The 111858-nt window shown below is 64.1% G+C and carries 107 protein-coding genes (2 of these 107 running past the window's edge); 60 read left to right on the top strand and 47 right to left on the bottom strand.

Annotation, left to right across the window (positions count from 1 at the left end):
- The 4 genes in view from ssuD to PMI20_RS01530 are tightly spaced (at most 37 nt apart) and all read left to right on the top strand, a layout consistent with a single transcriptional unit that may run on beyond the window.
- On the top strand, positions 1 to 29 hold the 3' portion of the coding sequence (gene ssuD, locus PMI20_RS01545; protein WP_007928296.1) for an FMNH2-dependent alkanesulfonate monooxygenase. 1120 nt of this gene lie to the left of the window's left edge; the window shows 29 of its 1149 coding nt (coding positions 1121-1149); its start codon lies beyond the left edge, outside the window; it ends in the stop codon at positions 27 to 29.
- Between the two features lie 9 nt (positions 30 to 38).
- On the top strand, positions 39 to 827 hold the full coding sequence (ssuC, locus tag PMI20_RS01540) for an aliphatic sulfonate ABC transporter permease SsuC (RefSeq protein ID WP_007928299.1): 789 nt from the start codon (positions 39 to 41) through the stop codon (positions 825 to 827).
- Entirely contained in the window at positions 824 to 1630 is an 807-nt protein-coding gene (ssuB, locus tag PMI20_RS01535; protein ID WP_007928301.1) for an aliphatic sulfonates ABC transporter ATP-binding protein, read from the top strand. The genes ssuC and ssuB overlap by 4 nt, the downstream gene beginning before the upstream one ends.
- Before the next feature lie 37 nt (positions 1631 to 1667).
- Positions 1668 to 1883: a TOBE domain-containing protein gene (locus PMI20_RS01530; RefSeq protein WP_007928303.1), complete on the top strand. Its 216-nt coding sequence runs from the start codon at positions 1668 to 1670 to the stop codon at positions 1881 to 1883.
- Positions 1884 to 1948: 65 nt separating this feature from the next.
- On the opposite strand, the gene PMI20_RS01525 is transcribed toward PMI20_RS01530, so the two are convergent.
- Together PMI20_RS01525 and PMI20_RS01520 are read right to left on the bottom strand one after the other, a co-directional pair.
- Entirely contained in the window at positions 1949 to 2584 is a 636-nt protein-coding gene (locus PMI20_RS01525; protein ID WP_007928305.1) for a TetR/AcrR family transcriptional regulator, read from the bottom strand.
- A gap of 210 nt (positions 2585 to 2794) precedes the next feature.
- Complete coding sequence (locus PMI20_RS01520) at positions 2795 to 4171, bottom strand: glutamine synthetase family protein (protein WP_007928314.1); 1377 nt, start codon at positions 4169 to 4171, stop codon at positions 2795 to 2797.
- A gap of 268 nt (positions 4172 to 4439) precedes the next feature.
- Between PMI20_RS01520 and PMI20_RS01515 the strand changes: the two genes are divergently transcribed.
- From PMI20_RS01515 to PMI20_RS01480, 8 genes are all read left to right on the top strand, one after another.
- Positions 4440 to 5237, top strand: coding sequence for a gamma-glutamyl-gamma-aminobutyrate hydrolase family protein (locus tag PMI20_RS01515; RefSeq protein ID WP_007928316.1), 798 nt, complete (start codon positions 4440 to 4442; stop codon positions 5235 to 5237).
- Positions 5238 to 5267: 30 nt separating this feature from the next.
- The gene (locus PMI20_RS01510; protein WP_007928318.1) at positions 5268 to 6626 is read left to right on the top strand and encodes a glutamine synthetase family protein; all 1359 of its coding nucleotides are present in this window, start codon (positions 5268 to 5270) and stop codon (positions 6624 to 6626) included.
- Between the two features lie 57 nt (positions 6627 to 6683).
- Complete coding sequence (locus tag PMI20_RS01505; protein WP_007928319.1) at positions 6684 to 8048, top strand: aspartate aminotransferase family protein; 1365 nt, start codon at positions 6684 to 6686, stop codon at positions 8046 to 8048.
- Between the two features lie 186 nt (positions 8049 to 8234).
- Positions 8235 to 9329, top strand: coding sequence for a polyamine ABC transporter substrate-binding protein (locus PMI20_RS01500; protein ID WP_037035226.1), 1095 nt, complete (start codon positions 8235 to 8237; stop codon positions 9327 to 9329).
- A gap of 186 nt (positions 9330 to 9515) precedes the next feature.
- On the top strand, positions 9516 to 10610 hold the full coding sequence (locus tag PMI20_RS01495; RefSeq protein ID WP_009051375.1) for a polyamine ABC transporter substrate-binding protein: 1095 nt from the start codon (positions 9516 to 9518) through the stop codon (positions 10608 to 10610).
- 74 nt (positions 10611 to 10684) lie between these two features.
- Entirely contained in the window at positions 10685 to 11827 is a 1143-nt protein-coding gene (locus PMI20_RS01490; RefSeq protein ID WP_007928322.1) for an ABC transporter ATP-binding protein, read from the top strand.
- Between the two features lie 35 nt (positions 11828 to 11862).
- Positions 11863 to 12744 (top strand): ABC transporter permease subunit, encoded by an 882-nt coding sequence (locus tag PMI20_RS01485; RefSeq protein ID WP_169916015.1) that lies wholly within the window; start codon positions 11863 to 11865, stop codon positions 12742 to 12744.
- Positions 12741 to 13631, top strand: a complete 891-nt coding sequence (locus tag PMI20_RS01480) for an ABC transporter permease subunit (RefSeq protein WP_023967929.1) — start codon at positions 12741 to 12743, stop codon at positions 13629 to 13631. Before PMI20_RS01485 ends, PMI20_RS01480 begins: the two co-directional genes overlap by 4 nt.
- Before the next feature lie 153 nt (positions 13632 to 13784).
- On the opposite strand, the gene PMI20_RS01475 is transcribed toward PMI20_RS01480, so the two are convergent.
- Together PMI20_RS01475 and PMI20_RS01470 are read right to left on the bottom strand one after the other, a co-directional pair.
- Positions 13785 to 16196 (bottom strand): penicillin acylase family protein, encoded by a 2412-nt coding sequence (locus tag PMI20_RS01475; RefSeq protein WP_007932726.1) that lies wholly within the window; start codon positions 16194 to 16196, stop codon positions 13785 to 13787.
- Between the two features lie 106 nt (positions 16197 to 16302).
- A complete protein-coding gene (locus PMI20_RS01470) occupies positions 16303 to 16881 on the bottom strand; it encodes a DUF6436 domain-containing protein (RefSeq protein ID WP_007932728.1) in 579 nt (192 codons plus the stop codon).
- Between the two features lie 109 nt (positions 16882 to 16990).
- On the opposite strand from PMI20_RS01470, the gene bipL reads away from it, so the two are divergent.
- Positions 16991 to 17914, top strand: coding sequence for a phospholipase BipL (gene bipL / locus PMI20_RS01465; protein ID WP_007932730.1), 924 nt, complete (start codon positions 16991 to 16993; stop codon positions 17912 to 17914).
- A gap of 123 nt (positions 17915 to 18037) precedes the next feature.
- Here bipL and PMI20_RS01460 read toward each other — a convergent pair whose 3' ends face one another.
- Entirely contained in the window at positions 18038 to 18790 is a 753-nt protein-coding gene (locus tag PMI20_RS01460) for a DUF2059 domain-containing protein (RefSeq protein ID WP_007923106.1), read from the bottom strand.
- Positions 18791 to 18961: 171 nt separating this feature from the next.
- On the opposite strand from PMI20_RS01460, the gene PMI20_RS01455 reads away from it, so the two are divergent.
- The gene (locus tag PMI20_RS01455; protein ID WP_037034054.1) at positions 18962 to 19594 is read left to right on the top strand and encodes a 2OG-Fe(II) oxygenase; all 633 of its coding nucleotides are present in this window, start codon (positions 18962 to 18964) and stop codon (positions 19592 to 19594) included.
- 2 nt (positions 19595 to 19596) lie between these two features.
- Positions 19597 to 20079, top strand: coding sequence for a 2-thiouracil desulfurase family protein (locus PMI20_RS01450; RefSeq protein WP_007923104.1), 483 nt, complete (start codon positions 19597 to 19599; stop codon positions 20077 to 20079).
- A 107-nt stretch (positions 20080 to 20186) separates the two neighbouring features.
- On the opposite strand, the gene PMI20_RS01445 is transcribed toward PMI20_RS01450, so the two are convergent.
- Complete coding sequence (locus tag PMI20_RS01445; RefSeq protein WP_007932862.1) at positions 20187 to 20960, bottom strand: transporter substrate-binding domain-containing protein; 774 nt, start codon at positions 20958 to 20960, stop codon at positions 20187 to 20189.
- 133 nt (positions 20961 to 21093) lie between these two features.
- Here PMI20_RS01445 and PMI20_RS01440 point away from each other — a divergent pair, with 133 nt between their 5' ends.
- Positions 21094 to 21531 (top strand): DUF4399 domain-containing protein, encoded by a 438-nt coding sequence (locus PMI20_RS01440; RefSeq protein WP_007932860.1) that lies wholly within the window; start codon positions 21094 to 21096, stop codon positions 21529 to 21531.
- 89 nt (positions 21532 to 21620) lie between these two features.
- Here the strand turns inward: PMI20_RS01440 and serA are convergent, their stop codons facing one another.
- Positions 21621 to 22850, bottom strand: coding sequence for a phosphoglycerate dehydrogenase (serA, locus tag PMI20_RS01435; RefSeq protein ID WP_007932850.1), 1230 nt, complete (start codon positions 22848 to 22850; stop codon positions 21621 to 21623).
- Between the two features lie 204 nt (positions 22851 to 23054).
- Between serA and PMI20_RS01430 the strand changes: the two genes are divergently transcribed.
- The 4 genes from PMI20_RS01430 to PMI20_RS01415 all read left to right on the top strand — a co-directional run bounded on the left by PMI20_RS01430 (position 23055) and on the right by PMI20_RS01415 (position 27303).
- On the top strand, positions 23055 to 24449 hold the full coding sequence (locus tag PMI20_RS01430; RefSeq protein WP_037036309.1) for a D-2-hydroxyglutarate dehydrogenase: 1395 nt from the start codon (positions 23055 to 23057) through the stop codon (positions 24447 to 24449).
- 55 nt (positions 24450 to 24504) lie between these two features.
- The gene (locus PMI20_RS01425; protein ID WP_007932846.1) at positions 24505 to 25170 is read left to right on the top strand and encodes a fumarylacetoacetate hydrolase family protein; all 666 of its coding nucleotides are present in this window, start codon (positions 24505 to 24507) and stop codon (positions 25168 to 25170) included.
- Between the two features lie 176 nt (positions 25171 to 25346).
- A complete protein-coding gene (locus PMI20_RS01420; RefSeq protein ID WP_007932844.1) occupies positions 25347 to 26276 on the top strand; it encodes an SdiA-regulated domain-containing protein in 930 nt (309 codons plus the stop codon).
- Positions 26277 to 26391: 115 nt separating this feature from the next.
- Positions 26392 to 27303 (top strand): SdiA-regulated domain-containing protein, encoded by a 912-nt coding sequence (locus PMI20_RS01415; protein ID WP_007932842.1) that lies wholly within the window; start codon positions 26392 to 26394, stop codon positions 27301 to 27303.
- A gap of 182 nt (positions 27304 to 27485) precedes the next feature.
- Here the strand turns inward: PMI20_RS01415 and PMI20_RS01410 are convergent, their stop codons facing one another.
- Both PMI20_RS01410 and rpiA read right to left on the bottom strand, forming a co-directional pair.
- Positions 27486 to 29438 carry an autotransporter domain-containing protein gene (locus tag PMI20_RS01410; RefSeq protein WP_007927331.1) on the bottom strand — a complete coding sequence of 651 codons (1953 nt, stop codon included), beginning with the start codon at positions 29436 to 29438 and terminating at the stop codon, positions 27486 to 27488.
- Positions 29439 to 29736: 298 nt separating this feature from the next.
- Complete coding sequence (gene rpiA / locus PMI20_RS01405) at positions 29737 to 30408, bottom strand: ribose-5-phosphate isomerase RpiA (protein WP_007927332.1); 672 nt, start codon at positions 30406 to 30408, stop codon at positions 29737 to 29739.
- A gap of 286 nt (positions 30409 to 30694) precedes the next feature.
- Between rpiA and ilvA the strand changes: the two genes are divergently transcribed.
- Both ilvA and PMI20_RS01395 read left to right on the top strand, forming a co-directional pair.
- On the top strand, positions 30695 to 32209 hold the full coding sequence (gene ilvA, locus PMI20_RS01400) for a threonine ammonia-lyase, biosynthetic (protein WP_007927333.1): 1515 nt from the start codon (positions 30695 to 30697) through the stop codon (positions 32207 to 32209).
- Positions 32210 to 32249: 40 nt separating this feature from the next.
- Positions 32250 to 32678 (top strand): DUF2269 family protein, encoded by a 429-nt coding sequence (locus PMI20_RS01395; protein ID WP_007927342.1) that lies wholly within the window; start codon positions 32250 to 32252, stop codon positions 32676 to 32678.
- A 50-nt stretch (positions 32679 to 32728) separates the two neighbouring features.
- Here the strand turns inward: PMI20_RS01395 and PMI20_RS01390 are convergent, their stop codons facing one another.
- Entirely contained in the window at positions 32729 to 33385 is a 657-nt protein-coding gene (locus tag PMI20_RS01390) for a histidinol-phosphatase (RefSeq protein ID WP_007927343.1), read from the bottom strand.
- A gap of 143 nt (positions 33386 to 33528) precedes the next feature.
- On the opposite strand from PMI20_RS01390, the gene PMI20_RS01385 reads away from it, so the two are divergent.
- Both PMI20_RS01385 and ptsP read left to right on the top strand, forming a co-directional pair.
- Positions 33529 to 34008 carry an RNA pyrophosphohydrolase gene (locus PMI20_RS01385; protein ID WP_007927344.1) on the top strand — a complete coding sequence of 160 codons (480 nt, stop codon included), beginning with the start codon at positions 33529 to 33531 and terminating at the stop codon, positions 34006 to 34008.
- Positions 34009 to 34030: 22 nt separating this feature from the next.
- On the top strand, positions 34031 to 36310 hold the full coding sequence (gene ptsP / locus PMI20_RS01380) for a phosphoenolpyruvate--protein phosphotransferase (RefSeq protein WP_007927345.1): 2280 nt from the start codon (positions 34031 to 34033) through the stop codon (positions 36308 to 36310).
- A gap of 102 nt (positions 36311 to 36412) precedes the next feature.
- On the opposite strand, the gene PMI20_RS01375 is transcribed toward ptsP, so the two are convergent.
- Positions 36413 to 37159 carry an NRDE family protein gene (locus PMI20_RS01375; RefSeq protein WP_007927346.1) on the bottom strand — a complete coding sequence of 249 codons (747 nt, stop codon included), beginning with the start codon at positions 37157 to 37159 and terminating at the stop codon, positions 36413 to 36415.
- 123 nt (positions 37160 to 37282) lie between these two features.
- Here PMI20_RS01375 and PMI20_RS01370 point away from each other — a divergent pair, with 123 nt between their 5' ends.
- The 3 genes from PMI20_RS01370 (at position 37283) to PMI20_RS01360 (ending at position 39985) form a co-directional block, all read left to right on the top strand.
- Positions 37283 to 38065 (top strand): sulfite exporter TauE/SafE family protein, encoded by a 783-nt coding sequence (locus PMI20_RS01370; RefSeq protein WP_007927348.1) that lies wholly within the window; start codon positions 37283 to 37285, stop codon positions 38063 to 38065.
- A 79-nt stretch (positions 38066 to 38144) separates the two neighbouring features.
- The gene (lgt, locus tag PMI20_RS01365; RefSeq protein ID WP_007927350.1) at positions 38145 to 38966 is read left to right on the top strand and encodes a prolipoprotein diacylglyceryl transferase; all 822 of its coding nucleotides are present in this window, start codon (positions 38145 to 38147) and stop codon (positions 38964 to 38966) included.
- A gap of 47 nt (positions 38967 to 39013) precedes the next feature.
- Entirely contained in the window at positions 39014 to 39985 is a 972-nt protein-coding gene (locus PMI20_RS01360; RefSeq protein WP_007927352.1) for a thymidylate synthase, read from the top strand.
- 138 nt (positions 39986 to 40123) lie between these two features.
- On the opposite strand, the gene cadR is transcribed toward PMI20_RS01360, so the two are convergent.
- Positions 40124 to 40573 (bottom strand): Cd(II)/Pb(II)-responsive transcriptional regulator, encoded by a 450-nt coding sequence (gene cadR, locus PMI20_RS01355; RefSeq protein ID WP_007930346.1) that lies wholly within the window; start codon positions 40571 to 40573, stop codon positions 40124 to 40126.
- Between the two features lie 85 nt (positions 40574 to 40658).
- On the opposite strand from cadR, the gene PMI20_RS01350 reads away from it, so the two are divergent.
- From PMI20_RS01350 to PMI20_RS01320, 7 genes are all read left to right on the top strand, one after another.
- Positions 40659 to 43040 (top strand): heavy metal translocating P-type ATPase, encoded by a 2382-nt coding sequence (locus PMI20_RS01350; protein WP_007930344.1) that lies wholly within the window; start codon positions 40659 to 40661, stop codon positions 43038 to 43040.
- A gap of 16 nt (positions 43041 to 43056) precedes the next feature.
- A complete protein-coding gene (locus PMI20_RS01345) occupies positions 43057 to 43920 on the top strand; it encodes a LysR family transcriptional regulator (RefSeq protein ID WP_007930341.1) in 864 nt (287 codons plus the stop codon).
- 286 nt (positions 43921 to 44206) lie between these two features.
- Positions 44207 to 45283: a putative 2-aminoethylphosphonate ABC transporter ATP-binding protein gene (locus PMI20_RS01340; protein WP_007921288.1), complete on the top strand. Its 1077-nt coding sequence runs from the start codon at positions 44207 to 44209 to the stop codon at positions 45281 to 45283.
- 1 nt (position 45284) lies between these two features.
- Positions 45285 to 47009, top strand: a complete 1725-nt coding sequence (locus PMI20_RS01335; protein WP_007921286.1) for a putative 2-aminoethylphosphonate ABC transporter permease subunit — start codon at positions 45285 to 45287, stop codon at positions 47007 to 47009.
- A gap of 50 nt (positions 47010 to 47059) precedes the next feature.
- On the top strand, positions 47060 to 48085 hold the full coding sequence (locus PMI20_RS01330) for a putative 2-aminoethylphosphonate ABC transporter substrate-binding protein (protein ID WP_007921284.1): 1026 nt from the start codon (positions 47060 to 47062) through the stop codon (positions 48083 to 48085).
- A 120-nt stretch (positions 48086 to 48205) separates the two neighbouring features.
- Positions 48206 to 49339 (top strand): TIGR03364 family FAD-dependent oxidoreductase, encoded by a 1134-nt coding sequence (locus PMI20_RS01325; RefSeq protein ID WP_007921282.1) that lies wholly within the window; start codon positions 48206 to 48208, stop codon positions 49337 to 49339.
- The gene (locus PMI20_RS01320; RefSeq protein ID WP_007921281.1) at positions 49339 to 49893 is read left to right on the top strand and encodes a phosphonate degradation HD-domain oxygenase; all 555 of its coding nucleotides are present in this window, start codon (positions 49339 to 49341) and stop codon (positions 49891 to 49893) included. The genes PMI20_RS01325 and PMI20_RS01320 overlap by 1 nt, the downstream gene beginning before the upstream one ends.
- Before the next feature lie 117 nt (positions 49894 to 50010).
- Here the strand turns inward: PMI20_RS01320 and PMI20_RS01315 are convergent, their stop codons facing one another.
- Positions 50011 to 51399, bottom strand: a complete 1389-nt coding sequence (locus PMI20_RS01315) for a GTPase/DUF3482 domain-containing protein (protein ID WP_007921279.1) — start codon at positions 51397 to 51399, stop codon at positions 50011 to 50013.
- Positions 51392 to 52771 carry a DUF2868 domain-containing protein gene (locus PMI20_RS01310; protein ID WP_007921270.1) on the bottom strand — a complete coding sequence of 460 codons (1380 nt, stop codon included), beginning with the start codon at positions 52769 to 52771 and terminating at the stop codon, positions 51392 to 51394. The genes PMI20_RS01315 and PMI20_RS01310 overlap by 8 nt, the downstream gene beginning before the upstream one ends.
- A 96-nt stretch (positions 52772 to 52867) precedes the next feature.
- On the opposite strand from PMI20_RS01310, the gene PMI20_RS01305 reads away from it, so the two are divergent.
- Complete coding sequence (locus PMI20_RS01305) at positions 52868 to 53380, top strand: dihydrofolate reductase (RefSeq protein ID WP_007921268.1); 513 nt, start codon at positions 52868 to 52870, stop codon at positions 53378 to 53380.
- Between the two features lie 116 nt (positions 53381 to 53496).
- Here the strand turns inward: PMI20_RS01305 and PMI20_RS01300 are convergent, their stop codons facing one another.
- Positions 53497 to 54888 carry an L-cystine transporter gene (locus tag PMI20_RS01300; RefSeq protein WP_007921267.1) on the bottom strand — a complete coding sequence of 464 codons (1392 nt, stop codon included), beginning with the start codon at positions 54886 to 54888 and terminating at the stop codon, positions 53497 to 53499.
- A gap of 240 nt (positions 54889 to 55128) precedes the next feature.
- Between PMI20_RS01300 and PMI20_RS01295 the strand changes: the two genes are divergently transcribed.
- Positions 55129 to 56184 carry an HAD family hydrolase gene (locus PMI20_RS01295; RefSeq protein WP_007921266.1) on the top strand — a complete coding sequence of 352 codons (1056 nt, stop codon included), beginning with the start codon at positions 55129 to 55131 and terminating at the stop codon, positions 56182 to 56184.
- Positions 56185 to 56353: 169 nt separating this feature from the next.
- Here the strand turns inward: PMI20_RS01295 and ilvD are convergent, their stop codons facing one another.
- The 3 genes from ilvD to PMI20_RS01280 form a co-directional block, all read right to left on the bottom strand.
- Positions 56354 to 58195 carry a dihydroxy-acid dehydratase gene (gene ilvD / locus PMI20_RS01290; RefSeq protein WP_007921265.1) on the bottom strand — a complete coding sequence of 614 codons (1842 nt, stop codon included), beginning with the start codon at positions 58193 to 58195 and terminating at the stop codon, positions 56354 to 56356.
- A 341-nt stretch (positions 58196 to 58536) separates the two neighbouring features.
- A complete protein-coding gene (locus PMI20_RS01285; RefSeq protein ID WP_007921264.1) occupies positions 58537 to 58995 on the bottom strand; it encodes an REP-associated tyrosine transposase in 459 nt (152 codons plus the stop codon).
- Positions 58996 to 59204: 209 nt separating this feature from the next.
- Entirely contained in the window at positions 59205 to 60401 is a 1197-nt protein-coding gene (locus tag PMI20_RS01280) for a class I SAM-dependent rRNA methyltransferase (RefSeq protein ID WP_007921262.1), read from the bottom strand.
- Between the two features lie 275 nt (positions 60402 to 60676).
- On the opposite strand from PMI20_RS01280, the gene PMI20_RS01275 reads away from it, so the two are divergent.
- Positions 60677 to 61489, top strand: a complete 813-nt coding sequence (locus tag PMI20_RS01275; protein WP_164485824.1) for an HDOD domain-containing protein — start codon at positions 60677 to 60679, stop codon at positions 61487 to 61489.
- Positions 61490 to 61523: 34 nt separating this feature from the next.
- Positions 61524 to 62336, top strand: a complete 813-nt coding sequence (gene mutM / locus PMI20_RS01270) for a bifunctional DNA-formamidopyrimidine glycosylase/DNA-(apurinic or apyrimidinic site) lyase (RefSeq protein ID WP_007921258.1) — start codon at positions 61524 to 61526, stop codon at positions 62334 to 62336.
- A gap of 128 nt (positions 62337 to 62464) precedes the next feature.
- Here mutM and PMI20_RS01265 read toward each other — a convergent pair whose 3' ends face one another.
- The 5 genes from PMI20_RS01265 to PMI20_RS01245 form a co-directional block, all read right to left on the bottom strand.
- A complete protein-coding gene (locus PMI20_RS01265; protein ID WP_007921257.1) occupies positions 62465 to 62716 on the bottom strand; it encodes a YfhL family 4Fe-4S dicluster ferredoxin in 252 nt (83 codons plus the stop codon).
- A 157-nt stretch (positions 62717 to 62873) separates the two neighbouring features.
- A complete protein-coding gene (coaD, locus tag PMI20_RS01260) occupies positions 62874 to 63353 on the bottom strand; it encodes a pantetheine-phosphate adenylyltransferase (protein WP_003229157.1) in 480 nt (159 codons plus the stop codon).
- 115 nt (positions 63354 to 63468) lie between these two features.
- Complete coding sequence (locus PMI20_RS01255; RefSeq protein ID WP_007921255.1) at positions 63469 to 65064, bottom strand: GMC family oxidoreductase; 1596 nt, start codon at positions 65062 to 65064, stop codon at positions 63469 to 63471.
- A 156-nt stretch (positions 65065 to 65220) separates the two neighbouring features.
- Positions 65221 to 65766, bottom strand: coding sequence for a hypothetical protein (locus tag PMI20_RS01250; protein WP_007921252.1), 546 nt, complete (start codon positions 65764 to 65766; stop codon positions 65221 to 65223).
- 26 nt (positions 65767 to 65792) lie between these two features.
- Positions 65793 to 67223, bottom strand: coding sequence for a coniferyl aldehyde dehydrogenase (locus tag PMI20_RS01245; RefSeq protein WP_007921244.1), 1431 nt, complete (start codon positions 67221 to 67223; stop codon positions 65793 to 65795).
- A 145-nt stretch (positions 67224 to 67368) separates the two neighbouring features.
- Here PMI20_RS01245 and PMI20_RS01240 point away from each other — a divergent pair, with 145 nt between their 5' ends.
- Together PMI20_RS01240 and PMI20_RS01235 are read left to right on the top strand one after the other, a co-directional pair.
- A complete protein-coding gene (locus PMI20_RS01240; RefSeq protein WP_007921228.1) occupies positions 67369 to 68040 on the top strand; it encodes a TetR/AcrR family transcriptional regulator in 672 nt (223 codons plus the stop codon).
- A 39-nt stretch (positions 68041 to 68079) separates the two neighbouring features.
- Entirely contained in the window at positions 68080 to 68934 is an 855-nt protein-coding gene (locus tag PMI20_RS01235) for a sulfurtransferase (RefSeq protein WP_007921227.1), read from the top strand.
- Between the two features lie 23 nt (positions 68935 to 68957).
- Here the strand turns inward: PMI20_RS01235 and PMI20_RS01230 are convergent, their stop codons facing one another.
- From PMI20_RS01230 to PMI20_RS01210, 5 genes are all read right to left on the bottom strand, one after another.
- A complete protein-coding gene (locus PMI20_RS01230) occupies positions 68958 to 69791 on the bottom strand; it encodes an AraC family transcriptional regulator (RefSeq protein WP_007921226.1) in 834 nt (277 codons plus the stop codon).
- On the bottom strand, positions 69788 to 70792 hold the full coding sequence (locus PMI20_RS01225; protein ID WP_007921225.1) for a hydrolase: 1005 nt from the start codon (positions 70790 to 70792) through the stop codon (positions 69788 to 69790). Before PMI20_RS01225 ends, PMI20_RS01230 begins: the two co-directional genes overlap by 4 nt.
- Before the next feature lie 63 nt (positions 70793 to 70855).
- Positions 70856 to 71476, bottom strand: coding sequence for a 16S rRNA (guanine(966)-N(2))-methyltransferase RsmD (rsmD, locus tag PMI20_RS01220; RefSeq protein ID WP_007921224.1), 621 nt, complete (start codon positions 71474 to 71476; stop codon positions 70856 to 70858).
- Entirely contained in the window at positions 71476 to 72966 is a 1491-nt protein-coding gene (locus PMI20_RS01215; protein WP_007921222.1) for a M16 family metallopeptidase, read from the bottom strand. Before PMI20_RS01215 ends, rsmD begins: the two co-directional genes overlap by 1 nt.
- A complete protein-coding gene (locus PMI20_RS01210) occupies positions 72959 to 74314 on the bottom strand; it encodes a M16 family metallopeptidase (RefSeq protein WP_007921220.1) in 1356 nt (451 codons plus the stop codon). Before PMI20_RS01210 ends, PMI20_RS01215 begins: the two co-directional genes overlap by 8 nt.
- Positions 74315 to 74672: 358 nt before the next feature.
- Here PMI20_RS01210 and ftsY point away from each other — a divergent pair, with 358 nt between their 5' ends.
- The 4 genes from ftsY to rpoH all read left to right on the top strand — a co-directional run bounded on the left by ftsY (position 74673) and on the right by rpoH (position 78880).
- Entirely contained in the window at positions 74673 to 76223 is a 1551-nt protein-coding gene (ftsY, locus tag PMI20_RS01205; protein WP_007921218.1) for a signal recognition particle-docking protein FtsY, read from the top strand.
- Entirely contained in the window at positions 76220 to 76891 is a 672-nt protein-coding gene (ftsE, locus tag PMI20_RS01200) for a cell division ATP-binding protein FtsE (RefSeq protein WP_007921216.1), read from the top strand. Before ftsY ends, ftsE begins: the two co-directional genes overlap by 4 nt.
- Positions 76888 to 77910, top strand: coding sequence for a permease-like cell division protein FtsX (gene ftsX / locus PMI20_RS01195; protein ID WP_007921215.1), 1023 nt, complete (start codon positions 76888 to 76890; stop codon positions 77908 to 77910). Before ftsE ends, ftsX begins: the two co-directional genes overlap by 4 nt.
- A 115-nt stretch (positions 77911 to 78025) precedes the next feature.
- Positions 78026 to 78880, top strand: coding sequence for an RNA polymerase sigma factor RpoH (rpoH, locus tag PMI20_RS01190; protein WP_007921212.1), 855 nt, complete (start codon positions 78026 to 78028; stop codon positions 78878 to 78880).
- A gap of 148 nt (positions 78881 to 79028) precedes the next feature.
- On the opposite strand, the gene mtgA is transcribed toward rpoH, so the two are convergent.
- The gene (gene mtgA, locus PMI20_RS01185) at positions 79029 to 79751 is read right to left on the bottom strand and encodes a monofunctional biosynthetic peptidoglycan transglycosylase (protein WP_007921210.1); all 723 of its coding nucleotides are present in this window, start codon (positions 79749 to 79751) and stop codon (positions 79029 to 79031) included.
- Positions 79752 to 79824: 73 nt separating this feature from the next.
- On the opposite strand from mtgA, the gene PMI20_RS01180 reads away from it, so the two are divergent.
- The 4 genes from PMI20_RS01180 to trmB all read left to right on the top strand — a co-directional run bounded on the left by PMI20_RS01180 (position 79825) and on the right by trmB (position 82084).
- Complete coding sequence (locus tag PMI20_RS01180; protein WP_007921208.1) at positions 79825 to 80196, top strand: DUF423 domain-containing protein; 372 nt, start codon at positions 79825 to 79827, stop codon at positions 80194 to 80196.
- Between the two features lie 90 nt (positions 80197 to 80286).
- Positions 80287 to 80487, top strand: a complete 201-nt coding sequence (gene thiS, locus PMI20_RS01175) for a sulfur carrier protein ThiS (protein WP_007921206.1) — start codon at positions 80287 to 80289, stop codon at positions 80485 to 80487.
- Between the two features lie 67 nt (positions 80488 to 80554).
- Positions 80555 to 81349: a thiazole synthase gene (locus tag PMI20_RS01170; RefSeq protein WP_007921204.1), complete on the top strand. Its 795-nt coding sequence runs from the start codon at positions 80555 to 80557 to the stop codon at positions 81347 to 81349.
- 9 nt (positions 81350 to 81358) lie between these two features.
- The gene (gene trmB, locus PMI20_RS01165; RefSeq protein ID WP_007921201.1) at positions 81359 to 82084 is read left to right on the top strand and encodes a tRNA (guanosine(46)-N7)-methyltransferase TrmB; all 726 of its coding nucleotides are present in this window, start codon (positions 81359 to 81361) and stop codon (positions 82082 to 82084) included.
- A gap of 121 nt (positions 82085 to 82205) precedes the next feature.
- Here the strand turns inward: trmB and PMI20_RS01160 are convergent, their stop codons facing one another.
- From PMI20_RS01160 to PMI20_RS01115, 10 genes are all read right to left on the bottom strand, one after another.
- Entirely contained in the window at positions 82206 to 82529 is a 324-nt protein-coding gene (locus PMI20_RS01160; RefSeq protein ID WP_007921199.1) for a DUF3392 domain-containing protein, read from the bottom strand.
- A 22-nt stretch (positions 82530 to 82551) separates the two neighbouring features.
- Positions 82552 to 83754 carry a radical SAM family heme chaperone HemW gene (hemW, locus tag PMI20_RS01155; RefSeq protein WP_007921197.1) on the bottom strand — a complete coding sequence of 401 codons (1203 nt, stop codon included), beginning with the start codon at positions 83752 to 83754 and terminating at the stop codon, positions 82552 to 82554.
- Positions 83751 to 84347: an RdgB/HAM1 family non-canonical purine NTP pyrophosphatase gene (gene rdgB, locus PMI20_RS01150; protein WP_009046030.1), complete on the bottom strand. Its 597-nt coding sequence runs from the start codon at positions 84345 to 84347 to the stop codon at positions 83751 to 83753. Before rdgB ends, hemW begins: the two co-directional genes overlap by 4 nt.
- The gene (locus tag PMI20_RS01145) at positions 84344 to 84778 is read right to left on the bottom strand and encodes a DUF4426 domain-containing protein (protein WP_007921193.1); all 435 of its coding nucleotides are present in this window, start codon (positions 84776 to 84778) and stop codon (positions 84344 to 84346) included. The genes rdgB and PMI20_RS01145 overlap by 4 nt, the downstream gene beginning before the upstream one ends.
- A gap of 27 nt (positions 84779 to 84805) precedes the next feature.
- A complete protein-coding gene (gene metW / locus PMI20_RS01140) occupies positions 84806 to 85426 on the bottom strand; it encodes a methionine biosynthesis protein MetW (protein ID WP_007921185.1) in 621 nt (206 codons plus the stop codon).
- Between the two features lie 7 nt (positions 85427 to 85433).
- Positions 85434 to 86573, bottom strand: a complete 1140-nt coding sequence (metX, locus tag PMI20_RS01135) for a homoserine O-succinyltransferase MetX (RefSeq protein ID WP_007921181.1) — start codon at positions 86571 to 86573, stop codon at positions 85434 to 85436.
- 209 nt (positions 86574 to 86782) lie between these two features.
- Positions 86783 to 87076 carry a DUF167 domain-containing protein gene (locus PMI20_RS01130; RefSeq protein WP_007929988.1) on the bottom strand — a complete coding sequence of 98 codons (294 nt, stop codon included), beginning with the start codon at positions 87074 to 87076 and terminating at the stop codon, positions 86783 to 86785.
- 13 nt (positions 87077 to 87089) lie between these two features.
- Positions 87090 to 87680 carry a YggT family protein gene (locus PMI20_RS01125; RefSeq protein ID WP_007929986.1) on the bottom strand — a complete coding sequence of 197 codons (591 nt, stop codon included), beginning with the start codon at positions 87678 to 87680 and terminating at the stop codon, positions 87090 to 87092.
- Between the two features lie 10 nt (positions 87681 to 87690).
- On the bottom strand, positions 87691 to 88509 hold the full coding sequence (proC, locus tag PMI20_RS01120) for a pyrroline-5-carboxylate reductase (protein WP_007929984.1): 819 nt from the start codon (positions 88507 to 88509) through the stop codon (positions 87691 to 87693).
- A gap of 34 nt (positions 88510 to 88543) precedes the next feature.
- Positions 88544 to 89242 carry a YggS family pyridoxal phosphate-dependent enzyme gene (locus tag PMI20_RS01115; protein ID WP_007929983.1) on the bottom strand — a complete coding sequence of 233 codons (699 nt, stop codon included), beginning with the start codon at positions 89240 to 89242 and terminating at the stop codon, positions 88544 to 88546.
- 57 nt (positions 89243 to 89299) lie between these two features.
- On the opposite strand from PMI20_RS01115, the gene PMI20_RS01110 reads away from it, so the two are divergent.
- Complete coding sequence (locus PMI20_RS01110) at positions 89300 to 90334, top strand: type IV pilus twitching motility protein PilT (RefSeq protein ID WP_007929982.1); 1035 nt, start codon at positions 89300 to 89302, stop codon at positions 90332 to 90334.
- 76 nt (positions 90335 to 90410) lie between these two features.
- Here the strand turns inward: PMI20_RS01110 and PMI20_RS01105 are convergent, their stop codons facing one another.
- Positions 90411 to 91043, bottom strand: coding sequence for a C40 family peptidase (locus PMI20_RS01105; RefSeq protein WP_007929981.1), 633 nt, complete (start codon positions 91041 to 91043; stop codon positions 90411 to 90413).
- A gap of 250 nt (positions 91044 to 91293) precedes the next feature.
- On the opposite strand from PMI20_RS01105, the gene PMI20_RS01100 reads away from it, so the two are divergent.
- Positions 91294 to 91713 carry an NINE protein gene (locus PMI20_RS01100; protein WP_007929980.1) on the top strand — a complete coding sequence of 140 codons (420 nt, stop codon included), beginning with the start codon at positions 91294 to 91296 and terminating at the stop codon, positions 91711 to 91713.
- 105 nt (positions 91714 to 91818) lie between these two features.
- Here the strand turns inward: PMI20_RS01100 and PMI20_RS01095 are convergent, their stop codons facing one another.
- The 7 genes from PMI20_RS01095 to gshB all read right to left on the bottom strand — a co-directional run bounded on the left by PMI20_RS01095 (position 91819) and on the right by gshB (position 97989).
- Positions 91819 to 93090, bottom strand: coding sequence for a dihydroorotase (locus PMI20_RS01095; RefSeq protein ID WP_007929979.1), 1272 nt, complete (start codon positions 93088 to 93090; stop codon positions 91819 to 91821).
- Positions 93087 to 94091, bottom strand: a complete 1005-nt coding sequence (locus tag PMI20_RS01090) for an aspartate carbamoyltransferase catalytic subunit (protein ID WP_007929978.1) — start codon at positions 94089 to 94091, stop codon at positions 93087 to 93089. The genes PMI20_RS01095 and PMI20_RS01090 overlap by 4 nt, the downstream gene beginning before the upstream one ends.
- A 26-nt stretch (positions 94092 to 94117) precedes the next feature.
- Positions 94118 to 94624, bottom strand: a complete 507-nt coding sequence (gene pyrR, locus PMI20_RS01085) for a bifunctional pyr operon transcriptional regulator/uracil phosphoribosyltransferase PyrR (RefSeq protein WP_007929976.1) — start codon at positions 94622 to 94624, stop codon at positions 94118 to 94120.
- Positions 94625 to 94745: 121 nt separating this feature from the next.
- A complete protein-coding gene (gene ruvX / locus PMI20_RS01080) occupies positions 94746 to 95183 on the bottom strand; it encodes a Holliday junction resolvase RuvX (protein WP_007929974.1) in 438 nt (145 codons plus the stop codon).
- Positions 95183 to 95752: a YqgE/AlgH family protein gene (locus PMI20_RS01075; RefSeq protein WP_007929972.1), complete on the bottom strand. Its 570-nt coding sequence runs from the start codon at positions 95750 to 95752 to the stop codon at positions 95183 to 95185. Before PMI20_RS01075 ends, ruvX begins: the two co-directional genes overlap by 1 nt.
- 192 nt (positions 95753 to 95944) lie before the next feature.
- A complete protein-coding gene (locus PMI20_RS01070; protein WP_007929970.1) occupies positions 95945 to 96844 on the bottom strand; it encodes an energy transducer TonB in 900 nt (299 codons plus the stop codon).
- Between the two features lie 170 nt (positions 96845 to 97014).
- Positions 97015 to 97989, bottom strand: coding sequence for a glutathione synthase (gshB, locus tag PMI20_RS01065; protein ID WP_007929968.1), 975 nt, complete (start codon positions 97987 to 97989; stop codon positions 97015 to 97017).
- Between the two features lie 236 nt (positions 97990 to 98225).
- Here gshB and pilG point away from each other — a divergent pair, with 236 nt between their 5' ends.
- The 10 genes from pilG to PMI20_RS01015 form a co-directional block, all read left to right on the top strand.
- Positions 98226 to 98633: a twitching motility response regulator PilG gene (pilG, locus tag PMI20_RS01060; protein WP_007929962.1), complete on the top strand. Its 408-nt coding sequence runs from the start codon at positions 98226 to 98228 to the stop codon at positions 98631 to 98633.
- 43 nt (positions 98634 to 98676) lie between these two features.
- A complete protein-coding gene (gene pilH / locus PMI20_RS01055; protein WP_007929961.1) occupies positions 98677 to 99042 on the top strand; it encodes a twitching motility response regulator PilH in 366 nt (121 codons plus the stop codon).
- A gap of 11 nt (positions 99043 to 99053) precedes the next feature.
- The gene (locus PMI20_RS01050; RefSeq protein ID WP_007929960.1) at positions 99054 to 99593 is read left to right on the top strand and encodes a chemotaxis protein CheW; all 540 of its coding nucleotides are present in this window, start codon (positions 99054 to 99056) and stop codon (positions 99591 to 99593) included.
- A 97-nt stretch (positions 99594 to 99690) separates the two neighbouring features.
- Positions 99691 to 101754: a methyl-accepting chemotaxis protein gene (locus PMI20_RS01045; RefSeq protein ID WP_037035562.1), complete on the top strand. Its 2064-nt coding sequence runs from the start codon at positions 99691 to 99693 to the stop codon at positions 101752 to 101754.
- 30 nt (positions 101755 to 101784) lie between these two features.
- Positions 101785 to 107739: an Hpt domain-containing protein gene (locus tag PMI20_RS01040; RefSeq protein WP_037035559.1), complete on the top strand. Its 5955-nt coding sequence runs from the start codon at positions 101785 to 101787 to the stop codon at positions 107737 to 107739.
- Positions 107732 to 108187 carry a chemotaxis protein CheW gene (locus PMI20_RS01035; protein WP_007929955.1) on the top strand — a complete coding sequence of 152 codons (456 nt, stop codon included), beginning with the start codon at positions 107732 to 107734 and terminating at the stop codon, positions 108185 to 108187. Before PMI20_RS01040 ends, PMI20_RS01035 begins: the two co-directional genes overlap by 8 nt.
- A 512-nt stretch (positions 108188 to 108699) precedes the next feature.
- Entirely contained in the window at positions 108700 to 109005 is a 306-nt protein-coding gene (locus tag PMI20_RS01030; RefSeq protein WP_162136188.1) for a hypothetical protein, read from the top strand.
- 147 nt (positions 109006 to 109152) lie between these two features.
- Positions 109153 to 110823: a malonate decarboxylase subunit alpha gene (gene mdcA, locus PMI20_RS01025; RefSeq protein WP_007932576.1), complete on the top strand. Its 1671-nt coding sequence runs from the start codon at positions 109153 to 109155 to the stop codon at positions 110821 to 110823.
- The gene (locus PMI20_RS01020) at positions 110824 to 111699 is read left to right on the top strand and encodes a triphosphoribosyl-dephospho-CoA synthase (protein ID WP_007932574.1); all 876 of its coding nucleotides are present in this window, start codon (positions 110824 to 110826) and stop codon (positions 111697 to 111699) included.
- On the top strand, positions 111699 to 111858 hold the 5' portion of the coding sequence (locus tag PMI20_RS01015) for a malonate decarboxylase subunit delta (protein WP_007932573.1). 140 nt of this gene lie beyond the right edge of the window; 160 of the gene's 300 nt are visible here — the first part of the coding sequence; it begins with the start codon at positions 111699 to 111701; the stop codon falls past the right edge of the window. The genes PMI20_RS01020 and PMI20_RS01015 overlap by 1 nt, the downstream gene beginning before the upstream one ends.

The raw sequence follows: 111858 nt of genomic DNA, 5'->3' as shown, positions 1-111858 counted from the left end.
TCATCCCCAAAGCTGCGTCCCAGAGCTGAGGCGCGGCCATGAACAGACAAACCTTGTTCCATCGCCTGGCACCCTGGGCCCTGCCGCTGCTGTTACTGGCGGTGTGGCAGTTGTCGGTCTCGGCCGGCTGGCTGTCGACGCGAATCCTGCCGGCACCCAGCGCGGTGATCGAAGCCGGGGTCGGCCTGGTGCGCAGCGGCGAAATCTGGACCCACCTGGCTATCAGCGGCTGGCGCGCGGCGATCGGTTTCCTGATCGGCGGCGGCATCGGCCTGGCCTTGGGCTTTATCACCGGCCTGTCGAAGTGGGGCGAGCGCCTGCTGGACAGCTCGGTGCAGATGATCCGCAACGTGCCGCACCTGGCGCTGATTCCCCTGGTGATCCTGTGGTTCGGCATCGATGAGTCGGCGAAGATTTTCCTGGTGGCCCTGGGCACCCTGTTCCCGATCTACCTGAACACCTACCACGGCATCCGCAACGTCGATCCGGCGCTGGTGGAAATGGCGCGCAGCTATGGCCTGTCCGGCTTCGCCCTGTTCCGTCAGGTGATCCTGCCGGGCGCCTTGCCTTCGATCCTGGTAGGCGTGCGGTTTGCCCTGGGCTTTATGTGGCTGACGCTGATCGTCGCGGAAACCATCTCCGCCAGCTCCGGCATCGGTTATCTGGCGATGAACGCCCGGGAGTTCCTGCAGACCGACGTGGTGGTGCTGGCCATCGTCCTGTATGCCGTGCTCGGCAAACTGGCGGACCTCGCCGCGCGCGGCCTGGAGCGTGCCTGGCTGCGTTGGCATCCGGCCTATCAAGTGGCCAGGGGAGGTGCGCAATGACGGCTCAACAACCTCCACGCCTGCTGCGCGGTATTCCGCTGGCGGTGCGCAAGCTGCAAAAGACCTTCGGTTCGCGCCAGGTGCTGCGCGAGATCGACCTGCATATTCCGGCCGGGCAATTCGTCGCGGTGGTCGGCCGTAGCGGTTGCGGCAAGAGCACCTTGCTGCGCTTGCTGGCCGGCCTCGACAAACCCACCGGCGGTGAACTGCTGGCCGGTGCCGCGCCGCTGAGCCAGGCCATCGAGGACACCCGCCTGATGTTCCAGGAGGCGCGCCTGCTGCCCTGGAAGAAGGTCATTGACAACGTCGGCCTGGGCCTCAAGGGCGATTGGCGCCCCCAGGCCCTGGAAGCCCTGGAGGCGGTGGGCCTGGCCGATCGCGCCAACGAGTGGCCGGCCGCCTTGTCCGGTGGCCAGAAGCAGCGGGTGGCCCTGGCCCGGGCGCTGATTCACCAGCCACGCCTGTTGCTACTGGACGAGCCTCTGGGCGCGCTGGATGCCCTGACCCGGATCGAGATGCAGCAACTGATCGAGCGCCTGTGGCAGCAGCATGGCTTCACTGTCCTGCTGGTGACCCACGATGTCAGCGAAGCGGTGGCGGTGGCCGACCGGGTGATCCTGATCGAAGAAGGCGAGGTCGGTCTCGACCTGCTGGTGGAGCTGCCGCGCCCACGGGTGCGCGGCTCCCATCGATTGGCGGCGCTGGAAGCCGAAGTACTCAACCGTGTGTTGTCACTGCCCGGGTCGCCGCCCGAGCCGGAACCCGTTTCACCCTTGCCCACGCAATTGCGTTGGGCTCAGTAACAACCTCACACCTTCTACCACGACAGGAATCAACATCATGACTATCAAGGCCATCAACGTTCGCAACCAGTTCAAAGGCACCATCAAGGAAATCGTCGAAGGCGACGTGCTCTCGGAAATCGACGTGCAGACCGCTTCCGGCATCGTCACGTCGGTGATTACCACCCGTTCGGTGCGGGAGCTGGAGCTGGCGATCGGCAGCGAAGTGATCGCGTTCGTGAAATCCACCGAGGTATCGATCGCCAAGTTGTGATCGGTGCGCGACAACCGGCCCCGGATGGCGTGAGCCCTTCGGGGCTTTTTTGTGGGCGCTGACGGCTACAGGGCAGGGCGCTTTGGCAGGTAAGGCGGCAGGTACAGCCCCAGGTAGGCATCGAACACCCGCATGCCTTCCTCGGCCATGCGCTCAGTGATCTGCCCATGCTGCTGGACCGAGCGCGCGTAGACGCGGTCGCCCAGCTCCATGGCCAGGGCGAACACATCGACGTCCGCGGGCAGTACCGGCAGCTGGAAGTGCTGGTCGAACAGCTTGTGCATCAGGTCGCCCAGTTCGATGTCGTGCTGGCGGTCGGCCTGGGTGACCTCGGTGAGGCCATGCTGGGCCAGGATCAACTGGCGGGCCGCGGCGTCGGCGCTGTAGATGGCGAGCATGCGCTGTTCGACCAGGCGCGACAGGTCGTGCCAGCTGCCGAGGGCGGTGTGGTCGATGGGCTCTTGCAGGCAGGCGCGGAACGCGGCGTGGACGTCGGCGGTCAGGGCTTCGAGCAGGGCGGGAACGCTGGCGAAGAAGTGGTAGACCGAGGAGGGTGGAATCTCCGCGCGCTCGGCCACGCTGTAGATCGACAGGCTGGCCACGCCCTCGGCGGCAAGCAGGGTGCGGGCGGCATCGAGTATCGAGTCGATCCGGGCCTGGCTGCGTGCGCGGGGTTTGCGGGGGGTGGCTACGCGTGTCATGGGAGTCTCCTGCGGGGCAGCGGGCATTGTACGAGGCGTGTCGGGTGTTGTCTGCCAGGACGCCTTCGCGGGCAAGCCTCGCTCCTACAAGGTGGAAATGGCATACGCTCCGATCCTGTAGGAGCGAGGCTTGCCCGCGATCCGCCGCAAGGCGGCCATAAAAAACGCCACGGGCCTTTGCGGCCGGTGGCGTTTTTTTGCTGCAGCCGCTTACACGGTGTGCAGGTACCAGTTGTACTCGAGGTCGGAGATTGAGTGCTCGAACTCCTCCAGCTCGCTTTCTTTACAGGCCACGAAGATATCGATGTATTTCGGATCGATGTACTTGGCCATGACTTCGCTGTCGTCCAGCTCGCGCAATGCATCGCGCAGGTTGTTCGGCAGGCTCTGCTCGTTCTGCTCGTAGGAGTTGCCTTCGGTTGGCGCGCCCGGTTCGACCTTGTTGACCAGACCGTGGTGCACGCCCGCCAGCACCGAAGCCATCAGCAGGTACGGGTTGGCATCGGCACCGGCGACACGGTGTTCGATGCGCACGGCATCGGAAGAACCGGTCGGTACTCGGATGGCCACGGTACGGTTGTCCAGGCCCCAGCTCGGCGAGTTCGGCACGTAGAACTGCGCGCCGAAACGGCGGTAGGAGTTGACGTTCGGGCAGAGGAAAGCCATCTGCGCCGGTAGGGTCTCGAGCACACCGCCGATCGCGTGACGCAGTGCGGCGTTCTGCTCGGGATCCTCGCTGGCAAAAATATTCTTGCCGTCCTTGTCCAGGACCGAAATGTGGACGTGCAGACCATTACCCGCCTGGCCTGGGTAAGGCTTGGCCATGAAGGTGGTGTCCATCTCATGGTCGTAGGCGATGTTCTTGATCAGACGCTTGAGCAGTACCGCATAGTCGCAAGCCTTGATCGGGTCGGCGACGTGGTGCAGGTTCACTTCGAACTGCGCCGGAGCACTTTCCTTGACGATGGCGTCGGCCGGGATGCCTTGTTCTTTCGCGCCTTCGAGAATGTCCTGCAGGCAGTCGACGTACTCGTCGAGGTCGTCGATCAGGTAGACCTGGGTCGAATGCGGGCGCTTGCCGGAGATTGGCGAGCGTGGCGGCTGTGGCCGGCCATTCACGTTCTCCTGGTCGATCAGGTAGAACTCCAGCTCGAAAGCCGCGCAGATGGTCAGGCCCAGCTCGTCGAACTTGGCAACGACTTGACGCAGCACTTCGCGCGGGTCGGCGAAGAAAGGGTCGCCTTCGAGTTCGTGCATGGTCATCAGCAGTTGCGCGGTGGGGCGCTTCTGCCAGGGTTCATTGCACAGGGTATCGGGGATTGGATAGCAGATTCGATCGGCGTCGCCGATGTCCAGGCCCAGGCCGGTGCTTTCCACCGTCGAGCCATTGATATCCAGAGCAAATAAAGAGGCCGGCAGGTTGATGCCTTTCTCGTAAACCTTGTGGAGGCTGGTGCGTTCGATGCGCTTGCCGCGCACCACACCATTCATATCCGCAATCAGAAGGTCAACGTACAGAACCTCAGGATGTTCCTTAAGGAACGCGTTCGCTTCGTTAAGCTGAACGGCACGCGGGGGTACCGACATGATGCAACACCTTTGTTGTTAAAAATATCAATCATTGATCTTTTCAGGTTTCAGTCAACCCGAACGGCATGCCGAAGTCAAGCGAGGCCTTTTTTGCCCTAAAAAAGCGCCTGCAGGGCATTTTTGGGGCGCTTTTCTGGCTTCGGAGGGCTTGGCCGCCGCAGCCTTGAGCGGGCCGTGTTGTATTTTTTACGGGGGTGTTGTGTAAAAAAATGAACAAGGCTAAGCTCGATTTAAACCCATAACAGCAATAATACCGGGGTGTTTCATGTCTCGCCTGCCGTTAATCGGCGTCACCGCCTGCTCCAGGCAGATCGGTCTGCATGCTTATCACATCAGTGGCGACAAGTACGTTCGCGCAGTGGCAATAGCAGCCAAGGGCGTGCCCATGATCCTCCCGTCCCTGGCCGATATTCTGAGCCCGTCCGATATTCTGGACGGTCTGGATGGCCTCCTCTTTACCGGTTCACCCTCCAATATCGAACCTTTTCACTATAGCGGTCCCGCCAGCGCGCCGGGAACCGCGCACGACCCTGCCCGTGATGCCAGCACCCTGCCGCTGATCCGCGCCGCGGTGGCGGCCGGGGTTCCGGTATTGGGGATCTGCCGCGGTTTTCAGGAAATGAACGTGGCCTTCGGCGGCAGCCTGCATCAGCGGGTCCACGAAGCCGGTCCGTTTATGGACCACCGTGAGGACGATAGCCAGCCGGTGGAAGTGCAATACGCTCCGGCCCATGCGCTGCATGTGCAGCCGGGCGGGGTGCTGGCCGGCCTCGGCCTGCCGGCGCAGATTGAAGTCAATTCGATTCATGGCCAAGGCGTTGAACGTCTGGCGCCGGGCCTGAAGATAGAGGCCCTGGCACCCGATGGGTTGATCGAAGCCTTCTCTGTCGAGGGGGCGCCGATAGAGGGAGGCAAGGCTTTTGCTTTGGGGGTGCAATGGCACCCCGAATGGCAGGTAAGCTCTAACCCTCACTACCTCGCCATCTTCCAGGCATTTGGCGATGCCTGTCGCAAGCGGGTCATTCAACGCGACGCCAATGCGTCACAAAAACCTGGCTTATAAGAGCCAGGAAACTCACGCCTAGAGGCATTTATGAGTAACAACCTCGACCAGCTCACCGATTGGTTGAAAGACCACAAGATCACAGAAGTCGAATGCATGATTGGCGACCTGACCGGGATTACCCGGGGCAAGATCTCGCCGACCAACAAGTTCATCGCCGAAAAAGGCATGCGCCTGCCCGAGAGCGTGCTGTTGCAGACGGTGACCGGCGACTATGTCGAAGACGACATCTATTACGAACTGCTGGACCCGGCCGACATCGACATGGTCTGCCGTCCGGACCAGAACGCGGTATTCCTCGTGCCCTGGGCCATCGAGCCGACCGCCCAGGTGATCCACGACACCTACGACAAGCAGGGCAACCCGATCGAGCTGTCGCCGCGCAACGTGCTCAAGAAGGTCCTGAAACTCTACGCCGACCACGGCTGGCAGCCGATCGTGGCGCCGGAGATGGAGTTCTACCTGACCAAGCGCAGCGACGACCCGGACTACCCGTTGCAGCCACCGGTTGGCCGCTCCGGGCGCCCGGAAACCGGTCGCCAGTCGTTCTCCATTGAAGCGGCCAACGAATTCGACCCGCTGTTCGAGGACGTCTACGACTGGTGCGAACTGCAGGAGCTGGACCTCGACACGCTGATCCACGAAGACGGCACGGCGCAGATGGAGATCAACTTCCGTCACGGCGACGCCCTGTCCCTGGCCGACCAGATCCTGGTGTTCAAGCGCACCATGCGCGAAGCCGCGCTCAAGCACGAGGTGGCCGCCACCTTCATGGCCAAGCCGATGACCGGCGAGCCGGGCAGTGCCATGCACCTGCACCAGAGCATCATCGACATCGAGACCGGCAAGAACGTCTTCTCCAATGAAGACGGGACCATGAGCCAGCTGTTCCTCAACCACATCGGCGGCCTGCAGAAGTTCATCCCCGAGCTGCTGCCGCTGTTCGCGCCCAACGTCAACTCGTTCCGCCGCTTCCTGCCGGACACCTCGGCACCGGTGAACGTGGAGTGGGGCGAAGAGAACCGCACCGTGGGCCTGCGCGTGCCGGATGCCGGGCCGCAGAACCGCCGGGTGGAAAACCGCCTGCCGGGCGCCGACGCCAACCCTTACCTGGCCATCGCCGCCAGCCTGCTGTGCGGGTTCATCGGCATGGTCGAAGGCCACAACCCGAGTGCGCCGGTGGTCGGCCGCGGTTACGAGCGCCGCAACCTGCGCCTGCCGTTGACCATCGAGGACGCCCTGGAGCGCATGGAAAACAGCAAGACCATCGAGAAGTACCTGGGCAAGAAATTCATCACTGGCTACGTCGCGGTCAAGCGGGCCGAGCATGAAAACTTCAAGCGCGTCATCAGTTCGTGGGAGCGGGAGTTCCTGCTCTTCGCCGTCTGATGCGCGGGGCGTCGTCGTCACCGGCGGCGCCCTCACCGGAAAATCAGGAGAGTTCCAATGACCAGCAACAACCCGCAAACCCGTGAGTGGCAAACCCTCAGCAGCGAGCACCACCTGGCCCCGTTCAGCGACTTCAAGCAATTGAAGGAGAAGGGCCCGCGGATCATCACCAACGCCGAGGGCGTTTATCTCTGGGACAGCGAGGGCAACAAGATCCTCGACGGCATGGCCGGGCTGTGGTGCGTGGCCATCGGTTATGGCCGCGAAGAACTGGCCGACGCCGCCAGCAAGCAGATGCGCGAGCTGCCGTACTACAACCTGTTCTTCCAGACCGCCCACCCGCCGGCGCTGGAACTGGCCAAGGCCATCTCCGATGTGGCCCCCAAGGGCATGAACCATGTGTTTTTCACCGGCTCGGGCTCCGAAGGCAACGACACCATGCTGCGCATGGTTCGCCACTACTGGGCGATTAAGGGCCAGCCGAAGAAGAAAACCATCATCAGCCGCGTCAACGGCTATCACGGCTCCACCGTGGCCGGCGCGAGCCTGGGCGGCATGACCTATATGCACGAACAGGGCGACTTGCCGATCCCGGGCATCGTGCATATCCCGCAGCCTTACTGGTTCGGCGAAGGCGGCGACATGACCCCGGACGAGTTCGGGATCTGGGCGGCCAACCAGCTGGAAGAGAAGATTCTCGAAGTCGGCGTCGATAACGTCGGTGCCTTCATCGCCGAGCCGATCCAGGGCGCGGGCGGCGTAATCGTGCCGCCAGAAAGCTACTGGCCGCGGATCAAGGAAATCCTCGCCAAGTACGACATCCTGTTCGTCGCCGACGAGGTGATCTGTGGGTTCGGGCGGACCGGTGAGTGGTTCGGTAGCGATTTCTACGACCTCAAGCCGGACATGATGACCATCGCCAAGGGCCTGACCTCCGGCTACATCCCCATGGGTGGCCTGATCGTGCGCGACGAAGTGGTGGCGGTGCTCAACGAGGGCGGCGATTTCAACCACGGTTTCACCTATTCCGGGCACCCGGTGGCCGCCGCCGTGGCCCTGGAAAACATCCGCATCATGCGCGACGAAAAAATTATCGAGCGCGTCAAGGCAGAAACGGCACCGTATTTGCAGAAACGCCTGCGGGAACTGAACGATCACCCGCTGGTGGGTGAGGTTCGCGGAGTCGGCCTGTTGGGCGCCATCGAGCTGGTTCAGGGCAAGGCCACCCGTGCGCGGTATGTCGGAAGAGGCGTCGGCATGATCTGTCGGCAGTTCTGCTTCGACAATGGCCTGATCATGCGCGCCGTGGGCGACACCATGATCATCGCTCCGCCCCTGGTGATCACCAAGGAGGAGATCGATGAGCTGGTGAGCAAGGCCCGCAAGTGCCTGGACCTGACCTTGAGTGCGTTACAGGGCTAAGTGCTAGGCTCTGAGCGGAGTATCCCGCGGTACTTCGCTCGGGGCGGCCATAAAGGATGGGGTCTTCTGTTGAAAGCCCGCCTTGGAACTTGCCAGACTACCGCCTGTTTTTAGTTGCCTGGCAACCGGTCGCTGAACACAAGGTTAAAAAGAATAATTGGAGCATGACGCATGAAGGCAATAGGTATGAAGAAAGCTGGCAAGACCCTCCTCGCCATGTCCCTGATGGGCGCGATGGCGGCAGTGGCCCAGGCAGACGACAAAGTGCTGCACGTTTACAACTGGTCCGACTACATCGCACCTGACACCATCGCGAACTTCGAAAAAGAGTCCGGGATCAAGGTGGTCTACGACGTTTTCGATAGCAACGAGACCCTGGAAGCGAAACTGCTGGCAGGCAAGTCCGGTTACGACGTGGTCGTGCCGTCGAACAACTTCCTGGCCAAGCAGATCAAGGCCGGCGTTTATCAGGAGCTGGACGTCTCCAAGTTGCCCAACTGGAAAAACCTGAACCAGGATCTGCTCAAGGCGGTTTCGGTCAGTGACCCGGGCAACAAGCACGCTTTCCCATACATGTGGGGTTCCATCGGCATCGGCTACAACCCGGAGAAGGTCAAGGCTGCGCTGGGCGTCGACAAGATCGATTCCTGGGACACCCTGCTCAAGCCCGAGAACATCGCCAAACTCAAGGGCTGCGGCGTGAGCTTCCTCGACTCGCCAACCGAAATGATCCCGGTCGCGCTGCATTACCTGGGCCTGCCGACCGACAGCCAGAAGAAAGACGACATCAAGAAAGCCGAAGAGCTGTTCCTCAAGATCCGTCCTTCGATCACCTACTTCCACTCCTCCAAGTACATCTCGGACCTGGCCAACGGCAACATCTGCGTAGCGGTCGGCTACTCGGGTGACGTGCAGCAGGCCAAGTCCCGTGCCGCCGAAGCCGGCGACAAGGTGAAAGTCAGCTACGCCATTCCGAAAGAAGGCGCCGGCAGCTTCTTCGACATGGTCGCCATTCCGAAGGATGCTGAAAACGTCGCGGGCGCCTACAAGTTCATGAGCTACCTGCAGAAGCCTGAAGTCATGGCCAGCATCACCAACGCCGTGCGTTTCCCGAACGGTAACGCCGCCGCAACGGCACTGGTAGAAAAAGACATCACCAGCGATCCGGGCATCTACCCGCCAGCAGACGTGCAGGCCAAGCTGTATGCGATCGCCGATCTGCCGGCCGCCACCCAGCGTGAGTTGACTCGCAGCTGGACCAAGATCAAATCTGGCAAATAAGCCGGTTTGAGGCAGCAACCGCTGGCTGTCGTCCCCGCGAGGGCGGTCAGCGGTGCAATTAAATGACAGAAAGTTTTGCTGGATCGGTTTATCGAAGGTAAGTTGCGCGCCGGTTTTGTTGCTGGGCAGCTCTTGGCTGTCATGTAGTGCGGGCAACTCAGGCCCAATTGTTGAGAGGACCTCCACTTGCCTATTTCTTTATTTCGCAAAGCCATGCTGGTGGGCGCCGGGCTGACGCTGGCCGTCAGCGCTTATGCCGCGCCGACCGTGCATATTTATAACTGGTCTGACTATATCGGTCAGAGCACATTGGCGGACTTCGAAAAGGCCACCGGCATCAAGCCGCTGTACGACGTGTTCGATTCCAACGAAACCCTGGAAGGCAAGTTGCTCGCCGGTCGTACCGGTTATGACGTGGTCGTGCCGTCCAACCACTTCCTGGGCAAGCAGATCAAGGCCGGGGCGTTCCAGAAGCTCGACAAGGCGCAGCTGCCCAACTATTCCAATCTCGATCCGGTGCTGCTCAAGCGCCTGGAGAAGAACGACCCGGGCAACCAGTACGCCGTGCCTTACCTGTGGGGCACCAACGGCATCGGCTACAACGTCGAGAAGGTCAAGGCCGCGCTGGGCGTGGACAAGATCGACTCCTGGGCCATGCTGTTCGAGCCGGAAAACATCAAGAAGCTGTCGAGCTGCGGCGTGGCCTTCCTCGACTCCGCCGATGAAATGCTCCCGGCGGTGCTCAACTACATGGGCCTGGACCCCAACAGCCAGAACCCCGACGACTACAAGAAGGCCGAAGCCAAGTTGCTGGCGGTGCGGCCTTACGTGACCTACTTCAACTCCTCGAAATACATCTCCGACCTGGCCAATGGCGAAATCTGCGTGGCCGCGGGCTTCTCCGGCGATGTGTTCCAGGCCAAGGCGCGCGCCGCCGAAGCCGGCAAGGGCATCGAAATCGCCTATGTGATTCCCAAGGAAGGCGGCAACCTCTGGTTCGACATGCTGGCCATTCCCAAGGACGCCGGTAACGTCAAGCAGGCCCATGCCTTCATCAATTACCTGCTCAAGCCTGAGGTGATCGCCCAGGTCAGCGATTCCGTCGGTTATGCCAACCCGAACCCCAAGGCGGGCGAGCTGATGGACCAGTCGGTCCGCAAGGACGAAGCCGTTTACCCGGCGCAGGAGATTGTCGACAAGCTGTACGTCAACTCAGAGTTGCCACCCAAGATCCAACGACTCATGACCCGCAGCTGGACCAAGGTCAAGTCGGGCAAATAGCGTCAACCGCTCAAACTATCCTGGGTTCGCCCGCCTTGGGCGAACTGCACTCTTTTTTTCTGGGAGTTTCGTAAATGGCAGTTGCCTCCGGCGCCTACAAGAAAGCCCTCGAGGGCGACCAGACACCGAAGCAGGTGTTGGTCAAAATCGACCGGGTCACGAAGAAGTTCGACGAGACGATTGCCGTGGACGATGTGTCCCTGGAAATCAAGAAAGGCGAGATCTTCGCCCTGCTCGGCGGTTCTGGCTCGGGTAAGTCCACCCTGCTGCGGATGCTCGCGGGGTTCGAACGGCCCACGGAGGGGCGCATCTACCTGGACGGTGTGGACATCACCGACATGCCGCCCTACGAGCGGCCGATCAACATGATGTTCCAGTCCTATGCCTTGTTCCCGCACATGACCGTGGCGCAGAACATCGCTTTCGGCCTGCAGCAGGACAAGATTCCCAAGGCCGAGATCGATGCCCGCGTGGCCGAGATGCTCAAGCTGGTGCAGATGAGCCAGTACGCCAAGCGCAAGCCGCACCAACTCTCCGGCGGCCAGCGCCAGCGCGTGGCCCTGGCCCGCTCCCTGGCCAAGCGGCCGAAGCTGCTGCTGCTCGACGAACCGATGGGCGCCCTGGATAAAAAGCTGCGCTCGCAGATGCAACTGGAACTGGTGGAGATCATCGAGCGGGTCGGCGTGACCTGCGTGATGGTGACTCACGACCAGGAAGAAGCCATGACCATGGCCGAGCGTATCGCGATCATGCACCTGGGCTGGATCGCCCAGATCGGCAGCCCGATCGACATCTACGAAACCCCGACCAGCCGCCTGGTCTGCGAGTTCATCGGCAACGTCAACATCTTTGAGGGCGAAGTGATCGACGACGCCGAAGGCCACGCCACCATCACCTGCAAGGACCTGGACCGCAACATCTACGTGGGCCACGGCATCAGCACCTCGGTGCAGGACAAGTCGGTGACCTACGCCATCCGCCCGGAAAAACTCCTGGTGACCCCGGACATGCCGACCTGCGAATACAACTGGTCGAGCGGCAAGGTGCATGACATCGCCTACCTGGGTGGCCACTCGGTGTTCTACGTCGAGCTGCCGAGCGGCAAGCTGGTGCAGTCGTTCGTGGCCAACGCCGAGCGTCGCGGCGCGCGTCCGACCTGGGGTGACCAGGTGTACGTCTGGTGGGAAGACGACAGCGGCGTGGTACTGCGCTCATGAACATGCGAAAGCTCAAGCGCCGCCTCAATCGAATAATTCCCGGTGGCCGTCAGATGGTCATCGGGGTTCCGTTCCTCTGGCTGTTCCTGTTCTTCATGCTGCCGTTCTTCATCGTCCTGAAGATCAGCTTCGCCGAAGCGGACGTAGCCATTCCGCCGTACACCGAGATCTACAGCTTCATCGACCAGAAGCTGCAGGTGCTGCTCAACCTGGGCAACTACGCGATGCTCGGCGATGACGAGCTGTATATCGCCGCCTACCTCGGCTCGTTGAAGATGGCGTTCTTCAGCACCCTGCTGTGCCTGTTGATCGGCTACCCGATGGCCTATGCCATCGCCAGCGCCCGCAAAGAGCTGCAGACCGTGCTGGTGCTGCTGATCATGATGCCGACCTGGACCGCGATCCTGATCCGCGTCTATGCCTGGATGGGCATCCTCAGCAACAACGGCCTGCTCAACGGCTTCCTGATGAGCATGGGCTTGATCGACGAGCCGCTGCAGATCCTCAACACCAACCTGGCGGTGTATATCGGCGTGGTCTATTCGTACCTGCCGTTCATGATCCTGCCGCTCTACGCCAACCTGGTCAAGCATGATACCAGCCTGCTGGAAGCCGCTTCGGACCTGGGTTCGAGCACTTTCAACAGCTTCTGGAAAATCACCGTGCCGCTGTCGAAGAACGGCATCATCGCCGGCTGCATGCTGGTGTTCATCCCGGTGGTGGGCGAGTTCGTGATCCCGGAACTGCTCGGCGGTCCGGAAACCCTGATGATCGGTAAAGTGCTCTGGCAAGAGTTCTTCAACAACCGTGACTGGCCGGTGGCATCGGCCCTGGCAGTGGTGATGCTGGCGATCCTGATTGTGCCGATCATCCTCTTCAACCGCAGTCAGGCCAAAGAAATGGAGGGCAAGGAATGAAGCGCTTCAGTTTCTCGAACCTGATGCTGGTGGTGGGTCTGCTGTTCATCTACCTGCCGATGCTGATCCTGGTGATCTACTCGTTCAACGCCTCCAAGCTGGTGACGGTCTGGGGCGGCTGGTCGGTGAAGTGGTACGTCGGGCTGCTGGACAACTCGCAACTGATGGGCTCGGTGGTGCGCTCCCTGGAGATCGCCTGCTACACCGCGATCGCCGCGGTGGCCCTGGGTACCCTGGCGGCCTTCGTGCTGACCCGTATCACCCACTTCAAGGGCCGCACCCTGTTCGGCGGCCTGGTCACCGCGCCGCTGGTGATGCCGGAAGTGATTACCGGCCTGTCGCTGTTGCTGCTGTTCGTGGCCATGGCGCAGATGATCGGCTGGCCGCAGGAACGCGGCATCGTCACCATCTGGATCGCCCACACCACGTTCTGCGCGGCCTATGTGGCGGTGGTGGTGTCGGCGCGCCTGCGCGAGCTGGACCTGTCCATCGAAGAGGCGGCCATGGACCTCGGCGCGCGGCCGTGGAAGGTGTTCTTCCTGATCACCATCCCGATGATCGCGCCGTCGCTGGCGGCGGGCGGCATGATGTCCTTCGCCCTGTCCCTGGACGACCTGGTGCTGGCGAGCTTCGTCTCCGGCCCGGGCTCCACCACCTTGCCGATGGAAGTGTTCTCGGCGGTGCGCCTGGGGGTGAAACCGGAGATCAACGCCGTGGCCAGCCTGATCCTGCTGGCGGTGTCGCTGGTGACCTTCCTGGTCTGGTACTTCAGCCGCCAGGCCGAAGAGCGGCGCAAGCGCGCCATCCAGCAAGCCATCGAAGAGGCCGCGGCCGATTCCTGGAAGCAGCCGGACGTGCGCCGCGCACAGGCCCCGGAAGCGGCCTGATACGCGACAGCCGCAAGGCGTTGACCGCGACAAGACATCGCCCCTGTTCAGGGGCGATGTCGTTTTCGGGGGTGGCCCCGGCCTTGAGTGCCGCGTCGACTGGATCGCCAGCCAAGCTGGCTGCTGCGGGTCAGGCGTCGTTCACCACAGGGGTTACTGCGCCGTCCGCGCCGGCAACAGCTTCAGGGTGCTGTGGGTATTGGCCGTGACCTCTTCTTCGTTGAAGTGCGCCTGCTGGTACACCCCTTCGATATAAGCCTCGGCCTGATCCTGATAGTGCTTGTCGAACAGCACGCCGCTTTGCCCGACCGGGTTGATGCTCAGGCTGTGGGCCGGATCGGCGAAGTCGATCAGGCGCCGGGTGGACGGACCATAGGTCACTGGCCAGGGCGCGGGGCCGATCTTGGCCGATTGATTGTTCGGCACTTCGTGGGTGCCGGGCGCGGCGAACGGGCCGACGTTGAACACCCGGTCCAGGGGCTTCTGCAGGCCCAGCGGATGACCGTGGGTCAGGGTATGCGCCTGGCCCCACAGCCACTTCGTCGAGTCGTCGCCAAAGGTCGCCTTGAGATGAGCGAGGCTGGCGCGCCAGGCGACCCTGACGGTGTCGGCGCGGCTTTCCTGGCCCAGGGTGTTGCGGTTGTCCCACCACGGCGAGTCGGCGGAGGCAGCCAGGCGTGGCAGCGCGGCGTCGATCACCCGGGTGGACAGCAGGGTGTCGAAGAAGGCGTCGCCCAGCTCGTCATGGAAAGCGGCATCGGTGAGGTTGAACAGGAACTGGTTGAACAGGGTGGCGCTGGTGGAGTCCAGCGGGTAGTCGCCTTTCCACTGCGCCAGTTGCTCCACCAGCTTGAGCTCCTGCGGGTCGCTCACTACTTCGCGCAGGACTGGCAGCAGCGGCGCCAGCAGGCGCGGGCCATAGGCGGTGGTGGTGCCCAGCTGGAGTTTCTGGCTGGCGTCGATATCCCATTTCACGCTCTTGTCGCTGAGCTGGCGGTCCAGTTGCTGGCCACGGTCGGCGAGGTTGTAGTAGCCGGGAATCTCCATGCCGGTGGGTGAGACCGGCTGGAAGTTGGCCGAAACGATATAGCCGCGCGCCGGGTTTTCTTCCTGGGGGTTGGCGCTGAATGGGTAGAAGCCCTCTTTGTCCGCCAGCGAAGTGCTGCCGTCGAGGATGAACGTGCCCTTGGCGCCGATCGGGCGTTTCGGCAACAGCGCCGCGGCCCACCAGCCGATGTCGCCCTTGGCATTGGCCCAGACGATGTTCAAGCCCGGCGCCTGGACCTTGGACGCGGCACTGCGGGCCTTGGCCAGGGTGTCGGCGCGGTTGAGCTGGTAGAAGCCGTCGAGGATCGGATTCGGCGTTTCGAGGAAGGCCCACCACATGGCGATCGGCGTCTTGCCGGCATTGGCCCCGAGCACGTCGTTGACGATCGGCCCGTGGGGCGACTGGCGCAGGATCTGGGTGACCGGCGGCTGGCCCTTCACCGCGATCTGCTGCTCGCTGTTGACCAGGTCGACCCACTTGCCGCGGTACCAGACCTGGTTGGCGTTGTTCGGGTTGACCTTCTCGGCGATCAGGTCCAAATCGTCGTTCTGGAACATGGTCAGGCTCCAGCCGAAGTCCAGGTTGTGGCCGAGAAAGGCGAAGGGCACCAGCGCCTGGTGATGACCGTAGAGTTCGAAGCCCGGTGCCGACAGCTGGGCCTCGTACCACACCGACGGCACCGCGAAGCGGATGTGCGGGTCGCCGGCCAGCAACGGTTTGCCGCTCTTGGTGCGGGTGCCGGACACCGCCCAGGCGTTGCTGCCCTCGAATTGCGGCAGGCCGGCGTCGGCCAGGGCCTGCTCGCTCAGCCGGGCGATGGCGCCCAGGTCCTGCCAGTCGCTGGCGGCCAGGCTTGGCGCCAGCGGGCCACGGCCCTTGGCCAGGGCGCCCTTGGGCTGCCAGTCGAGGTCGAAGACTTTCAGGTAGTCGCTGCCGAGCTGGTCGCGCACGTAGGTCAGCAGCGGCTCGGTGCGGAAGGCCGCGGCGAAGCTGTAGGCCATGTAGCCGGCGACGCTGATGCTGTCTTCGGCGGTGAAGGAACGCTTGGGAATGCCCAGGACATCAAATTCGATCGGTTGCGGATGGCTGTTCTGATACTGGTTGACCCCGTCCAGGTAGGCTTGCAGGCCCTTCCAGGCAGGGGACTGGCGATCCAGCCCGGCGACGTAGCTGTCGGCGCGCTCGCGGATGCGCAGGCTGCGGAACAGTTTGTCGGTGTCGAGCAGTTTGGGGCCGAGTATCTCGGCCAGCTCGCCGCGGGCCAGGCGCCGCATGACTTCCATCTGGAACAGTCGGTCCTGGGCGTGGACATAACCCAGCGCGCGGTACAGGTCGGTTTCGTTTTCCGCGCGGATATGCGGCACGCCGCGCTCGTCGTAGCGCACCGTGACCGAGCCCTGCAGGCGCTCCAACTCGACCTGGCCCTGGCGCGACGGCTGCTTGCTGTACAGGTACCAGCCCCCTCCCGCGGCAAGGGCAAGGATCAGGACGACGAGTACGGTCAGGCTGCGTTTCATGGTGACTCCTTGTTCTTTCTGCGATTTGCCTGCCGTGGGGAAGGCAAACATTTAGCACAGGCCTTCTGTGCCGGGCATCCGTTGTCTGCGAAAAGTCAGGAATGCCTTAATCCGTCTGTTTCGGCCATGGACAATAACAGCCCACCGCCAAGGTGTGGGTGGCGCTGACCGCGCGGCCTTCGTGCAGGGCCTGGAGGATAGGTTCGATAAAGCTGTTGCTGGAATTGCAGGTCAGGCCTTCGCTGTAGGGGCCGAAATAGGCCAGGGTGCCGTTGCGGTCCCAGATCGCCACGGCCGGGCTGGCGGGGATCTGCTCCGAGCCGGGCAAGCCGTCGAGGATTTTCAGACGGCTCAGGGTGGCGGGCAACTGGCCGTGGCTGCCGGCCTTCTGCACCGAGTAGAACTCCACGCCCTGTGGGCCGTAGTGTTCGATCAGCTCGGCCAGGTGCTGCTGGTTACCGACATTGCACGGGCAGGCCGGGTCCCAGAAATGCACCAGGCGGATGGCACCTTCGCCGGCGAGGCCAGGAGGCAGTTGCAGCGGGTCGCCGGAAAACACCGCGGTGTGTTCGCTGAAGGTGCGCAGAAAACGTCCCTGGAACCAGTCGTAGGCGACCCACAGCACCCCGGCGCACAGGAGGGCGAGCAGGCTGGCAAGCAGGGTCGTGCGGTAGGGCAGACGCATACGGATCATTCCTCGAAGGTCGCGTAGCTTGCCATGCTTGCCCCGACAGATGAATATCGCAGGCCGATAAAGCCTGTTTCGCGTTCCGCGCCACCCTGGGAAAACCCTTATGCCTGCGACCTTCGACCCCGACCTTCTGCGCGCCAGCCTGCGGCCTCTGGCCGAGGCACAGCCGCTCTCGGCCCAGGCGCAGGCCTATCAGCGTTTCTATGGGCTGGATCTGCCGGTCAAGCGTGGGCTGGGGCGTTTTTCGGTCGGTGGTTTTGAGGTGGTCGGCCAGGTCTGGTGGCCCGAGCAGCCGGTGGCGACCTTGTTTCTGTTGCACGGTTTCTACGATCACATGGGCTTGTACCGGCATGTGATCGAGTGGGCGCTGCAGCGGCAGTGGGCGGTGATTGCCTGCGACCTGCCGGGTCATGGCCTGTCCAGCGGCGAGCGCGCCAGCATCGATGATTTCGCGGTGTACCAGGCGGTGCTGCAAGGCCTGTTCGACGAAGCCCGCTCCCTCGATCTGCCCCAGCCCTGGCACCTGTGCGGGCAAAGCACGGGCGGTGCGATCGTGATCGATCACTTGCTCAACCAGGGCGCGCAGAGCCCGGCCCAGGGCCAGGTGATCCTGCTCTCGCCGCTGGTGCGCCCGCGTGCCTGGGGCTGGTCGAAGCTCAGCTATTACATGCTCCGGCCTTTCGTCAAAGGCATCGCCCGGCGCTTCAGCGAGAACTCCACCGACCCCGATTTCCTGCCGTTCCTGCAGCGCGACCCGTTGCAACCCCTGCGCCTGCCGACTGCCTGGGTCGGCGCGCTGGCGCAGTGGATCAAGCGCATCGAGCTGGCCCCGCGCAGCAGCCGGCAGCCGCTGATCGTTCAGGGGCAGGCGGACATGACAGTGGATTGGCAGCACAACCTGCAGGTGATCCGGCAGAAGTTCCAGCAGCCCCAGGTGCTGATGCTGCCCGAGGCGCGGCATCACCTGGCGAACGAGGCGGCGCGCATTCGCCAGGAATACTTCGCCTTCCTGAACCAGCATCTTTGACGGTATTCACGCACCTGTAGCCGCTGCCGCAGGCTGCGATCGACCGGCACGGTCGCGCCGATCTTGCGACCACTGAGGTCCTACGGACCTATCGCAGCCTGCGGCAGCGGCTACAAGAGGTGTTTAGGGCGTGAGGCTGGAAGTGCTCTGGCCGACGGCCAGCCCGGCGCGGATCGCTGCGAGGGCGGCTTGGTAGTAGGCCTTGCCTTCGGCGGACTCGGCGAAGTTGGCGAACTCTTCCAGCTCGGGGTCGGACAGGTCGCGATAGACGTACAGCAGGGTGTTGTTCAGGTCGTTGCCGATCTGCACCATCAGCCGCTGGCGCTGGCCGTTGAGCATGTTCTGCGCCTGGCCGGCACCCAGCAGGCCGGGGATCATCTGGCTCAGGCTGTCGGCAGCCACCCCGGCGATGGCCAGGCTGACTTCCGCGCCGGCTTCACGGGCCGGCAGCGCCTGGGCCAGGTGGCCGATAATCAATTGACGGGTATCGCTGGCCTGCATCTTCGGCAGGCCCTGGGCATTCTTCGCCAGTTGGTCGCGGCGGGTCGCCAGCAGTTCGGCGGCAACGATCTTGCGCCCCAGCGGCGACTGGAAAAACGCCAGGGCCGGTTTCGGATCGGCGAGGTTCTGCCGCAGCTGCGCCTGGGCGCGGCGGTCCATGGCCTGCGGCGCGAAGCGCTGGTTGCTGTTATTGACCAGGGCCTGATAGACCGCTGGCGGCAGGCTATTCTGGTAACGCTGCTGGGCGGCGGTGAGGGCATCGTTGAAATGCGCGCGTTGTTCCGGCCAGCCGGCGACCTTGTACAACTGGTCGTGGCCGTCTGCCCAGGCGGGCAACACACAGAACATCAACAGTGAAAAAAGCAAACGGCGCATAAGGACTCCTGTCGGCAGCCCACTATTCTCCGGGGCGAGGCGATGGTTGTCGAGAATTCGTATCAGGTTCAGTACGCAAACTGTCCGATCGAACGACGAACAGAGGCAGCGCCAGGCTGCTTGGTCAGAATTATCTCGCGGATCTGTCGGATTCATCTGGGTGTGGATACTATGCGCGCCATGCAAATACCCTCTGATCACCCCCTGCTGTTACGCATTGTCGATGACCTGGCCACCCGTGGCTGGTCGCAGCAGAACATCTTCCTGCCAGAAGCCCTGACCCTGGAGCTGGCGGCCGAGTGCCGCAAGCGCGCGGCCGAAGGCGAGCTGGCGCCAGCGGCGGTTGGCCGTGGCCCGGCGCAGGAGATTCGCGAGGGGATCCGTGGCGATCATATCCAGTGGCTCGAGCCCGGCCAGGCCGACTGCTGCGATACCTACCTGGGCTTGATGGACAGCCTGCGCGAGGCGCTGAACCGCGGGCTGTTCCTCGGCCTGGAAGACTTCGAAAGCCATTTCGCGCTGTACCCGCCAGGGGCGTTCTACCTCAAGCACGTCGACCGTTTCCGCGACGATGACCGGCGCATGGTGTCGGCGGTGATCTACCTCAACCAGGACTGGCTGCCGGAGCAGGGTGGGCAACTGCGCATGTACTTCGATGGCGAGACCGAATACGACGTGGATCCCGCCGGCGGCCGGCTGGTGGTGTTCCTCTCCGGCGAGGTGCCCCACGAAGTCCTGCCCGCGACCCGGGAGCGCCTGTCCTTGACGGGCTGGTTCCGCCGTCGTGGCAACGAGCCGTTCTGATCATGCACAAGATCCTGGTCAGTCGCTGCCTGTTGGGCCACCGCGTGCGTTACGACGGGGCGGCCAGCGGGCCGTTCGATCAATTGGCGCGCTGGCAGGTCGAGGGCCGGGTGGTCGCACTGTGTCCGGAAGTCGCCGGCGGCTTGCCGACGCCACGGGCGGCCGCGGAAATACCCGGCGGGCAGGGCGGTGAAGTGCTCGATGGCCTGGCGCGGGTCATCACCACCGAGGGCGAGGATGTCAGCGCCGAGTTCCTCAGCGGCGCCCGGCAGGCGCTGGAGCTGGTACGCGAGCATGGGATTCGCATCGCCGTGCTCAAGGCCAACAGCCCGTCCTGCGGCAACCTGCTGACCTACGATGGCAGCTTCAGCGGGGTCAAGGTCAGCGGCGAGGGCGTCACCGCCGCCTTGCTCAAGCGCGCCGGGGTGCAAGTGTTCAGCGAGCTGGAACTGGCCGAGGCCGCCGCAGCCCTGGCGGCGCTCTAGCCTCTGTAGCCGCTGCCGCAGGCTGCGATCGGCCGGTACGGCCGTGGCGAACGTGATATCGCTGAGGTCCTGCGGATCTTTCGCAGCCTGTGGCAGCGACTACAACATCAAGGCTTGGGCGGCTTGCTCGCATCCATGCCGAACCATTTTTCCGACAACGCCATCAACCGGCCATCGGCCTTGATGCGCTGCAGCGCGCCATCGAGGCTCGCCTGGAACGCCGGGTTACCTTTCTGGAACGGGATCGCCAGGCTCAGGGTCGGCCCGACCTTGGCGCCTTCCTTCACCGGCAAGCGGCTGTCGCGAATGGCGTAGGGGATCAGCAGGCGGTCGCTGATGGCCGCGTCGAGCTGCTTGTCGGCCACATCCTTGATGGGTTGCTGGGCGTTCGGGTAGCTGCGCAGGTCGATGCCTTCAACGGTGCGTGCCTGCTCGGCGAACTGGCTGCCCTGGGCCACGCCGAGGGCTTGGCCCTGGAGCGCTTGCAGGCTGCCCAGCGTGCGCTCTTCTTCCTTGCGTACGATCAATTGTGCGCTGGAATAACTGTAAGGCTCGCTGAAGTCGAAACGATCCTTGAGTTCCGGGGTCATTGCTACGTGATTGATGGCGATGTCGTAGCGGCCGCTTTCGACGCCAGGTAGCAGGTCGGCAGCGTCGGCGACCACGAAGTCCGCCCGCACATCCAGTTCCCGGGCGAGCAGTTGGCCCAGCTCGACTTCGAAACCGGTGAGTTTGCCGTCGTCCTTGAAGTTGAAGGGCGGGGTATTGGCCTCCAGCGCGATACGCAGTTCCCCGCGATCGTTCACATCGTCGATCAGTTCGGCTTGAGCGTAAGTGCTCACAAGAGGTAGCAAAAGTATCAGGCCAGGCAGGAAACGCATGGTCACTCCTTGAATTTATATGTGCGATGCGCTGTTCAGGCTCGCTTTGCTATGGTGTTGATTGCCCTTCGACAACGATATGCCACGAAGTTGTCATAACCGTACCGATTTTGCGGAAAAACTGGAGAATAGAATGAAAACCTTTATATCTCGTGCTGCGTTGACCGGCCTGATGCTGGGGGCTTCGATGCTGGCTTGTGCGGCGGATATTCCTCGCACCAAGGCGCCGGAAGGCGCTTCTGTATTTATCGTCACCCCGGTCAATGGCGATACCGTGGCCAAGACCTTCAAGGTCAAGTTCGGCGTCAGCGACATCTCCCTGGCGCCCGCCGGCGACCAGACTCCGCACACCGGGCACCACCACCTGCTGGTCGACGTCGACAAGCTGCCAGCCGAAAACATGCCGATCCCGGCCGACGCCCAGCATATCCACTTCGGCAAGGCCCAGACCGAAACCGAGCTGACCCTGGCCCCGGGCAAGCACACCCTGCAGCTGGAGCTGGGCGACAAGAACCACGTGCCGTTCGACCCGCCAATCGTTTCGGAAAAGATCACCATCACCGTCAAGTAAGCGCGGGCGGTAAAAACTGCCTGTAAACGAAACTGCCTGTAAACAAAAAGGGAGGCCCCAGGGCCTCCCTTTTTATTGCCAGCGAGTGCTTAGAACAGCACGCGGCTGCGGATGGTGCCGTTGACGTGTTGCAGCTTCTCTTGCGCCAGCTCCGAGTATTCGGCGTCGACGTCGATCACCACGTAGCCAACCTTCTCGTTGGTCTGCAGGAACTGACCGGAGATGTTGATGCCGTTTTCGGCGAAGACCTTGTTGATCTCGCTCATCACACCCGGGATGTTCTCGTGGATGTGCAGCAGACGGTGCTTGCCAGGGTGAGCCGGCAGGGCCACTTCCGGGAAGTTCACGGACGATACCGAAGTACCGTTGTCGCTGTACTTGACCAGCTTCTCCGCCACTTCCAGGCCGATGTTGGCCTGGGCTTCGGCGGTCGAGCCGCCGATGTGCGGGGTCAGGATCACGTTGTCCAGGCCGCGCAGCGGGCTTTCGAACTCTTCGTCGTTGGAGCGTGGCTCCACCGGGAACACGTCGATGGCGGCGCCGATCAGGTGCTTGTCCTTGATCGCTGCGGCCAGGTGGTCCAGTTCGACCACGGTGCCGCGGGCGGCGTTGATCAGGATGCCGCCTTTCTTGATGGCGCGGATTTCCTTCTCGCCGATCATCCACTGGGTGGCAGCGGTTTCCGGAACGTGCAGGGTGACGATGTCGGACATGCCCAGCAGCTCGTGCAGGTTGCCGACCTGGGTGGCGTTACCCAGTGGCAGCTTGGTCACGGTGTCGTAGAAGAACACCTGCATGCCCAGGCCTTCGGCCAGGACCGACAGTTGGGTGCCGATCGAGCCGTAGCCGACGATGCCCAGTTTCTTGCCACGGATCTCGAAGGAGTTGGCCGCACTCTTGATCCAGCCGCCACGGTGGCAGGAGGCGTTCTTCTCTGGGATACCGCGCAGCAGCAGGATCGCTTCGGCCAGCACCAGTTCGGCTACGGAACGGGTGTTGGAGTACGGTGCGTTGAACACCGCGATACCGCGCTCGCGAGCCGCGTCGAGGTCGACCTGGTTGGTGCCGATGCAGAAGCAGCCAACAGCGACGAGCTTCTTCGCGTGATCGAAGATTTCTTCAGTCAGTTGGGTGCGGGAGCGAATGCCGATGAAGTGCGCATCGGCGATCTTTTCCTTCAGTTGGGCTTCCGGCAGAGAACCGGTGAGGTACTCGATACTGGTGTAGCCCGCGGCCTTGAGGACGTCGACAGCCGATTGGTGGACGCCTTCGAGAAGAAGGAACTTGATCTTGCTCTTATCGAGAGAAGTCTTGCTCATCTGCGTAAACCTGTGTCCCGGAGAAAAATGGCAGGAAATGGTCAACAGATGCTGACCCGGACGGCAGGAAAGCCGTCGCCGCAGAACGCCCTTCGGCACTATTCTGCGGGGGGTCGTATGCTAGCATACGGACCCCGCGAAACACTCGTTCCTGCGACGTGAAGCGTTCTCAGGATGACCATGAATTGTTCGAGAGTTCTGTCGATGACCAATCCTGCGCTGATTGATGAGCTGAAGACCCTGGTCGAGGCTGGCAAGGTCCTGACCGATGCCGACTCCCTGAATGCTTACGGCAAGGATTGGACCAAACACTTCGCCCCGGCGCCGAGCGCCATCGTCTTTCCCAAGAGCATCGAGCAGGTCCAGGCCATCGTGCGCTGGGCCAACCGGCACCAGGTCGCGCTGGTGCCGTCCGGCGGCCGTACCGGCCTGTCGGCTGCCGCCGTGGCGGCCAATGGCGAAGTGGTGGTGTCTTTCGACTACATGAACCAGATCCTCGACCTGAACCTGACCGACCGCACCGCGGTCTGCCAGCCGGGTGTGGTGACCGAGCAGTTGCAGAACCGCGCCGAAGAAAGCGGCCTGTATTACCCGGTGGATTTCGCTTCCGCCGGTTCCAGCCAGATTGGCGGCAATATCGCCACCAATGCCGGCGGGATCAAGGTGATTCGCTACGGCATGACCCGCAACTGGGTGGCCGGCCTGAAAGTGGTCACCGGCAAGGGCGACCTGCTGGAGCTGAACAAGGACCTGGTCAAGAACGCCACCGGCTACGACCTGCGCCAGCTGTTCATCGGCGCCGAGGGCACCCTGGGCTTCGTGGTCGAGGCCACCATGCGCCTGGAGCGCGCGCCGAACAACCTTACGGCGATGGTGCTCGGTACGCCGGATTTCGACTCGATCATGCCGGTGCTGCATGCCTTCCAGGGCAAGCTCGACCTGACCGCCTTCGAATTTTTCTCCGACAAGGCCCTGGCCAAGATCCTCGGCCGCGGCGACGTCCCGGCGCCGTTCGAGACCGACTGCCCGTTCTATGTGTTGCTGGAGTTCGAAGCCAGCAACGAGGACGTGGCCAATGACGCCCTGGCCACCTTCGAGCATTGCGTGGAGCAGGGCTGGGTGCTGGACGGCGTGATGAGCCAGAGCGAGCAGCAACTGCAGAACCTGTGGAAATTGCGCGAGTACATCTCCGAGACCATCTCGCACTGGACCCCGTACAAGAACGACATTTCGGTCACGGTGTCGAAGGTGCCGGCTTTCCTGAAGGATATTGACGCGATCGTCGCGCAAAACTACCCGGACTTCGAAGTGGTCTGGTATGGCCACATCGGCGACGGCAACCTGCACCTGAACATCCTCAAGCCGGACGACCTGAGCAAGGACGAGTTCTTCGCCAAGTGCGCCACCGTCAACAAGTGGGTGTTCGAGACTGTCGAGAAGTACAACGGCTCGATTTCCGCCGAGCACGGGGTGGGCATGACCAAGCGCGATTACCTGACCTACAGCCGTTCGCCGGTGGAAATCGACTACATGAAGGCGGTCAAGGCGGTGTTCGACCCGAACGGCATCATGAACCCGGGCAAGATTTTCGCTGTTTGACCTAAGGGTCACTCAAGCAGCGGTACCTGATGAACCAAACGAGCAGGAGTCGGTAATGAGCTATCAGCACCAGTATGTCGACGGTACCCGTATTCATTTCCCGGTCGGCAAGATCGTGTGCATCGGGCGCAACTATGCCGAGCACGCCAAGGAACTGGACAATCCGGTGCCGACTGAGCCGCTGCTGTTTATCAAGCCGGGCAGTTGCGTGGTGCCGCTGGAAGGCGGTTTTGCCATCCCCACCGAGCGTGGCTCCGTGCATTACGAGGCGGAAATCGCGGTATTGATCGGCAAGCCACTGTCGACCCAACCCAGCCGCGAAGAAGTGCTGGATGCTATCTCCGGTTTCGCCCCGGCCCTGGACCTGACCCTGCGCGACAAGCAGGCCGAGCTCAAGGCCAAGGGCCTGCCCTGGGAAATCTCCAAGTGCTTCGACGGCGCCTGCGTGCTGGCGCCCTTTGTGGTCGGCAGTACGTTCCCGGACCTGACCGACATCAATATTCGCCTGACCATCAACGGCGAGGTCCGCCAGGACGGCAACAGCAGCATCATGCTCAACCCGATCGTACCGATGATCCAGTACATGGCCGGCTGCTTCTCCCTGCAGGCGGGCGACGTGATCCTGACCGGTACGCCGGTGGGCGTGGGTCCGCTGAACGTGGGCGACGAGCTGGTGCTGGAGCTGCCGGGCGTCAGCCGCTTCGAAAGTCGCGTTAGCTGACTCAGCGGGGCCCGCCTGCAATGGGCGGGCCTCTCCTAAGAAAGCGCGGAAATCCAGGATATTTCTGACTTTTTCCGAATTTTTCACATCCGGTCTGGATAATTTTCCGCGTCCAGGCGTCTGAGTCTGCCCCGATGTGCTATTACCAATAGCTGACTTTTTGGAACGCGCTCCCCATGTCCATGCCTCACACCCCCGAGCTTCAAACGGTTCGTCGTCGCGGTTTGTTCCACATGCGCTGGTATTCCTGGCTGTTGCTGGCGGGCATCGTGAGCTATGGCGTCGCGATTGCCATGCACTGGGACGACCGTGGCCTGCTCTGGGTGCTGGAGCGTTTCGAAACCCCGGCCGAGCGCCAGGAAAGTGTCTGGCTGCCGGATTACCGCGCGGTCATCGACGCCAAGGTACTGCCGGGCATGGAGAAGGACGAGGCCTCCGACCTGGCCTACAACCCGCAGACCAAGACCCTGTTTGCGGTGATGGGCAAGAACCCGTTCCTGGTCGAACTGAACCTGCAGGGCGATGTGCTGCGCAAGATGCCGCTGGTGGGCTGGAGCAACCCGGAAGGGGTGACGGTCATGGGGAACGGCCTGCTGGGGATTGTCGACGAGCGCGATCACCTGCTGACCATCGTCAAGGTGGATGCCAATACCCGCGAGCTGAATATTTCCGACTTCCCGAAATACGACCTGGGGCCTTCGCAGGACCAGAACAAGGCATTCGAAGCCGTGGCCTGGGATGCGCGCAAGCAGCAGTTGCTGCTGGGCGAGGAGCGTCCGCCGGCGCTGTTCACCTGGAACAGCGACGGCAGCCAGACCCTCAAGGGTGACAAGCAGAAACTGGAAAGCGATGAGCTGGACCTGCGCAACCTGTCCGCCCTGAGCATCGACCCTCGCACCGGTCATACCTTGGTGCTGTCCGCCGATTCGCACATGTTGCTGGAACTGGACGAAACCGGCGAGCAAGTCAGCTTCATGACCTTGCTGGGCGGTTTCAATGGCCTCAAAGACACCATTCCGCGGGCCGAGGGCGTGGCCATGGATGAGCAGGGCAACCTGTACATGGTCAGCGAACCCAATCTGTTCTATCGCTTTGAGAAGCACTGATTCAGAGGTTTCTGGCGGCAAAAGGCCATAATCCGGCATACGCCCGCTGCGATTAAGTTTAAATTCATCCGGCTGTGATATTTCATCCGCCTGATTTGTATTTGAGCTTGCCAGCATGCGTCGATTCGCCTATCCCAAACCGCTGTTCCTCCTCCTGTGTTTTATCGTGCTGGTGCTGCTGGGCATTGCCGGGCAGCACCACCGCTACTTCGAGCGCCTGTGGTTCAACTGGCGGGTCATGTCGCAGCCGGCCAACACCGATGCCATTGGCCTTGATGGCTATCGGGTGACTCTCGAAGCACAAAAGATCGAAGGCCTGGATGACGTCTCGGCGCTGACCTACGATCCGGTGCGCAAAAGCCTGTTCACCGTGACCAACAAGAATGCCGAGCTGATCGAGCTGTCGCTCGACGGGCGCATCCTGCGGCGCATTGCCCTGACCGGGTTTGGCGACCCGGAAGCGGTCGAGTTTATCAGCGCCGACACCTATGTGATCACCGACGAGCGCCAGCAGCGGCTGATCAAGATCCATCTGGAGGAGGACACGGTGTTCCTCGACGCGGCGGACGCCGAGCAGATGACCCTGGGTGTGCACATGAGCGGCAACAAGGGCTTCGAGGGCCTGGCCTACGATTCGGTGGGCAAGCGCCTGTTCGTCGCCAAGGAACGCGACCCGATGCTGATCTACGAGGTCAAGGGGTTCCCGCATTACGACCCGGAGAAGTCCTACGCGGTGCATGTGGTCAACAACCCCAAGCGCGATGCCGGGTTGTTCGTGCGTGACCTGTCCAGCCTGCAATACGACGAGCGCACCGGGCATCTGCTGGCGCTGTCGGATGAGTCGTGGCTGGTGCTGGAACTGGACGTGGATGGTCGGCCCCTGAGCACCATGTCGCTGCGCAAGGGCCGGCAAGGCTTGCAGGCCACGGTGCCGCAGGCCGAAGGTATTGCCATGGACGACGACGGTACCCTGTACCTGGTCAGTGAGCCGAACCTGTTCTACGTCTTCAAGAAGCCCGCCCCGTAACCCCGTAGCCCTGTAGCCGCTGCCGAGCCCGCGAGGCTGCGCCCGGGCGCGCAGCGGCCGTAAAACCAGGCGACCTTTCTGTTCCGGCAATTCGTATACCCCCGAACCTGCGAGGACCGCGTCGCAATACCGCCCACCTCGTACGCGGCCTCGCAGGCTCGCCAGCGGCTACCAAAGCGCGTTCAAAACTGCCACTGCACGCCGAGGGAGTAGCCGGTCTGGCTGCCTTCGGCGTGGCCGATCCGGCCGTTGACCTCGGCGTACAGCCCCAGCTGCGGGGTGATCGCCAGCTGGCTGCCGAGTTGGGCGCGGCCGAAGCTCTTGTCCACGCCGCCCAGGCGAGCCACGCGCACTTGACCATCGGCGCGGCTGGTCAGGTCCAGGTCGTCCAGGCGGCCATCCGCCAACTCCTTGACCCAGGCCAGGTCGCCATAAGGCAGCAGGTTCATGCCGTAAGGCAGGGCCATGGCGCCGCGAATACGCCAGCCGAGGCTGGCTTCCAGCGAATCGAATGACTGCTCCTCATAACTCAGCGCCGTGCGCAGGTCCTGCTTCTCGTGGAAGCGGTCGATGCGGTAGTGGGTGTAATCCAGGCCGGCGAAGGGGCCGCTCTTGATCGCACCGAAGTCCAGGTCGTAACCGCCGAGCACGCGGGCGCCCAGGGTCAGGGCGTCGGTATCGCCCGTCAGTTTCTGGTTCAGCAGCACCGGGCCGCCGTTGGCCTGGATCACCAGGTTGCGCTTGGATTCGAAGCGGGTGCGACCGATGCTCAGGTCGCCGGCCAGCCATTGCGGGCCGCCGTCGTTGAGCAAGGCGTAGACCGCCGCCTGCCAGGTGTCGCTGTCGAGCTTGCCGCGGTGCTCGAGTTTGTCGCGACCGTTCTGGTAGCTGAGGCTGGCGCCGATATTCAGGCTCGAATTGAGCTGGTAGTCGCCCAAGGCATGCACCCCCAGCCGACGCGCCTCGGGATTGGGCGCGCTGTCGAAACCGCTGTCGGGGCTGTATTCGCCGTCGATGCCGATCTCGCCATCGAAATTGCCGACTTCCCGGCCCATCGCCTGCAAGGTCAGCCAGCGCCGGTCATGCAGCCGGACCATGGCCTGATGCTGGCGTTGCAGATGATCCTGCTGGTTGCGCGCCACAGCGCCGCCGGAGGCGGTGGAGGCCAGCAGGTCGGCGTTGGTCAGCTCCAGGACCAGGCGGCTGAGCAGGCGCGAGTAATCGCGCAGGCGCTGGTCGATGCGTTCCTGGCCGAAGGCGTTGGTCAGCACCGCCTTATTGTCCTCGGCGGGATCGTGCCAGGTGGAGCCGCCGGGGATGGCCGGGTTGGTGGTCTGGGTGTAGCCGTCCAGGTCGCCGATTTCCCAGTTGGTGGCCTCGATGTAGAGAATCGGGATGTTCAGCCCTTCGAAGGCTTCGCCGTCGCTGCAGCAGCCGGTGCCCGCGGGGTATGCCGGGTCGAGGCCGGGGTTGGTGAACAGATTGATCTGCAGTTCCCTGGCGATCTGCAGGGTATGTTCGCGCAACGAGGCCAGGGCCGGGTTGGCGCTGCTGTTCTGTCCGGCGTGGGCATACATCATGTCGCCGGTGATCAGGCTGTCGAGGTTGATCATGGCCAGCATGTTGGCGCGCTGGCTGGCGCTGAGGGAATCGACGAACGCCCTGGAGCCGCGCAGGCCTTCCTCCTCGGCGCCGAAGCCGACCACCTGCAAGCCGTTTTCCAGCTGCAGCCCGCCGAGGTTGCGGGCGATTTCGGTCAGCACGCTGGCGCCGGAGCCGTTGTCGTCCAGGCCTTGCAGGGTCGGGCGGCCGAAATAGGTATCGAAGTGCGCGCCGACCACCACGTATTGCGGCTTGGTCCCGGCGGCGTAGGCCACCACGTTTTGCGAGCTGCGGCTGTTGCCGCCGGCGGTCCAGGAAAAGTCCTGGCGGCTGATGTCATAGGCGCTGCCCATCTGGCTCTGCATCCAGTCGGCGGCACCGGCGAAGTTGGCGGTGCCACGGTAGCGGCCGGGGTAGTCGTTGATCAGTTTGTCGAGGGTGGTGGCGGCGTGTTCGCCGTATTCATAGGCGAAGGCCTGGGTGGACAGCAGAACGCTGGCGAGACTGACGGCAAGCGTGAGGGGCTTGAGCACGGTGATCTTCCTTGAGGGATGAAAAAACGGGGGCAGTTGCACAATGCGCGCCTCATTCCTTGGGCGACCTTGTATTGGCGCATTGCTTAAACCGAACGTCGCCTGGCGTTAATTTGTAACGGATTTGATACCGGAAGTCGTGGGCCGCACTGAGATCTGGTGCGCGAATCTGGATATTTCTGCGGCTAAATGCAGCGAAAAGTAGCAGTAGTGGCGAGGTTGGTGCGGGAGGGCAGGGCGGGGGCTGGATGGGAGAGCTTTCGCCCCCGCCCTTGCGGCAGGGGCGAAATCGGCGGCATCAGGCGGTGAGGGTCTTCACGCCGTCGCGGGTGCCCAGCAGCAGCACGTCGGCCGGGCGGGCGGCGAACAGGCCGTTGGTGACCACGCCGACAATCGCGTTGATCTGCGCTTCCAGCTCCACCGGATTGGTGATCTGCATGTTGTGCACGTCAAGAATGATGTTGCCGTTGTCGGTGATCACGCCTTCGCGGTAGACCGGGTCGCCACCGAGCTTCACCAGCTCGCGGGCCACGTGGCTGCGGGCCATGGGGATCACTTCCACCGGCAGGGGGAAGGCGCCCAGCACCGGCACCAGCTTGCTGGCGTCGGCGATGCAGATAAAGGTCTTGGCTACCGCCGCGACGATTTTCTCGCGGGTCAGGGCCGCGCCGCCGCCCTTGATCAGGTTCAGGTGTTCGTCGCTTTCGTCGGCGCCGTCGATGTAGAACTCCAGATCGCTGACGGTGTTCAGTTCGTACACCGGGATGCCGTGGCCCTTGAGGCGCGCCGCGGTGGCTTCGGAGCTGGCGACCGCGCCGTCGAAGGCGGCCTTGTGCTGGGCCAGGGCGTCGATGAAGCAGTTGGCGGTGGAGCCGGTGCCGACCCCGACGATGCTCTTGTCATCGAGTTTCGGCAGGATGAGGTCGACGGCAGCCTGGGCCACGGCCTGTTTGAGTTGATCCTGGGTCATGCGGGCTCCGGAAGCGGGCAAGGGGGGAACGGAAAGGCCGGCATTATAGGCCGGTGTCCTGAGCAGGTCATTGCCCGTTTGGCGAACCGCTTTTTGTAGCCGCTGCCGAAGGCTGCGATCGACCGTCAGGTCGTGACAGACGAGAGTGGCCGGAGGACCTGCAGACCTATCGCAGCCACCGGCAGGGGCTAGGGGGCTTTTAAAACCTCTGGATTCGTGTGGTCGCCCGGGTAAACGCTGGGTTAGACTCGCTGGCCCTGCCCAACCCGCTCAGTGATGCTTTCCGATGCTCGAACAGTACGTCAAAAAGATCCTCACCTCGCGCGTTTACGACGTTGCCGTAGAAACCCCGTTGCAGACTGCCCGCCAGCTCTCCGAGCGGCTGGGCAATCAGATCTGGCTCAAGCGCGAAGACTTGCAGCCGGTGTTCTCGTTCAAGATTCGCGGCGCCTACAACAAGCTGACCCAGCTCAGCGATGCCGAGCGCGCCCGTGGCGTGGTCACCGCCTCGGCCGGCAACCATGCCCAGGGCCTGGCCCTGGCGGCCAAGGTGCTGGGGGTGAAGGCGACCATCGTGATGCCCAAGACCACCCCGGAGATCAAGGTCGAAGGCGTGCGTTCGCGCGGCGGCAAAGTGGTGCTGCACGGCGATACTTTCCCGGAAGCCCTGGCCTACTCGCTGAAGCTGGTGGACGAAAAAGGCTACGTCTATATCCACCCGTACGACGATCCACACACCATTGCCGGGCAGGGCACCGTGGCGATGGAAATTTTGCGCCAGCATCCGGGGCGCCTGGACGCGATCTTCGTGCCGGTCGGCGGTGGCGGCCTGATTGCCGGAATCGCGGCCTACGTCAAATACCTGCGGCCGGAAATCAAGATCATCGGCGTCGAGCCGGACGACTCCAACTGCCTGCAAGCGGCCATGGCCGCCGGCGAACGCGTGGTACTGCCAACCGTGGGCATCTTCGCCGACGGTGTCGCGGTGGCACAGATCGGCCAGCACACCTTCGATATCTGCAAGGACTACGTGGATGAAGTGATCACCGTCAGCACCGACGAGATCTGCGCGGCGATCAAGGACATCTACGACGACACCCGCTCCATCACCGAGCCGGCTGGCGCCCTGGGCGTGGCCGGGATCAAGAAATACGTCGAGCAGCGCGGCGTCAGCGGGCAGACCCTGGTGGCCATCGATTCCGGCGCCAACGTCAACTTCGACCGCCTGCGCCATGTCGCCGAGCGCGCCGAGCTGGGCGAGGGCCGCGAGGCCATCATCGCCGTGACCATTCCGGAGAAGCCGGGCAGCTTCAAGGCCTTCTGCGAAGCGATCGGCAAGCGCCAGATCACCGAATTCAACTACCGCTACAACACCGGTAGCGAAGCGCACATCTTCGTGGGTGTGCAGACCCACCCGGAAAACGATCCGCGTAGCGCGCTGATCGCCAGCCTGTCCGAACAGGGTTTCCCGGTGACCGACCTGACCGACAACGAACTGGCCAAGCTGCATATCCGTCATATGGTCGGCGGGCATGCGGCGCGGGTCAGTGATGAAGTGGTGTTCCGCTTCGAGTTCCCGGAACGCCCGGGCGCGCTGTTCAACTTCCTCAACAAGCTCGGCGGGCGCTGGAACATCTCGATGTTCCACTACCGCAACCATGGCGCGGCCGATGGCCGGGTAGTCGCCGGCCTGCAAGTACCGGCGAGCGAACGCCACCTGGTACCGGCGGCGCTGGCGCAGATCGGTTACCCGTACTGGGACGAGAGTGATAACCCGGCGTATCAGCTGTTCCTCGGCTGAACGGCTACGCTGGTGGGCAAGGCCTCAAGGAGTTAATGACATGGAAACGCTGACCGTCCTAAAAACCGTCCATATCCTGGCCACCGTGTTGCTGCTGGGCAGCGCGCTGGGGCTGGCGATCTGGGTCTGGCGCGCTCGTAGCAAGGGTGACGCAAGCATCTACAGCCGGCTGTTGCGCCGGCCGCTGGTGTTCGTCTGGCTGTTGCTGGTGATCTGCCTGGCCAGCCTGCCGTTCAGTGGCTGGTGGCTGGTGCATCTGCTGGGCTGGTCGCTGGGGCAGACCTGGATCCTGGCCTCCAGCCTGATCTACACCGTGGGTGCCCTGAGCTGTTTCTGGCTGTTGGCGCGGCTCAACCGCGTGCGGATCGCCTCGGGAGTAGGAAGTCCGAAGTTCACCCTGGCGCTGGCGGTGTTCAGCTTCGTGTGTTTCTTCGCCATTGCCGGGTTGATGGGCGCCAAGCCTGTTTGACGGCCTGATCGCGAGCTTGCTCCTATAGGGGCGAGCTCGCGCTAGCTTTCTCAGTCGCGCAGGCTGATCACCGGCCAGCCACGCTGCTGGGCCAGGGCCCGCAGGTTCGGGTCCGGGTCCACGGCGATCGGGTTCGCCACCAGATCCAGCAACGGCAAGTCATTCATCGAATCGCTATAGAAGTAGCTGTCTTCCAGGCTGTGGCCGGTTTCCTCGAGCCAGCGCGTCAGGCGGGTGACCTTGCCTTCGCGAAAGCACGGGACGTCGGTGCTGCGACCGGTGTAGCGGCCATCCTGCATCTCGCACTCGGTGGCGATCAGGGTTTCCACGCCCAGGCGTTCGGCGATCGGCGCGGTGACGAAGCGGTTGGTGGCTGTGATGATCACCAGCTTGTCGCCGGCGGCCTTGTGCTTGGCCAGCAGTTGCGCGGCCTTGGGCAGCAGCAGCGGCTCGATGCAGTCGCGCATGTAGTCGCGGTGCCATTGGTCGAGCACGTCCATCTCGGTGCGGCCGAGAACCTCCAGGCAGAAGTTCAGGTAAGCGGCATTGTCGAGCTTGCCGGCCAGGTAGTCCTGGTAGAACTCGTCGTTGCGGGCCTTGTAGGTGACGGCGTCGAGGAAGCCTCGTTCGCACAGGTAATCGCCCCAGGCGTGGTCACTGTCGCCGCCCAGAAGGGTGTTGTCCAAGTCGAATAAAGCCAGGCGCATCACGGTTACTCGCTGATAAGTCTGAAAAAAGGCGATCAGAATACGGTCTTTTCACAAGAGTGCACATAAGGTAGGAAGCCTCGTTGCTGCTTTCACAACCTTTGTGGAACAATGCGGCGACATGCGTTTGCGAGGTTGTTGCCGTGATCGACCCCGATGGTTTCCGCCCCAATGTCGGGATCATTCTGACGAATGATGCCGGCCAGGTGCTATGGGCTCGCCGTATCAATCAAGATGCCTGGCAGTTTCCGCAAGGGGGAATCAACCCCGAAGAGACGCCGGAAGACGCTTTGTACCGCGAGTTGAACGAAGAAGTAGGCCTGGAACGCGAAGATGTGCAAATTCTCGCCTGCACCCGGGGCTGGTTGCGCTATCGTTTGCCGCAACGCCTGGTCCGTACCCACAGCCAACCGCTGTGCATCGGCCAGAAGCAGAAATGGTTTCTCCTGCGCCTGATCTCCAACGAGCAGCGGGTGCGGATGGATTTGACCGGTAAACCGGAGTTCGATGGCTGGCGCTGGGTCAGTTATTGGTATCCGTTGGGCCAGGTGGTGACATTCAAGCGCGAGGTTTACCGCCGCGCTCTCAAAGAGCTTGCCCCGCGCCTTCTAGCGCGCGACTGACGACGGAGTTCGACCCCGAGCCATGCTCAATACGCTGCGCAAGATCGTCCAGGAAGTTAACTCCGCCAAGGATCTCAAGGCGGCGTTGGGGATTATTGTGTTGCGCGTCAAAGAGGCCATGGGCAGCCAGGTCTGCTCGGTCTATCTGCTGGACCCGGAGACCAACCGTTTTGTCCTGATGGCCACCGAGGGCTTGAACAAGCGCTCGATCGGCAAGGTCAGCATGGCACCCAACGAAGGTCTGGTCGGCCTGGTCGGTACGCGCGAAGAACCGCTGAACCTCGAAAACGCCGCCGATCACCCACGTTATCGCTACTTCGCCGAGACCGGCGAGGAGCGTTATGCCTCCTTCCTCGGTGCACCGATCATTCACCACCGCCGGGTCGTCGGCGTCCTGGTCATCCAGCAAAAGGAGCGTCGTCAGTTCGACGAGGGTGAAGAAGCCTTCCTGGTGACCATGAGCGCGCAGTTGGCGGGGGTTATCGCCCACGCCGAAGCCACCGGTTCGATCCGTGGCCTGGGCCGCCAGGGCAAGGGCATCCAGGAAGCCAAGTTCGTCGGCGTGCCCGGCTCGCCTGGCGCGGCGGTCGGTACCGCGGTGGTCATGCTGCCGCCCGCCGACCTGGACGTGGTGCCTGACAAGAGCATTACCGATATCGACGCCGAGCTGGCGTTGTTCAAGACCGCCATCGAAGGCGTGCGCGCCGACATGCGCACCCTCTCGGAAAAACTCGCCACCCAGCTGCGTCCCGAAGAGCGGGCGCTGTTCGACGTCTACCTGATGATGCTCGACGATGCCTCCCTGGGCAGCGAAGTGACCACCGTGATCAAGACCGGCCAATGGGCCCAGGGCGCGTTGCGCCAGGTGGTCACCGATCACGTCAACCGTTTCGAACTGATGGACGATGCCTACCTGCGCGAGCGGGCGTCGGACGTCAAGGACCTGGGCCGCCGCCTGCTGGCCTACCTGCAGGAAGAACGCCAGCAGACCCTGGTCTACCCCGACAACACCATCCTGGTCAGCGAAGAACTGACGCCGGCCATGCTCGGCGAGGTGCCCGAAGGCAAGCTGGTCGGCCTGGTCTCGGTATTGGGTTCGGGCAACTCCCACGTGGCGATCCTGGCCCGGGCCATGGGCATTCCGACAGTGATGGGCCTGGTCGATCTGCCGTACTCGAAAGTCGACGGCATCCAGATGATCGTCGACGGCTACCACGGCGAGGTCTACACCAACCCCAGCGACGTGCTACGCAAGCAATTCGCCGATGTGGTCGAGGAAGAGCGGCAACTGGCCCAGGGCCTGGATGCACTGCGCGACCTGCCATGCGTGACCCTGGACGGCCACCGCATGCCACTGTGGGTCAACACCGGCCTGCTGGCGGACGTGGCGCGGGCGCAGAAGCGTGGCGCGGAGGGCGTGGGCCTGTACCGCACCGAAGTGCCGTTCATGATCAACCAACGCTTCCCGAGCGAAAAGGAGCAGCTGGCGATCTATCGCGAGCAACTTTCCGCCTTCCACCCGCAACCGGTGACGATGCGCAGCCTGGACATCGGCGGCGACAAGTCACTGTCGTATTTCCCGATCAAGGAAGACAACCCCTTCCTCGGCTGGCGCGGCATTCGCGTCACCCTCGACCATCCCGAGATTTTCCTCGTCCAGACCCGCGCCATGCTCAAGGCCAGCGAAGGCCTGAACAACCTGCGCATTCTCCTGCCGATGATTTCCGGCACCCATGAGCTGGAAGAAGCATTGCACCTGATCCACCGCGCCTGGGGCGAAGTGCGCGACGAAGGCACCGACGTGCCGATGCCGCCGATCGGGGTGATGATCGAGATCCCGGCCGCGGTGTACCAGACCAAGGAGCTGGCGCGCCAGGTGGACTTCCTGTCGGTCGGTTCCAACGACCTGACCCAGTACCTGCTGGCCGTGGACCGCAACAACCCGCGGGTGGCGGACCTCTACGACTACCTGCATCCGGCGGTGCTGCAAGCCTTGCAGACCGTGGTGCGCGACGCCCATGCCGAAGGCAAGCCGGTGAGTATCTGCGGCGAGATGGCCGGCGATCCGGCGGCGGCGGTGCTGCTGATGGCGATGGGCTTCGACAGCCTGTCGATGAACGCCACCAACCTGCCGAAAGTGAAGTGGATGCTGCGTCAGATCAATCTCAGCAAGGCCAGGGAACTGCTGGCCGAGCTGATGACCATCGACAACCCGCAAGTTATCCACAGCTCGCTGCAACTGGCGCTGAAGAACCTGGGACTGGCGCGGATGATCAATCCGGCGTCGGCCAAGACCCTTTAAAGGCGATCGCGAGCAAGCTCGCTCCTACAGAGACGCTGCCAAACCCTGTAGGAGCAGCCGGTCGACGCTCGATTGCTCGCGATAGCGTACTTTCAGACGCCGCTAAACCCTCAGCTCCACTTCCCCCAGATGCCCGCCATAGGGCCCGAAGCTGCGCTCGACTATGTGCCTGGAACCATCGGCCCGGACGATCAGCGCCGTGCTGGCCCGCGTGCCGTAGCTGGGGCTGGCGATAAACACGCTCGACAGCAGGCTCTCGGTGGCCAGGCCGACCCCGGTATCGGGAAGGTCGGCAAACGGCGCGGTCTGCGTATCGCTGAGCAGGGCGAGCAGAGCCTGGGGCTGCGGGTCATGCAGTACTTCCTGTAATGCTGCCTTGGCCTTGAGCAGCTTGGGCCAGGGCGTGTCGAGCCCGGCGTTCGACAGGCCGTACACGCCACTGCCCAGTTGCTGCGGCTCACGGGCCTGGGCGTTGTAGTGCCAGAGCTGATCGGGGGTGCCCACCAGCAGGTTGAAGCCGGCATATTCCAGCGATCGGCCGACAACGTCGCTGAAATAGTCGTCTATCGACATCTTGCTGCTGAGAAAACGCGCCACCAGTTCGCCTCGGGAGCGGCGTGCGGGGGGCTGATGGGGATTGCGGATATTGGTCAGGGCGGCGAAGCGTCCGTCGGCGCCCAGGCCGAGCCAGGTACCGCCCGCTTCCAGGTCGCGTCCGGCATAGATATCGGGGGCTTCGGGCCATTGCGCCAACGGCAGGCTGGGGCGGGCGTAGAACTCGTCACGGTTGGCCGCGACGATCAGGGGCAGGGCGTGGCCCGGCCGCCAGGCGAATACGATCAAGCACATCAGGTTGTCCCTTTTGTGTTTTTTGCTCACTTTACGCACAGAACGACTGGGTATCCATCGCCATCCAGTGGAGCCAAGGGCCGTGCATCCGTTACCATGCCGCTCTCTTTTCGGGATGCCTCCATGGAATTTCTGCTCTATCTGCTGCTGGGGGCCTGCGCGGGCATATTGGCCGGTCTGTTTGGCGTAGGTGGCGGCATCATCATCGTTCCCGTGCTGGTGTTCAGCTTCACCCTGCAAGGTTTCGATCCGTCGATCCTGACCCACCTGGCCGTTGGCACGTCGCTGGCGACCATCATTTTTACCTCGGTCAACGCGGTTCGCGAACACCAGCGCAGGGGCGCGGTGCGCTGGCCTATCTTTGCCTGGATGACCCTGGGCATCCTGCTCGGCGCCGGAGTCGGGGCGCTGACGGCCGAAGCGATCTCCGGGCCGAACCTGCAGAAAATCATCGGCGTCTTCGCCCTGGTGGTGGCCCTGCAGATGACCCTGGACCTGCGGCCCAAGGCCAGCCGCGACGTTCCCGGCAAGCTCGGGCTGACCCTGGCCGGCAGTGTGATCGGCTGGGCCTCGGCGATTTTCGGCATCGGCGGCGGCTCGCTGACCGTGCCGTTCCTGACCTGGCGCAGCGTGCCGATGCAGCAGGCGGTGGCCACGTCCTCGGCCTGCGGTTTGCCGATTGCCGTGGCCAGTGCAATAAGTTTCATGATTCTGGGCTGGCATGATCCGTCGCTGCCGGCTCATAGTCTGGGTTTTGTGTATTTGCCGGCGCTGCTGGGCATCGCCCTGACCAGCATGGTCTTTGCCCGGTTCGGCGCGCGCCTGGCCCATCGGCTGTCGGCGCGCCTGTTGAAGCGCTTGTTCGCCTGCCTGCTGTTTGTGGTCGGCCTGACGTTCCTGCTCTGACAGGTTCCGCAATCCTGGCTTAATCCGCGCGTGACATGGTCACGGCGCAAATCGAGTTTCACTCTAACGAGGAGTCGCAATGCTGCCTTACCCGCAGATCGACCCGGTGGCTCTGGCCATCGGCCCGCTGAAAATTCACTGGTACGGCCTGATGTACCTGATCGGCATCGGTGGCGCCTGGCTGCTGGCGTCGCGCCGGTTGAACCGCTTCGACCCGACCTGGACCAAGGAGAAGCTCTCCGACATGGTGTTCTGGATGTCGATGGGGGTCATTGTCGGTGGGCGCCTGGGCTATGTGCTGTTCTATGACCTGAGCGCCTACCTGGCCAACCCGACGTTGATCTTCGAGGTCTGGAAAGGCGGCATGTCGTTCCACGGCGGTTTCATCGGGGTGATGCTCGCGGCTTTGTGGTTCGGCAAGAAGAACGGCAAGTCGTTCTTCCAACTGATGGACTTCGTCGCGCCGATGGTGCCGATCGGTCTGGGCGCCGGGCGCATCGGCAACTTCATCAACGCCGAGCTGTGGGGCAAGCCGACCGACCTGCCGTGGGCGATGATCTTCCCGCCGTTCAGCGACCCGGCCCAGCTGCCACGCCACCCTTCGCAGCTGTATCAGTTCGCCCTGGAAGGCGTGGCGCTGTTCCTCATCCTTTGGCTGTTCTCGCGCAAACCCCGTCCAACCATGGCGGTTTCCGGGATGTTCGCCCTGTTTTACGGTATTTTCCGTTTTATCGTCGAGTTCGTCCGGGTCCCGGATGCGCAACTGGGTTATCTGGCGTGGAACTGGCTGACCATGGGCCAGGTGCTGTGCCTGCCGATGATCATTGGCGGCCTGTTCCTGATCTGGCTGGCCTATCACCGCGCTCCAGCGGCACCGGCGGCGAAAGACGCCGCGCTCTAATTCGGATCGCAGGGCGCGAGCCCTGCCTTCAAGGACACAGGTAATACATGAAGCAATATCTCGATCTGGTCGCCCACGTCATCAAGAACGGCACCAAGCAGGCCAACCGCACGGGCGTGAACACCATCAGCTTCCCCGGCGCGATGCTGCGTTACGACCTGAAAGACGGTTTCCCGGCGATCACCACCCGCAAGATGGCCTTCAAGTCGGCCATCGGCGAGATGTGCGGTTTCCTTCGTGGGGTGAACAACGCCGCCGAATTCCGTGCCCTGGGCTGCAAGGTCTGGGACCAGAACGCCAATGAAAACGCCCAGTGGCTGGCCAACCCCTTCCGCCAGGGCGAGGACGACCTGGGTGAGATCTACGGCGTGCAATGGCGCAAGTGGCCGGCGTACAAGCAGATCCCCCTGAGCAACCCGGCTGCCATCGAGCAGACCCTGAACCAGGGCTACCGGCAGATCGCCGAAGGCGAGGAAAACGGCCAGGCCTATGTGGTGCTGTACAAGGCCATCGACCAGGTGCGCCAGTGCGTGGACACCATCATCAAGGACCCGGGCAGCCGCCGTATCCTGTTCCACGGCTGGAACTGCGCCCAGCTGGATGAAATGGCCCTGCCGCCGTGCCACCTGCTGTACCAGTTCCACCCGAACGTCGAGACCCGGGAGATTTCCCTGACCCTCTACATCCGCTCCAACGACCTGGGCCTGGGCACACCGTTCAACCTCACCGAAGGCGCGGCGCTGCTGAGCCTGATCGGTCGCCTGACCGGCTACACCCCGCGCTGGTTCACCTATTTCATCGGTGATGCCCACGTCTACGAAAACCACCTGGACATGCTCAACGAGCAGCTCAAGCGCGAGCCGTTCCCGATGCCGAAGCTGGTGATTTCCGAACGTGTACCGGAGTTCGCCAAGACCGGCGTGTACCAGCCGGAGTGGCTGGAAAAGGTCGAACCGAGCGACTTCTCGCTGGAAGGCTACGAGCACCACGCGCCGATGACCGCGCCGATGGCGGTCTGAGCGAGATACCCGGCGGCGGCTCCTGTAGCCGCTGCCGCAGGCTGCGATAAGGCCCGCAGGGCCTTCTAGCAATCCCGGAGACCACGCCTACACGTGGTCGATACGGGGCATCTGCCTCTCTGTAGGAGGTTGATGGTTTCAATGCCCGTGGCTACGGCCCACATGAGAGTCTTCGGCTTCGCTGGGGGCCACCGAGCCGCTGACTTCCAGGCGCTGCAAAATCCCGCACTGATCCAGGTCCGGCCCTTCGCTGCAGCGTTGGCGCAGGTCGAGCAGCTGTGTCTGCAAGGCCAAGAGTCCGTCGATCCGCGCCTTGACGTGGTGGATGTGTTCGTCGATCAGCGCGTTCACGTTCTGGCATTGGTCCTGGGGGCTGTCGCGCAGGTTCAGCAGGCTGCGGATTTCCTCGAGGGTCATGTCCAGGCTGCGGCAGTTGCGGATGAAGGTCAGGCGTTCGGTGTGGGCCTGGGTATACAGGCGGTAATTGCCCTCGCTGCGGGCCGGTTCCGGCAGCAGGCCTTCGCGCTCGTAGTAACGGATGGTTTCGACCTGACAGTCGGTCAGTTTCGCCAGCTCGCCAATTTTCATCGCGACAATCTCCGAAAGGGGGCTTGACCCTATAGTGGCTACAGGGTGTTCACTTGGCAACAGGCACCTTTTCGGACGCGACCTTATGAGCGATTCCCTGCACACCCACGGCAAGCCCGGCGCTGACTCCAAGCATGCTGGCCACGATCACGATCACGATCACGATCACGATCACGATCATGGCCATGGCGCAAAACTGCATCCGCTGAAAAAACACGACCATGCTGGCCACGGCGCTTCCTGCTGCTCGTCGCCGTCGCTGGTCCAGTTGAGCGAGCCCCAGGCTGCCAGTCACGGCGATTCTTGCTGTTCGTCGGCCGCCGCGCCGTCGCGGGTTGTGCTCAGCGCGGTGTTGAGTGCCAATGCGCGCCTGAGCAGTTTCCGCATCGAGGCCATGGACTGCCCGACCGAGCAGACGCTGATCCAGAACAAGCTGGGCAAGCTGGCGGGTGTGCAGCAACTGGAGTTCAACCTGATCAACCGGGTGCTGGGCGTGACCCACGACCTGCAGGACGTCGCCCCGATCATCGCCGCCATCAAGTCCCTGGGCATGGAAGCCGAGCCCATCGGCCTGGGCGGCGAATCCGATGCCCCGGCCGCGGCCCCGGTGAAAAAGCACTGGTGGCCGCTGGCGCTGTCCGGCATCGGCGCACTGGCCGCGGAGGTGATCCACTTCACCAGCGCCGCGCCGACCTGGGTGGTGGCGGTGATCGCCCTGGTATCGATCCTCAGTGGTGGCCTCGGCACTTACAAGAAGGGCTGGATCGCCCTGAAGAACCGCAACCTCAACATCAACGCCTTGATGAGCATCGCCGTGACCGGCGCCGTGCTGATCGGCCAATGGCCGGAAGCGGCGATGGTGATGTTCCTGTTCACCGTGGCCGAGTTGATCGAGGCCCGATCCCTGGACCGCGCGCGCAATGCCATCAGTGGCCTGATGCAGATGACCCCGGAACGGGTCACGGTGCAGGAGGCGGACGGCAGTTGGGTCGAACGGGAAGCGAAAAGCATCGAGCTGGGCGCGCTGGTACGGGTACGTCCGGGTGAACGCATCGGCCTCGATGGCGAGGTGGTGGCCGGCAGTTCGACCATCGATCAGGCACCGATCACCGGCGAAAGCCTGCCGGTGGAAAAGACCCTGGGCGACAAGGTCTTTGCCGGCACCATCAACCAGGCCGGCTCGCTGGAGTACAAGGTGACCGCGGCGGCCAACAACTCGACCCTGGCGCGGATCATCCATGCCGTGGAACAAGCTCAGGGCGCGCGCGCGCCGACTCAGCGCTTTGTCGACAGCTTCTCGAAAATCTACACCCCCGCAGTGTTTGCCTTTGCCCTGGCCGTGGCGGTGATTCCGCCGCTGTTCATGGGCGCCGCCTGGTTCGACTGGATCTACCGCGCCCTGGTGCTGTTGGTGGTGGCGTGCCCGTGCGCGCTGGTGATTTCCACCCCGGTGACCATCGTCAGCGGCCTGGCCGCGGCAGCGCGCAAAGGCATCCTGATCAAGGGCGGGGTCTATCTGGAGGGCGGCTACAAGCTCGACTACCTGGCGCTGGACAAGACCGGCACCATCACCCATGGCAAGCCGGTACAGACCGATTTCCTGTCCCTCGACCCGCTGGCGGACAGCAGCGCCCCGGCCATCGCCGCCAGCCTGGCGTCCCGCTCCGACCACCCGGTGTCTTTGGCCATTGCCAATGCGGCTGTGGATAAACAGCTGAGCCTGCACCTTGTGGATAACTTCGAAGCCCTGGCCGGCCGCGGTGTACGTGGCGAAATCAACGGCCAGCTCTACCACCTGGGCAATCACCGCCTGGTGGAGGAGCTGGGGCTGTGCTCGCCGGAGCTGGAAGAGAAGCTGTTCGCCCTGGAGAAACAAGGCAAGACTGTGGTGCTGTTGCTCGACAGCGCCGGCCCCCTGGCCCTGTTCGCCGTGGCGGACACGGTCAAGGAGTCCAGCCGCGAAGCGATCCAGCAGTTGCACGAACTGGGCATCAAGACCCTGATGCTGACTGGTGACAACCCGCACACCGCCGAAGCCATCGCCGCCCAGGTGGGCATCGATCAGGCCTGCGGCGACCTGCTGCCCACCGATAAACTGCAAGCTATCGAAGACCTGTACGCCCAAGGGCACCGGGTCGGCATGGTCGGCGACGGCATCAACGACGCCCCGGCCCTGGCCCGCGCGGAGATCGGTTTCGCCATGGCCGCGGCAGGCACCGACACCGCCATCGAGACCGCCGATGTCGCCCTGATGGACGACGATCTACGCAAGATTCCGGCCTTTGTCCGGCTGTCCCGGCAGACCTCGAACATCCTCGTACAAAATATCGCCCTGGCCCTGGTCATCAAGGCGATCTTTCTTGGGGTAACCTTCTTCGGGTTGGCCACCATGTGGATGGCCGTGTTCGCCGACATGGGCGTCAGCCTGTTGGTGGTCTTCAACGGTTTGCGCCTGTTGCGCAAATAGACGATGAGAGGACGCAGTGCTGAGTGCCGAGCTGAAGGCGTTTTACCTGGTGGCCCGCCTGGGCAGCATCACCCTGGCGGCGAAAAAGCTCGGCCTGAGCCAGCCCACGGTGACCACCCAGATCCGTCATCTGGAAAGCCAGTATGCGGTCGAGCTGTTCTATCGCGGCGGCCGCCGCCTCAGTGTCAGCGAAGAGGGGGCCCGGCTGTTACCGATGGTCAAGGCGCTGTTGCAGCAGGAAGCCGATATCGAGTTTTTCCTGCGCAATAGCGGCCAGCTGCAAGGCACCCTGCGGATTGCCGCCACGGCGCCGTATTACATCCTCGATCTGGTGAAGACCTTCCGGGAGCGCCTGCCCCAGGTGGAAGTGTCGGTGGAAATCGGCAACTCGCAGCAGGTCCTGGAATCGCTGGAGGAATACCGGGTCGACATCGCCGCGTCGTCGCAGCTGCTGGAAGATTCGCGCTTGATCCGCCGGGTGCTCGGCAGCGACCCGCTGGTGCTGGCGGTGCACCGCAATCATCCGTTGGCGGCCCTCGATCACGTGCCCTTGAACGCCCTGGCCGGGCACACCCTGCTGATGCGCGAGCCGGGCTCCACCACCCGGCGCCTGACCGAAGAGCTGCTCGACAGCGCCCGGGTCAGCTTCGGGCCGCTGCTGGAGATCGGCAGCCGCGAGTCGATCCGCGAGGCGGTGCTGCGCAATATCGGCATCAGCATCATTGCCCGTCAGGAAGTCCCCCACGATCCGCAGTTGCGGGTGCTGACCATCGAGAACGCGCCGCAGATCGCCGAATACCTGTACTGCCTCAAGGAGCGCAAGGGCGCGCGCCTGCCGGCGGCCTTCCTCGGGCTGGCGCAGGAAATGGCGCCGGCCTGATCCGCCCACACCTCATCCGTAGCCGCTGCCGAGCGCAGCGAGGCTGCGGACGGGTGCGCAGCGCCCGCAAAAGGCGCCCTGCGGTTACCTCGCCAGATCGCGTTGTCGGACCTGCGGTTGCTGCGCAACCGTTCGCAGCCTCGCGGGCTCGGCAGCGGCTACAAGGCTCTGCGTTCTCTTGAACCCAAATCCGCCAATACCACTATCGGCAGCTTTTGCCTCACTGCCACAGTAACTACGCATTCGTTCCCTAGGATGGCCTGCATCTGCTTGATGAGGTCCGTCCATGAACAACCCGATCGCAACTGCCCTGAGCAACCCCGGCGCGCCGATGAAAGTGCGCGGCATGCAGAAACGCTTTGGCGCTTTCACCGCCCTGGATAACGTCTCCCTGGACGTGGCGGCCGGCGAGCTGGTGTGCCTGCTCGGTCCGTCGGGCTGCGGCAAGACCACCTTGCTGCGCTGCATCGCCGGCCTCGAGCGCCAAGACCGGGGCGAGTTGTACCTGGGCAGCCGCGACGTCTCGCACCTGGCGCCCCAGGCCCGGGACTACGGCATTCTGTTCCAGTCCTATGCGCTGTTCCCCAACCTCAGCGTCGAAGCCAACATCGCCTATGGCCTGGCCGGCAGCGGTCGCGACGAGGTGCGCAAGCGCGTGGCGCAGATGCTGGAACTGGTGGGCCTGACCGGCAGCGAAAAGAAATACCCCGGCCAGCTGTCGGGCGGCCAGCAGCAGCGGGTGGCCCTGGCGCGCGCCCTGGCCCCGGCGCCTTCGTTGTTGTTGCTGGATGAACCGATGTCGGCGCTGGATGCCCGGGTGCGCGAGCACCTGTGCACCGAGCTGCGCCAGTTGCAGCGGCGCCTGGGCATCACCACCCTGATGGTCACCCACAACCAGGACGAGGCCATGTTGATGGCCGACCGCATCGCGGTGATGAACAACGGCAAGGTCGAGCAATACGCCACGCCGCAGGAAATCTACGATCGCCCGGCCACCCCGTTCGTCGCCGAGTTCGTCGGCCAGGGCAACTGGCTGCCGTTCCGCCGCAGCAGCGACAGCCACGCCCAGGTTGGTGGGATGAATGTGCGGCTGGCGGCCGACTCCGGCAAGGCCGCTTCGGGCCGGTTGTTCTGCCGCCCGGAGGCGATCAGCGTCAATCCGCCGGTGCACGAGGAGAACCTGTTCCCGGCCAAGGTCCGGGAGATCACCTTCCTCGGCAACCGCTGCCGCATGAGCTTCGAACTCAACCAATTGCCCGGCCATCCGCTGCTGGCCGAGCTGGCCCCGGAAGCCATGCCGCGCCTCGGTGCCCAGGACATCTGGGTTGCCTTGCCACCGCGCAGCCTGCAGGTGTTTGCCTGAGATGGCCGTTGACCTGACCCTGCCGCTACCCACAAAGCGGGCGCGCCAGGCGGCCCGTGCGCAAATCGGCGACCGCCTCTTCGTGCTCGGCGGCAAGCTGGTGCTGCTGATGCTGCTGGGCCTGGCGGTGTTGCTGCCGTTGCTGGCGATTTTCTGGCGCGGTTTCAGCGGCGAAGCCGGGCAGGGCGGTGGCCTGGTTGCGGCCCGTGAGCTGGTGACCAGCGCCAACTTCCACTGGCTGTTGGGCAACAGCCTGAAAGTCTCCCTCAGCGTGGCCGCCATCGTGGTGCCGCTGGCCTACCTGTTCGCCTATGCCCTGCAACGCACGCTGATTCCCGGCAAGGCGATCTGGCGCGGCCTGTCGCTGCTGCCGCTGATGGCGCCGTCGATGCTGCCGGGGATCGCCCTGGTCTATCTGTTCGGCAACCAGGGCCTGCTCCGTGGCCTGCTCTCGGACAATATTTACGGCTTCTGGGGCATCGTTCTCGGCGAGGTGATCTACACCTTTCCCCACGCCCTGATGATCCTGCTGTCGGCCCTGTCCCTGGCCGATGCGCGGCTGTTCGATGCCGCGTCGAGCATGGGCGCCAGCCCGGCCAAGGCCTTTCGCAGCATCACCTGGCCGGCCACCCGGCAGGCGGTGTTCGCCGCGTTCTGCCTGGTATTCACCCTGACCATCACCGATTTCGGCGTGCCAGTGGTGGTCGGTGGTGACTATCAGGTGCTGGCGCTGGAGGCCTACAAGGCGGTGGTCGGCCAGCAACAGTTCGGCCGTGGCGCCTTGATCGGCATGGTGCTGTTGCTGCCGGCGCTGTTCAGCTTCGGCGTCGATGCCTGGCTGCGCCGTCGCCATGGCGACTCCATGAGCGGCCGGGCCCAGGTGTTCCAGCCGGCGCCCTCTCGCGTGAGAGACGGCTGCTACCTGGCGATCGTGCTGCTGATCTGCGCGGCGCTGCTGCTGGTGTTCGGCATGGCGGTGTTCTCGTCGCTGGTGAAGTTCTGGCCCTATAACCTTTCGCTGTCGCTCAACCACTACCAGTTCAACGACACCGCCGGCGGCGGCTGGCTGGCCTACCGCAACAGCCTGACCATGGCCCTGTGCACGGCGCTGATCGGCAGCGCGCTGATCTTCACCGGCGCCTACCTGATGGAGAAGACCCACACCCAGCGCGGCCTCAACCTGGCGCTGCGCATGCTCAGTTTCGTGCCGATGGCGGTGCCGGGCCTGGTGCTGGGCCTGGGTTACGTCTTCTTCTTCAACCTCAGCGGCAACCCGCTGCATGTGTTCTACGGCAGCATGACCCTGCTGGTGGTGTGCACCATTGCTCACTACCTGACCACCGCGCAGATGACCGCCACCACCGCGCTGCGCCAGCTCGACGCCGAGTTCGAGGCTGCGGCGCTGTCGCTCAAGGCACCGCTGTATCGCCACTACCTGCGGGTCACCGTGCCGATCTGCCTGCCGGCGCTGTTGGACATTCTGCGCTACCTGTTCGTCTCGGCCATGACCACCGTCTCGGCGGCGATCTTCCTCTACAGCCCCGACACCATCCTCGCGGCGGTGGCGGTGCTGAACATGGACGACGCCGGCAACGTCGGCGGCGCGGCCGCCATGTCGACCCTGATCCTCTTTACCTCGGCGGGCGTGTCCCTGCTCCTGGCCTGGGCTTCGCGCGGTTTGCTGCGCCGCTCCCAGGCCTGGCGGCAGACCGCGCCCGGCCATTGAATCTGCCCAACCCCCACTAACAAGCCCCCACTCCAGAAAGGAACCGCACCATGTTCAAGCCCCTGGCTGTTGCCGCTGCTGTCCTCACTGCCTTCAGCATGAACGCCTTTGCCGCGAAGACCGAACTGACGGTCTATACCGCCCTCGAAGCCGAACAGCTCAAGAGCTACAAGCAAGCCTTCGAAGCCGCCAACCCGGATGTGGAAATCAAATGGGTGCGTGATTCCACCGGGATCATCACCGCCAAGCTGCTGGCGGAAAAAGCCCGGCCGCAGGCGGACGCAGTGTGGGGCCTGGCCGCTTCCAGCCTGGCGATCCTCGATCAGCAGGGCATGCTGCAAAGCTATGCACCGAAGGATCTGGGCAAGATCGGCGGCAACTACCGTGACGCCGCCAACCCGCCGGCCTGGGTCGGCATGGACGTCTGGGCCGCGACCATCTGCTTCAACACCGTCGAGGCACAAAAGCAGGGCCTGACCAAGCCAGTGAGCTGGCAGGACCTGACCAAGCCTGAGTACAAGGGCAAGATCGTCATGCCCAACCCGGCCTCGTCCGGCACCGGCTTCCTCGACGTCAGCGCCTGGTTGCAGACCTTTGGCGAGAAGCAGGGCTGGCAGTACATGGACGACCTGCATCAGAACATCGGCCAGTACGTTCACTCCGGTTCCAAGCCGTGCAAGCTGGCGGCGGCCGGCGAATTCCCGATCGGCATCTCCTTCGAATACCCGGCCGTGCAGCTCAAGCGCCAGGGCGCGCCGCTGGACATCGTGCTGCCCAAGGAAGGCCTGGGCTGGGAAATCGAAGCCACCGCGGTGATCAAGGGCACCCCTCATGAAGAAGCGGCGAAGAAGCTCGCCGACTTCTCCGCCAGCCCCGCGGCCATGGAGCTGTACAAGGAAAACTTCGCCGTGCTGGCCCAGCCGGGGATCGCCAAGCCGCAGACCGAACTGCCGGCCGACTACGAGCAGCGCCTGATCAAGAACGACTTCGCCTGGGCCTCGAAGAACCGCGACGAGATCCTCGCCGAGTGGCGCAAGCGTTATGACGGCAAGTCCGAGAAGGTCGCCGCCCAGTAATCGACAGCCCCTGTCGCGGGCCGCCTCGCTTCTATGGACGCTTCTGTAGGAGCGAGCGGGCGGCGATCCGACTTGCCCGCGATTTGACCTCGCCGAGGTCATCGTCCAAGGACCACACCCATGAGCAACCACAACGACCTGCTGATCGTCGGCGCCGGCATCCTCGGGCTGTCCCATGCCTATGCCGCGGCCAAGCGCGGTTTGCGGGTCAAGGTTTTCGAGCGCAGCGCCACGCCCCTGGGCGCGTCGGTGCGCAATTTCGGCCAGGCCCTGGTGACCGGCCAGCCGCCGGGCGTGATGCTCGACCTGGCCAGGGCCAGCCGCGGCATCTGGGGCGACTGGGCGCAATTGGCCGGCCTGCCGCTCAAGCGCAACGGCTCTTACCTGTTCGCCCGCACCGAGGCCGAGGAGCAATTGCTGCAGGCCTTCTGCGCTGGACGTGCGCAGGAACACGGCTACCGGGTCGAACTGCTGCGCGGCGCGGCGTTGAACGATCTGTACGGCGGCCGCTTCCGTCATCATCGCGCGGCGCTGCATGGCCTGGATGACCAGCAGCTGTATTCCCGGGAAGCCATCCCGATGCTGATCGACTACCTGCGCCGCGACCTCGGGGTGGAGTTTCATTTCTCCACCCTGGTGCGCGACATCGAGCCCGGCCAACTGCACTGCACCGCCGGCAGCTTTCGCGCGGGGCAGATCCTGGTCTGTTCCGGGCATGACTACCAGACCCTGCTGGCCGAGCCGATTGCTGCGCTGGCGCCGCAGGTCTGCCGCCTGCAAATGCTCCGCGCCCGGCCCGAGGTGCAGCTGGACCTGCAACACGCGTTGCTCACCGGCCTGAGCTGCGTGCATTACGGCGCCTTTGCCGACCTGCCCGAAGCGGCGGCGGTGCAGGCGCAGATCCTGCGGGACGCACCGCACCTGCACGAAAACGGCATCCACCTGCTGATCAGCCCGACGCCCTACGGCGAGCTGATCATCGGCGACTCCCACCATTACGGCAGCGACCCGTCGCCGTTCAATACCGAGCAGGTGGACACCTGGATGCTCGAACTGGCCGAGCACACCCTGGGCTGCAAGGTGCAGGTGGTCGAGCGCTGGCAGGGTGTTTATGGCGCCCGCGGCCCGGGGCCGTTTTCGTTCCTGCGCCCGGCCGCCGGGGTCAGCGTGGCGCTGATGCATGCCGGCGTGGGCATGAGCGTCGGCCCGGCCATGGCCGAGGGCAATATCGCCCGTTTGCTGGAGGAAGCCTGATGCGGCCTGAGCAGCGGATCGCCGAGGTGTTCGGCCTGTACGAGCGCTTTGGCGACAGCGACTACATCGGCGAGCCGGTGTCGCAGATCGAACACATGTCCCAGGCCGCACAGCTGGCCATGGCCGAGGGCTTCGACGACGAAGTGGTGCTGGCGGCGTTCTTCCACGATATCGGGCATATCTGTGGGCAGGATGCCGAGAACATGGGCGGTTTCGGCGTGGCCGGCCATGAGCGGCTGGGCGCCGACTACCTGCGCCGCGCCGGTTTCAGCGAGCGCCTGGCGCGGCTGGTGGAGTACCACGTGCAGGCCAAGCGTTACCTGACCTGCAAGGAGCCGGGTTACTACGAGCGGCTCAGCGAAGCCAGCCGGCGCACCCTGGAATACCAGGGCGGGGTGATGAGCGCCGAGGAGGCCCGGGCCTTCGAGCAGGACCCGCTATGTGCGGTCAGCCTGCGCCTGCGCCATTGGGACGAACAGGCCAAGGAGCTGTGGGTGCCAGTGATGGATTTGCAGGTGCTCAAGGACAAGGCGGCGCGGTTGTTGGCTGTCTGATCCGAGTCCTGCGGTGCCCGGGGGACAGCTATCGCGAGCAAGCTCGCTCCTACAGGGGAACGCATGTTCTGTAGGAGCGAGCTTGCTCGCGATGACGTAGGCGGGGGCGCCGCAGGCTTAACTGTCGACCACCAGCTTCTGCGCCAATACCTCGATCTGCTCCTGGCGCTCTGCCTGGCTCAGGCGCGGCGCCGGGTTCAGCGACGACCACTGCGGGTGGGCACGGGCCTTGTTCAGCGCCTCTGGCAGCTTGCCCTCGCGCCAGCTCTGGTCCTGGGGCGTGGCCAGCTGGATGCTGCCCAGCGCCGCATGCCCGCGTACATTCAACGCCTGCACCAGTTGCCGTTGGCGCAGGGCCAAGAGGCGCAGCACGCTGTCGTCCACGGTCAGTTCGCGCTGGCCCTTGAGCTTGCCCAGCAGGCGGCCGCCGTAGCTGCGGGCGGTTTGCAGCGCGCCACCGGCAATCGCCCCGGCCAGGGCCGCCGCGCCCAGGGTCAGGCCGCCCACCAGCAGATCGACGCCAGCCCCGGCCGCCGCGCCGGCGGCGATCCCGCCACCGACCCGGACCCCGAGTTGCTTGAGGGTTTCCGGGTTGAACAGGTCATCGCCCCAGCGTCCGTCGAGCAGCGGCACATCGCTGGCGGCGGCATCCTGCGGGCGGAAGGCGTAGAGCTTGAGCAGCGCCTCGACGCAGCGTTGTTCGCGCTGACGCACGGCCTTGCGCAGCTCGCCGATGGCCTGTTGTTCCTGCTCGGCCTCGCTGACCACACTGCGCCGGCAGGCGGCGCAATCGATCAGCAGTTCGGCGATCAGTCGCGCGGCGCTTTGCTGGCGAGCCGCGCGCTGCGCCTGCTGGTCGGCGATCAGGCGTTCCAGTTGCGGCCGCGAGCTTTCCAAAAGCAACGCCAGGCTTTCATACAACCGCCGCTCGCCATCCTCCGGCGGCGCCACGCTGTCGAAGCGCACCAGCGCGTGCAGGCCCAGGCGGGCCAGGGCTTCGCGCCAGTCCGGCTCGCGGTGGCTGGCGCTGCTGACGAAATTCAGCACCGGCAGCAGCGGCTTGCCGCAGCTGGCGAGGACTTCCAGCTCGTCGCGGTACTTGGCCAGTACCGGCTCGCGAGCGTCGATCACATACAGCCCGGCGTCGGAGTCCAGCAGTTGGCGCAGTACCTTGGCTTCCTGTTCGAAACGCTGGCGCGCCTCGCTGCCTTCGAGAAACCGCGCCAGGCGGGCCGGGCCGTCCAGGCGCTCGCCGGGGTGCTCCAGGCGTTCCAGGTAGTCGAGCAGGGCGATGGCGTCTTCCAGGCCGGGGGTGTCGTACAGGTCGAGCAGCGGTTCGCCGTCGACCGACAGCCGCGCGCCCTCGACATGGCGGGTGGTGCTGGGGCGATGGGAGACCTCGCCGAAGCCCACATCCCGGGTCAGGGTGCGCAGCAGGGAGGTCTTGCCGACGTTGGTGTGGCCGACCACCGCCAGCTTCAACGGCGGTTTGCGAGGATCAGTCATGGCCGGTCTCCAGCCAGTTCAGCGGTGCGCAATCGGCGAATGGCAGCTCCAGCTGTTGTAGCGCCACGTGCCAGTCGCCCAGGCGTTCGGCGTCCAGCGCTTCGCCGGGCGGCGCCTGCAATAGCCAGACCCGGGTGGCGGTCGCGCTGCGGGCCAGCTCGGCGATCAGCGCCAGGCTGCCACGGTCCGGCGAGCGCCGTGGATCGCAGGCGATGGCCAGGCGCGCCGGCGGAAAGCGGCTCATCTGCTCCAGCAGCTTGTGCCGGGATTCGCGGCTGTCGAGGATGCCGGCGTCTTTCACCGTGGCCGGCAATTGCGGTGGCCAGGGGCGCTGGTCGTCCAGTTCGATGGCCACCAGCAGGGCGCCATCGCTGTCCTGCGCGCTGACGCCGCCTTCGATGCGGTGCAGCAGTTCGGGGGCGGCATCGTTGATCCCCAGGCGTTCGCTGCTGGGCATCAGCGCTTCGCGCAGTTGGCTGTAGCCAGGGAGGTTGAGGTCCAGGCGCAGGCGCGCCTGCCCGTGCTTCCAGCGCCAGCGACAGAACAGCATCAACAGCAGGCGCGGCAGCACCCCGTAAATGATCAGCGAGGCCACCAGCCAGACGGCCCAGGACTGGCGCACCATCTCGGTGTTGTAAACGTCCCGGGTGCTGGCGTGGATCATCTCTACAGTCGGTACGCCGAAACCTATGGCACGGGGTATGGCCGCGAGGGCATTGGTGATCGCCACGAAGGCATCCGCGCCGAGCAGGGTGCTTTCCCAGTAGAACTCGTAGCGCTTGGTGATCAGCAGCATCAGCAGGATCGCCACGGCGCTGAGCAGGGCCAGCAGCCACAGGCCGTTGACCAGGGTCCCGATGGCCCAGCGATTGAGTTTGCGCCGTTGCAGCAACAACAGCAGGGCGGGCGCCAGCTGCGCGGCCTTGGCGTCGCGGGCGAGCTTGGCGCTGAGCCACAGCCACAGGCGGCCGAGGCTGGCGCCCTGTTCGCCGGCGAACAGCAGGCCGATGGCCCAGCTCAGCAGCAGAAGCAGGTTGAGGCCGAGCAGGCTGCCCAGGGCCCAGAACACGTTGACCGGCGCCTGCCCGTTACCCAGGGCGGCGAAGGCCAGGCCGGCACCGCTGACCATGGCCAACACGACCATCAGCAACAGCGCCAGGCGCGCGCCCTGGACCCAGTGGCGCAGGGCGGCGGCCAGGCCGTCGCGTTCGGCCAGCCACAGCGCGCGGTATTGGAGGCGGCTTGCCAGGTCGCCGCCCGCGGTGCGCGCCAGGCGATTGGCTTCCTGGTCCTCCAGGGCGCCGGCGTGTTCTTCACGCAGGCGTACGGCTTCGGTGAGCCAGAGTTTTTGCAGTGGGGTCAGTGCTGTCACGCGTCATTCCGTTGCTCAAATGAGCGCTGAGCATAACCGCTGTCACGCTGATCGGGGTACGTTGCGGGGCACCGAGCCTCTGGTATCCTCGCCGGCATGAAAAAATCTCTCCCTCTCAGCCTGATCGCGGCCCTCGGTGAAAACCGCGTGATCGGCGTCGACAACAGCATGCCCTGGCACTTGCCGGGGGATTTCAAATACTTCAAGGCCACCACCCTGGGCAAGCCGATCATCATGGGTCGCAAGACCTGGGATTCGCTGGGGCGTCCGCTGCCGGGGCGGCTGAATATCGTGGTCAGTCGCCAGGCCGACCTGCGGCTCGAAGGCGCCGAGGTGTACCCGTCGCTGGAAGCCGCGGTGGCGCGTGCCGAGGAGTGGGCGCTGGAGCAGGGCGTTACCGAGCTGATGCTGATCGGCGGTGCGCAGCTGTATGCCCAGGGCCTGGAGCAGGCCGATCGCCTGTACCTGACGCGCGTGGCGCTGAGCCCGGAGGGCGATGCATGGTTTCCGGAGTTCGACCTGAACCAGTGGCAACTGGTGTCGAACGTGCCGAACCGAGCGGAAGGGGACAAGCCGGCCTACAGCTTCGAGGTGTGGGAGAAGCGTTAAAAGCATCGCGGGCAAGCCTCGCTCCTACGGGGCCGAGGTCGAATCACATGACGTGATCAACTCAGGATCCGTAGGAGCGAGGCTTGCCCGCGATGACGTTCTAAAGGTCGCAGCCCTTAAGCCTGCGCCAGCTCCGCATGCTCATCGGCATCGAGCTTTTGCTTGTCGGTCTGCTGCATGATCTGGCTGGTGATCGCCCCGGCGGTCATCGAACCGCTGACGTTCAGCGCGGTGCGGCCCATGTCGATCAGCGGCTCCACGGAAATCAGCAGCGCCACCAGGGACACCGGCAAGCCCATGGCCGGCAGCACGATCAGCGCGGCGAACGTCGCGCCACCGCCCACTCCGGCCACACCGGCCGAACTCAAGGTCACTATCGCCACCAGGGTCGCGATCCACAGTGGGTCCAGCGGGTCGATGCCGACGGTCGGGGCCACCATGACCGCCAGCATGGCCGGGTACAGGCCGGCGCAGCCGTTCTGGCCGATGGTCGCGCCGAACGAGGCGGCGAAGCTGGCGATGGACTGCGGAATGCCCAGGCGGCTGGTCTGCGCCTCGATGCTCAGCGGGATGCTCGCGGCGCTGGAGCGGCTGGTGAAGGCGAAGGTCAGCACCGGCCAGACCTTGCGGAAGAAGCGCAGCGGGTTGATCCCGGCCAGCGAAACGAGCAGGCCGTGGACCACGAACATCAGGCCCAGGCCGATGTACGACACCACCACGAAACTGCCGAGCTTGATGATGTCCTGCAGGTTGGAGCTGGCGACCACCTTGGTCATCAGCGCCAGCACGCCGTAAGGGGTCAGCTTCATCACCAGGCGTACCAGGCGGGTGACCCAGGCTTGCAGGGTGTCGATGGCGTTGACCACTTTCTGGCCCTTGTCGGCGTCGTCCTTGAGCAACTGCAGGGCGGCGACGCCGAGGAAGGCGGCGAAGATCACCACGCTGATGATCGAGGTCGGCTTGGCCCGGGCCAGGTCGGCGAAGGGGTTCTGCGGAATGAACGACAGCAGCAGTTGCGGGATATTCAGGTCGGCGACCTTGCCCGCGTAATCGCTCTGGATCACCTGCAGGCGGGCCATTTCCTGGGTCCCGGCCACCAGCCCTTCGGCGGTCAGGCCGAACAGGTTGGTCAGGGCGATGCCGATCAGCGCGGCGATGGCGGTGGTGAACAGCAGGGTGCCGATGGTCAGGAAGCTGATCCGGCCCAGGGATGAGGCGTTGTGCAGGCGCGCCACGGCACTGAGGATCGAGGCGAACACCAGCGGGATCACGATCATCTGCAACAGTTGCACATAACCGTTGCCCACCAGGTCGAACCAGCCGATGGAGGTTTTCAGGACAGGGTTGCCGGCACCGTAGATGCCGTGCAGGGCAACACCGAAAACCACGCCCAGCACCAGCGCCAGCAGGACTTTCTTGGCCAGGCTCCAGGTGGTGTGACGGGTTTGTGCCAGGCCCAGCAGCAAGGCGAGGAACACCAGCAGGTTGAGGATCAGCGGCAGGTTCATTAAGGCTCCATAAGACTTGTGCCAATCGCTTATGACTGCGATTGCGAACCGGCAAGCCTAACAGCTTGATATCTAATGAATTAATATCAAAAACGCATTGGGACTGTCGTTTTTGGAATAAGCCGCTGACGTTCAGGCACATGCCGATGACGGGATCAGGACGCGGGCGGTCGCCCACAGGCGAGGATTGTCACAGCGATTTGTTAGCGTCGATCTCTTTAAATCAGGGAGAAAACGCCGATGAAACTCGCTCCGAAATTTCTGGTTGCCGCACTCTGCCTGGGCCTTGCCGGCCAGGCTCTCGCCACCGACTTGCAGCACTGGCCCGCGGACCAGGCCAAGCAACTGGACGCGATGATCGCGGCCAATGCCAACAAGGGTAACTACGCGGTGTTCGACATGGACAACACCAGTTACCGCTACGACCTGGAAGAGTCGCTGCTGCCGTTCATGGAGAACAAGGGCCTGATCACCCGCGAGACCCTCGACCCCTCCCTGAAGCTGATGCCGTTCAAGGACACCGCCGAGCACAAGGAAAGCCTGTTCAGCTATTACTACCGCCTCTGTGAAATCGACGACATGGTCTGCTACCCCTGGGTGGCGCAGGTGTTCTCCGGCTTCACCCTCAAGGAACTCAAGGGCTATGTCGACGAATTGATGGCCTCGGGCAAGCCGGTGCCGGCCACCTATTTCGAAGGCGACGTGGTCAAGAACACCGAGATCAATCCGCCGAAAATCTTCACCGGCCAGAAAGAGCTGTACAACAAGCTGATGGAGAACGGCATCGAGGTCTACGTGATGACCGCCGCCTCCGAGGAACTGGTGCGCATGGTCGCGTCCGATCCGAAGTACGGCTACAACGTCAAGCCGCAGAACGTCATCGGCGTGACCACCCTGCTCAAGGACCGCAAGAGCGGCGAGCTGACCACCGCGCGCAAGCAGATCACCGCCGGCAAGTATGACGAGAAGGCCAACCTCGGCCTGGAACTGACCCCTTACCTGTGGACCCCGGCGACCTGGATGGCCGGCAAGCACGCCGCGATCCTGACCTACATCGACGAATGGAAAAAACCGGTGCTGGTGGGCGGCGACACCCCGACCAGCGATGGCTACATGCTGTTCCACGGTGTCGACGTGGCCAAGGGCGGCATCCACCTGTGGGTCAACCGCAAGGACAAGTACATGGCCCAGATCAACGGCATGATGGCCAAGCACGCCGCGGCCCAGGCCAAGGAAGGGCTGCCGGTGACGGCGGACAAGAACTGGGTGATCGTCAAGCCGGAGGACATTCAGTAAGAACGGGTTGAATCCATCGCGGGCAAGCCTCGCTCCTACAGGATCAGTGCCGCCTGTAGGAGCGAGCGGGCGGCGATCCGACTTACCCGCGACAGGCCTCGCAGAGGCCGATCTCCAGACAAAAAAATGCCCCGCACTTGGCGGGGCATTTTCATTCAGTGGCTGGCAATCACAGACCGTCGAGCATCGCCTTGTTGCGCACCGCGCCCTTGTCGGCGCTGGTGGCCAGCAGGGCATAGGCTTTCAGGGCGGTGGTCACCTTGCGTGGGCGTTTTTCCACCGGCTTCCAGCCTTTCTTGTCCTGCTCGACGCGGCGGGCAGCCAGTTCTTCGTCGCTGACCAACAGGTTGATCGAGCGGTTCGGAATGTCGATCAGCACCTTGTCGCCGTCCTGTACCAGGCCGATGGCGCCGCCGGCGGCGGCCTCTGGCGAAGCATGGCCGATGGACAGGCCCGAGGTGCCGCCGGAGAAGCGGCCGTCGGTCAGCAGGGCGCAGGCTTTGCCCAGGCCCTTGGACTTCAGGTAAGAGGTCGGGTAGAGCATTTCCTGCATGCCCGGGCCGCCTTTCGGACCTTCGTAGCGAATGATGACGATGTCGCCTTCCTTCACTTCGTCGGCGAGGATGCCGCGCACCGCGCTGTCCTGGCTTTCGAAGATCTTCGCGTTGCCTTCGAAGACGTGGATCGACTCGTCGACGCCGGCGGTCTTCACCACGCAGCCGTCCAGGGCGATGTTGCCGTACAGCACGGCCAGGCCGCCTTCTTTCGAGTAGGCATGTTCGACGCTGCGGATGCAGCCGTTTTCACGGTCGTCGTCGAGGGTTTCCCAACGGGTCGACTGGCTGAACGCGGTCTGGGTCGGGATACCGGCCGGGCCCGCCTTGAAGAAGTGATGCACCGCTTCGTCGTTGGTCTGGGTAATGTCCCACTTGGCGATGGCTTCTTCCATGCTGCGGCTGTGCACGGTCGGCAGGTCGGTGTGCAGCAGGCCGCCGCGCGCCAGGGAGCCGAGGATGCTGAAGATGCCGCCGGCACGGTGCACGTCTTCCATGTGGTACTTCTGGATGTTCGGCGCCACCTTGCACAGTTGCGGCACGCTGCGGGACAGGCGGTCGATGTCGCGCAGGTCGAAATCGATCTCGGCTTCCTGGGCGGCGGCGAGCAGGTGCAGGATGGTGTTGGTCGAACCGCCCATGGCGATGTCGAGCATCATGGCGTTCTCGAACGCCTTGAAATTGGCGATGTTGCGCGGCAGCACCGACTCGTCGTTGTCGCCGTAGTAGCGCTTGCACAGCTCGACGATGGTGCGGCCGGCCTGCAGGAACAGCTGTTCGCGGTCGCTGTGGGTGGCCAGGGTCGAACCGTTGCCCGGCAGGGCCAGGCCCAGGGCCTCGGTCAGGCAGTTCATCGAGTTGGCGGTGAACATGCCGGAGCAGGAGCCGCAGGTCGGGCAGGCGCTGCGCTCGTACTCGGCGACCTTCTCGTCAGAAGCGCTGGAGTCGGCGGCGATCACCATGGCGTCGACCAGGTCGAGGCCGTGGGCGGCGAGCTTGGTCTTGCCGGCTTCCATCGGGCCGCCGGAGACGAAGATCACCGGGATGTTCAGGCGCAGGGCGGCCATCAGCATGCCGGGGGTGATCTTGTCGCAGTTGGAGATGCAGACGATGGCGTCGGCGCAGTGGGCGTTGACCATGTACTCCACGGAGTCGGCGATGATCTCGCGGCTCGGCAGCGAATACAGCATGCCGTCGTGGCCCATGGCGATGCCGTCATCCACGGCGATGGTATTGAATTCCTTGGCCACGCCGCCGGCGCGTTCGATTTCGCGGGCGACCAGCTGGCCCAGGTCCTTGAGGTGCACGTGGCCCGGGACGAACTGGGTGAAGGAGTTGGCAATGGCGATGATCGGCTTCTTGAAGTCGTCATCTTTCATCCCCGTGGCGCGCCACAGTGCGCGGGCGCCGGCCATGTTGCGGCCGTGGGTGGATGTTTTCGAACGGTAATCAGGCATGGAGCACTCCGGGCGGCTAATCAGGTAACAAATGGGGAGTGAGCTTCTATTGACCCCTGGAACACTCAGAAATGGCCGTGTGTCCTGAAGCTGCCGATGACGCCGCGGGATCGCCGCGCGCCTCAGCCTGAGCTCATAAACCCGCCGGGGGATGACTGGCGATGAATCTCGCGATTCTACACCGCTGGCGCCAGGAAGGAATGGTGCGAATGACCGGCAGTACGAACACGCAGGCCCCTGTAGGAGCGAGCTTGCTCGCGATCAGCCGCCAGGCTGAAATCCGGCGGCGCCTGCAAAATGGCTATCGCGAGCAAGCTCGCTCCTACAGGTCGATCGGGGCATCAGAGCCAGATGGCGTCCCATAGGGGGTAGTCGCCGATGCGCCGGACCAAACCAGCGCGCAGCGGGTTGGCGATAATGTAGCGGGCCATGGCTTTCAGGTCTTCGTCACGGCGCAGGGCCCGGTCGAAATAGCCTTTCTGCCAGACAGGTTGCGAACTGTTGCGGATGCGGTTGATAGCCCTGGCACTACGGGATTTGCTGCCTTGCATCAGCTTTGGCAAGTCGCCGCTGTGCAGTTCGATCAGCCAGTGGAAGTGATCCGGCATGACGACCCAGGCCAGAGATATGGCGGTATCCGACTGTTGAGCGTGCCTGAATTCATTGGCCAGCAAGCGGCCGAGGCGCCAGTCGTGAAAGATGGGCTCGCGGCATTGGGTGACGGCGGTGAGCAGGTAGATACGGCCTGATTCCGAATAACGACCGATGCGCAGACGATGGGCATGGGGAGTGTTGGACATTCCGTTGTCCTCTTCGATGGATGGAAGAGCAACGGTAGGTGCTGTGAAGAAGGCTGTCGTAGTGACAATGGGACTGGATGTATCTGTAGGAGCGAGCTTGCTCGCGAAAAAACATCAGGCACCGCGATCCGGCAGGACGGGCGCGTTATCGTTGACGTTTTTCGCGAGCAAGCTCGCTCCTACAGGTTTTGTGACGCCTTGTGTAGCGATTAGCTGTTAGGCAGCAGGCGGCAGGTGATGCTCTTGATGTAGCGGGTTTCCGGGATGGCCGGGTGCACCGGGTGGTCCGGGCCTTGGCCGCCGCGTTCCAGCAGTTGGATATTGCGGTCCAGGTGGCGGGCGCTGGTGAGCAGGATGTTCTGCAGGTCGTCTTCGGGCAGGTGCATCGAGCACGACGCGCTGACCAGGATGCCGTCCTTGCTGAGCAGGCGCATGGCCTGTTCGTTCAGGCGGCGGTAGGCGCCTTCGCCGTTCTTCAGGTCTTTCTTGCGTTTGATGAAGGCGGGCGGGTCGGCGACGATCACGTCGAAACGCTCTTCGGCGGCCTTGAGTTCTTTCAGGGCTTCGAACACGTCGCCTTCGATGCAGGTGACTTTCTCGGCGATGCCGTTGAGCGCGGCGTTGCGCTCGACACCGTCAAGGGCGAAACCCGAGGCATCGACGCAGAACACTTCGCTGGCACCGAAGGCGCCGGCCTGCACGCCCCAGCCGCCGATGTAGCTGAACAGGTCCAGTACGCGCTTGCCCTTGGCGTAAGGCGCCAGGCGGGCGCGGTTCATGCGGTGGTCGTAGAACCAGCCGGTCTTCTGGCCTTCCATCACCGGGGCCTCGAACTTCACGCCGTTCTCTTCCAGGGCGACCCACTCCGGCACCAGGCCGAACACGGTTTCCACGTAGCGGTTGAGGCCTTCGGCATCACGCGCGGCGGAGTCGTTCTTGAACAGGATGCCGCTTGGCTTGAGGACCTGGACCAGGGCGGCGATCACGTCGTCCTTGTGCTGTTCCATGGTCGCCGAAGCCAGCTGCACGACGAGGATGTCGCCGAAACGGTCGACCACCAGGCCCGGCAGCAGGTCGGAGTCGCCGTAGACCAGGCGGTAGAACGGCTTGTCGAACAGGCGTTCGCGCAGCGACAGGGCCACGTTCAGACGGTGTACCAGCAGCGACTTGTCCAGCGCCAGCTTGGCGTCGCGCGACAGCAGGCGGGCGCAGATCAGGTTGTTCGGGCTCATGGCGACGACGCCCAGCGGTTTGCCGCCGGCGGCTTCCAGCACTGCCTGGTCGCCTGCCTTGAAGCCGTGGAGTGGGGTGGCGGCTACATCGATTTCGTTGCTGTAGACCCACAGGTGGCCGGCGCGCAGGCGGCGATCGGCGTTGGCTTTGAGGCGCAGGCTTGGCAGGGACATGACGTCGCTCCGGAAAAAAGAGCGGGAGTATAACGTGTTGCGCTCGCCGAGAGGCTGGCGAGTGGATATGCGGTGACAGGGCAAACCCGCCGTGGATATCCCGCGCCGGCCCGGCATTGCCCCGAGGCGCCCGTTGTAAAGTTCCTTTCGGCTGGCCATGGGCGCCATCTAAAGGGTTAGAATCGCCGCCTAGCCCAGAGTGCGTACCTATGTCCCAAGCGATGTCCCAAGAGCTTTCCGCCGAACAGATTCAACAGGCCCTGCAAGGCATCAGCGTGCCGCCCCAACCGCAGATCATGGTGGATTTGCAGATGGAGCAGTACATGCCCGACCCTGACCTGGAAGTGATCGCGCGGCTGATCTCCCAGGACCCGGGCCTTTCCGGCGCCCTGCTGAAAATCGTCAACTCGCCGTATTACGGGCTGAGCAACAAGATCGCCTCGATCCAGCGCGCGGTGAACCTGCTGGGCAGCCGTTCGATCATCAACCTGATCAACGCGCAGTCGATCAAGGGCGAGATGAGCGACGAAACCATCGTCACCCTCAACCGCTTCTGGGACACCGCCCAGGATGTGGCGATGACCTGCCTGACCCTGGCCAAGCGCACCGGCTCGCAAGCGGTCGACGAGGCCTATGCCCTGGGCCTGTTCCACGATTGCGGCGTGCCGCTGATGCTCAAGCGCTTCCCCGACTACATGACGGTGCTGGAAGAGGCCTACGCCAGCGCGGGCCCCGAGAACCGCGTGGTGGATACGGAAAACCGTGCGTTCAATACCAACCACGCGGTGGTCGGTTACTACACGGCCAAGTCCTGGCGCCTGCCGGAGCACGTGACCAATGCCATCGCCAATCACCACAACGCCCTGGCGATCTTCAGCGACGAGTCGTCGCGCAACAGCCAGTTGAAGAACCTGCTGGCGATCCTGAAAATGGCCGAGCATATCTGCGCGTCCTACCGGGTGCTGGGCAATCAGGTCGATGATCATGAATGGAACAGCATCGGCCATCTGATCCTCGATTACGTCGGTCTGTCCGACTACGACTTCGAGAACCTCAAGGAAACCGTACGCGAACTGGGCGCGCACTGATTCCCGACCACGTTATAGAGAACACGAGGCGCACATGCCTGAATTACCGGAAGTCGAAACCACCCGGCGCGGTATCGCGCCGCACCTGGAAGGGCAGCGCGTCAGCCGCGTGATCGTGCGCGAGCGGCGCCTGCGCTGGCCGATTCCGGAGGACCTCGATGTGCGCCTGTCCGGCCAGCAGATCGTCAAGGTCGAGCGCCGCGCCAAGTACCTGCTGATCAATGCCGAAGTCGGCACCCTGATCAGTCACCTGGGCATGTCGGGCAACCTGCGCCTGGTGGAGGTCGGCTTGCCGGCGGCCAAGCACGAGCACGTCGACATCGAGCTGGAGTCCGGCCTGGCCCTGCGCTACACCGACCCGCGGCGCTTTGGCGCGATGCTCTGGAGCCTGGACCCGCTCAACCACGAGCTGCTGATCCGCCTGGGGCCGGAGCCGCTGACCGACCTGTTCGACGGCGAGCGCCTGTATCAGTTGTCGCGGGGACGTTCGATGGCGGTCAAACCGTTCATCATGGACAACGCGGTGGTGGTGGGGGTGGGCAATATCTACGCGACCGAAGCGCTGTTCGCCGCCGGCATCGACCCGCGTCGCGAAGCCAAGGGGATTTCCCGGGCGCGCTACCTGAAGCTGGCGATCGAGATCAAGCGCATCCTGGCCGCGGCCATCGAGCGCGGCGGCACCACCCTGCGCGACTTTATCGGCGGCGACGGGCAGCCGGGTTATTTCCAGCAGGAACTGTTCGTCTACGGGCGCGGCGGGGAACACTGCAAGGTCTGTGGCACGGGGCTGCGGGAGATCAAGCTGGGGCAGCGTGCGAGCGTGTTCTGCCCTAAATGCCAGAGCTGATCGCCTGTAGCCGCTGCCGAAGGCTGCGATAGGTCCGTAGGACCTGTGGCGATCTTACTGGCGTCGCGGCCGTTTCGGCCGATCGCAGCCTTCGGCAGCGGCTACGGTCGCAAGTCTCGATGGCTGTGTTATGCCTTGCCGGTGATCTTCCGGTACTTGGCCATCAACTCTTCTTCGGTTTCCGGGTGGGCCTCGTCCAGCGGGATGCAATCCACCGGGCAGACCTGCTGGCATTGCGGCTCGTCATAGTGGCCGACGCATTGGGTGCACAGGTTCGGGTCGATCACGTAGATCTCTTCGCCTTGAGAGATCGCGGCGTTCGGGCACTCGGGTTCGCAGACGTCGCAGTTGATGCAATCGTCGGTGATGATCAGGGACATGGGGCACTCCGGCCGGGGCGGCGGGCCCAGGCATTTGAAAAACCAATGGCGCAATTGTGCCGCATTGGCGAGCGCAGTGCACGCGGGCGCGATGGGAGGGGCGTTTGCAGGTCGACTGCGCGGGAGCTGGCGCGGGCTGCGCCAGCTCCCGCGGGGGTTATTTCTTGAAGCGCAGGGTCAGGGCGTCGGCCACGGCCGGATGCACGAACTTGCTGATATCGCCGCCCAATGCCGCGATTTCCCGGACCAGGGTCGAGGAAATGAACGAATAACGCTCCGACGGCGTGAGGAACAGGCTTTCCACGTCCGGCGCCAGTTGGCGGTTCATGTTGGCCAGCTGGAATTCGTATTCGAAGTCCGAAACCGCCCGCAGCCCCCGCAGGAAGACATTGGCGTTCTGCTCCTTGGCGAAATGCGCCAGCAGCGTGGAAAAACCGACGACTTCAACGTTCGGCAGATGCTTGGTGACCTCGCGAGCCAGTTCCACACGCTGTTCCAGGGGAAAAAGCGGGTTTTTCTTCGGGCTGGCGGCGACGGCGATGATCACATGATCGAACAGGCGCGAGGCGCGTTCGACCAGATCGCCATGGCCCTTGGTAATAGGGTCGAAGGTACCTGGGTACAACACTCGGTTCATCGCGTCGTCCTGGCGGGAGTCCGTTGGGGAGTCGGATGGTATCGCAGCCTTTCCGGTCGGCCAAGTCGCCTGTAACGGAAGAAAGCACTATAGACGACGAAAATAAGCGGCGTTTTCACCCGCTTTTCAGCCGTTCGGCCAGGGCCGTGGCCAGTTGCGCAGTCAGGCCGTAGACCGACAATTGCGGATTGGCGCCGATGCTGGTGGGGAACAGCGAACCGTCGTGGATCGACAGATTGGCCAGTTGGTGATGCCGGCCCAGGCTGTCGGCGACGGCGTTTTTCGGGTCTTCGCCCATGGCGCAACCGCCCATCACATGGGCGCTGCCCAGGCGGGTGCGGTACAGCGCAAGGTTCAGGCCGTCGATCAGTGTCTTGGCTTCGGCCAGGGTCTTCACGTAGCGGGCATCGCTGTGCATCGGCATGACCGCCTTGGCGCCGCCGGCGAACTGGATCTGCGCCATGCTGTGAAAGGCCCGGCGCACGCCATCCCAGGCGTAATCCGAGACCTGATAGTCGAGCACCGGCGAGCCATCGCCGCGCAGTTCCACGCTGCCGCCGCTGCTGTCCGGGTGAAAACCGTCGCGCAGCAGCGCGAGCATGGCATGGGTATGGGGCAACTGCTGCATGTTCAAGGCGCTCTGCGGGCCGAAACCGCCGAGCAGGGTGGCGGCCAGCGCCGGTTGCAGCGGCGGCACCTCGAGTTTGTAGGACATTTTGCCGGTGGTGCCGTCCAGCCACTGGAAATGGTCGGAGTAGATCGACTGCGGCGCCCCGTAAAAGGGGTTGATCACCTGGTCGAACTGCCCGGCGGAAAAATTCACCAGGTGCAGGAAGGTGCGTTTGCCCAGGCGCTTGTGCGGGTCGGCCGCGTCGGAGCGCAGCAGCAGGGCCGGGCTGTTGATCCCGCCACCGGCCAGCACATAGTGCCGGGCCTTGACCTTGATGGTGCGCCCGGTGGGCGCCACGCAGCGCTCGTCCATGGCCAGGCAGAGCAGGCTTTCGACCTGGTCACCCTTGATCTGCAGGCGCTCGGCGCGGGCCAGGTACAGCAGCTCGCCGCCTTTCTCCAGGGTCGCGGGAATGGTGGTGACCATCATCGACTGCTTGGCGTTGGTCGGGCAGCCCATGCCGCAATAGCCGAGGTTCCAGCAGCCGCGCACGTTGCGCGGGATCACGTGCCAGCTGTAGCCGAGTTTCTCGCAGCCGATCCTGATCACGTCGTTGTTGGCGTTGGGCGGCATGATCCACGGGGCGATCCCCAGGCGTTGCTCCATCTTCGCGAACCAGGGGGCCATCTCGGCCGGGCTGTGGCCCTTGACGTCGTGCTCCTTGGCCCAGTGCTCCAGGGTCGGCTCAGGGGTACGGAAGCTGGACGTCCAGTTGATCAGGGTGGTGCCGCCGACCGCCCGGCCTTGCAGGATGGTGATGGCGCCATCCTTGCTCATGCGGCCGATGCCTTCCTGATAGAGGCTGGCGTAGGCCTGGTCCTCGAGCATCTTGAAGTCGTCGCTGGTCTTGAGTGGCCCTTCCTCGATCAGCAGCACCTTGTAGCCGGCGGCGCTGAGGATCTCGGCGGTGGTGCCGCCGCCCGCGCCGCTGCCGATGATGGCGACATCCGCTTCGAGGGTCAGGTCCTCCTGCAATTGCGCGCCGTTGTAGGTTTTCCAGCCTCGGGCCAGGCCTTCGCGAAACAGATCGGGTACAGGCATATCAGGCACTCTCTAGTTGTTCTGGGGCTTCTGGGTGCTTGTGTAGCCGCTGCCGAAGGCTGCGACAAGGTCCGTAGGACCTTCCGAGGGCTTCAGGAGCGCGTCTCCTGCGGAGCCGATCGCAGCCTTCGGCAACGGCTACAGAGCGAGCAGTCTTCAGATCCTGGGTGGCCCGGGATAACCGCAATGGGCCCAGGATTCGGGACGGCTGTACCAGGCCATCATCACCAGTTGCAGCAGGGACGCGTGGCCCATGCGCAGCAGGCTGAGGGAGCTGTTTTCCCAGCGCTTGAGAAACTGGCGGATGTCTTCGGCGCTGGCGTTTTCCCAACTGCCCCAGATGCCGGTCAGGGGGCCGCGCGTGATGCCCATGCCCAGCACGTCGAACAGCTGCTGGGTGAGCTTGAGCATTTCCGGCGACAGGTGGTCGAGGCTGTAATCCAGGCTTTTCAGGGTGGCGTCGAGCGCCGCCGGCAACTTCTCGGCGGCCACGGCACCGTCGAGCATGACTGGGAGCAGCGCCCGCAGAATCGGCAGGTCGCTGCTGCGCAATGCGGCAAAGCCGCTGGCAGGGGTGCTGGACGAGCAACCGCTGAGGCTGGCGCCGAGGCCGGCGGTGGTCAGGAACGCGCTGGCGCACAGGCCGATTTTCAACAGGCCACGGCGCGACAGTACGGGTGCGGCAGGCAGGCTGGGAGTCATTATTGTTATTACCCGCAATGGTCTGGTTAACGGATGAACAGCTTCTGGATCAGCTTCTGGATCGGTTTGCCATAGGGCGGGTAGATCAGCCGCGCGGCATTCAGGCGCTGCTTGCTCAGCACTCCCTTGGCCTTGCTGAAGGTCAGGAAACCCTCGTGACCGTGGTAATGGCCCATGCCCGAGTGGCCGATGCCGCCGAACGGCATGTCGTCCTGGGCGACGTGCAGCAGGGTGTCGTTGAGGCAGACCCCGCCCGAGTGGGTTTCGTTGAGTACCCGGCCCTGCTCGGCCTTGTCGTAGCCGAAGTAATAGAGCGCCAGCGGGCGAGGGCGCTGGTTGATGTAGGCGAAGGCCTGGTCCAGGCCGGTGTAGGGCACGATCGGCAGGATCGGGCCGAAGATCTCATCCTGCATCACCGTCATGTCGTCGCTGACATTCAGCATCAGGCTGTGGCCCATGCGCCGTTCCTGGTTCTCTTCGAACAGCGGGATCAGCAGCGCGCCCTTGCTGGTGGCGTCGCTGATGTAGCTGTTCAGGCGCGCCAGCTGCCGTGGGTTGATGATCGCGGTGTAGTCGGGGTTGTCGACCAGGGTCGGGAAGAAACCACGGACCACCTGGCGATAGACGTCGACGAAGGCGCCGACGCGGTGTTCCGGGACCAGCACGTAGTCCGGGGCGACGCAGGTCTGGCCGGCGTTCATGGTCTTGCCGAAGGCGATGCGTTCGGCGGCGTCCTTGAGCGGTACGTCGTCGGACACGATGGCCGGAGACTTGCCGCCCAGCTCCAGGGTCACCGGGGTCAGGTTTTCCGCCGCGGCGCGCATCACATGCTTGCCGATGCTGGTGGCGCCGGTGAACAGCAGGTGATCGAAGGGCAACCGGGAGAAGGCCACGCCCACGTCGGCTTCGCCCAGCACCACGGCGACCAGGTCCTCGGGGAACGCCTTGGCCAGCAGGCGCTTGAGCAGCAGGCCGGTGGCGGGGGTCGACTCGCTGAGCTTGAGCAGCACCCGGTTGCCGGCGGCGAGCGCGCCCACCAGCGGGCCGATGGCCAGGTACAAGGGGTAGTTCCACGGCACGATCACCCCCACCACGCCCAATGGCTGGTAGACGACCTTGGCCGAGGCCGGCTGGAAGGCCACGGCGACCTTGCGCCGCGAAGGTTTCATCCAGCCCTTGAGGTGTTTGCTGGCGTAGTGGATGCCATGCAGGCTGGGCATGATTTCGGCGAGCAGGGTTTCGTCGGCGCTGCGATGGCTGAAATCTTCGCTGATGGCATCGATCAGGGCCTGGCGTTCGCTGTCGAGCAGTTCGCGCAGGCTCTTGAGCCATTGCTGGCGCTGGGCGGCGGGCGGCATGGGGTTGGCCGCGAAGGCCTGGCGCTGGGCGGCGAACAGACGGTGGAGCTCATCCAGCTGCTGGTGGGCTTCCGGCAAGTAGGCGATTTCGGCAGACATGGGCGGCTCCGGTTTTTGTGGGTTGGAGGTTTTTAGAGTTTATACTCTAAAATGTCAAATGACATCCCGGGCCGGCTTTGATTTATCCCGTTGGGGATAGGTCGTAAGATGCCGGGCAACGCCTTCTCGATTAAAGCCCACGCTCATGGCCCCACGCATAAAAACCCGCGAACGTATCGTCCAGAACAGCCTGGAGCTGTTCAACCAGCAAGGCGAACGCAGTGTCAGCACCAATCACATTGCGGCCCACATGGAGATTTCGCCGGGCAACCTGTATTACCACTTCCCCAACAAGCAGGCGATCATCGCCGTGCTGTTCTGCGAGTACGAAGCCCTGGTCGACAGCTTCCTGCGCCTGCCCCAGGGCCGTACCGTGACCGTCGAGGACAAGCGCTATTACCTGCAGGAGCTGCTGGCCGCCATGTGGCGCTATCGCTTCTTGCACCGTGACCTGGAACACCTGCTCGACAGCGACGCCGAACTGGCCGCCCGTTATCGGCGCTTCTCCCAGCGCTGCCTGATCCACGGCATGGTGATCTACGAAGGTTTCGTCGAGGCCGGCATCCTGCGGATGGACAAGGTGCAGATCGAATCCCTGACCCTCAATGCCTGGATCATCCTTACCTCCTGGGTGCGTTTTTTGTGCACCACCCGGGAAAACTCCGCGCACCTGAGCGAAGAAGCCATCAAGCGCGGTGTGTACCAGGTGCTGGTGCTGGAGGCCGGATTTGTCACCGACCACGCCCGGGAGGCGGTCGACGCGCTATACGACGAGTTTTACGTGCCCCTGGGGCAAGCTCTGGAAGAAGTGCAGTAGGATCTGGATCAAGTCATCGTTCAATTACTGGAGCCCGTCATGCCCATCGCGCAACTGATCAGTCCACAGCAATTGGCCGCTCGCCTGGAGCAGCCCGGGCTGGTGATTCTCGATTGTCGTTTTGCCCTGGAAGACCCGGATTACGGCCAGCGCAGTTATGCCGGGGGGCATCTGGCCGGCGCGCATTTTGCCGATCTGGAACGCGACCTCAGTGGCCGGGTGGTCAAGGGCGTGACCGGGCGCCATCCGTTGCCCGAACCGGCGACGCTGGTCGCGCGCCTGCAAGCCTGGGGCATCGACGCCGACAGCGACATCGTGCTTTACGACGACGGCCCCGGTGCCTATGCCGCCCGCGCCTGGTGGCTGCTGGCCTGGCTGGGCAAGCGCGACGGCGTATTCATTCTCGACGGCGGCTTGAAAGCCTGGCACGCCGCGGGCCTGCCATTGAGCCTGGATCCACCGACCAATGTCCTCGGCCACTTCACTGGCCTGCCCGACAAAACCCTGTTGTTGAGTGCCGAGCAACTGCAAAAGCGCCTCGGCCAGCCGACCCTGACCCTGCTCGACGCCCGCGGCCAGCCACGTTTTCGCGGCGAGGTGGAGCCGATCGACCCGGTGGCCGGGCATATCCCCGGTGCGCAATGCGCGGCTTTCACCGACAACCTGGACAGCGACGGCCGTTTTCTGCCGGCCGATCAGCTCAAGAAGCGCTTTGCCGCGAAGCTGGGCGAGCGTTCGCCGAGCGAACTGGTGGCGTACTGCGGCTCGGGCGTGACCGCCTGTCACAACCTGTTCGCCCTGTGCCTGGCCGGTTATCCCCTGGGCAGGCTGTATGCCGGCTCCTGGAGCGAATGGATCACCGATCCGCAGCGCGCGGTCGCCACCGGCGACTGAGGCCCCTCACCGTAGGAGCTGTTTCAGAGGGACTGGCGGGCGCTGCGATAGGCCGCCGGCCCCACGCCGTAGACCTGCTTGAACTGCCGGCTCAGATGGCTCTGGTCGGCGAACCCCAATTGTGTCGCCACTTCCAGCGGCAGGCAGCCGTCGCGCAGCAGTGCCCGGGCCTGGGCGATGCGCTGTTGCATCAGCCAGGTGTGCGGCGGCATGCCGGTGGCGCGGCGGAACACCCGGGCGAAATGGAACGGCGAGAGATTCACCGCCGCGGCCAGTTCCTCCAGGGAGGGCGGGGCCGCCAGCTGCGCTTGCAGCAACTCCTTGGCCTGGACGATCGCCCGGTGTTCCCGCCCGGGTTTGCCCGGCGCCTTGATCCCGGCGTGACGCCGCAGCAGCAAGAGCATCATTTCCCGCCACAGGGTCTGTTGTTGCAGGGCGGTGGCCGGGCTTTCCAGCAGTTGATGCAACTGGCAGAAACCGCTGACCAGATCGGGGTCGCGATACAGCGTAGCGCCGAAGGCCGGCAGGCTGTCGGTGGGTAGTTCCAGCTCGCCGAGCATGGCGAGGATCTGCGCGTTGTCCGGATAAAACGCCCGGTACAGCCAGCCGTCCTCGGTGCCTTTGTGGCCGGTGTGCAGCTCGTCCGGGTTGATCAGCACCAGGGTGCCACGCCCCGCCAGATGCTCGGCGCCGCGATAACGGTAGCGCTGGGCGCCGTCCATGATCATGCCGATCACATAGCCGTCATGCACATGGGGCACGAAGCGATGCTCGATGTAGCGCGCGGCCAGCAACTCCACGCCGGCCAGGGGCGCGGTCTGCCAGAAACGGATCGACTCGCCCTGGCCGCCGTTCATCGCAACTCGCCCCCCAGGTTGGACAGCCACTGGGGAATGCGCCGTTCCAGGTAATAACCCGGCGTCTTCACCGAACCCTCGACAAAACCGACGTGCCCACCCTTGGCCTGCAGCTCGAGGTGGGTGCTGTCGGACAGCTCACCGGCTTCCGGCAGGCTGTGGGGGAATACGAAAGGATCGTCCGCGGCCTGGATGATCAGGGTTTGTGTGCGGATTTCCCCGAGGAAATACCGGCTGGAGGCACGCCGGTAATAATCCTGGGCGTCGGCAAAGCCATTCAGCGGCGCGGTGACCCGGCCGTCGAAGTCCCAGAAGGTGCGCATCTTCTCCAGTGGCCCCAGCCGCTCCAGCACGGCCAGGCCCTCATGGCGCCCGTCGTGCTGGAACTGGCGTTGCTTGTCCTTGATGTAGGCCAACATCTCGCGCATGAAATGCGCCTGGTAGACCTTGGAAAACCCCTGGCCGATGCGGTCGGCGCACTGGTCCAGGCGAAACGGCACCGATACCGCGACGGCGCCTTGCAGCTGGCTGGCGCTGCCGCTTTCCCCCAGGTGCTTGAGCAATACATTGCCGCCCAGCGAGTAGCCCACCGCGAACAGCGGGGCCTGCGGGCGTTTGCTGCGCAGGTGGTCGATGGCGGCGGCCAGGTCTTCGCTGGCCCCCGAGTGATAGCTGCGCGGCAGCAGGTTGGGTTCGCCCGAGCAGCCGCGCCAGTTCAACGCCGCGCTGGCCCAGCCCTGGCCCGCCAGGGCCTTTTGCAGGCCGGCCACGTAAGGCGAGTTGGAAGAGCCGGTCAGGCCGTGCAGCACCAGCACCAGGGGCGCGGTAGCGGAGTGCGGGCCGTGCCAGTCGAGATCGAGAAAGTCGCCGTCGTCGAGCCACAGGCGTTCGCGCTGGCGTTCGAGGTGAGTGGTCTTGCGCCATAGCGGGCCCCACAGGGTCTGCAGGTGCGGGTTGCCGAGGCCGAAGGCGGGAATGAAACGATCTGACGGAATAGGCACGGTGATTCTCGTAGCAGCGGTGCGCGTCCCCGGCGGGGTTGCGCACCTTTTCAGGCCAGTGGTTTAACCGGCGATCTCTGCCATACGTTGCCACAAGGCGTAGTACACCTGCCCGGATTTTTGCTCGCGGTGCAGGCGCCAGTTCGCCGGGAGGCCGAGGGTCGACGGCGCGGTTTCACTTTCGGTATAGACCCAGGCGTCGTCGGCCAGCCAGTCGCGTTCTTCCAGCAGGGCACAGGCGGCGGGCAGCAGGTTCTGATGGAACGGCGGGTCGAGGAACACCAGGTCGAAACGGCTGGCCGGCTGGGTTTCCAGGTAACGCAGGGCGTCGGCGGTCTGCACCTGGCCGACGGTGCAGCGCAGGGTGCCCAGGTGTTCGCGCAGGCGCGACACGGCCAGGTTGCTGGCATCCAGCGCCTGGCCCATGGCGGCGCCACGGGACAGGGCTTCGAGAAACAGCGCGCCGCTGCCGGCGAACAGGTCGAGCACCTTGGCCCCGGCGACATAGGGCGCCAGCCAGTTGAACAGGGTTTCGCGCACCCGGTCCGGAGTCGGGCGCAGGCCCGGCACATCGGGGAAGCTCAGGCGGCGGCTGCGCCACTCGCCGCCGATGATGCGCAGTTGGCCCACACCGTTGTGCTGGTTATGGACGGGTTTCTTGCTGGGACGCGATGGGCTGGCCATTAGTGCTCCGGAACCCCGAGCGGCTGCTCGGCGGGTTTGTCAGTAGGGGCCGGCAACGGCTTTTGCGGCACGGTCGGGCCGGCGGTGACGATGACCATCTTGTCGGCGCCCAGGTGCTTGTTCAGTACGTCCCGGACCTGCTCCACGGTCAGGCTCTGGGACTGCTGCATGAAGTCTTCAAGATAGCTCAGCGGCAGGTTGTAGAAGCCGATGGCGCCCAGTTGGCCGACGATGTCGGCGTTGCTGGCGGTGGACAGCGGGAAGCTGCCGGCCAGTTCGCGCTTGGCGTCGTCGAGTTCCTTCTGGGTCGGGCCGGTCTTGAGGTAGTCGGCGAGCACGTCCTGCACCAGCTTGAGGGTGCCCTCGCTCATTTCGGCACGGGTCTGCAGGTTGATCATGAACGGGCCACGGGCCTGCATCGGGCTGAAGCCGGAATAGACGCCGTAGGTCAGGCCGCGCTTCTCGCGCACCTCGCTCATCAGCCGGGTGCCAAAACCGCCACCGCCAAGGATCTGGTTGCCCAGGGACAACGCGGCGTAGTCCGGGTCGTCACGATCGATGCCCAGTTGCGCCAGCAGCAGGCTGGTCTGGCTGGAGGGGTATTCGATATGGCCGATGCTGGCCTGTGGCTCGCTCGGTTGCGGGATTTTCGCCAGCGCCGGGCCTTTGGGCAGGGCGGCGGAGATCTGCGCGGCAATCGCCTCGGCATCGCTGCGCGACAGGTCGCCCACCAATGCGATCACCACGTTGCCGGCGGCATAGGCCTTGGCGTGGAACGCCCGCAGTTGGGCCAGGCTGATCGGCGGCACGCTCTGCGCGGTGCCATCGCTGGAATGGGCATACGGATGGCTGCCGTACAGGCGGTTCATCAGTTCCAGGCTCGCCAGCTTGCCGGGGTTCTGCTTCTGGTACTCGAAGCCGGCGAGCATCTGGTTCTTGATGCGCGCCAGGGAGTCGGCCGGGAAGGTCGGCTTGCCGACGACATCGGCGAACAGCTGCAGGGCCGGCGTGCGTTTGTCCGGTGCGCTGAGGCTGCGCAGGGACGCGATGGCCATGTCCTTGTAGGCACCGTTGCCGAAATCGGCACCCAGGCCCTCGAAACCTTCGGCGATCGCGCCGACATCCTTGCCGGCCACGCCTTCGTTGAGCATGGCGTTGGTCAGCATCGCCAGGCCTGGCGCGTCGCCATCCTGGCTGCTGCCGGCGGCGAAGGTCAGGCGCATGTCGAACATCGGCAGCTCATGGGCTTCGACGAACAGCACCTTGGCGCCTTCGGCGGTGCTCCAGGTCTTGATGTCGAGGCTGCGGCGGCTTGGGGCCTTGCCGTCGAGCTCGGTCAAGGATTGCAGCTTCTGGCTGCTCTTGGCCTTGTCCAGCGCCTGGCTGGCGTCGGATTGGTCCGCGCGCAGCAGATAAAGGCCGGCGGCGGTGATCAGGGCCACGAGTGCCAGGCCGAGCAGGACCGGGCTGGCGCTTTTGCGCTTACTCATGAGCGGACTCCTCAGGCAATACGTGGGCAACGCTCAGGCGTTCGCGGGTGAAATAGGTACGGGCGGCCTTCTGGATGTCTTCAGGGGTCACGCTTTGCAGTTCGGCGAGTTCGGTGTCCATGAGTTTCCAGGACAGGCCGACGGTTTCCAGCTGGCCGATGGCGGTGGCCTGGCTGGTGATGGAGTCACGTTCGTAGACCAGGCCGGCGATCACCTGGGCGCGCACGCGTTCCAGTTCTTCGGCGGTCGGCGGAGTGGTTTTCAGCTCTTCGAGCAGGCGCCACAGTCCGGCTTCGGCCTGGGCGATGGTTTTCTTCTTCTGGCTGTTGGGCATGGCCGAAAGCAGGAACAGGCTGTCGCCGCGGGTGTAGGCGTCGAAGCTCGACGAGCCGCCGGACACCAGCTCTTCGCCGCGCTCCAGGCGGGTCGGGATGCGGGCGCTGTAGCCGCCGTCGAGCAGCGCGGCGATCAGGCGCAGGGCGTGCACCGAATGCTTGTCTTCGGCGGTGGCGATGCTCGGCACGTTGAAGGCCAGCATCACGCTCGGCAGCTGGGTCTTCACCCGAAGGGTGATCTGCCGCTCGCCGGGCTCGGCCAGTTCCAGGGGAATCTTCGCCGCGGGCACGGCGCGCTTGGGAATGGCGCCGAAATAACGTTGGGCCAGGGTTTTGACTTCGTCCGGGGTCACGTCGCCGACCACCACCAGGGTGGCGTTGTTCGGCACGTACCAGGATTCATACCAGTGGCGCAGTTCCTCGACCTTCATCCGGTTGAGGTCGGCCATCCAGCCGATGGTCGGCGTGTGGTAGCCGCTGGCCGGGTAGGCCATCGCCTTGAAGCGCTCGAAGGCCTTGGACATCGGCTTGTCGTCGGTGCGCAGGCGGCGCTCTTCCTTGATCACTTCGATTTCGCGGCTGAACTCGTCCGGCGGCAGGCGCAGGCTGGCCATGCGATCGGCTTCCAGCTCGAAGGCCACGCCCAGGCGGTCACGGGCCAACACCTGGTAATAGGCGGTGAAATCGTCGCTGGTGAAGGCGTTCTCTTCGGCGCCCAGGTCGCGCAGGATCAGCGAGGCTTCGCCGGGGCCGACCTTTTCGCTGCCTTTGAACATCATGTGTTCCAGGGCGTGGGACAAACCGGTCTGGCCCGGGGTTTCGTAGCTGGAGCCGACTTTGTACCAGACCTGGGAGACCACGACCGGAGCCCGATGGTCTTCGCGGACCACGACCTTGAGGCCGTTGTCGAGGGTGAATTCGTGGGTGGGTTGTGGATCGGCAGCCAAGGCTGAAAGGGGCAGACAAACCGTACTGAGCAGCAGGCCTGCGGCGCGGCGGGCTAGAGCATTCATTCGTTTTTTAAACCTGTTGGACTGCCCGCTTGGTCTTAGCGTCGGCGGGCGAGGAGATGCTAGGATACTGATCCGTTTTACTGGCGGCCACGCCTATCAGGCTCGCATGGATCAATGTGTGCTTGAGCAGGTTGTATGGGTTTCCGGCAAGAAGTCTGGATTTACCAGCTAAACTTCGACTTTTCGCCGATTTTGCCGTTTCAGTCCTTTAGTAAAATCGATCCTTGAGATGCCATTGGGCACCTCGACAAAATGTTGCGCGTGAACAAGCCGGCGGAAACGCAGTCTGTTCTGCATCGAATATTTATTTGCCGGTGCGCCTTGATGGCGCGTCGCTACCTTGAGATAGCCGTCCTCCATGTTTGGTTCCAACGACGACAAGAAGACCCCAGCCGCGGCTGGCGAGAAGAAAGGCCTGTTCGGATGGCTGCGCAAAAAGCCGCAGGAAACCGTCGTCGAACAGCCACAAGTCCCTGTCGAGCCTGCCCCGGCTCCCGCTCCCGTGATAGAGCAAGCCCCGGTTGCCGAAGTCGCCGCTCCTGTGGTGTCGCCGATCGCCGAGCCGATCCGGCAGCCTGAACAGCCCGCACCAGCGGCCGAACCTGCTCCCGCGCCGGAACTGCCGCTGACCCCCGATCCCGAGCACAAGCCCTGGCTGACCCTGCCGGTGGCGGAAGAACCGGTGGCGTTGGTGGAAGACGAGCAGGCGCCGCACATCACCCCGCCGATTCCGGCCGCGACCGATCTGCAGCAAGCCGCCGAGCTGTTGGTGGCCGAGTTGGCACACAGCAGCGAGCCAGCTGAAGCCCAGGCGCAGATTGAAGAAGAGGATGTGCCACAACCGGTGATCGCGGCTTTCGTGAAACCCGAACCTGTTCCAGAACCGGAGCCTGCCCCGGTTGTCGTTGCTCCAGTTGCTCCAGTCGCGGCGGTCGAAGCGCTCGCTGTCGCCGAGCCGCCCCGTGCCGAGGAAAACAAGGTCGGCTTCTTCGCCCGCCTCAAGCAGGGCCTGTCCAAGACCAGCGCCAGCATCGGCGAAGGCATGGCCAGCCTGTTCCTGGGCAAGAAGACCATCGACGACGAGTTGCTGGAAGATATCGAGACCCGCCTGCTGACCGCTGACGTGGGCGTGGAAGCCACCGCGGTGATCATTCAGAACCTGACCCAGAAGGTCGCGCGCAAACAACTGACCGACGTCGATGCGCTGTACAAGTCGCTGCAGGCCGAACTGGCGAGCATGCTCAAGCCGGTGGAGCAGCCGCTGCGGATCGCTTCGCAAACCAAGCCGTTCGTGATTCTGGTGGTGGGCGTCAACGGCGCCGGCAAGACCACCACCATCGGCAAGCTGGCCAAGAAGCTGCAGCTCGAAGGCAAGAAGGTCATGCTCGCCGCGGGCGACACCTTCCGCGCCGCGGCGGTGGAACAGCTGCAAGTCTGGGGCGAGCGCAACAAGATCCCGGTCATCGCCCAGCACACCGGCGCCGATTCGGCTTCGGTGATCTTCGACGCCGTGCAGGCTGCCAAGGCCCGTGGCATCGATGTGCTGATCGCCGACACCGCCGGTCGCCTGCACACCAAAGACAACCTGATGGAAGAGTTGAAGAAGGTTCGCCGGGTGATCGGCAAGCTGGACGCCGACGCGCCGCACGAAGTGCTGCTGGTGCTCGATGCCGGTACTGGTCAGAACGCCATCAACCAGGCCAAGCAGTTCAATCAGACGGTCGAGCTGACCGGCCTGGCCCTGACCAAGCTCGATGGCACCGCCAAGGGCGGGGTGATCTTCGCCCTGGCCAAGCAGTTCGGCCTGCCGATCCGCTACATCGGCGTCGGTGAGGGCATCGACGACCTGCGTACCTTTGAAGCCGAACCCTTTGTCCAGGCACTGTTTGCCGAGCGGGAGCGTTCATGATTCGTTTCGAACAGGTCGGTAAGCGTTACTCGAACGGCCATGTTGGCCTGCACGAGCTGAGTTTCCGGGTCCGTCGCGGCGAGTTTCTGTTCGTCACCGGCCACTCTGGCGCCGGCAAGTCCACGCTGCTGCGTTTGCTGCTGGCCATGGAGCGCCCGACCAGCGGCAAGCTGCTGTTGGCCGGTCAGGACCTGAGCACCATCAGCAATGCGCAGATTCCGTTCCTGCGGCGGCAGATCGGCGTGGTGTTCCAAAACCACCAGCTGCTGTTCGATCGCACCGTTTTCAACAACGTCGCCTTGCCGCTGCAGATCCTCGGCCTGTCCAAGGCTGAAATCGCCAAGCGCGTGGACTCGGCCCTGGAGCGCGTGGCGCTCTCGGACAAGACCGATCTCTACCCGGGCGACCTGTCCACCGGTCAGCAGCAGCGCGTCGGCATTGCCCGCGCCATCGTGCACCGCCCGGCCTTGCTGCTGGCGGACGAACCCACAGGTAACCTCGACCCGCGTCTGGCGGCGGAAATCATGGGCGTATTCGAAGATATCAACCGTCTGGGCACCAGCGTGCTGATCGCCAGTCACGACCTGGCGCTGATCGCGCGCATGCGTCACCGCATGCTGACCCTGCAACGCGGCCGATTGATCGGCGACGGGGAGGCTGGCGTATGAGTGCGACCCGCAGCCCCAAAGTGGCCGAACGCGTGGCTCCGAAAGCCTCGGACCAGCCGCCGCAGAAGAAAAAGCGCGACGAAGACGACGGTCCGGATTTCGGCACCCTGCTGCACGCCTGGATCGAAAGTCATCGCGCCAGCCTGCTGGACAGCCTGCGTCGCCTGGGCAAGCAACCGATCGGCAGCTTCTTCACCTGCCTGGTGATGGCCGTGGCCCTGAGCCTGCCGATGGGCTTGTCGTTGTTGCTCAACAACGTCGAGCGCCTGGGTGGTTCCTGGCAGCGCGCGGCGCAGATTTCCCTGTATCTGGAACTCGACGCCAGCGCCACCGAGGGCGAAAGCCTGAGCGAGCAGATCAAGGCCATGCCGGGCGTGGCGGATGCCGAGTTCATCAGCAAGGACAAGGCCCTGGACGAGTTCCAGCAGCAGTCCGGGCTGGGCGAGGCGCTCAAGGAGTTGCCGCAGAACCCGCTGCCGGGCGTGGTTCTGGTCACGCCGAACGAAGTGGACAAGGCAACCCTGGAAGCCTTGCGTCAGCGCCTGGCCCAAATGCCCAAGGTGCAGCAGGCGCAACTGGACCTGGTGTGGGTCGAGCGGCTGGCGGCGATCCTCAAGCTGGGCGACCGGTTTGTCTTCGGTCTGACGGTGTTGTTGGTTTCTGCATTACTTTTGGTGATAGGCAATACCATTCGTCTTCATATTGAAAACCGCCGCACCGAGATAGAAGTGATTAAACTCGTCGGCGGCACGGACAGTTATGTGCGGCGTCCCTTCCTTTATATGGGCGCTCTGTATGGCTTCGGTGCGGGGGTTCTGTCCTGGGGTGTTCTGGCGTTCGGCCTCGATTGGCTGAACGACGCGGTGGTGGGGCTGGCCGGTTTGTACGGCAGTGATTTTGCCTTGGCTGGCGTGCCGGTCGCCGATGGTCTATCACTCTTGCTTGGCGCGGTGTTGTTGGGGTATATCGGTGCGTGGATTGCGGTCGCCCGCCACTTGCGGGAGCTGGCGCCGAAATAGTGTCTTTTTGCTTGTATTGACCTTTTAGAATTTTTGGGAACTTGTTTTGCGGTTTCCGGTCAATTTTCAGCAGTGCTGAATAAGCACGAGTTATGTGAGTCGGAGGTTTTTTCGTATGACCACTTCTTTGCAACCTGCTTATGCCTTGGTCCCGGGTGCGAACCTGGAGGCCTATGTGCACACGGTGAACAGCATTCCATTGCTGACGCCCGAGCAGGAGCGTGAACTGGCCGAGAGTCTCTACTATGAGCAGGATCTTGAGGCGGCTCGGCAGATGGTGCTCGCCCACCTGCGTTTTGTCGTACATATCGCCCGTAGCTATTCCGGCTACGGTCTGGCCCAGGCCGACCTGATTCAGGAAGGCAATGTCGGGCTGATGAAGGCTGTAAAACGCTTCAACCCGGAAATGGGTGTGCGTCTGGTTTCGTTCGCCGTGCACTGGATCAAGGCGGAAATCCACGAGTTCATCCTGCGCAACTGGCGCATCGTGAAAGTCGCGACCACCAAGGCCCAGCGCAAGCTGTTCTTCAACCTGCGCAGCCAGAAGAAACGCCTGGCCTGGTTGAACAACGAAGAAGTCCATCGTGTGGCGGAAAGCCTCGGTGTGGAGCCGCGCGAAGTGCGCGAGATGGAAAGCCGCCTGACCGGCCATGACATGGCCTTCGACCCAGCCGCCGAAGCGGATGACGACAGCGCCTTCCAATCGCCGGCCAACTACCTGGAAGACCACCGGTACGATCCGGCCCGTCAGCTGGAAGATGCCGACTGGACCGACAACTCCACCAGCAACCTGCACGAGGCGCTGGAAGTGCTGGACGACCGCAGCCGCGACATTCTCTACCAGCGCTGGCTGGCGGAAGAGAAAGCCACGCTGCACGACCTGGCGCAGAAGTACAACGTGTCGGCCGAGCGTATCCGTCAGCTCGAGAAGAGCGCGATGAACAAGCTCAAGCTGTCGATTGCCGCGTAATACACCACGCAATAAAAAACGCCCCGATCCGATCGGGGCGTTTTTGTTTGTGGCGTTGGAGTGGTGGTGTCTGTGGGGATGCTATCGCGAGCAAGCTTCGCTCCTACAGAGGAAGACGCGGGCCTGTGGCGCGATCAGATCCTGGGCGTCACTGCGCCCACAGCGCCTTGCGCGAATCGTTCAGGCCCAGCAGGTAGCTGTCGCCACCCAACTGGCTCATCTGTCGGCGGATCCAACCGGCCCGTTGTGCCACGTAGCCGCTCGGATGGCTGGCGCTCCATACCCGAGGGTTGGGCAGGACCGCGGCCAGCAGGCTGGCCTGTTGCCGCGACAGCGAGCCCGCGCTGACACCGAAGTGATGCCGCGCCGCGGCCTCGGCGCCAAATACGCCTTCGTCCCACTCGACGCTGTTGAGGTAGACCTCGAGAATCCGTTGCTTGGGCCAGAAGATCTCGATCAGCCCGGTGAACCAGGCTTCCAGCCCTTTGCGCAGCCAACTGCGCCCGGACCACAGGAACAGGTTCTTCGCCACCTGCTGGCTCAGGGTGCTGGCGCCGCGAATCGAGCCGCCGCGCTCGTTGTGGGCGAAGGCGGCCTGGATCGCGCCAATGTCGAACCCCCAGTGTTCAGGGAACTTCTGGTCTTCGCCGGCGATCACCGCCACCTTCAGGTCGTCGGAGATTTCGTCCCAGGGTTTCCAGCTGCGTTGCAGGTCGATGGGCTCACCATCGATCCAGGATTCGATCTTGCGTTCGACCATCAAGGCCGTGCCCGGAGGCGGCACGACGCGGAACACCAGCACCAGCAAAACGCTGCCGACGGCGAACCAGAACAGGGCTTTAGAGAAACGACGGAAAAATAAACGCAGCATAGAGATGGCTTGGCCGAACCCGTTGAGCGCGCCATTATACAGGCCCGACCGACGATTCTGACTGGAGTTCCTCATGCTGCGTGGCTTCCTGATGCTGGCCGCCTTTTTCGGCTTTACCGGCGTTGCCCTGGGCGCATTTGCCGCCCACGGCCTGAAAAATCGCCTGAGCGCGGAATACCTGGCGATTTTCCATACCGGCGTCACCTACCAGCTGGTGCACACCCTGGCGCTGCTGGGCGTGGCACTGCTGGCCACGCAGATTCCCGGCCGCCTGGTGACCTGGGCCGGCGCTTCGTTCGCCATCGGCATCCTGCTGTTTTCCGGCAGCCTCTACCTGCTGACCCTGACCGGTTTCAGCAAGCTGGGCATCGTCACCCCCTTCGGTGGTCTGGCCTTCCTGATCGGCTGGTTGTGCCTGGGTCTTGCCGCCTGGCGGTTGAGCTGACCGGCAGGTCCATTTCGAGACGAATGGCTTGGGTCGGCCAGACTGATCGGGCTAGAATGCTGGCCCCTAAAAATGATGGCGGCATTCGGCATGCGCATTCAGTTGAACGGCGAATCCTTTGAACTGCCCGACGGCGAAACCGTTGCGGCCCTGCTGACCCGTCTGGACCTGACCGGACGCCGGATCGCGGTCGAACTCAACCTGGATATCGTCCCGCGCAGCCAGCACGCCGAGACCACCCTCAACGAGGGCGATCAGGTCGAAGTGGTGCACGCCATCGGCGGCGGCTAGCCACCCGGGCCAGGGCTGGCCCCACCCACGCATTCTGCAAGAACCTCACCCCAACAGAGGATTTCCGATGAGCAACGTTCGCAGCGACAAGCCTTTCGTCCTGGCCGGTCGTACTTACCAGTCGCGTTTGCTGGTAGGCACCGGCAAGTACCGTGACATGGAAGAAACCCGCCTGGCCATCGAGGCCTCGGGGGCCGAGATCGTCACCGTCGCCGTGCGCCGGACCAATATCGGGCAGAACCCGGGCGAACCGAACCTGCTGGATATCCTGCCGCCGGATCGCTACACCATCCTGCCGAACACCGCTGGCTGCTATGACGCGGTCGAGGCCGTGCGCACCTGCCGCCTGGCCCGTGAGCTGCTCGACGGCCACAACCTGGTGAAGCTGGAAGTGCTGGCCGACCAGAAAACCCTGTTCCCCAACGTGCTGGAAACCCTCAAGGCCGCCGAAGTGCTGGTCAAGGAAGGTTTCGACGTGATGGTGTACACCAGCGATGACCCGATCATCGCCCGCCAGCTGGCGGAAATGGGCTGCATCGCGGTCATGCCGCTGGCCGGCCTGATCGGTACCGGCCTGGGGATCTGCAACCCGTACAACCTGCAGATTATCCTCGAAGAAGCCAAGGTCCCGGTGCTGGTGGATGCCGGTGTCGGCACTGCCTCCGACGCCACCATCGCCATGGAACTGGGCTGCGAAGCGGTGCTGATGAACTCGGCCATCGCCCATGCGCAACAACCGGTGCTGATGGCCGAAGCCATGAAGCACGCCATTGTGGCAGGCCGCCTGGCGTACCTCGCCGGCCGCATGCCGAAGAAACTCTATGCCAGCGCCTCCTCGCCGCTGGATGGTCTGATCAAGTAAGAGCCATTGATGACTGAATCAAACGACACGCCAATCCAGCCGGAAGCCGGCGACGAGCGCCAACACCGCCGCATCAAGAGTTTCGTGATGCGTGCCGGGCGCATGACCGAAGGCCAGCAGCGCGGCCTGGAGCAGGGCGCGCCGCTGTATGTGCTGCCGCTGGCCGACGCGCCGCTGGATTTCGATCAGGTGTTTGGTCGCTCGGCGCCACGCTCCCTGGAAATCGGCTTCGGCATGGGCCACTCGCTGCTGGAAATGGCCGCGGCCGCGCCGGAGCAGGATTTCATTGGTGTGGAAGTGCACCGTCCGGGTGTCGGCGCGTTGCTCAACGGCGTGCTGACCCAGGGCCTGACCAACCTGCGGGTCTACGATTGCGATGCGATCGAAGTGCTCAACCGCTGCATCGCCGATAACAGCCTGGATCGCCTGATGCTGTTTTTCCCCGATCCGTGGCACAAGAGCCGTCACCACAAGCGGCGTATCGTCCAGGCGTCCTTCGCCGAGCTGGTGCGCAGCAAGCTGAAGGTCGGCGGCATCCTGCATATGGCCACCGACTGGGAGCCTTATGCCGAGTACATGCTGGAAGTGATGAATGTCGCGCCGGGTTACCGCAACCTGGCCGAAGACGGCAAGTGCGTGCCACGCCCGGCCGAACGCCCGATCACCAAGTTCGAGCGCCGCGGCGAGCGCCTGGGCCATGGGGTGTGGGATCTGAAGTTCGAAAAGCTGGCGTAAGCCCTGCTGTGTAGGAGCATCCGTTCGATGCTCGATTGCTCGCAATCAGCTGCCAGGCTGAAAGATAGCGGCGCTGCGAAGTCCGCTATCGCGAGCAAGCTTCGCTCCTGCGGGGCGCGGCTTATCGGCGGTCGGCGACGACACCGATCAACACCAGCACCACCAGCAGCACCGGCGCCAGGCTGTAGTTGTTGAACTGGCTCAGGCCGCGGACGATCCATGGCGTGGCGTAGATCAGCGCGGCACCGCTGCCGATCATGCACAGCAGCGCCATCATTGGTACGCGCAGGGCGCCGGCGAGGCCGCCCAGGCGTGCTTCGACCCAGCCCTTGATATCGGCGCCGAACAGCACCAACAGGCAGCCGACGAGGGCCAGGGAGATTTCTGAAAGGTTGCTGCGACTCCAGCGGGACACGGTAGCGAGCAGGTCGAGTATCAAATCCATTCGTTTTCCCTTAGGGCTGAAATCAGCTCAGAAATTTCTGCAGCAAGTCATTGAGGAACAGCTGGCCGCGCGGGGTGGCGGCCAGGCGTGACGGTTCGACCTGTAACAGGCCGCTTTGTTCGGCGTCGCGGCGACCTTCGGCGAGGCTTTCCAGGGGCAGCCCGGTACGCTCCGGATACAGTCGCGCCTCGACGCCTTCGGTCAGGCGCAGGGCGTTCATCAGGAACTCGAACGGCAGCTCTTCGTTGCTCAGGTCCTTTTCGCCGGCCTTGAAGTGTTTCGCCGGGTTGAGGTAGTCCTTGGGCAGGCGGGTCTTCCAGGTGCGCACGATGCGCCCGTCCGGATGGCTGAGCTTGCCGTGTGCCCCGGCGCCGATGCCGATGAAGTCGCCGAAGCTCCAGTAATTGATGTTGTGCCGGGCCGCCCGACCGGGCTGGGCATAGGCCGAGACTTCGTACTGTGCATAGCCGTGCTCGGCCAAAAGCGCCTGGCCGGCTTCCTGGATGTCCCACAGGGTGTCGTCTTCCGGCAGCGTCGGCGGCTGGTTCCAGAACACCGTATTGGGTTCCAGGGTCAGCTGGTACCAGGACAGGTGGGTCGGCTTCATGGCGATGGCCTGGTGCAGGTCGCCCAAGGCGTCGTCCAGGGACTGGTCGGGCAGGCCGTGCATCAGGTCCAGGTTGAAGTTGTCGAACCCGGCCTGGCGCGCCATGCCGGCGGCGCGCACGGCTTCGTCGCCATTGTGGATGCGGCCCAGGGCCTTGAGCTTGTCTTCCTGGAAACTCTGGATGCCGATCGACAGGCGATTGATGCCCAGGGCGCGATAGGCGGTGAACTTCTCCTGTTCGAAGGTCCCGGGGTTGGCTTCCAGGGTGATCTCGATGTCGCGGGCGAACGGGATGCGTTGCTCCACACCTTTGAGCAACCGGCCTAGGGCCTGGGCGCTGAACAGGCTCGGCGTGCCGCCGCCGAAGAAGATCGAACTCAGCTCGCGGCCGTAGACGGCGGGCAGGTCCTGGTTGAGGTCGGCCAGCAGGGCGTCGACGTACTCTTCTTCCGGCAGCACCGGGCTGGCGGCGTGGGAGTTGAAGTCGCAGTAAGGGCATTTGCGTACACACCACGGGATGTGGATGTACAGCGCCAGGGGCGGCAGTTGGGGCAGGGCCGCCCGGGGCGTTTGCGCACCGCCGAGAATCAGCGGTGGCGCGGACGAATCAATGGTCATTGCAGGCTCAGGCGTTGCCGCAGAATGGCCATGGCGCGGGCGCGATGGCTGAGTTGGTTCTTTTGGATCGGGTCCAGCTCGGCGCTGGAGCAGTTGCGCTCCGGCACCCAGAACAGCGGGTCGTAGCCGAAACCGTGTTCGCCGCTGGCGGCCGTGAGGATGCGCCCGTGCCACAGGCCTTCGCAGAGGATCGGCAGCGGATCCTCGGCATGTCGCACCAGCGCCAGGACGCAGACGAACTGCGCGCCGCGCTCGGCCTCGGGAACGTCCTTCAGGGCGTCCAGCAGCTTGGCGTTGTTCGCCGCGTCGCCCTGGCCGTCGGCGTAGCGCGCCGAGTAGATGCCCGGCGCGCCGCCGAGGAAATCCACCGCCAGGCCGGAATCGTCCGCCAGCGCCGGCAGGCCGGAAATGCGCGAAGCGTTGCGGGCCTTGAGGATGGCGTTCTCGACGAACGACAGGCCGGTTTCTTCCGGTTCGACGCTGCTGAACTCGCCGATCGAGCGCAGGTGCACCGAGTCGCCGAGCATGGCCTGGAGTTCCTTGAGTTTGCCGGCGTTATGGCTGGCCAGTACGAGTTGGGTAAAAGTCATCATTCGCCGGGGAAAAGCTCTTGGTTGAAGTTAATGGTGTTGATCGCGTCACCGGTCTGCACCTTGATTTCGAAGGTGCGGGTTTCCTGCTGTTCCACCGGGTACTGGGCGATGTAGTAGATCGCGCCCTGTTCGGTGACCTGCTTGAATTTCAGCGGCACCGACTGGCTGGTCAGGTCCTTGACGGTCCCGGTGACCTGGGCGACCAACGGTTTGCCGGCCTTGAGCACGGAAACGTTGATCACGCCCTGGTTCTTGCTGCGCACCAGCTCCGCGGCCTTGGCGATATCCGGTTGCAGGAAGGTGGAGTTGAAGGTGTTGTAGTGCACGGTCACGTCACCGAACACTTCCTGGCGCTCGCCCTTGATGGGCTCGGCGGCCATCGCCGACGCGCTCAGGCACGCTGCCAATAGAAAAGTAACCAAGCGACCCATGATCGTTCTCCTTGCTTTGAACCTGGTTTATACCGCGATCTGGTGATCCTGCAGGCCGGGGCTGCTGACGCGGTAGATGCCGATCTCACCTAACAGATTAGGCCATAGCTTACTGGCCCACCCGTGCCGGTGCTGTTGATCCACCGCAAGGCGATCGATGACCTTGGCTTCACGTTCGCGGCAAAGCTCTTCAAAGTCCTCGAACGTGCAGAAGTGGATGTTCGGCGTGTTGTACCAGGTGTACGGCAGGAATTCGGAGACCGGCATCCGTCCCTTGCTGGCCAGATACCAGCGGCAGCGCCAGTGGCCGAAGTTGGGGAAGGTGATGATGCACTGGCGGCCGACCCGCAGCATTTCGTCGAGGATCCGATCCGGGTAGTGCACGGCCTGCAGGGCCTGGGTCATGACCACGATATCGAAGCTGTTGCTGGCGAAGTTGCCCAGGCCCTTGTCCAGGTCCTGCTCGATGACGTTGATGCCCTTGGCCACGCACTCGGCGATGTTGTCCGGGTCGTTTTCCAGGCCATAGCCGGTGACTTGCTTGTGATCGCGCAGCCAGCTCAGCAGTTCGCCATTGCCGCAACCGAGGTCGAGCACGCGGCTGCCGGCGGGGATCCATTCTTGGATGATTTCCAGATCGGCTCTCATGGCGTCCTCACAGCGTTATACGGTTCATGTAGTTGCCGAACGCCTGCAGGTAACGCGGGATCGGAATCAGAAAGGCGTCGTGGCCCTGTGGGGCATCGATTTCCAGGTAGCTGACGTCCTTGCGCGCGGCCATCAGGGCATCCACCAGCTCCCGCGAGCGGGCCGGGGAGAAGCGCCAGTCGGTGGTGAAGGACATCACGCAGAACTTGGCCTTGGCGCCTTCGAAGGTTTTCGCCAGGTTATCGTCGAAGTTCGCCGCCGGATCGAAGTAATCCAGGGCCTTGGTCATCAGCAGGTAGGTGTTGGCGTCGAACCGCCCGGAGAACTCCTCGCCCTGATAACGCAGATAGCTTTCGACCTGGAACTCGACGCTGTGGAAGTCGTAGTTGAGCTTTTCGCTCTTCAGGCCACGGCCGAATTTCTCGCCCATGGAGTCGTCGGACAGGTAGGTGATGTGCCCGACCATCCGCGCCAGCATCAGCCCGCGCTTGGGGATCACGCCCTGTTCCTGGAACGAACCGCCGTGGAATTCGGGGTCGGTGAGGATGGCCTGGCGCGCCACTTCGTTGAAGGCGATGTTCTGCGCCGACAGCTTGGGCGCCGAGGCGATGGCCAGGCAATGGCGCACACGGTCCGGGTAGGTGATGGTCCATTGCAGGGCCTGCATGCCGCCCAGGCTGCCGCCGATCACGGCGGCCCACTGGTGGATGCCGATGCGGTCGGCCAGGCGCGCCTGGCTGTGCACCCAGTCTTCCACGGTCAGCACCGGGAAATCGGCGCCGAACGGCTTGCCGGTGTCCGGATTGACGCTACTTGGGCCGGTGGAACCGTTGCAGCCGCCGAGGTTGTTCAGGCTGACGACGAAGAACTTGTTGGTGTCGATCGGCTTGCCCGGGCCGATGCAGCTGTCCCACCAGCCCGGCTTGCGGTCGTCGGGGCTGTGGTAGCCGGCGGCGTGGTGATGGCCGGACAGGGCGTGGCAGATCAGCACGGCATTGCTCGCCGTGGCGTTCAGCTGGCCGTAGGTCTCGTAGATCAGATCATAGGCTGGCAGGGAGCGGCCGCAGGCCAGGGCCAGGGGCTCGCTGAAATGCGCCACTTGCGGCGTCACCAGACCAACGGAATCGGCGGGAAAGGCAGTTGGCATCGACCCTGCTCTCGTTTAAATGAGGCGTAAGTCTAAAGACCGCTGCCCCCAGCGGCAAGCAAAGGCCGGGGCTGATTCTCCCGCGACTTGTGACGAACCTTGTAGCCGCTGCCGCAGGCTGCGATCGGCTCCGCAGGAGACGTGCTCTTGAGGGCCTCGAAGGGCCTTCGGCCCTTATCGCAGCCTGCGGCAGCGGCTACAGAGAGTGATCAGGACGGACGCTGTAAGTCCGGCAGGTCCGGGAGTTTTTTCGGCGCGTTGATCCGCACCCGTTTCTGCCGGTTCAGCTCGCCGCTGATCAGGCTGACCTGGCTCTTGGACACGCCGAACGCCTTGGCCAGGAACGCCATCAAATAAGCGTTGGCCTTGCCCTCCACCGGTGGCGCGGTGAGGCGGATCTTCAGGCGCTCACCATGCAGCCCGGCGAAATCATCGCTACGGGCCGCAGGTTGCAGGTGGCACTCCAGGATCAGGTCGTCGCCGTCCCAGCGAAAGTAACTCATCACAGAGGCCGGGTCAGATCAGCAGACGCAGGATTTCCGGCATCATGGTCATGGCCGCCAGGTTGTTGATCACCAGCATGTCGATCAGCTTGAGCACCATGAACGCCAGGATTGGCGAGATATCCAGGCCGCCCATGCTCGGCAGGATGCGGCGGAACGGCGCCAGGGCCGGCTCGCAGATCTGGTTGACCAGCTCGGCGCCCGGGTTATGGCTGCCCGGGGCGACCCAGGAAAGGATCACGCTGATGATCAGGGCGAAGAAGAAAATCTTCATGAACAGCGCGGTCACGCCAATGATCGACCAGATCAGCAGTTGCAGCGGGTTGCCGGTGGTGCCGTAGGTCAGCAGCAGGGTCAGGGCCATCAGCAGCAGTTGCACGACGATCGCCAGGATCAGCGACGACATGTCCAGGCCGAACAGGCTCGGGATGACCCGGCGCATCGGCTTGAGCAGCGGCTGGGTGGCGCGCACGGCGAACTGGCACAGCGGGTTGTAGAAGTCGGCGCGTACCAGTTGCAGCACGAAGCGCAGCAGCACGATCAGCAGGTACAGGCTGCCCAGGGTTTGCAGCACGTACACCGCCGCAGTGTTCAATCCAATCATCATTGGCTCCTTATTGGCCCAGTTGTTCGGCCATCTCGGCCGAGCGGTGCGCGGCGGCACCCAATGCTTTTTCCACCAGGGCTTCGAAGCCACTGGCCTGGAACGACTTGATCGCGGCTTCCGTGGTCCCGGCCGGCGAGGTCACGCGGCGGCGCAGTTCGGCCGCGTCCACGTCGCTGGACACCGCCATGTGCGCCGCGCCCAGCGCGGTTTGCAGGGTCAGTTGGCGGGCGGTTTCCCGTGGCAGGCCGAGTTTCTCGCCGGCGGCGGTCATGGCTTCGATCAGCAGGAAGAAATACGCCGGGCCGCTGCCGGACACGGCGGTTACCGCGTCCAATTGCTGCTCCTGCTCCAGCCACAGGACGATGCCCACGGCCGACAGCAGTTCTTCGGCCTGCTGGCGTTGCGCCGCGCTCACCGCGGCGGTGGCGTACAGGCCGCTGGCGCCCTGGCGCAGCAGGGCCGGGGTGTTGGGCATGCAACGCACGATCGGCTGCTCGCCGAGCCACTTGTTCATGCTGGCGCAGGTGATGCCGGCGGCGATGGACACGATCAACTGGTGCGGTTTCAGGCTGGGGCGCAGGGCTTCGCACACGGCCTTCATGGCCTGTGGCTTGACCGCCAGCACCACCACGTCGACGCCGTCGATGGCTTCGGCGTTGTCGGCGAACAGTTCAATGCCGTGCTCGGCCTGGACCTTGGCGCGGGTTTCGGCGCCCGGGTCGCTGGCGCGGATCTGGCTGGCGTCCAGGCCCTTGGCGCGCAGGCCGCCGATCAAGCTGGCAGCCATGTTGCCGGCGCCGATAAAGGCGATACGAGTCTTGCTCATGACAGGTCCTTATTCAGAGGTGAGGCCGCCACAGTCATGGCTGGCCATAATCGCGTGCGCCAAACAAAGCGGTACCGATACGTACCCAGGTGGCGCCCTGGGCAATGGCCGCTTCGAGGTCGTGGCTCATGCCCATGGAAAGTGTGTCGGTTGGCAGGTCCAGGCTTTTGCGCAGGTTGTCGTTCAGGCTGCGCACGGCCGCGAAGGCGGCGTCCTGGGCGGCACGATCTTCGGTCGGCTCGGGAATCGCCATCAGCCCGCGCAGTTTCAGGCGCGGCAAGGCGCTGATGGCGCTGGCCAGGGCCGGCAGGTCGGCCGGCGTGCAACCAGATTTGCTGGCCTCGCCACTGACATTGACCTGAATGCAGATGTTCAGCGGCGGCAAGTCGGCCGGGCGTTGCTCGGACAGGCGTTGAGCGATTTTCAAGCGATCCACGGAATGCACCCAGGCGAAGTTCTCGGCGATAGCTCGCGTCTTGTTCGACTGAATGGGGCCGATGAAGTGCCAACTCAAGGGCAGGTCGCCAAGTTCCGCCTGTTTGCCCAGGGCTTCTTGCAGGTAGTTCTCGCCGAAGTCGCGCAGACCGGCCGCGTAGGCTTCACGCAGCGCCGCGGCGGGCTTGGTCTTGCTCACGGCCAGCAGATGGATGTTGCTTTCGTCACGTTGCGAGGCCTGCGCCGCGGCACGGATCCGTGCGCTAACCAGGGCGATGTTGTCTGCTATCGTGGACATTCGATGTACGCCAGCGGGTCTTGGGTTCGCGGCATTCTACTGGAATTGGGGAACGCTATGGATATCACTGAGTTGCTGGCCTTCAGCGTCAAACAGGGCGCTTCGGACCTGCACCTCTCGGCCGGTTTGCCGCCGATGATTCGTATCGACGGCGATATTCGCCGGATCAACCTGCCGGTGCTGGAGGCGCAACAGGTGCACGAGCTGATCCTGGCCAGCATGACTGATCCGCAGCGGGCCGAGTTCAAGGCCGCGCTGGAGATCGACTTTTCCTTCTCGGTGCCGGGTCTGGCGCGCTTTCGGGTCAATGCCTTCAACCATCAGCGCGGCGGTGGCGCGGTCTTTCGCAGCATTGCGGCCAAGGTACCGAGCCTGGACGAACTGGGCATGGGCGAGGTGTTTCGCCGGATCAGCGAAGTGCCCCGCGGCCTGGTGCTGGTGACCGGGCCGACCGGTTCGGGCAAGTCGACCACCCTGGCGGCGATGATCGATCACCTGAATCAGCACCGGCACCAGCACATCCTCACCATCGAGGACCCCATCGAGTTCATCCACGAATCGAAGAAGTGCCTGATCAACCAGCGCGAGGTGCATCGCGACACCCGCAGCTTCTCCACGGCCCTGCGCTCGGCCCTGCGCGAAGACCCGGATGTGATTCTGGTGGGGGAAATGCGCGATCTGGAAACCATCCGCTTGGCGCTGACCGCCGCGGAGACCGGGCATCTGGTGTTCGGCACCCTGCACACCACGTCGGCGGCGAAAACCGTGGACCGGGTGGTGGACGTGTTTCCGGCCGAGGAGAAGGCGATGGTTCGCTCCATGCTCTCGGAGTCGCTGCAGGCGGTGGTTTCCCAGGCGCTGGTGAAGCGTATCGGCGGAGGCCGGGTAGCGGCTCACGAGATCATGCTGGGCAGCGCGGCGATCCGTAACCTGATCCGCGAGGACAAAGTGGCGCAGATGTACTCGGCGATCCAGACCGGCGGGGCGCTGGGGATGCAGACCCTGGACATGAGCCTGAAGACGCTGGTGGATGCGGGGTTGGTCAGCCGGGAGCACGCCCGGGAAAAGGCGCGGGCGCCGGACAGTATTTGAAGAGGTATCGGGGCGGCCAATGCAATCGCGAGCCATCGAGCGTGGTGGCTCGATGACTCGCGATCAGGGAGAGCGATCAGCGCTGAACGATGCGCAGGGTGTTCTGCTCTTTTGGCAGGACCCGCTTGGCCACTACGTAGTTCTTGTCCCAGTACGGCTTCTTCAGGGTATCGATGGTCACCGACTTGCCGCGGCGCGGCGCGTGGATGAAGCGATCGTTGCCCAGGTAGATGGCGACGTGGTTGACCCGGCGGCTCTTGAGGTTGAAGAACAGCAGGTCGCCAGGCTTGAGGTCCTTGCGCTCGACTTTCTGCCCGTGACCGCTGGCCATGGCGTTCGAGGTGCGTGGCAGATCGACGGCGGCGACGTCGTTGAACGCGTATTTCACCAGGCCGCTGCAGTCGAAGCCTTTACTTGGGCTGCTGCCGCCCCAACGGTAAGGGGTACCCAGTACGTTGACGGCACGGCTGAGCACGGTGCTGCTCTGCTTGGCCGCCATCTGCGGTACCGGCTTGCTGCTGACGCTGCTCAGGTGAGTCGGGCGTTTGACCGACAGCTTGTTCTTGGAGCTGTTCTTGCTGATTTGGGTGACGTGGGCTTTTGGAGTGAAGCCGTTCACGTTGGGAAGACGTTGCTCACGATTGGTGGCGTGGGCGGCCAGTGGCATCAATAGGCAAATGGTTAGCCATGTCTTGAAAAATGGACGCATTAGGCAAGGCTCATATGGGTTAGCGCGCAACTTTATAACAGCTTTTTTGTCACTTCTCAGGCCGTTGGTCGATTCAACCTGGAGGTCAAATTCGCTGAAGAGGCGGCAAATTGACGCAATTGTCTGACAGAAGTCAGGCAGTACAAGGGTTTCATGGCAGCGACCTTAACATTTGCCATACGTCGGTTGCCTGTAAAAAAGTCACAAAGAATTAAAGAAAATTTATCTATTGCGTGGAACGAGGTACTCAATGAACACCTATCGCCCGGACGGTTCGACCCATGACACCCACAGCAAGGTGATCGGTTACCTGTTGTGGATTTTCGGTTTTACCGGCTCTCACCGCTTCTATTACGGCAAGCCGGTTACCGGAACCATCTGGTTTTTCACCCTGGGCTTGCTGGGCATCGGCTGGCTGATCGACCTGTTCCTGATCCCGGCCATGGACCGTGAGGCCGACCTGCGTTTTACCCCGGGACCCATCGAATACAGCGTCGCCTGGATCCTCCTGACCTTTCTCGGGATCTTCGGCGTGCACCGCATGTATCAGGGCAAATGGATCAGCGGCCTGCTGTACCTGCTGACTGGCGGGGTGTTCTTTCTGGGGGTCTTGTATGACTTCTGGACGCTGAACGACCAGGTGTCGTTGCGTAACGCGCAGCGGCGTTGAATACAGGAGCGCCATCGCGAGCAAGCTCGCTCCTACAGAAGAAGTGCGGCGCCAATGGGGTCTGCGCCGTACCTGTAGGAGCGAGCTTGCTCGCGATCATGGCCGTCAGCCCTTGTGGCTGATCCGCCCATCCACCAGGGTGTAACGCACCACGCCCGGCAGGCTATGGCCGAGGAACGGGCAGTTCTCGCCTTTCGACAACCAGTGTTCGCCAGCCACGGTGGACGTGCTCGGGTCGAACAGCACCAGGTCCGCCGGAGCGCCCACCGCCAGCTTGCCGGCTGGCAGGCGCAGGGCGTCGGCCGGGCCGCTGCTCAGGCGGGCCAGCAGGGTCGGCAGGTCGAGCAGGCCGTCTTCCACCAGGGTCATGGCCAGCGGCAGCAGCAGCTCGACGCTGCTGATGCCCGGCTCGGTGGCGCCGAAAGGCGCCAGCTTGGCGTCGCGTTCGTGGGGCTGGTGATGGCTGGAGATGGCCTGGACCACCCCGGACTTCACGGCCTCGCGCAGGCCTTCGCGGTCGGCGCGCGAGCGCAGCGGTGGCTGGACGTGATAGAGGCTGGAGAAGTCGATCAGCGCGTCGTCAGTGAGGATCAGCTGGTACAGGGCCACGTCGGCGGTCACCGGCAGGCCGCGGGCCTGGGCCTGGGCGATCAGGGCCACGCCCCGGGCGCTGGTCAGCTGGCTGAAGTGGGCGCGCACGCCGCTTTGCTCCACCAGCAGCAGGTCACGGGCCAGGGCCACGGTTTCCGCGGTTTCCGGAATGCCCGGCAGGCCGAGGAAGCTGGCGGTGGCGCCTTCGTGGGCCAGGCCGCCTTCGGCCAGGTCGCGGTCCTGGGAGTGGAAAATCACCGTCAGGTCGAAGGTCGCCGCGTATTCCAGCGCCCGGCACAGGGTGCGGGTGCTGCGAAAGCCATCCAGGCCGTTGCCGAAGGCCACGCAACCGGCGTCGCGCAGGGCGATCAGCTCGGCCAGCTGTTCGCCGTCCAGGCCTTTGCTCAGGGCGCCGATCGGGAACACCTTGGTGTTGCCGGCCTCGCGGGCGCGATCGAGGATCAGCTCGGCCACCGCCGAGGTGTCCAGCACCGGCTTGGTGCGCGGCGGGCAGCACAGGCTGGTGACGCCACCGGCCGCGGCGGCGCGGGTTTCGCTGGCGATGGTGCCTTTGCGGCTGTAGCCCGGCTCGCGCAGGGAGACGTTCAGGTCCACCAGCCCGGGCGCGGCCACCAGGCCCTTGGCGTCGAGGCTTTCAACCGCGCTGAAACCGGCGGGCGCGGCGCCGATGGCGACGATCTTGCCGGCTTCCAGATGGATATCGCTGACTTGATCCAGGCCGCTGCTTGGATCGATGACACGGGCGCCGAGAATGCTGAGCTTCACTGGGCGTTCTCCTGCTCGAATTGTCGCTGGGCGGTCTGCCCGCTCATGGCCATGGACAGTACGGCCATGCGTACCGCGATGCCGTAGGTCACCTGGTTGAGGATCACCGAGTGCGGACCGTCGGCCACCGCCGATTCGATCTCCACGCCGCGGTTGATCGGGCCCGGGTGCATGACGATGGCGTCCGGCTTGGCGCCGGCCAGGCGCGCGGTGGTCAGGCCGAACAGGCGGTAGAACTCGCCCTCGCTCGGCAGCAGGCCGCCCTGCATGCGCTCGCGCTGCAGGCGCAGCATGATCACCACGTCGACATCTTTCAGGCCTTCGGCCATGTCGGTGTAGACCTTCACTCCGTATTGCTCGATGCCGATCGGCAGCAGGGTCTTGGGCGCGATCACGCGGATGTCCGGGCACCCCAGGGTTTTCAGGGCCAGCATGTTCGAGCGCGCCACCCGCGAGTGCAGGATGTCGCCGACGATGGCCACCGAGAGGTTTTCGAAACCGCCCTTGTGCCGACGGATGGTGAGCATGTCGAGCATGCCCTGGGTCGGGTGGGCGTGGCGGCCGTCGCCGCCGTTGATGATCGCCACCTGCGGGCACACATGCTCGGCGATGAAGTGCGCGGCGCCGGAGTCGCCGTGGCGCACGACGAACATGTCGGCGGCCATGGCTTCGAGGTTGCGCAGGGTGTCGAGCAGGGTTTCACCCTTGCTGGCCGAGGAGGTGGACACGTTGAGCGTGATCACGTCCGCCGACAGGCGCTGGGCCGCCAGTTCGAAGGTGGTGCGGGTACGGGTGGAGTTTTCGAAGAACACGTTGCACACGGTCTTGCCGCGCAGCAAAGGGACTTTCTTCACCGCCCGGGCGCCGACTTCGAGGAAGGAGTCGGCGGTGTCGAGGATTTCCGTCAGCAGCTCGCGACGCAGACCGTCGAGCGAGAGGAAGTGGCGCAGCTGGCCCTGATCGTTGAGCTGCAGCGGGCGCTTGGCGTCTAGAGGCGTCATCGCAATGGACTCTTTAGAGGGGCGAATTAAAGGGCGAGGTCTTGAAGCTCGAGTTGAAGCGGCGCAGGACCGGACAATTTTACCCGCTCGTGGGCGGCCAGCGACAGGGTGGCGCCGACCACGTTCGGACGAATCGGCAGCTCGGCGGCGTCCAGGTCCAGCAGGCAGACCAGGGTCACGCTGGCCGGGCGGCCGTAGTCGAACAGCTCGTTGAGGGCAGCGCGGATGGTGCGGCCGCTCATCAGCACGTCGTCGATCAGGATCAGGTGCTGGCCCTCGATCTCGAACGGCAGCTCGGAAGGGCGCACTTGCGGATGCAGGCCGTTCTGGCTGAAGTCGTCGCGGTAGAAGGACACATCCAGGGTGCCCAGCGGCGCGTCGCTGCCCAGTTCGGCGAGCAGGGCCTGGGCGACCCAGACGCCGCCGGTACGGATGCCGATATAGCGGGGCTCGCTGATGGCGCGTTGTTCCAGGTGGGCGGTGAGACGCACGGCCATCTGGCTGATCAGTTCGGCGGGATTGGGCAGGCTCATGATTGCTCCTTCGTGGGCCCGCGCCTGGTTGCATGCAGCAAGGCGCAGGGTCTTACGGCTGGTGTTGTGGCCAGGAGGCGCGTGGCCGGGGGTTGACCACGCATCTTCAGGATTCGGCGTTTCAGTTGTTCAACAGCGCTGCGTTTTCGTCGAGCCAGCCTTGCAGCAGCAGGGCGGCGGCGATGGCGTCGACCGGGTTGTCGCGGTAACTGCCTTTCTGGCCGCCGCGGGCCAGGCGTTCGCCCTTGGCCTCGAAGGTGGTCAGGCGTTCGTCATGGGTATAGAAGGGCAGGTTGTAGCGGCCATTGAGGCGCCGGGCGAATTTCTCGGCGCGCACGCACATCTCGCTCGGGGTGCCGTCCATGTTCAATGGCAGGCCGACCACCACCGCATCCGGCTTCCATTCCTTGATCAGGGCTTCGACCTGGTTCCAGTCCGGCACGCCGTTCTGCGCCTTCAGGGTGCACAGCTCGCGGGCCTGGCCGGTGATGACCTGGCCGACCGCCACGCCGATCTGCTTGGTGCCGTAGTCGAACCCGAGGATCAGTCGTAGGGCCATCAGGCGTGGCCCGCCTGACTGGTCAGCAGGGCGAGGTTGATACCCAGGTGCTTGGCCGCCGCCTCCAGGCGCAGTTCGCTGCTGGTGTTGAACAGGATGTCGGCGTCGAACGGGCAGGTCAGCCAGGCGTTGTCCGCCAGCTCGGCTTCCAGCTGCCCGGCTTCCCAGCCGGCATAACCGAGGGCGATCAGGCTTTTGGCCGGACCGACGCCATCGGCGATGGCGAACAGCACGTCCTGGGACGTCGACAGCGACAGGCCATCAAGCTCGACCGTGGCCTGGAAGGTCGGGCCGCTGGGGTGCAGGACAAAACCGCGATCGGTCTGCACCGGGCCGCCGATGAAGATCGGCACATGCTGGCAGAGCGCTGGCGGGTCGATCTCGGGGCGCAATTGCTCGAGGATATCGGCGAGGTTCAGGTCCTGCGGACGGTTGACCACCAACCCCATGGCGCCATTGGCATTGTGCTCGACGATGTAGGTCAAGGTGTGCGCAAAGTTCGGGTCGGCCATGTGCGGCATGGCGATCAGGAAGTGATGCTTGAGGTAGCTGGGGCTGACGTTTTTCATGAGCGCTAGTGTGGCGGTGGAGGGGCGAACTGACAAGCTGGGGATGTGTGGCTCCGGGCATTTTGCTCGGCCTTTTGCGGCGGTGCCGGCGTCGGCGCCATCGCGAGCAAGCTCGCTCCTACAGGGATGGCGCAGGACCTGTAGGAGCGAGCTTGCTCGCGATAAGGCCAGGCGGACGGTTTCGCCCTGGGATCAGTTGCTGGACAGCCGGTCGCCGCGGGCGAACTTCCAGGTGCGGATGATCTCCAGGCGGTCGATATCCGACAGGTCGCCGGTAAAGGGCGCGAACGGTGCCGCCAGGCGCACGATGCGTTGCGCCGCCTGGTCCAGCAGCGGCTGGCCGGAGGACTCCAGCACCAGCACCTCGTACAGAGAACCGTCGCGGTTGATCGAGACCATCAGCCGCAGGTTGCCGTAGATCTGCTTGCGCCGGGCTTCTTCCGGGTAGTTGAGGTTGCCGATGCGCTCGACCTTCTTGCGCCACTCGTCCTTGTACCAGGCGCCCTTGTCGCGCATGGTCGAGGCCGCGCTCAGGCGGTGGATGCGCGGGCGCTTGGCGTACAGCTGCTGCTCCTGGGCCAGTTCGGCCTCCAGGCTGGCGATGTCGCTGGACAGCTGCTCGCTGTCGAACGTCGGCACGGGAACCTTGGGTTTGGCCTCGGTCTTGACCTCTTCACGCTTGGTGACGGTCTTTTTCGGCTTCGGCGCGGTGGTGGCGACCGCGGCCTTGGGCGCGGCTTCCTTGACCTCGGTCTTGGCCGGAGGCGGCGGGGTGACCTTGTTCACCTTGTTTTCCTGGAACGGCGCCACTTCGGTGGTCTTCGGGATCGCTTTCTTGTCCAGGGTGCCGCTGCCTTGCTGGTTTTCCTGGGCGAGAAAATCGGCCTTCTTCGGCTTGGTCTCGCTCTTGAAGGTGGCCAGGGTGATTTCCAGGGTCTTGCTGATCTGCTTGGGTTCGGCGAAGGAGAAGCCCAGGCCGAGAATCAGCGCGATATGCAGCAGGGCGGCCAGGAACAGGGTAAACCCCAGGCGATCGGCCGGGCGCACGCCGCTGTGAGCCAGCTCGGGGGGCAGATCGGAAGGGAGAGCCATCAGCGGTTTACAAACGTCATCAGCGGTTCACAAAAGTCATCAGCGGTTCAACATCACAAAAAGCATCACAAGACCAACATCGCGCGTTTCACAGGCGGCGCATGATAACGCAATGTTGGTTTCAAGCCGTAAGCCTCAAGCTTCAAGCGACAAGCTGCATGTGACGCCGATCAAGCTTGTGGCTTGCGGCTCGCGGCTTGCAGCTTCTTCTCGATGGCATCCATCAGCATTGCGCCGATGTTGGTGCCAAAGGCGTTGTCGATCTCGCGGATGCAGGTCGGGCTGGTGACGTTGATTTCGGTCAGGTGCTCGCCGATCACGTCGAGCCCCACGAACAGCAGGCCTTTCTCGCGCAGGGTCGGGCCGACCTGTGCGGCGATCCAGCGATCTTTCTCGGTCAGCGGCCGGGCTTCGCCACGGCCACCGGCAGCGAGGTTGCCACGGGTTTCACCCTGGGCGGGAATCCGCGCCAGGCAGTAATCCACAGGTTCGCCGTCGATCATCAGGATGCGTTTGTCGCCATCGACGATGGCCGGCAGGTACTCCTGGATCATGATCTGCTGCTTGCCGTGCTGGGTCAGGGTTTCGAGGATCACCGAGAGGTTCGGGTGGCCGGCGGTGTGACGGAAGATCGACGAACCGCCCATGCCGTCCAGCGGCTTGAGGATCACGTCGCCGTGATGGTCGGCGAATTCGCGCAACACGTCCGGACGACGGCTGACGATGGTCGGCGGCGTGCACTGCGGGAACAGGGTGGCGAACAGCTTTTCATTGCAGTCACGCAGGCTCTGCGGCTTGTTGACCACCAGCACGCCGTCGCGCTCGGCCTGTTCCAGCAGGTAGGTGGAGTAGACGAACTCCATGTCGAACGGTGGGTCCTTGCGCATCAGGATCACGTCCAGCTCGCTCAGGGCGCTGTCGGTCTCGGCTTCCAGTTCGAACCACTTGTGCGGGTCGGCGAACACCTTCAGCGGACGCATCCGCGCCCGGGCCACGCCACCGGTCGCCTGGTACAGGTCGCGCTGTTCCATATAGAACAGGGTCCAGCCGCGCTCCTGGGCGGCCAGCAGCATGGCCAGCGAGCTGTCCTTCTTATAGGAGATGCTGGCGATAGGGTCCATGACAATCCCGACGCGAACGCTCATGGGCGGTTTCCTCGAAAATTAGTGGGCGCAATGGCTTGCAAAATTGGCGTCAGAGTGGCGTCCGGGCGGTTCCCGGTCAAGGAAAAACCACCGCGCCGGTCGGCCGATAGATTGCATGGGGAGAGTATGCTAAAAAGGCTCGCATGCCGTGCTCAGGCCTTGAACATCAAGGGCTTGAGGCATTGGCCACCAGTACGGGCAGAAAATCGATTCGCTGTGGCGATGGTAGAGCAGATATGGAACAGCAATCCAGCGCCCTCAAGGTGATGGTGATCGATGATTCGAAGACGATTCGCCGCACGGCCGAAACGCTGCTGAAGAATGTGGGCTGTGAAGTCATTACCGCGGTCGACGGTTTCGAGGCGCTGGCCAAGATCGCCGACAACCACCCGGGCATCATTTTCGTCGACATCATGATGCCGCGGCTCGATGGCTATCAGACCTGCGCGTTGATCAAGAACAACAGCGCGTTCAAGTCCACGCCGGTGATTATGCTGTCCTCCAAGGACGGTCTGTTCGACAAGGCCAAGGGTCGCATCGTCGGCTCTGACCAGTTTTTGACCAAGCCTTTCAGCAAGGAAGAGCTGCTGAGCGCGATCAAGGCCCATGTGCCGGGGTTCGCCGCAGTAGAACAAGCACATTGAGGTTCGGCCAGCGGGCCGCACGCCTATTCGTATGGGGAAGACCATGGCTCGTATTCTGATCGTCGATGACTCGCCGACTGAAATGTACAAACTGACCGGCATGCTGGAAAAGCACGGCCATGAAGTCCTGAAGGCCGAAAACGGCGCCGACGGCGTGGCCCTGGCGCGCCAGGAAAAGCCCGACGCGGTCCTGATGGACATCGTCATGCCCGGCCTCAATGGTTTCCAGGCTACCCGTCAGTTGACCAAGGACGCGGAAACCAGCCATATCCCGGTGATCATCATCACCACCAAGGATCAGGAAACCGACAAGGTCTGGGGTACTCGCCAGGGCGCCAAGGATTACCTGACCAAGCCGGTCGACGAAGACACCCTGATCAAGACCCTGAACAGCGTCCTGGCCGGCTGACCGCCCGCGCCATGGCCGAGTCGCAAACCGCCTTCGAACTGCTGCTCGAGATCGACCAGCGCTGCCGCCTGCTGGCAGCCGACCTGCCTTCCCAGGAAACCCGCCAGCACGGCTGGAGCGGTATCGGCTTTCGCATCGGCGAGCATTGGTATGTGGCGCCGATGGGCGAAGTCAGCGAAGTCCTGCACGAGCCCCGTTACACCCTGCTGCCCGGGGTCAAGCCCTGGGTGAAAGGCGTAGCCAACCTGCGCGGACGGCTGCTGCCGATCATGGACCTGTGCGGGTTCTTCGGCCATGAGCTGTCGGCCCTGCGCAAGCAGCGGCGGGTGCTGGTGGTCGAGCACAAAGAGGTGTTCGCCGGCTTGATGGTGGACGAGGTGGCCGGCATGCAGCACTTCGAGCAGAGCAGCCTGGAAACCGCGGCCAGCGCTAGCGAACAGGGCGCCATCACGCCGTACCTGCGCGGGTATTTCCCCTGTGAGCCGGTCTGGTGGGTATTCAGTCCCTTCGCCCTGGCGCAGTCGCCGGGGTTCCTGGATGTGGCGCTATAGGCGCGAGCCTTGCTCGCGATGAATATTGCGCGATGAACCTGCAGGACCGCGCCGTCCATGGCGCGGGCAACAGAACAACCGGAATTCAGGTGTGCAGATGCTAAAAGCCAACCCAGGCAAGCCAATGGAAGGATCGCGCAGCCGCTCGCAGATCATCGTGCTGTTCATCGCCCTGATCGTGTTCATCATGCTGCTGTTCGCCAACTTCGCTTACCTCAACACCCAGGCCACGTACGACAAGCAGTACATCGGCCACGCCGGCGAGTTGCGGGTGCTGTCCCAGCGCATCGCCAAGAATGCCACGGAAGCCGCGGCGGGCAAGGCCGCGGCATTCAAGCTGCTGGGCGATGCGCGCAACGATTTCGCCCAGCGCTGGGGCTACCTGAAAAAAGGCGACCCGGCCACCGGGCTGCCCGCCGCGCCGGTGGCGGTGCGTCAGGAAATGCGCGCGGTGCAGCAGGACTGGGACAAGCTGCTGCACAACGCTGACGCGATCCTGGCCAGCGAACAGACCGTATTGTCCCTGCATCAGGTGGCCGCGACCCTGGCGGAAACCGTGCCGCAGTTGCAGGTCGAGTATGAAAAAGTCGTGGAGATCCTCCTGCAACGCGGCGCTCCGGCCGCTCAGGTGGCCATGGCGCAACGCCAGTCGTTGCTCGCCGAGCGCATTCTCGGTGCGGTGAATACTGTGCTGGCCGGCGACGAAAACGCGGTGCAGGCCGCGGATGTCTTCGGCCGTGACGCGGCGCGCTTCGGCCAGGTGCTCAGCGGCATGCTCCAGGGCAATCCGACCCTGAAGATCAGCCAGGTCGAGGACCGCGATGCGCGGGCGCGCCTGACCGAGATCAGCGAGCTGTTCCAGTTCGTCTCCGGCTCAGTGGACGAAATCCTCGAAACCTCCCCCGAGCTGTTCCAGGTCCGCGAGTCGGCGAGCAATATCTTCAGCCTGTCGCAGACCCTGCTCGACGAGGCCTCGCACCTGGCCATCGGCTTCGAGAACCTGGCCGGCGGCCGTTCGCTGGACACCATCGGCGGTTATGTCCTGGGCCTGGCGGCGCTGGCCTCGATCATCCTCATTGGCCTGGTGATGGTGCGGGAAACCAATCGCCAACTGCACGAGACCGCGGAGAAGAACGAGCGCAACCAGAACGCGATCATGCGTTTGCTGGACGAGATCGAAGACCTGGCCGACGGCGACCTCACCGTGACCGCCTCGGTGACCGAGGACTTCACCGGCACCATCGCCGACTCGATCAACTATTCCGTGGACCAGCTGCGCGACCTGGTGGCGACCATCAACCTCACCGCCGGCCAGGTCGCCGGCGCGGTGCAGGAAACCCAGGCCACCGCAATGCAACTGGCCGAAGCCTCGGAGCATCAGGCCCAGCAGATTTCCGAAGCCTCCACCGCGATCAACGAAATGGCCCAGTCGATCGATCAGGTGTCGGCCAACGCCGCCGAGTCCTCGGCGGTGGCCGAGCGTTCGGTGGAGATCGCCAACAAGGGCAACGAGGTGGTGCACAACACCATCCACGGCATGGACAACATCCGCGAGCAGATCCAGGACACTGCCAAGCGCATCAAGCGCCTGGGCGAGTCGTCCCAGGAAATTGGCGACATTGTCAGCCTGATCGATGATATTGCCGACCAGACCAATATCCTCGCCCTCAACGCGGCGATCCAGGCCTCCATGGCCGGGGATGCCGGGCGCGGCTTCGCGGTGGTGGCCGATGAGGTGCAGCGCCTGGCGGAACGTTCTTCGGCGGCGACCCGGCAGATCGAGACCCTGGTGCGGGCGATCCAGACCGACACCAACGAGGCGGTGATCTCCATGGAGCAGACCACCTCGGAAGTGGTGCGCGGCGCCCGGCTGGCGCAGGATGCCGGGGTGGCCCTGGAAGAAATCGAAGGCGTCTCCAAGACCCTGGCGGCGCTGATCCAGAGCATCTCCAACGCCGCCCAGCAGCAGACGTCGTCGGCCGGACAGATATCCTTGACCATGAACGTGATCCAGCAGATCACTTCACAGACTTCGTCCGGCTCGACCGCGACGGCCGAGAGCATCGGCAACCTGGCGAAAATGGCCAGCCAGCTGCGGCGCTCGGTGTCCGGTTTCACCTTGCCGGCCGGTCGCGAGCAGACGCCGCGGGACAACCGCTGAGGCCGGAGCACGACTTTGATGGGAATGGTAATGGGTGATCGGCACGACTATGTGGCCCTGGAATGGGTCAAGGGCGAAATTGCCGAAACGCTGAAGCAGGCCCACCAGGCGCTCGATCATCTGGTCGACGAGCCGCAGGCGGTGGAAGCGCTCGAGCAGTGCCTGGACTGCATCCATCAGGTCCACGGCAGCCTGCAGATGGTCGAGTTCTATGGGGCGGCGCTGCTCGCCGAAGAAATGGAAGCCCTGACCCTGGCCCTGCGCGAGCACCGCGTGGCCCAGCGGGACGAGGCGATCTATCTGCTGCGCCAAGCTATCAGCCAGTTGCCGCAGTACCTCGACCGAGTGCAAAGCGCGCGTCGCGACCTGCCGTTGGTGGTGTTGCCGCTGCTCAACGACCTGCGCAGCGCCCGGGGCGAAGGCCTGCTGAGCGAAACCAGCCTGTTCAGCCCGCAGCTGCCGGACCTGCCGGCGCTGGACCAGGCGGCACTGAACCGCCTGGCGCCCCCCGACCTGACCATCCTGCTGCGCAAGTTGCGGCACATGCTGCAAACCGCGCTGGTCGACCTGCTGCGCGAACAGGATGTGAAAAACAGCCTGGGCTACATGGCCAAGGTCTTCGAGCGCCTCCAGGTGTTGTGCCAGAACGCCCCGCTGGGGCCCTTGTGGCAGATCGCCCTGGCCCTGGTGGAAGGAATGGGCAGCGGGGCGATCGCCAACAGCCCGGCGGTGCGCAGCCTGCTCAAGGATGCCGACCGCGAACTCAAGCGTCTCTATGAACAAGGCATCGCCGGGGTCAACCAGGCGGCCCCCGACGAACTGCTGAAAAGCCTGCTGTTTTACATCGCCAAGGCCCGCTACCCCACCGCGCAGATGCAGACCATGAAAGACACCTACGGACTCGATGACGCTTTGCCCGACAATGCGCTGGTCGACCAGGAGCGGGCGCGCATGGCCGGTCCCGACCGCGACGCCATGCGCTCGGTGCTGGCGGCCCTGTGCGAAGAGCTGGTGCGGGTCAAGGAACGCCTGGACCTGTTCGTGCGCAGCGACCGCCAGCACGCGTCGGACCTGGACAGCCTGCTGGCGCCCCTGCGGCAGATCGCCGACACCCTGGCGGTGTTGGGTTTCGGTCAGCCGCGCAAGGTCATCATCGACCAGCTGGCGGTGGTGCTGAGCCTGGCCCAGGGCCAGCGCGAACCGAATGACGCGGTGCTGATGGATGTGGCCGGGGCCCTGTTGTATGTCGAGGCGACCCTGGCCGGCATGGTCGGCCCGGCCGAACCCGAGAGCCGCGAAGAAAGCCGCCTGCCGACCACCGACCTGACCCAGATCCACCAACTGGTGATCAAGGAGGCGCGGATCTGCCTGCAACAGGCCAAGGACCTGATCGTCGACTACATCGACGCCGGTTGGGACCGTGAACACTTGCAGGCGCTGCCGGAGCTGCTGACCCAGGTGCGCGGCGCCCTGGCGATGATTCCCCTGGGCCGTGCGGCGGGCCTGCTGCAAGCCTGCATCGGCTTTGTGCGCGAACACCTGCTGCTGGACCCGCGTCAGCCCGGCTGGCAGCAGCTGGACAATCTGGCCGACGTGATTACCAGCATCGAGTATTACCTGGAGCGCCTGAGCGACGATCCCCAGGCGCCGGGGGAAAAGATTCTCGACGTGGCCGAGCAGGGCCTGGCCGCGCTGGGCTATGCGCCACAAAAGCGGGCGCCGGACGAGTGGCTGCCGAACGAACAGGTGCCGCTGCTCAGCGATGTGCTCAGCCCCAACGAAGCCCTGGTGATGCAGGACCTGCAGGAGCTGGACAGCCCGGAAGTGGCGCAGTCCCTGGCCGATGTACTGGCCAGCCCGGTCTCGGCGCTCAACCCGCCAGCGCTGGACACGCCGGGCAGCCTGTTGCCGCCGCCGGGTGATGAAACGCCGGTGGACGACGAACTGCGCGAAGTCTTCCTCGAAGAGACCGACGAAGTGCTCGACGTGCTGCGCGAGTACCTGCCGCGCTGGGTCGCCGAGCCCCACGGCAAGGCGGCGCTGGGCGAACTGCGCCGGGCCTTCCACACCCTCAAGGGCAGCGGGCGGATGGTGCGCGCGCTGGTGCTGGGCGAGCTGGCCTGGGCCGTGGAGAACCTGCTCAACCGGGTCCTGGAACACAGCGTGGAACCGGGGCCGCAGGTGCGGCAATTGCTTGAAGAGGTCGTGCAGTTGCTGCCGGAGCTGGTCGCCGAGTTCGCCGCCCAGGCCCAGCGCCAGCGCGACGATGTCGACCGCCTGGCTGCCCGGGCGCATGCCCTGGCCAAGGGCGACACGGCGTCGCTAGACGGCTTGGCAGACGAGCTCGACCCGCAGTTGCTGGAGATCTTCCGCAACGAGGCCGAAACCCATCTGGAGAGCATCAAGCGCTTTCTCGAGCAGGCTGCCGAGCACCTGCCGCTGCAGGCCAGCGACGAATTGCAGCGCGCCTTGCACACCCTCAAGGGCAGCGCCTACATGGCCGGCGTGCTGCCGATCGCCGAGCTGGCGGCGCCGCTGGACCTGCTGGCCCGGGAATACCGCGCGCACCTGATGGCCCTGGACCTGGACGAGGTCGAGCTGCTGCTGGAGGCTGAAGGCCTGTTTCGCCGCAGCCTGCAACAGCTGGGCAGCGATCCGCTGGCGCCCATCGAAGGCGCCGCCGACCTGATCGAACGGGTCAAGGCACTGACCGCCGAGCGCCTGGAAAGCCTGCTCAGCGCGCCCAATACCGGGCTGCGGGTCAAGCGCGATGCGCAGTTGATCAGCAGCTTCCTGGCCCAGGGCATGGACATCCTGCTGGATGCCGAAAACCTGCTGCGCCGCTGGCAACAGCACCCCGGCGAGCGCCAGGAGCTCAGCGCACTGCTGGACGAGTTGACCACCCTTGGCGAAGGCGCGCACCTGGCGGACCTGCAGCCGATGGATGAGCTGTGCGAAGCGCTGCTGGACCTGTACGGCGCCGTGGAAGAAAGCAGCCTGGCGGTGGGCGAACGGTTTTTCCATGAGGCGGAAAACGCCCACGAAGCCCTGATCAACATGCTCGACGAACTGGCCGCCGGCCAGGAAGTCAGCCCGCAACCGGCCATGGTCCGGGCCTTGCGCGAACTGCTCGAGGAGAGCCTCGACCCGTCGGCCATGGGCCTGATCCGCAGCGACGGCAGCCGCACCCTGAGCATCACCGACCTGGCCAGTGCCACCGCCGAGATGGAGCAGGGGGCGCAGATCGAGGTGGAGGAGCCGGATGACGAGATCGTGGCGATCTTCCTCGAAGAGGCGATGGATATTCTCGAAAGCGCCGGCCAGGCCTTGCAGCGCTGGCTGGCCGACCCGGACAACGGTGCGCCGCTGTCTTCCCTGCAGCGCGACCTGCACACCCTCAAGGGCGGCGCGCGCATGGCCGAAGTCGGGCCGGTGGGCGACCTGGCCCAGGAACTGGAGAATCTCTACGAAGGCCTGGTGGATCGCCGGTACCAGCATGGCGAGGCCTTGGTCGATCTGCTGCAACGCAGCCATGCGCAACTGGCGCTGCTGTTGCAGCAATTGCAGGCACAGCAAGCGCTGAGCGACCCCAAGGCGCTGATCGAAGCGATCCGCGGTTTTCGCCAGCGCAGCGGGGTCACCAGCGAGGTGTCCGAGGCCGCGGTGACCGACGATTCGGCGGCCCACGATCCGGAGCTGCTGGAGATCTTCCTCGAAGAAGGCTTCGACATCCTCGACAGTTCCGGCGCGGCGCTGACGCGCTGGCAGGCCGAGCCGGCCAGCCGCCAGGAAGTGGAAACCCTGCTGCGCGACCTGCACACCCTCAAGGGCGGTGCGCGCATGGTGGAGATCGTGCCGATCGGCGATCTGGCCCATGAACTGGAGTTTCTCTATGAGGGCCTGTCCGCGGGTCTGCTGCAACCGAGCCCTGCGCTGTTCGGCCTGTTGCAGAAAAGCCAGGACCGCCTGGCGCAGATGCTCGACGCCGCCCGCGCCGAGCAACCGATCAAGCCGGCCGACAGCCTGATCGAGGCGATTCGCGGCTTTACTCATCCGGCCCAGGCCGAAGCGCTGCCTCTGTTGCTGCCCGACCTTAGCCCGCAGAGCAAGCCCGAACCGCCGGTGGCGCAGGCGGAAGCCGCGGTGGCCGGGGATATGGTCAAGGTCTCGGCCGAGTTGCTGGACGACCTGGTCAACCTGGCCGGGGAAACCTCAATCTTCCGCGGGCGCATCGAGCAACAGGTCAACGATGCGCGGGTGGCCCTGAGCGAAATGGAAACTACCATCGAGCGTATCCGCGACCAGTTGCGCCGTCTGGACACCGAAACCCAGGGGCGGATTCTCAGCCGCCAGCAGGTCGAGGCCGAGCGCCTGGGCTACGAGGAATTCGACCCGCTGGAGATGGACCGCCATTCGCAGTTGCAGCAACTGTCGCGGGCCCTGTTCGAGTCGGCGTCCGACCTGCTCGACCTCAAGGAAACCCTGGACCGGCGCAACCAGGACGCGGAAAACCTGTTGCAGCAGCAAGGGCGGGTCAATACCGAATTGCAGGAAGGCCTGATGCGCACGCGCATGGTGCCGTTCGAGCGCCTGGTACCGCGCCTCAAGCGCATCGTCCGCCAGGTGGCGGAGGAGTTGGGCAAGGATGTCTCGTTCAGCGTCGGCAACGCCGAGGGCGAGATGGACCGCAACGTGCTGGAGCGCATGGTTGCGCCCTTGGAGCACATGCTGCGCAACGCCGTCGATCATGGCCTGGAGTCCGCCGAGGTGCGCCGTGCCTCGGGCAAGCCGGAGCAGGGGCGGATCACCCTGGACCTGTCCCACGAAGGCGGCGATATCGTCTTCGACATGCGCGACGACGGCGCCGGGGTGCCGCTGGAGGCGGTGCGGCGCAAGGCGATCAAGCGTGGCCTGCTCGCCCCCAATGCCGAGATCAGCGACCGTGACGTGCTGCAATTCATCATGCAGCCGGGGTTTTCCACGGCGGAGAAAATCACCCAGATTTCCGGGCGCGGGGTGGGCATGGACGTGGTCCATGAAGAGGTGCGCCAGCTCGGCGGCTCGATGACCATCGACTCGATCCCGGGGCAGGGCGTGCATTTCCGCATCCGCCTGCCGTTCACCCTGTCGGTCAACCGCGCGCTGATGGTGCAGTGCCTGGAGGAGCAGTACGCGATCCCGCTGAACACCATCGAAGGCATCGTGCGGGTGCTGCCCAACGAATTGGAAAGCTACTACCAACTCGACTCGCCCCATTACCAGTACGCCGGCCAGCGTTATGAGCTGTGTTACCTCGGCGAGCTGCTGCACACCGTGGCCCGGCCGAAACTGCTGGGGCAGAGCCTGCCGCTGCCGGTGCTGCTGGTGCATTACAACGAACACCGGATTGCCGTGCAGGTGGATGCCATGGCCGGCACCCGGGAGATTGTGGTCAAGAGCCTGGGACCGCAGTTCGCGGCGGTGCAGGGCCTGTCCGGCGCGACCATCCTCGGCGATGGCCGGGTGGTGCTGATCCTCGATCTGCTGGCGCATATCCGCGCCCTGCAAACGCGCTTGCCGGCGCCGCGCATGGCGGCCGGCGACGAAGTGATTGCCGAGGTCGAACCGCTGCGGCCGAGGCTGGTGCTGGTGGTCGACGATTCGGTGACGGTGCGCAAGGTCACCAGCCGCCTGCTGGAACGCCACGGCATGAACGTGCTGACCGCCAAGGACGGGGTCGACGCCATGGCGCTGTTGCAGGAACACACCCCGGACCTGATGCTGCTGGACATCGAGATGCCGCGCATGGACGGCTTCGAGGTGGCGATGCAGGTGCGCGCCGACCCGCGCCTGCACCAGCTGCCGATCATCATGATCACTTCGCGCACCGGCCAGAAGCACCGCGACCGGGCCATGGCCATCGGCGTCAACGACTACCTCGGCAAGCCTTACCAGGAGTCGGTGCTGCTGGAGAGCATCGCCCAGTGGAGCAGACCCCATGCATGACTACCGCGCCAGCTTCCTCACCGGACTGCTGCTGCCCTTGGCCGACCGCACTCTGATCCTGCCCAACGTCGCGGTGGCCGAATTGATCGACTATCAACGCGGCGAGCCGGCCAGCGACGCGCCGCCCTGGTACCTGCGTTCTGTTGCCTGGCGCGACCGCCAGTTGCCGCTGATCAGCTTCGAGGCCGCTTGCGGCCAGCCCCTGGCCATTGGCGAGCGCGCCCGCATCGTCGTGCTCAATACCCTGGGCGGTCGCGAGCGCCTGAAGTTCATCGCCCTGGTGATCCAGGGCATCCCGCGCTCCTGCCGGCTCGACAGCCAGCTGAGCTACGTCGACGTGCCGCTGTGCCGGCTGGAGAAGGCCGCGGTACAGGTGGGGGAGCAGGTGGTGAAGATTCCGGATCTGTTGGGGTTGGAGGAGATGCTGGTGAAGGCGGGGTTGTCCTAGGTCCTGTCGAGCGGCTTGATCGTTCCCTTTTGGGGACTGATGGGGCGCCACTGATCTGGAGGAGCGGCCGGTTGACGTTCGATTGCCTGTGATGGCCTCGCTACTGATGTTGGACGGTGTACATATCCATTCCTGCGGTCACGGCTACTTATGGTTCCGCCCTTACGGCGGGTCACTTTTGGCAAACGCCCGGAATGCCGGCCCAGCCAAAAGTAACCAAAAGGTCTCGCCCCTGGCGTACGGCCTTCGCTGCGCTCAGGTTCCCTCGCTCCGGCGTCCATCAGGGGGCATCGACTCCGGTCGGCTTCGCTTCGACCTCCATACGATGCCCTCGACTGCGTCGAGGGGCGCTGCGCGCCATCCCCCTGATGAACACCTCCGCTCGGCCTCCCGATGGGGCGGGTAGATCAAGATCAAAAGCTGGCGCTGGCGCGACCTACCGGTCGGCGCAAACCCTGTAGCCGCTGCCGAGCCTGCGAGGCTGCGATCGACTGCGCAGCAGGCGCAGGATCTTGAAACCGCTGGAGGACCTTCGGTCCTATCGCAGCCTGCGGCAGCGGCTACAGGTTTGGGGAGGCATCAGGGGAGAGTGGGGCAGATCTGGTTTTGCTGAAGGCAATGGCAACACATTACGGGTTTGCCACCGACGCATCGGTGGCCGATCTTGGTCGGTCGAAACTGTTCACGGGCAGCCTCAACTGCCTGAGCTTCAAGGCGTCCACGACCAGGACTTGCACCACATCGTCAATGCGGCCCATCTGCTGCTGCAGGATGGCTGCGATGCGTTGGATGCGTTGCAGTGGCGGATCGAGGCTTAAGCGCAAGGTTGTTTATGGGGCGTAGGCGCGATGGCCTGCGCCCTTGATCATTACCCTCACCGTAACGATCCACCACTCTGCTTGATTGATGCCATGCCTCCTGCGCTCCTAAGGTAGCGGCCACGACAGCGAACCCGTGGAGTGAGCATGACAACAACAATATCCCCCGACTCGCGCTGGACGCGGCGGCGCGCTGAAAAGCAGCGGCGTCTCGAGCAGGTGCGGGGTCTCACCGATGGTGCGGTGTTGCCCACCGACAAGATAGTCGCGGCGCTGGAGGCGTTGATTCTGCCCGGCGACCGCGTGGTGCTGGAGGGCAACAACCAGAAGCAGGCGGACTTCCTGTCGCGCGCCCTGGCCAAGGCCGACCCGAGCCGCCTGCACGACCTGCACATGATCATGCCCAGCGTCGGCCGTTCGGAGCATCTGGACCTGTTCGAACGCGGCATCGCCCGCAAGCTCGACTTCTCCTTCGCCGGCACCCAGAGCCTGCGCATCAGCCAGCTGCTGGAAGACGGCCTGCTGGAAATCGGCGCGATCCATACCTACATCGAACTCTATGCGCGGCTGGTGGTGGACCTGATCCCCAACGTGGTGCTCTCGGCCGGGTTCATGGCCGACCGCGCGGGCAATATCTACACCGGGCCGAGCACCGAGGACACCCCGGCGCTGATCGAGCCGGCGGCGTTCAGCGATGGCATCGTCATCGTCCAGGTCAACCAACTGGTGGACGACGTCAGCGAGCTGCCGCGGGTGGATATCCCGGCGTCCTGGGTCGATTTCGTGGTGGTGGCCGACAAGCCGTTCTACATCGAACCTCTGTTCACCCGCGACCCGCGCCACATCAAGCCGGTGCACGTGCTGATGGCGATGATGGCGATCCGCGGCATCTATGAAAAACACAAGGTCCAGTCGCTCAACCACGGCATCGGCTTCAACACCGCGGCCATCGAGCTGATCTTGCCGACCTACGGCGAATCCCTGGGCCTGAAAGGCAAGATCTGCCGCAACTGGACCCTCAACCCCCACCCGACCCTGATCCCGGCCATCGAAAGCGGCTGGGTGCAAAGCGTGCATTGCTTCGGCACCGAGCTGGGCATGGAAAACTACATCGCCGCGCGGCCGGATGTGTTCTTCACCGGGCGCGACGGCTCGTTGCGCTCCAACCGGATGTTCTGCCAGCTGGCCGGGCAGTACGCGGTGGACCTGTTTATCGGCGCGACCCTGCAGGTCGATGGCGACGGCCATTCCTCCACCGTGACCCGCGGCCGCCTGGCCGGCTTCGGCGGTGCGCCGAACATGGGCCACGACCCCCGTGGCCGGCGCCACGGCACCCCGGCCTGGCTGGATATGCGCCGCGACGACGCGCAACAACCGATGCTGGAGCGAGGCAAGAAGCTGGTGGTGCAGATGGTCGAGACCTTCCAGGAAGGCGGCAAACCGACCTTCGTCGAAACCCTCGACGCCGTGGAAGTGGCGAAGAAAAGCGGCATGCCCCTGGCGCCGATCATGATCTATGGCGACGACGTCACCCACCTGCTGACGGAAGAGGGCATCGCCTACCTGTACAAGGCGCGTTCCCTGGAAGAGCGCCAGGCGATGATCGCGGCGGTGGCCGGGGTGACCGCCATCGGCCTGCGCCACAACCCGAAAGACACCACGCGCATGCGCCGCGAAGGCCTGATCGCCTTGCCCGAAGACCTCGGCATCCGCCGCACCGACGCCAGCCGCGAGCTGCTGGCGGCGAAAAGCGTCGCCGATCTGGTGGAGTGGTCGGGTGGCCTGTACAACCCGCCCGCCAAGTTCAGGAGCTGGTAAATGCACGCCTTCAACCTGCAAAGCAAACCCCTGAGCCTGGCCGAGCGCCTGGCGGACCTGGCGGTGGACGCACTGATCGACGAAGCCGACCTGTCGCCGAAACCGGCCCTGGTCGACCGTCGCGGCAACGGCGCCCATAGCGATCTGCACCTGGGGCTGATGCACGCCTCGGCGCTGTCGCTGTGGCCGGCCTTCAAGGAAATGGCCGACGCCGCCAGCGTGTTCGGCGCGGTCGGCCTGCCCCTGCGCGAAGCCCTGGGCCGCATCGGCCGTGAAGGCGAGGCGGCGATGCTCGCTACGACTAACGGGGTGAACACTCATCGTGGTGCGATCTGGGCCCTGGGCCTGCTGGTGGCCGCCGCCGCGCTGGAACCTCAGGCCAACAGCGCCGGCGCCCTGTGCCTGCGGGCCGCGCGCCTGGCGCTGCTGGATGACCGTTACGCGCCGCGACCCCTCAGCCACGGCGCGCAAGTGGCGCTGCGCTATGGCGTGCGCGGCGCCCGCGAAGAAGCCCAGCTGGGTTTTCCAGCGGTGCTGCAACGGGGCCTGCCGCAACTCGAACGCAGCCGTGCCCAGGGGCATGGCGAACAGAACGCCCGGCTCGATGCGCTGCTGGCGATCATGACCGGCCTGGCCGATACCTGCGTGCTCTATCGCGCTGGCGAGGCGGGCTTGCGGGCCATGCAACAGGGTGCCCAGGCGGTGCTCGACGCCGGCGGCAGCGCCAGCCTGGCCGGGCGTCGCCGCCTGCATGAGCTGGACCAGTGCCTGCTGGCCTTGAACGCCTCGCCCGGTGGCGCCGCGGACTTGCTCGCGGCCTGCCTGCTGATCGACCGGATCGCCTCCGGCGCCGCCTTCATCCAGGGAGCAGTGTGATGGAAACCTTGTCTTTCGAATTTCCCGCCGGGCAACCCGCCCGGGGCCGGGCGCTGGTGGGCTGTGTCGGCTCGGGCGACCTGGAGGTGCTGCTCGAACCCGGGCAGCCCGGCAAGCTGAGCATTCAGGTGCAGACCTCGGTCAACGGCAGCGCGTCGC

This window comes from Pseudomonas sp. GM17, from assembly GCF_000282175.2.
Classification (GTDB): Bacteria; Pseudomonadota; Gammaproteobacteria; order Pseudomonadales; family Pseudomonadaceae; genus Aquipseudomonas; species Aquipseudomonas chlororaphis.
Note: the sequence above shows the minus strand (reverse complement) of the source record. Positions and strands in the feature narration are given on the sequence as shown.

What these genes read in the sequence shown, in the direction of transcription:
- ssuC (WP_007928299.1), top strand. Translation starts at nt 39, where the DNA reads ATGAACAGACAAACCTTGTTCCATCGCCTGGCACCCTGGGCCCTGCCG.
- ssuB (WP_007928301.1), top strand. Translation starts at nt 824, where the DNA reads ATGACGGCTCAACAACCTCCACGCCTGCTGCGCGGTATTCCGCTGGCG.
- PMI20_RS01530 (WP_007928303.1), top strand. Translation starts at nt 1,668, where the DNA reads ATGACTATCAAGGCCATCAACGTTCGCAACCAGTTCAAAGGCACCATC.
- PMI20_RS01525 (WP_007928305.1), bottom strand. Translation starts at nt 2,584, where the DNA reads ATGACACGCGTAGCCACCCCCCGCAAACCCCGCGCACGCAGCCAGGCC.
- PMI20_RS01520 (WP_007928314.1), bottom strand. Translation starts at nt 4,171, where the DNA reads ATGTCGGTACCCCCGCGTGCCGTTCAGCTTAACGAAGCGAACGCGTTC.
- PMI20_RS01515 (WP_007928316.1), top strand. Translation starts at nt 4,440, where the DNA reads ATGTCTCGCCTGCCGTTAATCGGCGTCACCGCCTGCTCCAGGCAGATC.
- PMI20_RS01510 (WP_007928318.1), top strand. Translation starts at nt 5,268, where the DNA reads ATGAGTAACAACCTCGACCAGCTCACCGATTGGTTGAAAGACCACAAG.
- PMI20_RS01505 (WP_007928319.1), top strand. Translation starts at nt 6,684, where the DNA reads ATGACCAGCAACAACCCGCAAACCCGTGAGTGGCAAACCCTCAGCAGC.
- PMI20_RS01500 (WP_037035226.1), top strand. Translation starts at nt 8,235, where the DNA reads ATGAAGAAAGCTGGCAAGACCCTCCTCGCCATGTCCCTGATGGGCGCG.
- PMI20_RS01490 (WP_007928322.1), top strand. Translation starts at nt 10,685, where the DNA reads ATGGCAGTTGCCTCCGGCGCCTACAAGAAAGCCCTCGAGGGCGACCAG.
- PMI20_RS01480 (WP_023967929.1), top strand. Translation starts at nt 12,741, where the DNA reads ATGAAGCGCTTCAGTTTCTCGAACCTGATGCTGGTGGTGGGTCTGCTG.
- PMI20_RS01475 (WP_007932726.1), bottom strand. Translation starts at nt 16,196, where the DNA reads ATGAAACGCAGCCTGACCGTACTCGTCGTCCTGATCCTTGCCCTTGCC.
- PMI20_RS01470 (WP_007932728.1), bottom strand. Translation starts at nt 16,881, where the DNA reads ATGCGTCTGCCCTACCGCACGACCCTGCTTGCCAGCCTGCTCGCCCTC.
- bipL (WP_007932730.1), top strand. Translation starts at nt 16,991, where the DNA reads ATGCCTGCGACCTTCGACCCCGACCTTCTGCGCGCCAGCCTGCGGCCT.
- PMI20_RS01460 (WP_007923106.1), bottom strand. Translation starts at nt 18,790, where the DNA reads ATGCGCCGTTTGCTTTTTTCACTGTTGATGTTCTGTGTGTTGCCCGCC.
- PMI20_RS01455 (WP_037034054.1), top strand. Translation starts at nt 18,962, where the DNA reads ATGCGCGCCATGCAAATACCCTCTGATCACCCCCTGCTGTTACGCATT.
- PMI20_RS01450 (WP_007923104.1), top strand. Translation starts at nt 19,597, where the DNA reads ATGCACAAGATCCTGGTCAGTCGCTGCCTGTTGGGCCACCGCGTGCGT.
- PMI20_RS01445 (WP_007932862.1), bottom strand. Translation starts at nt 20,960, where the DNA reads ATGCGTTTCCTGCCTGGCCTGATACTTTTGCTACCTCTTGTGAGCACT.
- PMI20_RS01440 (WP_007932860.1), top strand. Translation starts at nt 21,094, where the DNA reads ATGAAAACCTTTATATCTCGTGCTGCGTTGACCGGCCTGATGCTGGGG.
- serA (WP_007932850.1), bottom strand. Translation starts at nt 22,850, where the DNA reads ATGAGCAAGACTTCTCTCGATAAGAGCAAGATCAAGTTCCTTCTTCTC.
- PMI20_RS01430 (WP_037036309.1), top strand. Translation starts at nt 23,055, where the DNA reads ATGACCAATCCTGCGCTGATTGATGAGCTGAAGACCCTGGTCGAGGCT.
- PMI20_RS01425 (WP_007932846.1), top strand. Translation starts at nt 24,505, where the DNA reads ATGAGCTATCAGCACCAGTATGTCGACGGTACCCGTATTCATTTCCCG.
- PMI20_RS01420 (WP_007932844.1), top strand. Translation starts at nt 25,347, where the DNA reads ATGTCCATGCCTCACACCCCCGAGCTTCAAACGGTTCGTCGTCGCGGT.
- PMI20_RS01415 (WP_007932842.1), top strand. Translation starts at nt 26,392, where the DNA reads ATGCGTCGATTCGCCTATCCCAAACCGCTGTTCCTCCTCCTGTGTTTT.
- rpiA (WP_007927332.1), bottom strand. Translation starts at nt 30,408, where the DNA reads ATGACCCAGGATCAACTCAAACAGGCCGTGGCCCAGGCTGCCGTCGAC.
- ilvA (WP_007927333.1), top strand. Translation starts at nt 30,695, where the DNA reads ATGCTCGAACAGTACGTCAAAAAGATCCTCACCTCGCGCGTTTACGAC.
- PMI20_RS01395 (WP_007927342.1), top strand. Translation starts at nt 32,250, where the DNA reads ATGGAAACGCTGACCGTCCTAAAAACCGTCCATATCCTGGCCACCGTG.
- PMI20_RS01390 (WP_007927343.1), bottom strand. Translation starts at nt 33,385, where the DNA reads ATGCGCCTGGCTTTATTCGACTTGGACAACACCCTTCTGGGCGGCGAC.
- ptsP (WP_007927345.1), top strand. Translation starts at nt 34,031, where the DNA reads ATGCTCAATACGCTGCGCAAGATCGTCCAGGAAGTTAACTCCGCCAAG.
- PMI20_RS01375 (WP_007927346.1), bottom strand. Translation starts at nt 37,159, where the DNA reads ATGTGCTTGATCGTATTCGCCTGGCGGCCGGGCCACGCCCTGCCCCTG.
- PMI20_RS01370 (WP_007927348.1), top strand. Translation starts at nt 37,283, where the DNA reads ATGGAATTTCTGCTCTATCTGCTGCTGGGGGCCTGCGCGGGCATATTG.
- lgt (WP_007927350.1), top strand. Translation starts at nt 38,145, where the DNA reads ATGCTGCCTTACCCGCAGATCGACCCGGTGGCTCTGGCCATCGGCCCG.
- PMI20_RS01360 (WP_007927352.1), top strand. Translation starts at nt 39,014, where the DNA reads ATGAAGCAATATCTCGATCTGGTCGCCCACGTCATCAAGAACGGCACC.
- cadR (WP_007930346.1), bottom strand. Translation starts at nt 40,573, where the DNA reads ATGAAAATTGGCGAGCTGGCGAAACTGACCGACTGTCAGGTCGAAACC.
- PMI20_RS01350 (WP_007930344.1), top strand. Translation starts at nt 40,659, where the DNA reads ATGAGCGATTCCCTGCACACCCACGGCAAGCCCGGCGCTGACTCCAAG.
- PMI20_RS01340 (WP_007921288.1), top strand. Translation starts at nt 44,207, where the DNA reads ATGAACAACCCGATCGCAACTGCCCTGAGCAACCCCGGCGCGCCGATG.
- PMI20_RS01335 (WP_007921286.1), top strand. Translation starts at nt 45,285, where the DNA reads ATGGCCGTTGACCTGACCCTGCCGCTACCCACAAAGCGGGCGCGCCAG.
- PMI20_RS01330 (WP_007921284.1), top strand. Translation starts at nt 47,060, where the DNA reads ATGTTCAAGCCCCTGGCTGTTGCCGCTGCTGTCCTCACTGCCTTCAGC.
- PMI20_RS01325 (WP_007921282.1), top strand. Translation starts at nt 48,206, where the DNA reads ATGAGCAACCACAACGACCTGCTGATCGTCGGCGCCGGCATCCTCGGG.
- PMI20_RS01320 (WP_007921281.1), top strand. Translation starts at nt 49,339, where the DNA reads ATGCGGCCTGAGCAGCGGATCGCCGAGGTGTTCGGCCTGTACGAGCGC.
- PMI20_RS01315 (WP_007921279.1), bottom strand. Translation starts at nt 51,399, where the DNA reads ATGACTGATCCTCGCAAACCGCCGTTGAAGCTGGCGGTGGTCGGCCAC.
- PMI20_RS01305 (WP_007921268.1), top strand. Translation starts at nt 52,868, where the DNA reads ATGAAAAAATCTCTCCCTCTCAGCCTGATCGCGGCCCTCGGTGAAAAC.
- PMI20_RS01300 (WP_007921267.1), bottom strand. Translation starts at nt 54,888, where the DNA reads ATGAACCTGCCGCTGATCCTCAACCTGCTGGTGTTCCTCGCCTTGCTG.
- PMI20_RS01295 (WP_007921266.1), top strand. Translation starts at nt 55,129, where the DNA reads ATGAAACTCGCTCCGAAATTTCTGGTTGCCGCACTCTGCCTGGGCCTT.
- ilvD (WP_007921265.1), bottom strand. Translation starts at nt 58,195, where the DNA reads ATGCCTGATTACCGTTCGAAAACATCCACCCACGGCCGCAACATGGCC.
- PMI20_RS01285 (WP_007921264.1), bottom strand. Translation starts at nt 58,995, where the DNA reads ATGTCCAACACTCCCCATGCCCATCGTCTGCGCATCGGTCGTTATTCG.
- PMI20_RS01280 (WP_007921262.1), bottom strand. Translation starts at nt 60,401, where the DNA reads ATGTCCCTGCCAAGCCTGCGCCTCAAAGCCAACGCCGATCGCCGCCTG.
- mutM (WP_007921258.1), top strand. Translation starts at nt 61,524, where the DNA reads ATGCCTGAATTACCGGAAGTCGAAACCACCCGGCGCGGTATCGCGCCG.
- PMI20_RS01265 (WP_007921257.1), bottom strand. Translation starts at nt 62,716, where the DNA reads ATGTCCCTGATCATCACCGACGATTGCATCAACTGCGACGTCTGCGAA.
- coaD (WP_003229157.1), bottom strand. Translation starts at nt 63,353, where the DNA reads ATGAACCGAGTGTTGTACCCAGGTACCTTCGACCCTATTACCAAGGGC.
- PMI20_RS01255 (WP_007921255.1), bottom strand. Translation starts at nt 65,064, where the DNA reads ATGCCTGTACCCGATCTGTTTCGCGAAGGCCTGGCCCGAGGCTGGAAA.
- PMI20_RS01250 (WP_007921252.1), bottom strand. Translation starts at nt 65,766, where the DNA reads ATGACTCCCAGCCTGCCTGCCGCACCCGTACTGTCGCGCCGTGGCCTG.
- PMI20_RS01245 (WP_007921244.1), bottom strand. Translation starts at nt 67,223, where the DNA reads ATGTCTGCCGAAATCGCCTACTTGCCGGAAGCCCACCAGCAGCTGGAT.
- PMI20_RS01240 (WP_007921228.1), top strand. Translation starts at nt 67,369, where the DNA reads ATGGCCCCACGCATAAAAACCCGCGAACGTATCGTCCAGAACAGCCTG.
- PMI20_RS01235 (WP_007921227.1), top strand. Translation starts at nt 68,080, where the DNA reads ATGCCCATCGCGCAACTGATCAGTCCACAGCAATTGGCCGCTCGCCTG.
- PMI20_RS01230 (WP_007921226.1), bottom strand. Translation starts at nt 69,791, where the DNA reads ATGAACGGCGGCCAGGGCGAGTCGATCCGTTTCTGGCAGACCGCGCCC.
- rsmD (WP_007921224.1), bottom strand. Translation starts at nt 71,476, where the DNA reads ATGGCCAGCCCATCGCGTCCCAGCAAGAAACCCGTCCATAACCAGCAC.
- PMI20_RS01215 (WP_007921222.1), bottom strand. Translation starts at nt 72,966, where the DNA reads ATGAGTAAGCGCAAAAGCGCCAGCCCGGTCCTGCTCGGCCTGGCACTC.
- PMI20_RS01210 (WP_007921220.1), bottom strand. Translation starts at nt 74,314, where the DNA reads ATGAATGCTCTAGCCCGCCGCGCCGCAGGCCTGCTGCTCAGTACGGTT.
- ftsY (WP_007921218.1), top strand. Translation starts at nt 74,673, where the DNA reads ATGTTTGGTTCCAACGACGACAAGAAGACCCCAGCCGCGGCTGGCGAG.
- ftsE (WP_007921216.1), top strand. Translation starts at nt 76,220, where the DNA reads ATGATTCGTTTCGAACAGGTCGGTAAGCGTTACTCGAACGGCCATGTT.
- ftsX (WP_007921215.1), top strand. Translation starts at nt 76,888, where the DNA reads ATGAGTGCGACCCGCAGCCCCAAAGTGGCCGAACGCGTGGCTCCGAAA.
- rpoH (WP_007921212.1), top strand. Translation starts at nt 78,026, where the DNA reads ATGACCACTTCTTTGCAACCTGCTTATGCCTTGGTCCCGGGTGCGAAC.
- mtgA (WP_007921210.1), bottom strand. Translation starts at nt 79,751, where the DNA reads ATGCTGCGTTTATTTTTCCGTCGTTTCTCTAAAGCCCTGTTCTGGTTC.
- PMI20_RS01180 (WP_007921208.1), top strand. Translation starts at nt 79,825, where the DNA reads ATGCTGCGTGGCTTCCTGATGCTGGCCGCCTTTTTCGGCTTTACCGGC.
- thiS (WP_007921206.1), top strand. Translation starts at nt 80,287, where the DNA reads ATGCGCATTCAGTTGAACGGCGAATCCTTTGAACTGCCCGACGGCGAA.
- PMI20_RS01170 (WP_007921204.1), top strand. Translation starts at nt 80,555, where the DNA reads ATGAGCAACGTTCGCAGCGACAAGCCTTTCGTCCTGGCCGGTCGTACT.
- trmB (WP_007921201.1), top strand. Translation starts at nt 81,359, where the DNA reads ATGACTGAATCAAACGACACGCCAATCCAGCCGGAAGCCGGCGACGAG.
- PMI20_RS01160 (WP_007921199.1), bottom strand. Translation starts at nt 82,529, where the DNA reads ATGGATTTGATACTCGACCTGCTCGCTACCGTGTCCCGCTGGAGTCGC.
- hemW (WP_007921197.1), bottom strand. Translation starts at nt 83,754, where the DNA reads ATGACCATTGATTCGTCCGCGCCACCGCTGATTCTCGGCGGTGCGCAA.
- rdgB (WP_009046030.1), bottom strand. Translation starts at nt 84,347, where the DNA reads ATGATGACTTTTACCCAACTCGTACTGGCCAGCCATAACGCCGGCAAA.
- PMI20_RS01145 (WP_007921193.1), bottom strand. Translation starts at nt 84,778, where the DNA reads ATGGGTCGCTTGGTTACTTTTCTATTGGCAGCGTGCCTGAGCGCGTCG.
- metW (WP_007921185.1), bottom strand. Translation starts at nt 85,426, where the DNA reads ATGAGAGCCGATCTGGAAATCATCCAAGAATGGATCCCCGCCGGCAGC.
- metX (WP_007921181.1), bottom strand. Translation starts at nt 86,573, where the DNA reads ATGCCAACTGCCTTTCCCGCCGATTCCGTTGGTCTGGTGACGCCGCAA.
- PMI20_RS01130 (WP_007929988.1), bottom strand. Translation starts at nt 87,076, where the DNA reads ATGAGTTACTTTCGCTGGGACGGCGACGACCTGATCCTGGAGTGCCAC.
- PMI20_RS01125 (WP_007929986.1), bottom strand. Translation starts at nt 87,680, where the DNA reads ATGATTGGATTGAACACTGCGGCGGTGTACGTGCTGCAAACCCTGGGC.
- proC (WP_007929984.1), bottom strand. Translation starts at nt 88,509, where the DNA reads ATGAGCAAGACTCGTATCGCCTTTATCGGCGCCGGCAACATGGCTGCC.
- PMI20_RS01115 (WP_007929983.1), bottom strand. Translation starts at nt 89,242, where the DNA reads ATGTCCACGATAGCAGACAACATCGCCCTGGTTAGCGCACGGATCCGT.
- PMI20_RS01110 (WP_007929982.1), top strand. Translation starts at nt 89,300, where the DNA reads ATGGATATCACTGAGTTGCTGGCCTTCAGCGTCAAACAGGGCGCTTCG.
- PMI20_RS01105 (WP_007929981.1), bottom strand. Translation starts at nt 91,043, where the DNA reads ATGCGTCCATTTTTCAAGACATGGCTAACCATTTGCCTATTGATGCCA.
- PMI20_RS01100 (WP_007929980.1), top strand. Translation starts at nt 91,294, where the DNA reads ATGAACACCTATCGCCCGGACGGTTCGACCCATGACACCCACAGCAAG.
- PMI20_RS01090 (WP_007929978.1), bottom strand. Translation starts at nt 94,091, where the DNA reads ATGACGCCTCTAGACGCCAAGCGCCCGCTGCAGCTCAACGATCAGGGC.
- pyrR (WP_007929976.1), bottom strand. Translation starts at nt 94,624, where the DNA reads ATGAGCCTGCCCAATCCCGCCGAACTGATCAGCCAGATGGCCGTGCGT.
- ruvX (WP_007929974.1), bottom strand. Translation starts at nt 95,183, where the DNA reads ATGGCCCTACGACTGATCCTCGGGTTCGACTACGGCACCAAGCAGATC.
- PMI20_RS01075 (WP_007929972.1), bottom strand. Translation starts at nt 95,752, where the DNA reads ATGAAAAACGTCAGCCCCAGCTACCTCAAGCATCACTTCCTGATCGCC.
- PMI20_RS01070 (WP_007929970.1), bottom strand. Translation starts at nt 96,844, where the DNA reads ATGGCTCTCCCTTCCGATCTGCCCCCCGAGCTGGCTCACAGCGGCGTG.
- gshB (WP_007929968.1), bottom strand. Translation starts at nt 97,989, where the DNA reads ATGAGCGTTCGCGTCGGGATTGTCATGGACCCTATCGCCAGCATCTCC.
- pilG (WP_007929962.1), top strand. Translation starts at nt 98,226, where the DNA reads ATGGAACAGCAATCCAGCGCCCTCAAGGTGATGGTGATCGATGATTCG.
- pilH (WP_007929961.1), top strand. Translation starts at nt 98,677, where the DNA reads ATGGCTCGTATTCTGATCGTCGATGACTCGCCGACTGAAATGTACAAA.
- PMI20_RS01050 (WP_007929960.1), top strand. Translation starts at nt 99,054, where the DNA reads ATGGCCGAGTCGCAAACCGCCTTCGAACTGCTGCTCGAGATCGACCAG.
- PMI20_RS01045 (WP_037035562.1), top strand. Translation starts at nt 99,691, where the DNA reads ATGCTAAAAGCCAACCCAGGCAAGCCAATGGAAGGATCGCGCAGCCGC.
- PMI20_RS01040 (WP_037035559.1), top strand. Translation starts at nt 101,785, where the DNA reads ATGGGTGATCGGCACGACTATGTGGCCCTGGAATGGGTCAAGGGCGAA.
- PMI20_RS01035 (WP_007929955.1), top strand. Translation starts at nt 107,732, where the DNA reads ATGCATGACTACCGCGCCAGCTTCCTCACCGGACTGCTGCTGCCCTTG.
- mdcA (WP_007932576.1), top strand. Translation starts at nt 109,153, where the DNA reads ATGACAACAACAATATCCCCCGACTCGCGCTGGACGCGGCGGCGCGCT.
- PMI20_RS01020 (WP_007932574.1), top strand. Translation starts at nt 110,824, where the DNA reads ATGCACGCCTTCAACCTGCAAAGCAAACCCCTGAGCCTGGCCGAGCGC.